Genomic DNA, 101928 nt, shown 5'->3' on the forward strand with positions numbered 1-101928 from the left:
AATTTTTCCGAACATTTCTTTGTTTGTCATTCCTGTAAGAGGTTTTACTGCTTCTGTTACATTTCTTACAGTTGTATCTGCGCTTGTTATTGTTCCGCTGCTTTCTGCAAGACTGCAAAGAGGAAGAACATAATCAGCACATGTTGTTGTTTCATTTTCGAATATATCGAATGCTGCAACAAATTTCAAATTATTTACAGCTTCTTTAAGCTCTGGGCAATTTCCAACCACATCTTCGCCTATTGTTACGAGACCTTTAACAGTTCCCTCAAGGATGGCTTTTTTAAGTTCTTCTCCTGATGTTCTGAAACCTAAATCCCAAGCTCCCTGGCTGTTGGATTTTGCTTTTAATACTATGAGTCCTCTGTGAGGTTTATCTGCATTGCCTGTTACCAGTACAATATCAGCCAGCACTTTAAGTGCTTCATTTTGAACTGTGTTTGAATCAGCAATTATAACAGGTTTTTTAGCCTTTTTGAAAAGTTCTGCAACTTTTTCTGCTGATGGTGTAACATCAACCTTTTCAAGTGAACTTAACAGCTGTTCTCCGTTAGCATAGCCTTTTACAGTTTCTGCTTTTACTGCACCTTTTTCTATCAGTGACTTCAAAATTCCTGCAAAGAATACTTCGTAGCTGTCTAGTTCTGCTTTGTCAGCCCATTGATCAGCCTTTGTTGCTTTTGTTGAGACAGAAACAACCTTCATTGAATTTGAAAGTCTTCTAAGTTTCATTCCTGTTGCAGGATGGTGCTCGTAAAGTTGTCCTGCAGCTATAATCAAATCTGCTGAATCAAGTTCCGCAAATGTTATAGTTGATTTATTCTGTCCAAGAACTGTTTCAATTCCTGGTTCAGCATCTACAGTAAATGAACCTGTAAGATTTGTATTGAGTTCTGCTGAGACCGCTTTTAAAAGCATCAGTTCTTCATTTGTAATCTTAGGTGATACTGCAAAAGCTATTGCGCCTTCGCCGTACATGTTTTGTATGCTTCTCAGACGTTTTGCAGTTTCAAACAATGCTGCTTCCAACGTTGTTTTTTCCTGTGCTCCCTTGACTTTAGCAAGAGGAGAAAGAAGTCTGTCCTTAGAATTGATGTGCTCAATTCCGAATTTACCTTTTCCGCACATTGGAATTTCATTGTGTCTTGGACTTGATGCTTTATAAACCACATTGTCCTTGTGTTCATAAACAATATCGCATCCTACTGAGCAGTAGCTGCATACTGACTGTGTCGCAGCAAGATCAAGCGGAATTTCCTTAATATTTTCTCTTCTGTCAAGCCATGCACCTGTTGGACATACATCAATACATCTTCCGCATGAAATACATTCAGTTACTTTTAATTTTTGCTCAAAAGCAGGAGATACAAATGTCTGACTTCCTCTTTCAACAAATCCAAGAGCAGAAGCACCAACAACTTCCTGACATGTTCTTACGCAAAGTCCACAAAGAACGCATTTGTCAACATTCTGGGAAATGTATGGATGATCTGTTTCCTTAAACTTTTTGTCTTTTAGAGCATGATATTTCTCAGTGTCAATATCAAACTTTTTAATATAGTCAACAAGCTGGCATTCAAAGTAATCTTTGCAGCCGCATTCCAGACATCTTGAACCTTCTCGTACAGCTTCTTCTTCTGTCATTGTAGGAAGAATTGGCTGGAAGTTGTGTTTTCTTATTTCAGCTTCAACTGTTCTGTGAGCTGTTCTTGGAACTTTTTCCTGGTCCTTGAAGTCTTCTGCTTTTACTTCAGTGTAAACCAATGGAATATCTTTATAAGGAATTATAACTCCGTCAAGGTAGCTATTAATAACTTTTGCTGCCTGCTGTCCCTGGGCAATTGCATCAATTGCTATTTTAGGGCCTGTTGCAGCGTCTCCGCCGGCAAATACTCCTCTTAAGTTTGTTTCAAATGTTTCTTCGTTTATAGCAATATTTTTCTTTTTGCCCTGTCCAACGTTTATGTTGCCGCAGTCAACTTCCTGACCAATGGCAGCAATTATTGTATCTGCTTCAAATGTTACAAACTCTCCTGTCGGCATTGGTTTTTGTCTGCCAGAAGCATCCTTTTCACCAAGAACCATCTTTTCACATTTGAGTCCGGTAACTTTATCTTCGCCTTCTACAAGAGCAGGAGCTGACAGGAATGAGAATATTACTCCTTCTTCCTTTGCTTCTTCGATTTCAATTTTTTCTGCAGGCATTTCATCTTCTGTTCTTCTGTAAACAACTCTCACTTCTTCTGCTCCTAGACGAATGCTTGTTCTTGCAACGTCCATGGCAGTGTTTCCGCCGCCTACAACTATAACTTTCTTGCCTATTTTAACCGGGTTGTTTTCTGCTACTTTAATAAGGAAATCAATTCCTCCGAGAACTCCGTCTTTGTTTTCTCCTTCGCATCTCATGGGTGAACTTTTCCATGCTCCAATTCCAAGGAATACCGCATCATATTTGTTCTGAAGATAATCAAGAGTCATATCTTCGCCGATTTTTACGCCGTAGTTTATCTTTGCTCCCATTTCTTCTATTACTGACACTTCTGCATCAACAACATTTTTTGGAAGTCTGTATTCAGGAATACCATAGCGAAGCATTCCGCCCGGCAAGTCCTTTGCTTCAAATATTTCAACTTCGTGTCCGTCACGAAGCAGGAAGTATGCAGCTGACAGTCCTGCAGGACCTGCACCTACTACTGCAACCTTTTTACCTGTTGCTTCTTTTAAACTTGGGATATAAACATCGCCTGAGTTCAAATCATAATCTGCTGCAAAAGTCTTGATGCATGCAATTGAAACAGAATCTTCAACATGCTGTCTTCTGCATGCCTTTTCGCATGGGTGAGGACATACTCTTCCTATACTTGCAGGAAGAGGAAGTTTTTCTTTTATCAACATCAGTGATTCCTTGTACTGTTTGTTTGCTACCAAGCCAACATATCCCTGAACATCTGTGTGAGCAGGACAGTTTAAAGTACATGGGGCCTTGCAGTCTCCTATGTGTTCAGAAACAAGCAGGTTTAAAGCTGTGTTTCTTGCTTCCTCAACTTTTTTTGTGTTAGTCTTGATGACCAATCCGTTTGTTACAGGTGTGGCACAAGCTCTTGCAAGCTTAGGCTGTCCCTCTATTTCAACAACGCACAGTCCGCATCCTGCATATACTTCAAGATTTTCATCAAAACACAGATGAGGAATTTCTATATTATTTTCTAAAGCTGCCTGCAGCACATTCTTGCCTTGTTCAGCCGTAATTTCTTGTCCATTAATGTTAAGTTTTACTAAAGCCACGTCCAAATCCTCCCTCTTAGTTTTTTTCAACAGCGCCGAATCTGCAAACGCTGAAGCAATTGCCACATTTTATACACAATTCCTGACTTATCACATGAGGATTCTTGACAGTTCCTTCAATTGCATTCACAGGACACTTTCTAGCACACAAAGTACATCCGGTACACTTGTCCTTATTGATTTCAAAAGTCAACAACGGCTTGCAGTGTTTTGCCGGGCATTTCTTATCAACGATGTGTGCAATATATTCATCCCTGAAATATTTCAAAGTTGAAAGTACCGGGTTTGGAGCAGTTTGTCCAAGACCGCAGAGTGAACCGTCTTTCACGCTTGTTGCCAGAGTTTCAAGTTCTTCAAGGTCTTCCATTGTTCCGTTGCCTTGAGTTATTTTTTCAAGAATTCCAAGCATTCTCTTTGTGCCGACTCTGCAAGGTGTGCATTTGCCGCATGATTCGTCAACGGTAAATTCCAGGAAGAATCTTGCTATGTCAACCATGCAGTTGTCTTCATCCATAACAATCATACCGCCTGAGCCCATCATTGAGCCTGCAGCCGTAAGATTTTCATAGTCTATAGGGATGTCCAGATGATCCTTTGTAAGACATCCTCCGGAAGGTCCGCCTGTCTGAACAGCCTTGAATGCCTTGCCGTTTGGACATCCTCCTCCGATATCATATATAACTTCACGAAGTGTTGTTCCCATAGGAACTTCCACAAGTCCTGTGTTTGTTATTTTGCCGCCTAATGCAAATACCTTTGTTCCTGAAGATTTTGCAGTGCCAAAACTCTTGAACCATTCAGCACCGTGGTATAGAATCTGCGGAATGTTTGCCAGTGTTTCAACGTTGTTGATAACTGTAGGTTTTCCCCAAAGCCCTTTGTTTGCAGGGAACGGAGGTTTTATTCTTGACATTCCTCTTTTTCCTTCAATTGACTGCATGAGGGCTGTTTCCTCGCCGCATACGAATGCGCCGGCTCCAAGTCTTGTTTCGATGTCGAAGTCAAAACCTGAATTAAAAATATTCTTTCCGAGAAGTCCAAGCTCCCTTGCCTGATCAATGGCAATGTGAAGTCTTTGAACTGCAACAGGATATTCAGCTCTTACATATATGAAGCCTTTTGTAGCTCCAATTGCATAACCTGCAATAGCCATTGCTTCAAGAACAGCGTGAGGGTCTCCTTCAAGAACGCTTCTGTCCATGAATGCACCTGGGTCTCCTTCGTCAGCGTTGCATATAATATATTTTTGATCAGCCTTGTTAGGTGCAGCAAAGCTCCACTTCATTCCAGTAGGAAATCCAGCTCCGCCTCTTCCTCTAAGGCCTGCATCTTTCATAACTTTTATAACATCATCGGGAGTCATTTCAGTAAGAACTTTTCCCAATGCCATGTAACCGTCAGTTGCAATGTATTCGTAAATGTTTTCAGGATTGATAATGCCGCAGTTTCTTAAGGCAACTCTTTTTTGTTTTTTGTAGAATTGAACGTCCATGAGGGAAGTGTGCTCTTCTTCATCTTTTGATTCTTTGTTCTTAACTTCAGCAGAACCAATTGTATATTCTTCAACAACATTGCCGTTTAAAATGTGTTCTTCGAATATTTTCATGGCTTTTTCAGAATTAACGTGAATATATGTTACTTTTTCTTTTCCAGGAACATATACTTCAACTATTGGCTCATAGGTGCACATTCCGATACATCCGGTCTGAACAACCTGCACATTTTTCATGTTTCTTTTTTCAGCTTCTTCTGCCAATGTTTTCAAAACAGGTTTAGCGCCTGCTGAAATTCCGCATGTAGCCAATCCGACAACAACTCTTATAGCATTGTCAACATCTTTCATTTCTAAATTTGTAACAGATTCTTCTCTGATTTCTTTCAAATTATCTAATGTTTTCAAGATTACACCTCCTAATTACTGTATTTTTTCAATATTTCAGGAACACTTTTTGCTTCCATTTTCGGATAAACATCTTCGTCAATAATCATAACGGGAGCCAAACCACAGCATCCCAGGCATCTGGTAGCTTCCAGGGTGAACATTTTGTCATCAGTTGTTGCTCCAACCTTAATATTTAATTCCTCTGAAAGTTTGTCCATAATTTCCTGAGAACCTTTTACATAACAAGCCGTTCCAAGACAGACACCTATTTTGTGCTTTCCTTTTTCTTCTACAGTAAATTGAGTATAGAATGTTACAACACCGTATATGTCAGCCAATGGTATATTTGTTTCATCAGATATAAACTGCTGCACTTCCAAAGGCAAATATCCAAATATGTCTTGGGCCTTTTGCAAAGTCTGCATTAATATACCTTGTGAATTTTTTACTGTATCTATATACTGTTTCAGTTCTTCAAACTCACTTTTTCTTGCTTCTACAAATTCATTCTGCAATTCAGTTACCTCCATATTATTATAATTAACACACAAACACGTTTATATTATAGCTTCGAGTATATCAAAAGTCAACCTAATAGCTCGCAATTTGTCAAATTAAAAACATGCAAACGTTACATATTTTGGAATCAGAGTTTTAGGCTAAAATAAAATCCTCTTTCATCACAAAGAGAATTTTATGTATTTTTTTACAGCATTAGAATTTATTATAAAATGTTTTATATGCTTTATATGTCATGTACACATCAGTCTTGGAAACTATTTCAAAAGGCGCATGCATGCTGAGTACTGGAACTCCCAAATCCACAACATCCATGTTGTAATTTGCCATTATGTAGGCAATTGTTCCTCCGCCTCCCTGATCAACTTTTCCAAGTTCTGCGCTTTGCCATGCAACACCGCTTTCATTGAAAACTTTTCTTAATTTTCCAATGTATTCTGCATTGGCATCATTTGCACCGGATTTTCCTCTGCTTCCTGTATACTTAATCAATGCAACGCCCTGGCCCATAACCGCAGAATTCTGAATTTCTGAAACCTGAGGATATGTTGGATCAAGTCCTGCTGCAACATCAGAGGAAAGCATGGAGCTGTTAGCCATGGCTTTTTTAAGAGTTCGCTCGCTGTAATTTCCATTGTCCTCCAGAGCTATCATTTCAGCCACCATATTACTGAAGAACAAAGAATGCATTCCGGTGTTCCCGTTGCTTCCTACCTCTTCCTTATCTGCAAAAACAGCCACAGCTGTTTTTTCAGGATTTTGAACTTCAAGAATGGCTTTAAGCGAAGTATATGCACACACTCTGTCATCATGACCGTATGCCATTATCATTCCTCTGTCTATTCCCATGTCCCTAGATTTTCCTGCAGGCACTATTTCAAGTTCAGCTGTCTGAAAGTCTTCTTCAATCATCCCATATTTTTCATTTAAAATTTTTAAAACATTAAGCTTGAACTTTTTCTCGTCGTCTTTGCCTTCTGCTGGAAGACTTCCTATTATAACATTCAGACTTTCGCCTTCAATAGCTTCTGAAAGTTTTTTATCGTTTTGATCCTTTGCCAGATGCGGAAGCAAATCTGTAATATAAAAAACCGGGTCCTTATCATCGTCGCCTATGGCCACTTCAATAATATCTCCATTTTCCTTCACAACAGTTCCGTAAAGAGCAAGAGGTATAGCTACCCACTGATATTTTCTTATTCCGCCGTAATAATGAGTTTTCAAAAGAGAAACACCATGCTTTTCATAAAGTGGATTTGGTTTTATGTCGATGCGCGGGGAATCAACGTGGCTTCCCACAATGTTCATTCCTTTTTCAAGTTTTTCCTTGCCTGCTACTGCAAGAACTGCATCCTTACCCTTGTTTACATAGTAATACTTTGTTCCTGCCTTTATTTCCTGCAGCTCTTCGATGTTCACAAAACCTTCTTTTTCAGCTCTTCTTATTATTTCTTTGATTGAAAGTCTTTCCGTCTTAGATGCATCTATGAATTTTTTGTAGTCATCACCTAAATTAAAGACATCGTTTTTTTCGTCGTCGCTTATTTTATCCCAAATAAAGTGTTTCTTGTAAAATAGTTTACTGTTTGTTTCCATATTATCTCCTTGTATAATGGAACTATATTAATTCCAAAAATTATTTTCTTTTCTATATAATTTTTTTATAGACTCATTGAATTAGTTTTTTCCTGCGGCAGCTGTAAATAAACGTCAGGCTGTTACAATTAAGGCTATATCCGCAGATATGTTTATTTGCTAATTAGATATATGCCTCATAACTTTTATATATAGCAAGTATACATTCAACATAGGGTTCGTGGAAACATAGTGTATCACATTTTACAAAATTGTTGTTTACTAAAAGGCGAAAGATGATTGTTGCATCATTTGTTCTAAGGCTGTTGTTATTACTAATAGTTTTGGAACCTATTCACTTGCCAGTTATAATTATATGTGTAAATACAAAAAATATTATACCACATTTATCATATATTTCACTACCTATTTTTTACGCATATCCATTACATTATTAGCAGTCACATTGTTCTTTAGAAACAAATTCTGCATCTGCAAGTACTTTAATTGCTGTCTTTGTTATAGAATCATTAACTAAAATAATCGGACCTGTACATCCCATACCACTTTCAGCATAAATACCTTGTTTCCACAATACTTTTACAGCCTCCTCAAGATCCATAATTTCAATTCCAGAAATTTGTGAAGTAACAACTTCCTTTTTAGGTGCTACAACTTCTTCATCAGATATTTCTTTTTTTGTTGACTTTAAACCTTTTAAAATCTCCTTTAACCCTGCTTCATTAGCTTTGGCAAATTCATCTTTTGCTATCTGTATGCAATTTCCTCTTACAAGCTCAGCTGCATATTTTATAGCTCCTTCAACTAAAGGTGCACCCGAAGCTCTTGAAATAATCATTATTAATTTCTCAAAACCTTCACCAATGCCGGGTCCATAACCATATCCTATGGATTCATAGTTTCCACCTGTTGTATAAGATGAAAATATTTTAATTAATAAGTTTCCTGTTAAGGAATCCATTACCATTACATCTGCAGATGCCATCAGTAAATCATTTCCTCTCATTATAGAACCGCCATCTGCTCTTTGCGAATCAGCAAATGTTATATCATAGCCTTGTGATTGCAATTTTTTAAGTGCAATTTCAGTTTGTCTGGCACCATCTATATTCAATATGCCAACAGTTGGATTTTTAATGCCGCAAGCTTTAGCTGTAATAATTCCATAAATAGCATTTTTCACCATGCCTTCAACTTTATCAGTAGATGAAGTACCTGTAGTTGTAGCTATAAACATTTCTTTACCCTTACCAGGTGTAATAATTCTTCCTACAGTTGATACTCCAATTGGAAATGGATAATGCATTGTAACTGCTGCATCTATTTCTTTTGAATTTAACAATGATTCCATCATTTTATGTGCTTGGTCTTCTGTTTCTATCTTTTCTGTTTTTATACCTTCTGCAGTTTGAGATCCTAAAACAATTACCTCAATTCCACTTTTTTGTGCCTTTAATGATGCTTCTAAAATATTTTTCTCGCCATGTTCACTTCCCATAGCAGTAATACCAATTTTAGGTTTTTTCCCATATTCCCCAGTATTAAGTGTATCTGCTAACTGATTAAAAATATTACCTATTATTTGATTTACTTGTTTTTCTGACATATCTACACTCCTATTCTGCTAAAAGATTTGAAGCGAAATTTTTCAGTGCTTTTGCTATCAGTCCCTTAATTTGTTCTTCTGATACATATCCTTGTTCTTCTGTTTTTCCTTGATTTGCTTCAATTACGAATGATACACCATCAAAAAGATTTGTCATTCTGCCAAGGAACAAGCTTCCTTTGCCTATAACCATTGCATTTTTGATTTTTCCGTCAAGTATATCCTGTCTTCCAAATCCTATAAATGGTACCCCTGAAGGAATGTGCCCTTGAGTTGGAGCCCAACCTACCATACCATGTCTTTCTGCAAAACTTGCTAAATCATTCTTTTCTATATCTCCTCTTTTTACTGCTAATGCGCCTATCATTTTGTAGTTAGCCAAAGGTACATCCCCTGCTCCAGCCGGCTTTGTAATATCAGGATTTTGCATTTCTACAGAATATTTATCTATATCTGTAATCTTCATCTGAGCTTTATCTAATGCTTGTGTTACTAAAGATGTAATAACAGCCTGAGGGGATGAGCCAGTTCCAACCATGTGTTTTCCAACTAGGTCAACTCTAATTTCTGGATTTACACCATCATTTTCACTTATTAATACAGCAAAACCTCCAAGAACATCTTCAAGTATTGGGATACCTTTTTTTACATGGTCTTTACCATTCATTCCAAGTTTTGCTGTACATCCACCAGCTGAAACAATAACATTTTTATAAGTACCTGCTTTGACAAGTGATGCTGCCTGAATTAACGCATGTGTAGGTGCAGCACAAAATCCTCTTACGTCAGAACCCGTTGAATTTATTAAGCCGGCTACTTCTGCACATGCTTTTGCAAAGTTACCGCCACCTCTTTGATTCATATCGCCGCATGCTTCTTCGGAGCAATCAATTACATAATCAATATCTTCCTTATTAATATTGTTTTTTGCAATTAAATTCATAATTGCTAAAACATTAGTTGCTTTTGAAGTTAAATTTTCATGCATTACGTGTGCATTTAAATTTATATCTAAATCATGTGCTCTTTTTACACAGCCAACTAAACTTTTATCGTGATAAATTGGCTCCGAATGTTCTTCATAAACTAATTTATTAATTATTTCGGCTTCATCGCCTTCCTTCAGTCTATCTAATAAATCAGCTCCTATAAGAGGATGATTCATTAGTTTAATTTTAGTAGTTTCTACAAAGTTTTTTTCTAGTTTAACAAGATCAAATACATCACAGATCTGCATTAAACATATAAATTCGTCTTGAGGCATTATTTCGCCATATTTTCCGAATCTTGTTGCTGCACTTATTTCTTTGTCATACCATGGTTGTTCAATTTGTACAAGCTCATCTGGGGTTACATTTCCAATATATGATTGATTAGGTGGATATTTAACAACTTGTTCAAATGTTCTTAAATGACTTTCAATTTGCTTCAAATATTCCGATTCAGGGTTTATTGTTCTTTCAGTAGTTTGAGTAGTGCCATTTTGCAATACCATGTCTGGTGTAAATGCCAATATATAGCTTGCACCTTTAATTACACTGTTCATTTATTTACCTCCGTTAAATTTAATATATTTTAAGTTGTATAAAGGATTGTATGTTTTTAAAAAAATTGCTTCGCAATTAAATCAACTGCGAAGCAACAATATCTATAATATAATAATTAAAGATATTTACAGAAGTCTTCTCTAATTGGAGCCATTTCTGAAATTATATCATCAACATCCAATACCATTTCCATCATACTTACTTGTTCATCATAAATAGATTCGTCTACTTCATTTTTCATTTCTGGTTCACATATATGGAATACACTGAGTCCTAACTGAACTCCTGTCAATGGACCTGCGAAAGTTGGGTCTCCATTAGTTACTGTTTCAGCAGCTAACCCTGATGCTTCGCCTTCTGATGCTCCTAATACTACTACTAAATTTTCAGCACCAAATTTTTCTGCGAATTCTTTAACCCTTTTCTGATTTTCTAAATCCATTGCGCCTGCGGCAGTTCAGACAAAACATTCTGTTGAAGAAAATACTACTTCAGCTCCAGCACTTTTTACACATTCTTCAATAGCTGGACCTGGTATTCCATCTCTGTCGCCTATTATAACAACTTTTTTGCCTTGTAATAAGCTCATTACTTTTCCTCCTATTTTTTTAATTTCATTTTTACTATATAGTAATTTATTTTACAATAACTATATGTACTTCTTAATCAATGCTTCAACATTCTCCGGAGTTGCTTCATCTTTAATTAGTTCTTCAATTTTTTCTCCATCTTTATAAATAGATATAACCGGCAATCCTAATATTTTCTGTCCTATAGCAACTCTTCTTGCTTTAGTAGTATTTAACTTAGCAAATTTCAATTGTTCCCCATATTTCTCGGATAAATCCATAACATGAGGCATCAAAGCCTCACAAGGAGCACATCCATCTCCGAAAAAGTCTACCAATACATATCCTTTCGATTGTAATACCTCTGTTTCAAAATTTGTTTTATCTAACACTAACATATTAAAGCCTCCTAATTTTATTCTGACAAGAATTTTTCTGCTTGAACCGCTGCAATAGCACCATCTGCGGCTGCTGTCACAACTTGTCTTAAGCTTTTCAACCTAACATCTCCGGCTGCATATACACCTTCTACATTAGTTTTCATATTTTCATCAGTAACGATATATCCTTTATCCATATCAATAATACCTTCAAATATATTCGTCTTAGGTGTATATCCTATAAACACAAATACACCAAATATGCCATCATCTTCATCAGCAACTAATTCTGTCATTTCACCGGTTTTTAAATTCTCTAATACCATAGAATTAACTAATCCATCACCTTTAATTTCATGTACCGCACTATCCCAAATGAAGTTCATCTTCGGATTTGCAAATGCTTTTTCTTGAATAGATTTTGCTGCTCTAAGTTCATCTCTTCTGTGAATTACAGATACTTTTCTTGCAAACTTTGTTAAGTACATAGCTTCTTCAATGGCAGTATCACCACCACCTACTACAAAAACTTCTAAGCCTTCAAAGAAAGCACCATCACAAGTTGCACAATAAGATACACCTTTTCCTGTGAATTGTTTTTCTCCGGAACAGCCTATTGGTCTTGATGAAGCTCCAGTTGCTATAATAACTGTTTGTCCAATATATTCTGCTTTTTTACCTACTAAAACTTTTTCTTTGCCCTCAAGTTTAACTTCAAGAATTTCATCATATACTTTTTCCGCACCAAAATGCTTTGCTTGTTCAGCCATTCTATCTATTAGAGTAGGTCCTGATTCGCCTTCAAGACATCCTGGATAATTTTCTACTTCAGAAGTTAGAACTATCTGCCCTCCGTCCTTTTCTTTCTCTATTATCAATGTGCTCATTCTAGCTCTTCCAGCATACAATGCTGCTGTTAACCCTGCTGGACCTGCTCCAATTATTATTACATCATAAACATTGCTCATTTTACACCTCTTATACTCAATCTAAATAATCCATTATACTTGGAAATTAATAATATAAATTTCCAAGTATAATGTGATTTTATAAATTATTTTCAAATACTGTTTCACCAGTAGCTTCGATATTATTCTTCTTTAAACGCTTTCATCAGAGATACCATTGCAAGCAACATTACAAATATAAAAGGAAAGGCCGCTGCTACTGAAGCAGTCTGCAGTGCTTGAAGTCCACCTGCAAGTAATAGAGAAGTAGCAAATAAAGATTGAACAACTCCCCAAATAAACTGTTTCTTGGCTGGTGGATTTAAATTGCCTTGTGAACTAAACATACCTAATACGAATGTAGCCGAATTTGCTGATGTAATGAAAAATGTTCCCAATAATACTACTGTTATTAAAGATAAGATTTTACTTAAAGGGTACTGATTGAATACTTGAAACAAAGCAGTAGATGGACTATTTACTGCTAGTTGTAATCCTTCTATACCTATTTTATCAATTAGGTTAATACCCATAGAACCAAATGCTGCAAACCAAACAATTGATACTACAGCCGGAGCAAATATTACACCCATAATAAATTCTCTTATGGTTCTGCCTTTTGATATACGTGCTATAAAAGTTCCTACAAATGGTGCCCAAGCTATCCACCAAGCCCAATAAAACACAGTCCACCCTTTTAACCAACTATTATCGCCAAAAGCTTCGATATGAAGACTAGCACTTACAAAACCATTAATATATTGACCCAACCCATTTGTTAATGCATTAATTATTTTCAATGTTGGCCCTAATACAATGGTTAATACAAGTAAGCTAAAAGCAAGTATAAGATTAATGTCTCCTAGTATCTTTATACCTTTGCCTATGCCACTTATCGCCGTCCAGATATATAAAATTGTAATAATAAATATTATCCCTATCTGAACTATTTTAGTTTCCGGAATATTAAACAAATAATTCAGCCCACTGTTTATCTGTAAAGTTCCAAGTCCAAGAGACGTAGCTACGCCAGAAACTGTTGCAAATACAGCTAATATATCTATAAATTTTCCAATAGGTCCATTAACTCTCTTCTCTCCGATTAAAGGAATGAAAATGCTACTAATTAGACCTGGTTTATTTTTTCTAAATTGAAAATAAGCAAGTGCAAGTCCAATGATGCTATAATTAGCCCAAGGGTGAAATCCCCAGTGCATAAAGGATGTCCTCATAGCAAAATTCGCAGCCTCCATTGTACCAGGCTCTGCCCCAACTGGGTTAACAAAATGTGATATAGGCTCTGCTACGCCCCAAAACACAAGTCCAATGCCCATGCCTGCTCCAAACAACATACCAAACCAAGATGTTGTACTATATTCTGGTTTTGAATCATCAGGTCCTAATTTAATAGATCCATATTTGCTAAAAGCTAATAAAAGGGCAAATACAACAAAAGCTAACATAGATAGCAAGTAAGTCCATCCAAAATTAGTTGTAAGAAAATCAAATATAAAAGTTGCAAAATTTGAAAAATTCTCTTTTGCGATTATTCCCCATAAAACTATAACAATAGATATAGAAAGAGATATATAAAACACACTATTATCTTTTTGATTTAATTTATTCAATATGTTCCTCCCTTTTTTATGGTTTAGATGAGGGTAAAAACCCTCATCTAAAATTAGTTTAAATTTTCACCTTAAATACTGTTTGTTCTTTCACATCATCAGTTAAAGCATCTAGTGCTACACCTACACGATGATATCTAAGTTTCCATTGTTGCTCCTTAGATGTTGAAGGATCCCCCAATGGATATGGAATAGATATTGTAGGTACTATCTTGTTTGAGCCAACTGTTGTTGCTACAGGTATCAAATTACACATTTGAACTATCGGAATTCCTGCTCTTTCAATTTCTTTTACCATCGTTGCACCGCAACGAGTACAGGTACCTCAGGTTGAAGTCATTATAACTCCGTCAACTTTATCTTCAAATAATTTTTGTACTATTTCTTTGCCCATTCTTGCTGCTTCAGCTTGAGTGGTTCCTGTGCCTACAGTACTATAGAAATAATCATGTAGCTTTGCTATTTTTCCTTCTTTTAAATATGCTTTCATTGCATCAATCGGCATTATTACATTTGGATCTGCATCTGCTGCTGCAGGATCAAAACCAGCATGTATAGTCTTATATACTCCTGATTCTAATCTATCAACATCTGATATATCATATCTTCCCCAGCGTGTTGCTGATGCTGATTGAATTCTATCCGGATTATTTACAGGTACTATTCCACCGGTTGTTACCATTGCTATATTTGCTTTTGATAAATCTTTTATTGGTGCTGCTATTGGTACTCTGTCTAGTTTTGGTATAGGAAGTTCCGTAATATAAGGCTGGTCATTCAATTTCTTAATCAACATCTCCACGCCTCTTTGAGCAGCAATCTTTCCTGATTTCAACCAAACTTGAGCTCTAATTCCTCTTGGGAAAAAACCTTCTTCATCAGCTGAACCTGTTTCTTCGCCTTTTAGTATTTTATTTGCAAAATTTGCTATTACCTTTATATCACCTCTAAGTTTAGCAGCAGATTTTCCACCTTCAAAGATATACATATCTTTTTTAAACATTTCTACCCCAGGATTTTCTACATTCATTGAAGTAATAACTGGTACATTAAATCTTTCCTTAACTGCTTTACAAATAGTTCCGCATGCTACCCCATATCTACCTGCCTGGAATGCTGGGCCTGCAATAAATATATCAAATTCTTTATCTTCTAAAAATCCCAATATTATCTTTACAGCTTCTTCCGTATTTGAACCCATAAAGTTATCACCACAAATTACTGTATGTGTAACTTCTGCTTCAATAGCATCGCTTAGTGCAAGTGATGGTCCTACCAATCCCTCTCTTATCTCTGGCTTATAATCTGCTTTCTCTTCTCCGCCTATTCCTGCAAAAAATTGATTTATATAATGAATTGCTTTTTTCATCTCTACACCTCCTAAAATTCTTTCATTGTCTTAGTTGACCAACCAGCTATTCTATCTCCACAGAACATAGCATTATCTTCCATAACAATAGATCCATCTTCTCTTACAGAAGCTCCAAGCAGCTCATCATAAGACCATCCACCTGATAAACCGTCTCTAGCTAATGATTGTAATTCACCAATTACTTTGTCTGCTGGTGGAAGTTCAATTAATTGTGAAACGTTGCCTGTAGATACCAACGCATTTGCTTTCTTGTCTAATGTAACAAGTGGTTGAGAAGCTCCATCTCTACCTGTGCATTCATTACTAATACCTACAGTCTTTACTCCAACATCTTCTAAAGATGAAATGCATAAAATATAATCAGCATCAGGATTTCCATATCCTTCTTCTGTAACTATAGCACCATCGGCACCTAAGGATTTTGCCATTTGTGCTACAAATATTGCTGAACGTTTCTTTTGTTCTAATGATACATTTAAGTTTGACATTATAACGCCTAAGAAATTAATGCTTTTTCCGTGTTCTTTATATAATTCCTTAATAGTTGGAAAATTTTGAAAGTCATATGTGCACCATTTTGAAGAACTAGGCATAAAGCTACCGGATATCATTGCTCCATCTAATATTTCATTAGGATGCATAAATGTTGGAACAAATTTATTCATATCCCATCCGTACACTAAATCATTATATCCCAACTCTTCCATTTGAGACTGAGGTTGCATTACTAATACTACTGATGGAAGTTTACTAATTTCTTCAGATCTTTTAATAACTGAATCTAATTCAAAAACTTCTGTTTCTTCAGGTACTAAGTCTTTAACTGCATTTCCTAAATATTCTGCTAATTTATGTGTTGCCCATCTAATTGCTCTATTTTTTTTCTGTTGTTCAAATCTTTCAAATTCTTCATCAGTATCGGCTACTACACATATATTGATGAGTTCTGAAAACAAAGTGTACTTTGCACCTTCTCCACCCATATCAATTAATCCATCGCCAAAACTACCATAATGCATTCCTACACCTAAAACACTACATCCTTTTAAAGCATGGACTCTTCCGCTACCTGCCGCTTCAACATCTCCAGTTACACCTGGAAACACCGGTCTGCCATCTGGACGAATCCTAGGTTCTACAGCCTCCTTAACAGGAACTATTCTTGTGTTTTCTCCAGGCTTAGCAATAATTATGTCTACATCAATAATGTGCTCATCTTCTTTAAGAAAAGACATCGCCTCTTCTTTGTTAATAGACAGCACTCCATTATGAAACATAGTTTGCTCTCCAAAAACAACATCTTTAACTTGAAAATTACCAATTTCTAATTTCATTTCTTCACTCCTTTTAAGTTAATATAAATAAGCAATTTTTTATAAAATCACTATATTCTTAAATTTAAATCTCTTGTGTCAACATTTTTCATTTGATTCTGCAAACATTTTCTTTAAAGTTTCTATATTGTTATTTTTTTTACTAAATTATATTATTTGCTTTTTAGAGCAATTTTATACGCAACAAGCAAACAATTTCAAAGCAAAATAACTTACAGTGTTTGAAATATTTTACATTTTTTAACTAATAAATGTTTTAATTGTTAAGTTAATTTATTAACGATATATTAACATAATCATGATTATATGTCAATCGTTATTATTTTACAATCTAAATTTATTTTTTTCTTACTCCTAGGTTATTTTTATATTTATTAAATATTTAAAAAGCAAAAAACCTCGATATTTAAAAATCGAGGTTTTTTCTACTTATTCGTATTTAATTTCTTTTCATTATTATGTATTCAATAATTTTCATAGTTTCCCGTATAGACTGCTCGATGCTTTTTTCATTTCCAACAACTTTTTCGTGCAATATCCCTTGAAAACTATAAATTATTGTTTGGTTAATTATATCGAAATACTCTTCTTTTATTATTCCATCCTCTATGAGAGGATACAAGATTATCTTATTCCTATCATAAATACTTTGAAATTTTAACATCTTTAATATTTCTCCATTGGATTCTCCCAACTCTTCAGGAAAAATATTATAATATTCATTAATGGTTTCTTTCAATATATCTTTATATTTGCCAAAAAAAATATTATAAAAAATTTTAGGATTTTCAAATGAAAACTTACAGAAACACTCCCAAGTTTTCATAAAAACCTCAAGTGAATTATTTGAATTTTTAATAAATTTAGGTAATTCTAAAATGTATTCTTTCAAATACTTCATTGATGTGAAGAATATCAGATGATCCAAATCTTCAAAATAATTATACAATGTAGCACTATTGTAGCCTGCTATGTCTGCAACATTTCTTATTGTTACATTTTCTATTCCATCATTATCAATTATTTTATTTGTGGCTTCAATAAAATACAAAAGCATTCTTTTTCTTTGTATTTCTTTATTAGTTGACATATATAACTCTCCTTCTTAATTTATATTTTACATTTTTGTCACAACTCATCAAAGTTATATAAATTAATTAGTATGCATTTACTTAATTTATAATTAAGTCACCTCTTAGCACTTGGAAACTCTATTATAAATATAAAGCTAAATGTTATGTTGATTATAGCATAATCACGATTTATGTCAACGTATACTTTTTTCACTAAATATCAAAAGCCTAATTATCTGATATACACTAATGAAGCAAGGTATATTTGATCTTCAAGCTTAACACACTTGATATTATAATTTTTTACCATGGTGAATTCACCGTCGTAACCGCTCATCTGCCATTTCAAATCAGCATTAATGTTCATATAATAATCTGTCTTTTCCAGGCTGTTAATTTTATCAACTTCAACACTTAAAGCAAGTTCGTAGTCTGTGGGGCAGTCAATAACCTTGTATAAAATGTCGAGATCGTTTTCCAGAAGATTTTCCGCTTCTATTTTTTCCAGCTTTTCTTCCAATTTTCCCATGTCCTTATAGCCGTAAAGAAATTCATTCATTACCTCTATGCGCTCATTGAGCAAATATTCTATGCTGTCTATTTCCTCGTAGTATTGGTAATATCCAAAAGAATTATAACTAAAAAGAAGCGAAATAAGCATTATGAAGATAAATCTGTTTCTCATTTGTAATCCCCCTACAATAAATTATTGATACCATTTATTATAGGGGGACAAAGTTGTCTTTCATGGCGCTATTTGTCATGAAAATCTTATTAGTTTTCGCTTGTATTCAACATATTACTACAATAGACGGGCAATTTGCACAGCTATAGACAAAAACCGTACTAGTCATTCTTTGTCCATGCAGAATTTTATTAGCCTATTGTTTTTACGCTCTTTCTCTTTTCAATTGTGAAAGGAAGTTCCATGAGACCTTGAGGAGTTTTATCGCCTTTTATCATTTTAATGAGCATGCGCATTCCTACAGCACCTACATCATAATACGGTTCTCCTATAGTAGTCAGTTCAGGTCTTACAAATTTTCCTTCTCTTATGTTTCCAAATCCTACTACAGAAACATCATCAGGAACTTTTATTCCATTGTCAAAGAAGCTGTTCATCACTCCAATGGCAATTTCATCATTGCTGCATACCACAGCAGTAAACTCGCTTGCATCCTTTGCAATTGTTTTTCCAAGTTCATATGCCCTGTTGTGCTTGTTTCCTCCCACAACATACATTTTTGAATATTGAAGCTCATTGTCTTCAATTGCCTTTTGATAGCCGGCAATTTTGTCATTTTCAACTGATGTTCTGTCTGCAAAGTCAGAAACATATGCAATTTTCTTGTGGCCTTCTTTAATCAGGTAGTTTGTCATCTCATAGAATGCAGCATTGCTGTCTATTGAAATATGGTTCATGTGTTCATGCACGTCTCTTGTGAAATAAATGCACGGCTTGTTAAGTCCTCTTGCAATTTCAATTATTTCATCGTCAAACTTGTTTCCTACCAGGAACAAACCTTCTGCTTGCTTTCTGTCCAGCAACTGCAGATATTTTTCCTGAGTTTCCTTGCTTGAGTAGCTGCTGCATAGAAGAATGTCATATCCGTACATTTTCCCTATTTCTTCTATTCCTCTTACTATATCAGCAACATAGCTCTGTGCTAAATTGTTTACTATTACACCTATTAAATATGATCTTCTTGTAACGAGGCTTCTGGCAACGTCATTTGGCTTGTATCCGGTTTCTTCAATAACTTTAAGTACTCTTCTTCTCACTTCAGGACTTACTGGCTTAGAATCGTTTATAACCCTTGATACGGTTGAAATAGACACTTCTGCAAGTCGTGCAACGTCTTTAATTGTTATCATTTTATCCTCCTTGTTAATTTGGTATTTGAATCGTATTCCTAATTATAATTTATTATATATGTATTTTCATGAAAACGCAATTGCTTTTTCCTAGTTTTCCTAAAAAAAATAAAACCCGCGAGAGCCGCAAATTATTAATTCATACCCGCATCTAAGCAGGTGGGATTTCTGTTGAGCAATTCTGACTTCCCGTCGAAGCGGGCCTGTCATAGGCACTCAAACTCGAATTCCCTTTTACAGTATGTCGGTTGAATTAAAAAATTTCCGTGAACCGCAGGCTTTTAAGTTAATGTAATTATACCACAGCGTGTTTATTTTTACAACTGTAATTTAATTTTACAAAATACAATTATTAGTATTTTTCCCTCAATATTCGTTAATATTCAAGTCTTTAATTCATTAATTCTATTAATTCCTCTTCATTGATAACTTCTTTTTCCATTAATTTTTTTGCAATAGAAGACACTTTATCCATATTTTCTCTAACAATTGTTATTGTTTCTTCGTAAATTTCTCTTGTTAATTCCTTTACTGATTTTTCCACAGAAGCTAGCGGAATATTCAGCTTTTGTGATAAAACTGAAAAATTAATGAATCCTGAATTATCATCCATACCGTAGGACGAAATGTAATCAACTGCAAGAGTGGTTGCTTTTTCAATGTCATTTTGTGCTCCCACAGTTACATTTTCTTTTCCAAAAAACACCTCTTCTGCAATACGTCCTGCCATGAGCACAGACAGATGGCTTCGAAGAACTCGTTTTGTAACAACATCTGTATTATTTGGAGTGCTCAATGTATACCCTCCAGCTCCCTTGCTGGTTGGAATTACAGACACCCTTATTACTTTGTTTTCCGGCATGAGATATTTTGACACAAAAGCATGTCCTGCTTCATGATAAGAAGTTGTCAGCTTTTGTTTTTTGTTTTCTTCTGCATTCTTTTTTTCAGAGCCTGCAAGTATTGCAAGATATGCTCTTTGAATATGGTTGTTGCATATCATTTCAGAATTTTCCCTGATGGCAAGAAGTGCTGCTTCATTTATGAGATTTTCAATCATGGCTCCACTGAAGTATACTGTAAGATCCGCAATCTCATCAAGCTTGATATCCTCTGAAGCTTTCTTTTTTGAAAGATAAAGCTCTATAATATCTTTTCTGGCATTTTTGTCAGGCAGCATAATTTCAATCTGCCTGTCAAATCTCCCGGGTCTTAATAAGGCTGAATCAAGAGTGTCAATTCTGTTTGTTGCTGCCACTACTACGATTCCTGCTGCTTCTCCAAATCCCGACATTTCAGTCAAAAGAGCATTCAGAGTTCTGTCTCCCTCGTCGCTGCCCCGCATGTTTCCATTCATTCTTTTTTTGCCTATGGCATCTATTTCATCTATAAAGATTACACTTTTTCCTGATTTCCTTGCCTTCTTGAAAAGATTTCGTATCCTTCCGGCACCTAGACCTGCATAAACCTGTACAAAATCCGAGCCTGAAACTGCATAGAAAGGTACACCTGCTTCTCCTGCCAAAGCCTTGGCCATCAATGTCTTTCCTGTTCCAGGAGAGCCGTACAGCAAAATTCCCTTTGGCATCCTTGCATTGAAGTTCGAATATTTGTCAGGAAACTTTATGAAGTCAACAATTTCCTTCAGACTTTCCTTTGCTTCGTAGTTGCCTGCCACATCTTCAAACTTCATGTTTGAAGAGCTTAAATATTCCATTTCATTTAAATTATTTATTTCCTTCTGAGCCGACTTTTTATTTTTTAATATTAGAAAAGTCACAAAAATCAGCACACCAATTAATGCCGCAATTTGATAATTGTTCATATATACCCCCTGTATTTCCACAACTGTAAGGGCGGATCTTGTGTCCGCCCGTGTTATTATTCCAATAAATCTATGGGAGGACAGTAGTACTACCCTACAACTGTATGATTAAAAGAAAATTTGTGCAGAGCACAAATCTTATATTCTTATTCTTTATTCTATTATACAACTGAGATATACGTTTGGATATATTCAATATATAGACATGTTTCAATGATTTTCCTTATTTACCAACAGACAAACAGATTGTGCAGCTATGCCTTCTCCTCTTCCTTCAAAACCTAGATGCTCTGTTGTTGTTGCTTTTATGTTTACATTTGAAATGTCAGTTTCAAGATCTTCAGCAATGTTTCTTTTCATTTTTTCAATGTGAGGCATCATTTTAGGCTTTTGTGCAATTATGACGGAATCAACATTCCCAATCTTAAAACCGCTTTTAGTCATGAGATCAGTGACTGTTCTTAAAAGAACTCTGCTATTGGCTCCTTTGTAAGCATCATCTGTGTCAGGAAAAAGACATCCTATGTCTCCCTTGCCCATTGCCCCTAAAATGCTGTCCATTATGGCATGAATCAATACATCTGCATCTGAATGTCCTTCCAGACCCTTTTCAAAAATGATTTCAACTCCGCCAATAATAAGTTTTCTGTTTTCAACCAGCTTATGAACGTCGTAACCAATTCCGATTTTCATTGTCTCTCCTTAATATACGCTTGCAAGAATTTCTGCAATTCTTAAGTCAAGCGGTGTAGTAATCTTTAAATTTCTTGGAAGACCTTCTATAGTTTTTACCTTGTACCCGTAATATTCAGCTATTGAAGCATCATCTGTAAAAACAGCATCTTCTGTTATTGCATTCATGTAGCATTGTTTGATTGTTTCAAAGTCAAAGGCCTGTGGAGTCTGTACTGATTTAAGCTTTTGCCTGTCCAATGTTTTTTCCACAAAACCGTCGCCGGATACTTCCTTGATTGTATCAATCACATCAATTACCGGAATGCATGCTTTATGAAGAAATGCATTTTCAACGCAGCTGCTTATAAGATTGTAGGATACAAACGGTCTGACTCCGTCATGTATGAGCAACACGGAGCAATCACTCCTCACTGATTTTATTCCTTCAAAAACGGATTCTGTCCTTGTGGAACCGCCTTGTACAACTTGCGTTATTTTTTCATAATTTTCCGCAATTTCACTTTTCACATATTCCATATCTTCTTTGTTTACAACAAGAATTATTTCATCTATTTCATTGCTTTTTTCAAACTTGTACAATGTTGTATCAAGTATTGTTTTTCCTGCTATTGTCATGTACTGCTTTGGAAGTTCTAAACCCATTCTGGTTCCCTTTCCTGCAGCAACAATAATAACAGAGACAAATTTTTCTCTAAACATGGTATCCCTTCTTCTAGTTAAGAATTAATTCTAATTCTCAGACTAGCCTAATTTTTCACTATTTATTATTTTCGGGAGGGCAGTAATCCTCCCCTACAAACTGGAATTCAACTTCACCGCCAAACACTATCTAATTATTTTGTAGGGGCGGATCTTGTATCCGCCCGTGTTATTAGCTCAATATTTCTTATCTTCGGTGGGACAGTAGTCATTCCCAACAAATTTTTACGCAGAGTTTGGTAGTACACGCCTACTCGGGAGGGCAGTAACCCTCCCCTACATATTGAACTGAGAACTAACTCTTCATTCATAATTATTTATTTGTTATTGTCAGTTAAACAGTTTTTTTATGTTCAAGTCGCTCAGTTCAGCATGAGGAACGCCTAACTTTCTGCTTGGAATGAAATTTCCGTGGCAGTCGGAGCCTCCTGATATCATAAGGTTGTTCTTCTTGCAAAAATCAATATAGTATTGAGCTTCGTCCTTGTTGTATGGCGAAAAGCATTCTATTCCGTCTATTCCTGCCTCAAGCCAGAACTTAAGTTCCTCTTCAGGCATGGTTGTGTTCCTGTAGTGATATGACGGATGGGCAAGAAACAATTTTCCTCCGCTTTTCTTTGCAATTCCTATTACTTCATCAGGGCCCTTGAGTTTTGCCTTAAGCCCTGATTCTTTAACTTCCTGCAAATGATTCAAAACATCTTTGTGAATTCCTTTATCAATCATATAGTTGGCTGATTTCCAGCCTCCTCTTTTCCTGTCGTATTCATATTTTTCAAAGTCCTCAAGACTTATGCTGTCGTATTTATCGGCTGCATATGTTCCAATGTATTCCTTGTTGGAATTTAGTTTGCTTTGATTGCTCCAGTTGATTAAGTCCATCAATCCCTTGTTATTTATGTCATAATTGTACAATGTGAGATGGTATTCTCTTCCATCATATTCTGTTGTAAGTTCAGTGCCTGGAATGAAAATGAGGTTGTCTGAAGGAGTAATTATATTCTCCATATTTTTCACATTGTCAATACAGTCATGGTCTGTTATTGAAAAAATATTTATGTTACTCTTTATAAGCTGTTCCTTAAGTTCCTCCACATCCCACGTTCCATCAGAAGCGCAGGTGTGCATATGCAAGTCGACTTTTTTCATTGTTACCTCTTTCTAATATAATGAATCCTCATTGATCCTGGTGTAGAATTTTTCCTTGACTTCATCAAAATCCTTCGTCTGTGCCATGATCCACATGAGCTTCGTTATTGCTGCTTCAATTGTCATGTCGTAAGCCTGAAGAACATTGAATTGTTTTAAAGCTCTCACTCCAACTTCATACACTCCCATATCGCTTCCTTCAAACATAACCTGTGTGGCAACAACAACAATTTTACCTTTTTCAGTCAAATCCCCAAGTTTCTCAAGGAAATTTCTCTTGTCAAGAAATGGGAGTCCTCCTACGCCATATGATTCAATCACTACACCTTCATATTTTTCGCCGATGTAATCAAGAACATCCGGTTCCATGCCGGGCACAAGCTTAAGAAGAAAAATACTAGGATAAATGCTTTTGTAAAACTTGACTGTTCCATTTTCATGTTCACTTCTTATATATCTTGTAATCCTTGTGTCATCTATTATTGCCGCAACCGGAAAATTAATGCTTTCAAAAGCACTGTAGCTTTTTGATTTTACTTTTCTTGCCCTGGTACCAACAATTGCTTTTCCGTCAAACACAAGGTATACACCTTTTACACCTTTTTCTGCAGCAAACCTGAAGCTGTCAAGCAGGTTTTTCTTTGCATCGGTTATGTCTGCATTTATGGGCTTTTGAGAGCCTGTAACAACAATTGGTTTGTCCGGATTTTGTATGAGGTATGAAAGAGCTGCTGATGTGTAGGACATGGTGTCTGTTCCGTGAGAAATTACAAATCCATCGTATTTGTCGTAATTTTTTTCAATTGCTTCTGTCATCAAAACCCAGTATTCCGGCTGAATGTTTGTACTGTCTATATTTAACAGCTGAATGGTATCTACATTGCAAAATTCCTTTATTTCCGGAACATAGCTTAAAAGTTCCTCTGATGTTATTCCCGGTGCCAGACCTTCTTCAGTTTTTTTTGAAGCAATTGTTCCACCTGTGGCAATAAGCAAAATATTCTTTTTCATTTTATCCCCTCATATTTTTATTGCGTTCAACTTCATTTGATTTTCATTTATTTTTTATATAATTTAAACTTTAATTAATATTTATTGCCTTGACCATGTCTTCCGGAAGGGGACACTTAATGGTGATTTCTTCTCCCGTCAGCGGCTGTCTGAATTTCATTTCATAACAGTGAAGAGCCTGCCTTTTTATGAGACTGCTTTCATTTCCGTAAAGAGTGTCTCCCACTATTGGGTGACCTATGTGTTTCAAATGAACCCTTATCTGATGTGTCCTGCCTGTTTCAAGCTTAAGTCTTACAAGTGTCATGTTGTTCATTCTTTTCTCAACCTTGAAGTGAGTGATGCATTCCTTGCCTGACGGGTGCACGATTCTTATTATGTCTTCAGGATTAAGCCTTGCAATTGGCTGGTTTATTGTTCCTTCATCTTCTTCTATTATTCCTTCTGCTATGGCATAGTAGTATTTGTCCACTGTATTTGATTTCATCTGATTGGAAAGCTCGTTGTGAGCATATGGATTTTTAGCTATTATAACAACTCCCGACGTATTCATGTCAAGCCTGTTTACAAGTCGTACTTTTCTTTGTATTCCCTGTTCCTTGAAGTAATAAGCAACACCATTGGCTATTGTGTTGTCTTGATGGGACTTTGTTGGATGTACAACAATGTATGGAGGTTTGTTGACAACCAGCAAATCCGAATCCTCATATACAATGTCTATGGGAATGTTCACTGCATTGTATTCATCTTCTTCTTCATCAAATTCTATGGTTAAAATATCTCCTTGAGAGATTCTTTTGTTCAGTTTTGTCATGCTGCCGTTTATAAAAATCTTGTCATTAAGCTCAAGACGTTTTGACAGCCGCCTTGAAAAATTTAAGTTTTCACTCAATATACCCTTTACACTTTTGCCGTTTTCTTGTATTGTATATTTGAGAATATTATTATTGTTCATTAATATGCTCCTGGATTTTCATTAATATAAATATAATATAAATTACATTTAATGTAAAGGGGATTATCATGAAGGATAAGTTAATAAATATAGCTGCAAACTATGATAGTTATACGCTGGAAATAAAACAAAAGCTCATAGATATATTAAAAGAGTACGGCTATAGTTATTATGACGGTTTCTGTGAGGAAGCAGAACTTAACATTACCATAGGCGGAGACGGAGCCTTTTTAAGAGGTGTGAGAGAAAGCAATTTTTCACGCATTCCTTTCATAGGAATAAATACCGGAACCCTTGGATTTTATCCCGAAATCACTCCTGAAAACATGGAAAGTTTCATCCATGATTACAAGGAAGGCAAATTTTCCGTTACAAACGTAAACCTTATTGAAAGTGAAATAATAACATCAGGACAAGCAGAAAAAATATATGCTGTCAATGACATAATACTTAAAAGAAAAGACATGAAGACCATTCATCTTGATGTCTACATAGCATCAAACCATCTGGAAAAAATAAGCGGTGACGGTTTAATCATTTCTTCGCCTCTTGGAAGTTCCGCTTACAACAAATCTGCAGGAGGAAGTCTTGTGTATCCTTCACTGAAGACACTGCAGCTTACGCCATTGTCTCCGATTATTTCAAACGCATACAGGTGCCTTGACTGCAGCATAATTGTGCCGCCGGAATTTGAAATAACACTTTACCCTGAAGGAAAAAATGATTACTTTTTCGCCTTGTCTGCAGACGGAGAAATGTATGAATACGACGAAATAGAATGTGTACATTTCAGGACTTCAAAAAGAATAATCAAAAGGCTTTCAACAGGAACATTCAACTACTGGAATGTTATTAAGGAAAAATTCCTGTAAAAATTCACAAGATATAAGGGCTGTTATGTAACAGCCCCAGATCATTGATAACCAACGACGTTGTCATCCTGAACGATAGTGAAGGATCTCATCTTTGTTGAAAACATGAGATTCTTCGAGCAAGCTCTCAGAATGACAACGTCAAACGTTACTTTATCATCATGCTGTTATGAAACAGCCCCATTTATTTTTTACATTCTCAAAGTAAATTTACTTCCCACATTTATTGTGCTTTCCACTGTCAGGGAATATCTGTGCACGTCGGCAATCCACTTTGCAATACTTAAGCCCAGTCCTGTTCCGCCTTCCCTGTGGCGCGCCTTGTCAGCTCTGTAAAACCTGTCAAATATTCGATCTATGTCTTTTGCAGCTATTCCTATTCCCGTGTCTTCAACAGTGAAATATTTCTTTTTATTTTTGTCAGTATACAAACTTACTGTAACCTTACCTTTTTCTGTGTACTTAACTGCATTGTCAACCAGTATGACCACAAGCCTTCTTACTTTGTCATAATCTGCTCGTATCATTACATCATCCTCCAGGTTAAGCTGAAAGTCGATGCCTTTCTTTTTTGCTATTATTTCCATGTTCTGGCACACATTTTCAACTATTTCAGAGAATGAAAATTCTGATATGTCCAGTTTTTCCTCGTTGGCATCAGCCTTGGCAAGAATCAACAGTTCATCAATAAGCTTTGCCATTACCCTTGTCTCTGAATATGCATTTGAAAGCCACATTTCATTTTCATCCACAGTACCTTCTTCGTCGCTTAAAACAACATCAAGATTTGTCTGAATTACAGTCAATGGTGTTCTGAGCTCATGAGAAGCATCTGCAACAAATTCCCTCTGTCTCATCCATGTGTCTCTAATTGGTTTTATCGCCTGTCCTGTAAAGGCATAGCTGATGCAAAGCAATATTGCCATACCGGTGATACCAGTTACAAACAACACCGTTTTTAAGAACGACCACAAGATGTCTTCATTTATAGTGCTCTGATAAACCTGGACCACGCTTTTTCCGTTCATGTCGTTAAAGAACTTTGTATAAATTCTGTAATTGAAACGGCCAATCTTTTTTGTCACAAAGGAATCTTGCTTATCCTGAAGAGATTTTTCAGCCAGTGATTTTATGTCGTCAGCAATAGCTATTTCATTTTCCTCTGAATAAACTCTTCTGAGATTTTTATCATAAATCACGTAACATGCATCCAGCTTCTGAGTCCCCATCAAAGCAACACTTGGTCCGAACCTCTGAAGAAAACTTCCATTGAGCATGAAACCTGAATATGTCATGCTTCTGTAGGTATAAATTCTGATAGCTTCAGTTTCCATCAAGTCCTTGTTGCCGTCCTCATAAACAATTCTCGTAAAACTGTATATTCCTGTTGCAACGAAAAACATGAAAACTATAAGAATCAGTCCCATATATGCTGTTAATTTAAAATGAAGCCTTCTAAACATACTATTTCTCCTTAAGCATATAACCTACGCCTCTAACTGTTTCAATCTTTGCATTTGTTTCTTCAAGCCTTTTTCTAAGGTGGTGAACATATATTTCAATGTTGCTTTCCAGTACGTCAGCTTCTAGGCCCCAGATTCTGTCTATTATCTGTTCTCTTGTGAAAACCTGACGTGGCTTTTTTATAAACATTTCCATTAGCATTGCTTCTTTGAGTGGAATTTTATATTCCTTTTCCTCTATGAACAAAAGGTAATTTTTAACATCATACTTTATGTCTTCAAATTCATATATTTCACCCACGTATTCAGTGCTTTTCCTTCTGGCGAGAGCCTTTACACGTGCAATCAGCTCCTTGGTTGCAAATGGTTTTACAAGGTAGTCATCAGCGCCGTTTTCAAGCCCAAATACACGGTCGTCTACTGTATCCTTGGCAGTAAGCATTATAACCGGTGTCTTTATTCCTTCTTTTCTTATTGTTTTTAATATCTGAATGCCGTCCACTCCAGGAAGCATTATATCAAGAACAATTACATCATATATGTCTTTGCTGGAAAGTATGAGGCCTTCTTCGCCGTCATTGGCTATATCCACATCTATTTTTTGTTTCGAGAACAAATAATTAAGCGCCTGTGTTATTTTAACTTCATCTTCCACAATTAAAATTCTCAAATTCATTCCTCCTGCGATGATTTATACCTTTATAATAGCTGTAAATTCTTAATTTAACATTAATAATATGTTCATAAGCAACTTTATTTGATTAATTATATAATACCTTATATTTTATTGCAAAATAATTTTACACTAAAAAATGAGCATTGCTGCCCATCTACTACTTATAAATTTACATTTCTTACAATATATGTTCACCCATTACTGATAAATTTATATTCCGTAGGGGCGGACCTCGTGTCCGCCCGTAGTTACTGATTCACAATATTCTGCGGGAGAGCACAAGGCTCTCCCCTACAAACTTTGATTTCAAATTCACCGATAATTTCTAATATTATTAAAATATATATGCTCATCCTTACTGACAAGTTTACATTTCTTACAATACATGTTCACCCATTACTGATAAATTTATATTCCGTAGGGGCGGACCTCGTGTCCGCCCACTGAATTACAATCAATTAATTAGCATTCTGTCTCTGCACTGCTAAGCTCATCATTGTCATTATCAATAACATCATGCTCTTCAACAACTTCAATGTTGTGAGAATCTTTATGTATACTTCTTAATTTTATATCCTCAATAAGACCCTTGAGCACTGCTGCCTGACTGCTTAATTCCTGGCTTGCTGCTGCACTTTCTTCTGCCGTTGCAGAGTTTGTCTGCACAACAGATGAAATTTGTTCTATGCCTGAGTTTATTTGTGTTGCACCTAAAGCCTGCTGCTGAGAAGCTTCTGCAATACTTTCCACTATTGAAACTGTTTCATTTGTTTTATTAACAATCATTTTAAATGATTCAACAGTTTCGTCGGCTATTTTTGCTCCCTTAGAAATAGCATTCAGAGAATTTTCAATGAGCTGCGTTGTATTTTTAGCTGCTTCTGCACTTTTTGATGCAAGATTTCTTACTTCATCAGCCACAACTGCAAATCCCTTGCCTGCAGAACCTGCCCTAGCAGCTTCAACTGCAGCATTCAGTGCAAGAATGTTTGTCTGGAAAGCAATGTCTTCAATTGCTTTTATAATTTTTCCTATTTGAACAGACGAACTGTTTATTTCATCCATTGCCTCAATCATGAGTTCCATATATTTTGTTCCGTTGTTCACATCTGAGGCAGTTTCTTCAGATATTATTTTCGCCTGCTGAGCACTTTTTGCATTTGATATAATCTGTTCAGTGATTTCATTTATTGTTGCTGCTAATTCCTCTATAGAACTTGCCTGTTCAGTTGCTCCCTGTGTGAGAACCTGAGAACCTTCCGCTACCTCTTCCGAACCGCTGGCCACTTGTTCTGCGCTTATGTTTATGTTCTTAAATATGTAATTCAATGATTTTACAATCTGTACAACAGAATCTTTAATAGGTTCAAAATCTCCTAAATATTCCTTGTCAACAAATTGAGTCAGATCTCCGTTTACAATTGCTCCAAGATGATGTGAGATATCCTGGATAATTGCATTAAGTTCAACTATTGTCTTTTCCAAGGAATTTAAAAGTACTGCTGTTTCATCCTTGCTTTTTGTTTTTGGAACCTCAGTGTGCAAATCTCCTTCTGACAAAAGTTTCAACCTTTCTGCACATGCAATTATAGGATCTGCAATTTTGTTTGACATTCTGAATCCCATGAACGCCGCTATCAATATGGACACTAATCCAAGAATAACCGTTGCAATAACGCTGAAATTTGTGCTTTTCATATATTCGCTCTGGGGAACATCAATGAGCATTGCCCAGCCTTCTGTTCCTTCAATTGGTGAATAGGACAGCATGTTCTTAGCTCCGTTGTTCGAATAGGTGCCAAAGCTTGTCTCTCCATTAAGCATTCTTTGTTCAAGGGAAGCCAATTCCGAATGACTGCCGTCAGTCTGGTTATTTAAAATCATATTTTCCAGATTTAAAACCTTGCTATATTCAGGATGTCCAATAATGTATCCTTCCTTGTCAATAATAGATGCAAAACCAGCCTCTCCAATAACTACCTGGGAAGCAATATCAGTCAGAGTTTTTCCATCTATTTTAACTATGACAACTCCTTCTGCTGTTGAGCCGTAAACACCGTCTTTCCAAAGAGGGGCTGATACAATATAGTACATTTCAAATGTTGCCGAATCAAACTGAGCATCAGTAACAAACACTTCTCCGTTCATGGAAGCAGTATAATAATCCATGTGTTTAACAATTTCTGTTCCTGATGATGATGCTACAAATCCATCTTTATCAGCAATGTTTATGTCCTTTAAACCATGCATTGCTATTCTTTCATTGAAAATTTTGCTTTTTTCTTCCTGAGTTATGTCTTCACTTGTAAGCTGAGAAAGCAATCCTACTTCTGCTGCTATTGTTTTGTAACCTTCAAGTCTCATTGTAACAACATCTGCAGATGATGCTGCAATTTCCTGCATTGTTTCTTCAAGAGTGTCAAATGTTACATTGTAAGTAAGATATGAAGAAACTCCCCCTATTGCTATAACTACCACCAATATTATTACCGTAATGTTTAAAAACATTTTCCGTTTAATGCTGTTCATGCTAACCCCCTGTAAGTCAATTTTTTATTTTATTATTTATTCATTATGTGTGCTGCAACTTTCTTGTCTTCCGATTTAATATGGTTTATAAGCCACCCTCCCACAGAAGAGTTCACTTTTGCAACCAGCTGTATGGTTGCTCCATTTTCTTTGAATTCGTCAGCTATGTTTTTTACTGTAACTTTAAATGCTTCATGCTTTTCCTTGTGAGCTTTGTAATCAGGATACGATGATTTTAGCTGCAGCATTTCTTCATCAGCAAAATGTTTTATAACATAATCCTGCAAAAAATTAAGCGTCTTTGATACTTCATTTCTTCCTTTTCCCTGGCTGCAAGCATCTAAAAGTTCATTAATTGCATTTATCAATGATTTATGCTGTGAGTCAATTGACGGGTTTCCTGTTTCTAATGATTTGTCCCAGCTGTATGCCATGATTTACCTTCCTTTTTAAATTATGCTAAATGAAAATAGTTTGTTCTTCCGCTGCTGATGAGCTTTTCATAATCCTCTACAGGCTTTGGCTTTGAAAAAATAAAGCCCTGTGCCATATCGCATCCTGTTTTCTTTAAAAAATCTACCTGTAAATCTGTTTCAACACCTTCAGAAACAACTTTTAGACTTAGCTTTTTTGCAATATCTACAATATTGTCCATTATTATCTGTGAACTGTTTTCTTCAATATGATTTAAAAATATTTTGTCCAATTTCAATGTATCAATGGGCATTTCCTTTAATAGCCCAAGACTTGAGTAGCCTGATCCGAAATCATCCATGGATATTTCAAATCCTTCATTTTTGAAGTTTTTCATTACTGTAAAAATACTTTCTTCATTATCATTGTTGAAAACCACTGATTCCGTAATTTCAATTTCAATAAGGTTATTTGGAATACTGTATTTTTCCTTGATTTTATTGTATTCTTCAACAAAATCGGTGTTCAAAAAATGAATTCTTGAAACATTCACAGAAACAGGAACAACATCATATCCGCTGTCAATCCATTTTCTCATGTTGACACACACCTGTTCAAAAACATACTTGTCCAAATTAATAATGAAACCGTTTTTCTCAAAAATGTGTATGAACTTCATGGGACTTAAAAGCCCCAGCTCTGGGTGATTCCATCTGACAAGTGCTTCTGCTCCTGATAAATTACCGTTATCCAAACTTACCTTTGGCTGAAAGTACACCTTAAACTCATTGTTGGCCAAAGCCTTGTGCATGTCATCTTCAATTCTACGCACTTCTATGAGATTGTTTCCGATGCTTTCATTGTAAATAGCATATTCACTGTTATAGCCGTTCTTCAGGTGACTTTTTGCAAATTCAGCTCTGTCGATAGCAACTCTAAGTTCAAGCTCATCATTATCAATAAAATAAATCCCCATGTTGACTGCAGGTTTTATATTAATTTTTTTCCAAATACTTAAATATTCAATTTTATCAGATATATTAAGCATTCTTTCAATGAGCTCATTTTGTTCTTCATATTCAAACAATACAAAAAACTTATCTCCCTCAGCCTTTCCAAAAACTTCACCTTTAAGTTCCTTTGAAAATATTTTGCATATTTTCTTAAGAATATCATCACCGACCTTGTATCCAACACTGTTGTTGATGATGGTGAACTTTTTAATATCATAATGGATAAGTGCATACTTCTTTTCAATATTATTGTTTATCCGTTCTTCTGCATCTTTTATGAACTTGAATTTATTTCTTACATTAAATACCAAATCCATAGCTTCAGTATTTATGTCTTTGTTCAATCTACCATTATAATTTTTTAAATATATTGTTCCTTTCCTTATAATGAAATAAAATCCTATCTCCAATACTATAAAGACAAAATTGAATGCAAGCAAAAGCTTGTCTCTTAATGTAATATCCTCTCCCGGAGAAAACAAATCAAGTGTTGCAAGAATCATTATTACTGTGCAGAAGGCTGCCCCAATAACATAATGCTTAACAAATGGTTTGAATTTGGAAATTTCATCATTATTAATTTTTTTCACCTCCTGTGATTATTATCTCCATTTAGTTCTATCGGCATAATTTGACAAAAGTTTACAAATAATTTACCATTAGTAAACTTTTTTTATAATTTTAAACCACTATAATATCGCAGTCTCAATCACAAATTTATTAGCTCCCTCCGGTCGCATAAATTTGGATTTCGTTGCGTTTGACCTACCGCAGATTTTTTCTTCCTACGGTCGAAAAATCTGGGTTAGGGCATAAAAAAACAGGGTGCAGTAAACTGCACCCTAATTTTTTGTTTTAATTTAATATTACTGTAATAACTGTAATACACCTTGTGGCTGTTGGTTAGCTTGAGCAAGCATAGCCTGAGCAGCTTGAGAAAGGATGTTGTTCTTAGTGAATTCCATCATTTCTTTTGCCATGTCAACGTCTCTTATACGAGATTCAGCAGCTGTTAAGTTTTCAGAAGTTACTCCTAAGTTGTTAACTGTATGCTCTAATCTGTTTTGCATTGCACCAAGATTTGCTCTTTCAGTTGATACTGAACCGATTGCTGTATCTAATGTATCTAATGCAGCCTGTGCACCAGTTTGAGTTGATAAATCAACACCGCTAATAGCTAATCCAGAAGCTCCTGCTGTCATGTTTGCAATTTTTAATTCAACTTGTTCATAAGTTTGGTTATTAGCACCAATTTGGAAAGTTACTCCAGTAGAGCTTAAAGAACCGTTTAACAAGTCAATTTTATTAAATTTAGTAGAATCAGCTATTCTATCTACTTCTGTAATTAATGCAGTTACTTCTTTTTGAATGTTTGCTAAGTCGTCTGTTGCATCATTTGTTCCGTTTGCTGCCTGAACTGCTAATTCTCTCATTCTTTGAAGAATAGAGTGAGTTTCGTTTAATCCACCTTCTGCTGTCTGAATTAAAGAAATACCATCTTCAGCATTTTTAGAAGCCATTTCAAGACCGTTGATTTGTCCTCTCATTTTTTCTGATATAGCAAGTCCTGCAGCATCATCACCAGCTCTGTTGATTTTGTAGCCTGATGATAACTTTTCTAAGTTTTTACCTGTGTTAGTGTTGTTTGTTCCTAATTGTCTTAAAGAGTTCATTGCGTTTAAGTTGTGTTGAATTCTCATTTAATTACCTCCATGTAATTTTATCGGGATCCTTCCCTATTTTTATTTTTTAATATTTTTTATTTTTTACACTGGCGCCTTTGTGTTAAAAATAAATTTTTACCTTTACAAAATATATATCGTAACTCAATTAAATAAGTTTAGTGTTTTTTGAAAATTTTTTTAAAATGTATTCTGCTAAACTTAAGTCCTCTTCCGTATCAATATCCATAGATGAATAGCTGTCCATTATATATGCAAGAGTTTTATCAGTTTCAAAAGATCGATTCTTTTTAAGTTCATTAATATCACATATATAAATTGCTCCATTTAGTCTATATACCGGTGGAAAGCTCTGTCTCCTGGAATATTGTTTTTTATCATATAATATAAAGTCTTTCAGAGTTCCATCTGCATTAATGCTTTTTAACCACCAGGGCGGGTGTTCTTCTTTAGTAACAGATATTAAGGACTTACTATTTTTGCTATCACTTAATAATGTTTCTATTGAAGCGTCAATAGCTGTGACTGTTCTAAAAGGAGATGTGCATTGCAGCAGCATTACATAATCAGGTGTAAATTCTTCGTTATCTTCCAATATGTTTAAAGTATATAATATTGAATCAATGGTTGGTGAATCATCTGTAGCCAACTCTATTGGTCTTTTTATAACCTCTGCTCCTATTTCTGTACATACCTCTTCTATTTCTTTATCTTCAGTAGATATTACTATTCTACTAATATACTTTGACTTTTTTGCTTCATCTATTGTCCATTGAATCAGAGGCTTGTTTCCTAAATTCCTTATATTTTTTCTATGAACCCCTTTTGACCCGCCTCTGGCCGGTATAATACACAGTATGTTTTTACCTATCAATATTTCACCACCTATACAATCTCTTTAACTAAAACAAATGCTTCAGCACTATCTGCACCTATTGCAGCACCTCTTATGGTAGCATATGCTCTTATATTTTTTTCACTTCTTGGAAAAGGGTGTTCCAATATTTCACTGCTGTAAATTTTAGCTATTTCTATTTTTTTATCAATGTACCCTGAAATATCAACAAAATAATTAGGTTTAAAAGCATATTCAGACATAGCGAAATCAGTCTCCGAGGGGGTTTCCATCATTAATATTTTTTTAATAAAAGGATATCTGAAATTTTTAGTGCATGAGAAGCATAAATCAAATGTTATTCTGTGATCGGAATGAACATCCTTATAATAAGGCAACACAACAACATTGGGTTTAACTTCATTAAAAACAAAACTTATTTTTTGAATTAATTCTCCTGCTGAATATGAATCTAATTCAGCAGGCTTCAGTTTTAGATTATAGTATCCATTTAAATCATATCTTTCAATCATCTTTTCAATTTCATTATCTCGCAGTTTAATTTTTGCATCACTATATCCAAATTCTACATCCATATGCGTCATGTTCAAAACATAAACTTCATTACCTTCTGCCTTTTTTCTTAGCATCATTCCACCGGCTCCTAAGGTTTCATCGTCCGGATGGGTAGCAACAATCAGGTATTTATCCATACTGTATTCCTTTCTAAAATATATCAATATCACTCATAGTAATGTACCAGTTATTGAACTCCAACAAATCATCATTAGACGTATCTGAGTTATTCTTAACAATGAAATGAAAATGCTGCCCATTTTCTTGAAAATCAAATTCCTTAAGAACATCTAAATATTCATTATCACAAAACCACATATTGGCACTTGAAATTTTTTTGGATTGAAAAAAATCAAGTGAGAAATTAAGCAGCTGCCTTAAAACTGAATCATTTACCGCAATTAAATCCACAATATCCCCAATTAGCATTCCATTATTATTGTAAATTTTAACAACTGCATATCCCAGTACTTTTCCCCCGTCTATAAAAGCGACTATTTGGTATTTATTCTCTGGATTATCAACAAATCTCCAATTTAAGTAGCTTGATACTCGAGATGTTATTATCTTATATTTATTGATGATTAGATAAAATAACTTATCAAACCTTTCATCAAAATTTTCTACAATTTCGCAATTAGCACTAGACATAAACTTTCTATTTAAAATCTTTGTTTCTAGCATAGGAATTTCTTTAATTAAATGGAATCCAAGTTTTTTTACAAATCCATTTACTGAATTATCATTTGGTACTCCAAAGACAACGTCTATTGTTTCCTTAGTATTTGAATATAAATCTTGGGCAAGTTTTGCAAACAACCCTCTTCTGAAATAACTTGGATCAGTAAATGTAGTCATTGACAAGGCCGAAAAGTGCTTAATTCCGTTGACGTACAAGGGAATCGGCGATAAAGCATAATGTGCAGCTAATTTATCCTCATCCCAAGCAAGGTTTATAAGATCTGTATTATGATTGGGATTATCTATATATCTCCATTTCCAATAAACCTTGGATAATTTTCTGCCAAAGGCTCTTTCAAATACCTCAAGTATGTGCTTTTCATCGCCTTTATTATATCTTCTAAAATTCAATATATTTCCCCCTAAAAATCAATATCATAAAATTTCTTTTCTTCAAATTTATTAATAAGAAGTTGTTCCTTGATTATTTTGATTATATTTGCTGATGTATCTTTTTTTTCATAAGGGTTATTTGTTTTTGACAAATTTGGAATATCAATTATCATAGATAGTTTTTCATAAACTTCTTTTTCTATTGGTTCGCAGTTAAAAATAGTCTCGCTTTGTATCCTTCCATCCTGTCTTTTACCGATATTTAATGTGTATGTTCCTAAACTTGGGACTTCAACTATTCCGCTGGATGAATTTCCAACAACAGCCTTCACACACTTAACTGCACTCAAATACCTAATCGTTCCTAATGAATAAAATGAGATTGTTGTGTTGCGATTATCTCCTACATATTCATCTATCATTTCATTTATAATTCTTCCTCCGGTATCTGAATTACATTTGGTGAATATTACCTTAAGATTTTCTATCCTGCTAAAAGCTGACAGTATTTCACGGAATTGGCTTTTTGCCAGATTTGGTTCCAATGATAAAGGGTGGAATGTAAATAAAATTGTCTTATTGTCAATAATGAAATTAATATCTTTCTCCAGTTCTTCCTTGGACATCAATTTAAGATTATAAATATTCTCCACACCTAAAGAACCAACATTATAAACACAACCAGGATTTTCTCCTAACTGTATCACTCTTTTTCTATAAAAATCTGTAGAAGTAAAATGTATTCTGCTAAATTTAGTAATAGCATGCCTCAACATATTATCAATTGTACCAGAGCCGGTTTCACCTCCATATAGATGTGCTATTGGCACACCGGATACCATAGCAGCACTGGCAACAGCAAATATTTCATACCTATCTCCAAGCAAAACAACCATATCTGGTTTTAATCTTTCAAAAACATCTGAAAAACCTATCATAGCTAGGCCCATTGATTTTGAAATACCTGAAGGTGTATCTGAACTCAGCAGCACCTCAATCTTTTCATTTATTGTATACCCATCGTTCTCGATTTCTTTATACGTAAGCCCAAACTCTGGTGATAAATGCATTCCTGTAACAATTAACTGCAATTGTAATTCATCATCATTGTCTATCTTTTCTATCAAAGGTCTCAACAGTCCATATTCAGCTCTAGTTCCTGTAATAATACATATTTTTCTCTTCATATTTCTATCAGCTCTTCTTCTTCAAAATCTCTTGATGCAGTATGACCTATTACTTCAAACCATTTCATTGGGCTTATACCATTTCCAGGTCTTTTTACTGTTATATTTTTTTCTGTAAAAATTTCGCCTTTCTTAATATATGTTTTTGCAATTATGCTCTTTCTTGCAACAACTATATTTTTCTTTTCTGATTCTGAAGGTTTTTTTTCACCATCTCCCATTGCAGCTTCAATATTTCTGATAGCGCTAACCATAGCTTTTAATTCATACGGCTCTAAGCTTGCTTTATGGTCTGGGCCCTCCATATTTCTATCAAGAGTAAAATGCTTTTCAATTATTTCGGCACCCATGGCAACTGCGGCAATTGGCACTTCTATTCCTCTTGTATGGTCGGAATAGCCTACAGATACATTAAATCTTTTTCTTAATGTATCCATTGCTTTTAAGTTAACATCTTCATAAGGTGCAGGATACTCTGTTGTACAATGAAGCAGGGTAATTTCTCCGCAATTATTAACTTGCAATACTTCCATTGCATCTTCTATATCTCTCATGGTGCACATTCCTGTAGACATGACAATTGGCTTATGTGTTTTTGCTATCTTAATTAGGTATGGTAGATTAGTAATTTCTCCGGATGGTATTTTCCAAAAAGGTATGTCCAATTGCTCAAGAAAGTCTATACTATCCAGATCAAATGGTGTTGATAAAAACACAATATCATTTTCTTTGCAATACTCATTTAATTTCTCAAATTCTTCAAATGATAATAATAATTTCTTTATCATATCATACTGTGTTTCTTCATTGCCTGTTGTCAATTTCTGATAATCTGCCTTTTCTGCATTTTTAGATACAAGCAACTCAATCTTACCAGTTTGAAATTTTACAATATCTGCTCCGCACCGTCTTGCTTCTTTAGCCATTTTTTTTGCAATCTCAATATCTCCATTATGATTGACACCAACTTCAGCGATTATAAGAGTTCTCATAGAATTCCTTTCTTAACTATTTATTCTGTTTTATGACCCTTGCAGGATTTCCAACCGCAGTACTGTAGCTTGGTATATCTTTAATTACAACGGTACCCGCTCCTATTATTGAATTTTCTCCAATATTCAAGCCTTGTATTACTTGTGACCCTGTACCAATTTCAGTCTTTGATTTTATTCTAACATTTCCTGAAATATTAACACTTGGATATAAGGTCGTAAAATTTTCCAATATAACATCATGACCTACTGTACAATCTAAATTCACAGTGACAAAGTCCCCTAAGGTTATGTCTACTGTTAAAATGCTGTTCGTACATATAATACATCCTATTCCCATTTTAACACTATCTGATATTACAGCACCTTTTGAAATGATAGATGGGAAAATAACATTTTCCTTATTTACGAATTTTTTTACTACCTTTTCTTTTAATTTTGAATTTCCAATACCGCAAACTACATAAATTTGTTCCGGATAATTTAGTAACCAATCGTCATCACCAATGACTTCATATCCAGCTATACTTCTCACATCATTAGAATTATCTATAAAACCTATTATGTTCCACTCGTTTGTGATGCGATTATTTTCTTGAATAAGCCATAATACTTCTTTGGCGAATCCACTAGAACCCAAAATTACAATATTCTTTTGCTTCATACCTTCCCCTTTAATCGAATATTTGTTGTATGTTTGAATGTATGTTTATTCTTATTCCAACCTTTTTCTCATTTCTTCCATTTCATCAAGTTGTCCCATATCCATCCAGGCATTTTCACCGATAGGATATACCCCTATCTTTTCGCTGGTTTTTCTGTATCTTTCTATTATGTCAGGAAAGCCTATTTCTGTGTTTTCTTCCAATTCTTCAATAACTTTAGACTCAACTACATACACTCCAGTATTTGTAAAAAAGGATATTTCAGGTTTTTCCTTCATGCTTTCTATTTCTCCGTTTTCACTAATATCTATTACTCCATAAGGAATTTTTATGCTTTTTAAGGAACAAACCATTGTAATCAAATTTTTTTCTTTTTTATGGAATCTATATATTTTTTCATAATCTTCATCAATAATAATATCACAATTAGACAATATAAATGAGGTATCAATTTTTCCCTTTAGCAGACTTAACCCGCCGCCAGTACCAAGAGGGATATTTTCATCAATATAATTTATTGCATAGTCCTTTTCGATTTCATTGAAATATGCTTTAATCATATTTTTCTTATGATTAACAATTAAAAAAAAGTTATTGCAACCAAATGTATGAAATCTATTTATTATATGTTCTGCAATAGGAATTTCACCAATAGGAATCAACGGTTTCGGTAGAATTTTTGTATAAGGATAAAGTCTTGTACCAAGGCCGCCTGCCATAATTACAACCGGAACATTCAACTTGCTTTTGTTTCTGATCTCTTTGTCATTCCAGAATATTACAGAAATTATATGCATTTCAATATCAACTATAGGCAATGCTTCAACAGAATACTGTTTCAAAAGATCTTTTGCTTTATCTCTATCTTTTTCATATGCAAACTTTGGGTTATAATTGGCGATACATTTAACTTTTGCATCAAGATTACCTTTTTTTAATATCCATCTTCTCACATCACCATCTGTAATAGCCGCAATTAATTTCCCTTCTTTTGCAACGAAAAGAACTTTTTTAGCTACCTTATCCAGCAATTCCATTGCTTCAAGCATTGTAATTTCTTCATCTATCAAAAAATCATTTATATCTATAATACTCTCCCCCTTGCCTGTAAGCTAAAATTGCATGTTTTTCAAACATTCAACTACATATAACAAATCATCCTTTGCTAAATTAGAACTGCATGGTATATTAACTATACGTTCTATATAGTATTTTGCTTTTTCGATTTTAAATGTTTGACAACCAATATATGGTCGTTGTTCATTGATTAAGCCCCATATTGGTCTTGACTGAATTTTATTATCAGCTAAATATTTAATTACTTCATCTCTGCTTATAGGGTAATCATTGTTACATTGAAGCGAATAAAACCAATGGTTGCTCCTTATATTTTCATTGAAGTTTAAAATAGATAATCCTTTTATTTCATTAATTTTTACTTTATATAAGTTATAGTTTTCAGTTTTTATATCAATAAACATTTCCAGCTGTTCTAATTGAGCTAAACCAAGTGCAGCCTGTAAATTAGTCATGCGATAGTTATATCCTATTTCATCATGAGTATAGTATAGCTCATCGCTTTTAGCCTGTGTGGTAAGATGCTTTGATTTCTTTAATATTTCTTCATCGTTAGATACAATCATACCACCGCCACCTGTTGTTATAATTTTATTTCCGTTAAAAGAATATACACCTACCGTTCCGATTGTACCAGCAAAGAAATTCTTATATTTCCCTGTTAAATAATAAGTTCCGATTGCTTCAGTAGCATCTTCAACCACCTTCAAATTAAATTTGTCAGCTATATTCATTATTTTTTCCATGTCGGCCATATTACCAAATACATGGACCACAACTATAGCCTTTATTTGTTTCATGGTCTTGTTATTTAATAGTCTTCCATCAACATAACTGCACTCATTTTGGCAAAATTCCAGCAACTTGTCTGCATCCATGGTGAGTGAATCATCACAGTCCATAAAAATTGGTTCAGCACCTATATATTTAACCGGATTAACCGCAGCAATAAATGTCAAAGCGGGAACTATTACCTCATCTTCTTTTGTTACTCCGCACACTTGAAGAGCTATATGCAATCCAGAGGTACCATTTTGACATGATACTGCACCCCTTGCATTAACGTATTGAGCTATTTTATCTTCAAATTCATCAACATATGGTCCACCTGTAGAAACCCATTCAGTTTCAACAGCATGAGTTACATACTCTAATTCCTTTCCCTTTAAATTAGGTACTGAAAGCGGAATAAATTTTCTTTCCATATTATCTCCTATAGATTATAAATATCTGTCTTATATTTATCTAAATTATTTTTAAAAAACTCAATAGTTTCAGCAAGTCCACTTTCAAAGGAATATTGTGTCTTCCAATTTGTTAACCTTTTTATCTTTTCATTGGAACCAAGCAACCTGTTAACTTCACTCTTTTCGGGTCTCAATCTTTGCTCATCACATACAATCTTTGCACTAGGATTTATTTGTCTTACTAATTCCTCCGCAAGCTGACCAATGGAAATTTCCTGCTGTGTTGCAATATTAATCTCTTCTCCGATTGTCATATTTGATTTAGCTATTTCAATAAATCCATTGACAGTATCCTTTACATAGTTAAAATCTCTGGTTGGAGTTAATGAACCTAATTGAATTTCTTTATGTCCTGATAATAATTGAGTGATTATTGTAGGTATTACAGCTCTTGCAGATTGTCTTGGGCCATATGTATTAAACGGCCTCACTATTGTAAGTGGCATATTAAAGCTTCTATAAAATGATTCTGCTAATCTGTCAGCCCCAATCTTTGTTGCTGAATATGGTGATTGACCCTGGAATGGATGTTTTTCATCTATGGGCACATATTGAGCTGTACCATATACCTCTGATGTTGATGTTACAAGCAGTCTTGACGTTTCCAAAGATCTTGCTGCCTGTAATATATTCAGTGTACCTTTTATATTGGTGTCAACATATGTATCAGGAGAATGATAGCTGAATGGAATGGCAATCAGCGCTGCTAAATGATAAACCTCGTCCATTCCCTCAACAGCTTTTCTTACTCCGTTGGGGTCTCTTATATCTCCTGTAAAAACATCAATTTCTGACAACATTTCTTTTGAAAAAGAATCTAACCAGCCCCACGAATTAAATGAATTATAATAAACAAACGCCCTTACCTTGTTGCCTTCATTAACTAGCTTTTCAACTAAATGACTGCCAATAAAGCCATCTGCTCCTGTTACTAAAATTTTTTTCATCTTACACCCCTTTTGTTAAAGAAGATTCTGCATAAATTGAAATGCTTCCTTTCATCTCATTATAAATTGGCTCTATCATTTCTATATCATTAATGCATATATCAATGAAATTACTAAAACTTTTTATAATTTTATTGCCTTGTTCATGAGGATTTTTTTCCTCATTAAAACTTTCTATACCATCTGCCAATATTTTATACTGTACTCTGTTCATTGGAAGTATAAATGTCTTATAAAAGTCATTATTTTCAATTTTCTTTAACTCTTTATCAAGTTTTACATACAAGTTTTGAGCTTGTGTGTAGTTTCTATTGTTGATAGCTTTTTCAATTTTATTTAGTATATCTCTGTATTCTTTGTTAATTTTCAGAGCATTTTCATATGATTTATCCATATTCCTAGACTGAGTTAACAAATATTCCTTATCATAGTCTGTTTTATTTTTTTCTAAAGAATTCAATCCATCTTCTTCTACTACTTTTTCATTTAAACAGCTTTTGATTATTTCCTCAAGTTCTATAAACTCTGTTCCTTCTATCCTTGCTCCACCTTTAGTAGTATTTATCACATTAAGATTTGAAAAGTGTTTGATATAGCTTTCAATTTGACTTCTCATCATATTAAATGAATTGTTAGTTAATATTTCATTTCCATAAACATCTTTTACCCATATACCTTTTTCTAATTCATCATCTGTAAGTTCGATACTGCTATATGTTATTCCCTCTGAATATCGCTTTTTATCACGATAACCCAAGTTTTGTCCAACTAATATAATTTTATCGAATCCCAAAACATATAATAGCTGTAATGTTGCTGCAGCTACTGTTGGCGCATCATAAATAACATTTATTGCACTATTGTCGTAATTTCTCAGATAATATGTTGCAATTGAATCTTGGCTAGTAATCATATGATATTTTTTACCCGGATAATTTTCTAATGTTTCATATCCAACTGATGAACCAAATATCATAGGTATTTCACTAATATCTTTTTGTTTTATTATTTCCAGGACTTCCTGATTTTTAACACTTGGATCAATTGTACATGCAGCATGAGGATATATGTTATTAATAATAAGTGTATTGATCGCTGAACCAACGCTGAATATATAAGCCAGACCATTATTCTTTATATATCTTAAATTTTCAATTTCTTCATTAAGAGATGGACCTGCTGCAACTAAAATTGCAGTCTTGCCTTTATATGAACCAATCCTTTCTGTTACTATGTTTGGAGTAGTCAATATTTCTTTAATGTTTTTCATACAGTTTATTATCCATCTTTTTTGAAAAACATAATTCGTATGCAGATTTCCTCTTTTACTGTTTATTAATTCCTTAAACCTGCTAAGGAATGTATTGTATTGCTCATTAAATACATTTTCATAAATCGGTAAATCCACAATTACTATTTTCTTGTTTGTTTTATTAAGTATTTTCCCTAAAAAAACATCTATTGCAGTTGTGTCAAACTCAAATTGGATGTTTGCTATATTATTAAATGCTGATTTATTAAAATTGACATTGTCCAAAAAGTGTCTAAAAATTTCAACAGATGGTTCATAGATTGAAAATGATGTAGATGGATATCTCTGTGTAAACACATCTATATGATAGCCAAGTCCAAGCCCGTAAAAAATTACATGTGAATTTTCATCAATGCTATCCCTTTCCTCAATTTTATTTATTATTGCTTCAGCTTCTCGCAAAGGGGCGTACTTGCTATGAACATATAAATCTTTTTCATCTTTCTTTACTTTAATGGTTTTATGGTTATCTTTTGTATGTTCAATAGTAATATTACTATGTAAATTATCTGTTTCTATTGTTGCTAGTTCTTCATATAGTCTTGGATATTTTTTTTTTAAAAATGTAACATTATCTTTTAACATTTTACTCAACCGCCTCGGATGTTAGAAAACTTAATTTTTCCACTATTGCCTCAAATACTGGAGTTATTTCATACATGAGCATATCTCCAATTAATATGTTGTCATTGTTTAAAATTGCATTTTCTAATTCAACAACAATATTGTTTAATTTTGACACTTCTTGAACATACTCATTCCAAGCCCCATAATCACTTACTATGTCACTGGAGCTTTCAATTGAACTTATATGAGTAAGCGATTGAATAATCCACTGAATTCCTTCAAATAAATCTGTAAGCTGTGACCAAGTATTTTCACTTGGCCTTTGGTAGAATTCCTCAGATAATTTATGGATTATCGGAATTGCATTTTTGGCATACTGCTCTGTTGATTCAATAGATTCATTGACCATTTCTACGATTGATATGGCAACAACGTCTATTGTTTTTATGCTTACAATATTTTCCATAATATATCTATCGAAATTATCGTATATTTCTTCTCCATCAATGATTAGATGAGAAAACAGCAAATCATCTTCTTGTATTAATTCATTAATGTTATCAAATAATTGTTCTATAATTTCAGGATCATTTTTAAACTCCAATACCTTATCTTTAACACGTATATTCATAAATTTTCCTTCTTTCTTCAAATATATTCCTCTAAAACACTTAAAAATTAAGCATCTTTAATAGATATCGGCTTAAAAAGATAAATATTTAGATGCTTTCTTTCATATCATATAAAAATTGTTTGTACCATCATCTTGTTATAAATTCTAATAATTTCTCAATTATAAAAATATTATTATGTTAGTAATTATAACATTTAACTGCCTTATTCACAATTGCTTTGTGCAAATATTAATTATTTTAGCGAATTTTTAATTTCAGCAATTTGATATAAATTTTGTTAATTTAATCCATTTTGACTTTAATTTTCATTTATAATGCCGATATAGACTATAAGGAGGATGTCATATGATTAAAGAAATTAATTCCGTTAGACCATCAGGTGTACAAAATAGCAAGACTGCAGAATATATAAAACATAAAGACAAAAGTGACTCTGACACCATAAAAAACAATAAGAAATTTGACAGTATAGAAATTAACAAGCTAATTTCAGATAATGAAAAAAGAATTAGTGAATTTAAAGAGCAAATCAAAAAAATGATTGCTAAACAAGGCGAAGAATCAAATCTAACATTATTTGGGCAAAAAATAAACGTTTCCTTGGAAGATTCTCAAAAAGCAGCCCAGCAAGTTGAAGAAGGCGGCGAATATTCAATTGATGCAGTTGCCACCAGAATTATGGACATGGCAAAAGCACTGTCCGGAGGCGACAAATCAAAAATTTCTCTGTTAAAGGATGCTGTTATAAAAGGTTTTGATGCAGCAGGGATGGAGTTTAATGACGGTGCAGGGCTTCCTGAAATATGCAATAAAACATATGATGAAATTATGAAGCGTTTTGATGATTGGCAAAAAGAATAAAACTAGATATATCACCATAAAAACCTGAATCTAAAATAGGCTTCAGGTTTTTTTATTGGCCAATAATTTAAATATAGCCTCAAGAATAAAAAAATAAAGGAGCCAAGGCTCGCAGAGGGTCTTAGCTCCTTTTTACAGTTACGGATTTTATATTTCGAATTTGTTCACAAGATTATTTAGTATCTGTGACTGGCCTGAGAGCTCCTCACTGCTTGCTGCGCTTGTTTCTGCTGTTGCTGCGTTTTGTTGAACAACAGAGGATATTTGCTCTATTCCGCTTTTTATCTGATTTACAGAAACTGCCTGATGAGATGAAGCTTCTGCTATTTCTGCAATGAGTTCATTTGTTTCATTTGTTTTTGAAACTATTCCGGACAATGATTTTCCTGCCTCGCTTGCCAGAGCTGTTCCATTGTTTATGGCGTTAATTGAATTTTCTATCAGTGCTGTTGTCTGTTTTGCAGCTTCTGCTGATTTTCCTGCCAGGTTTCTCACTTCATCTGCAACTACGGCAAAGCCCTTGCCTGCAGAACCTGCTCTTGCTGCTTCAACTGCTGCATTCAATGCAAGTATGTTTGTCTGGAAAGCTATGTCATCAATAACTTTTATTATTTTATTAATTTCTCTTGAAGTATTGCTTATTTCATCCATAGCAGCAAGCATTTGATTCATTTGATCATTTCCTCTTTCAACTTCGCTGGCTGCTTCCTTAGCCTTGTTTCCTGCGCTTTCTGCATGTTCTGCATTGTTAGCGATTGTCTGATAAATCTCGTTTATTTCTGCTGAAAGCTCTTGGATGGCACTTGCCTGCTCAGTTGTTCCCTGAGCCAAAATCTGTGCACTGCTTGATACATGTTCTGCATTCATGTTTATTGACTCTGATGATTCCTTGATCTTTCCTATGGTGTCCTTCAATGTGTTTGACATGGAAAGAAGTGCAGATTTTAACTTGGCAAATTCCCCTTCATAGTCATTTTGGAATTCCACATTTAATTTTCCTTCAGCCATTTCATTAAGCACATTTACACTTTCATCTATGTAAGTTATATATGATTTTAGACGTCCAGTTAAACTTCCTATTGAGTGGGCTAGTTCTCCTATTTCATCGCTGCTTTTTATGTCTATATCCACATCAAGTTCACCTTCTGCAAGCTTGTTTGTTATGCCTGTAATCTTTTTAATTGGTTTTGTAACAATTCCTACAATTATGAACATTGCTGCTGACAACAGAACAATTGTCATAATATATATTATAGTTATTAATTTCGTAAGTTCTCTTGTGTTTGACATGAATTCATCTCTTGGAATTGCTGAAACAACCTTCCACCCTGTATCTCCTACAAGGACTGTATTTCCCATGTATTCATTATCATTGTAAGAATACTTCATGACTTCATCATTTATATCTTCCGCTGATTTAAGAATGTTTTCGCTTACACCAATGTCCTTGAACAATTTTAAAATATTGTCGTCATCCTTATGGGATGTTATAACATCACCTTCTGTCAAAAGAGTAAAATATCCATTTTCTCCAAGTTTGTACTCTCCTACGACCTGGGACAACTTGTCTATGGTTATGTCAATACCGGTCAAACCCACTATTTTACCTTCTGCATGGACAGGGGCAGTAATTGTTATGACCATGCTTCCTGTTGCAGCATCTACATAAGGTTCTGTGATGCATGTAATATCATCTGTTATGGTTTTATAGTACTCTCTTGTTTTCAAGTCAAATGAAGCATCTGATACTCCGCTTAAATCATCCACATAATATGATGGGTCAGCTTCAGCTATATATGCTGAAAGCATTACGTCGCTGTTTGATTTTTGCGTTTCTATTAATGTATTTCTGAGCACTTCATATCCATTTACACTTGGTATGTAGTCACCCGGTTCTGCATCCAGCAAAAAATTCTGTATGTTTTTATCTTGTGCCATTTGCTTTGCAATTGTAATATAGCGTTCAAAAAACAACTCTGCATCCTTACTTACACTCTGGGATGTTTCACTCAATATTTTCTTTTCATTTTCTGTGAGCCGGCTGTTTAAGGTTGTGCTCAGCACAATTCCTGTTAACGTTAACAACAGTGTGCTGCCAATGAACAAAACGATTACAAGCTTTGTTTTTATACTCTTTGCAGCGGTTCTTTTAGTTGCATTATTTTTGCCTTTAATCCCTTTCATTTTCTCCTCCTTAAAAATGCATACAAATATATTATCGGATTTTTACTGCGAAAATTTACCATTTTTTTATAAATATAAAATTATAACGATTAGAAACTAAAAGAGAGGCAATGTCTACATTTTACGTATAAAGAAATATTATTGTTTCTAAGTTTAATACGAAGCTTGCGTACATCAGTATGCACAAAAAACGGATCATAAGTACTTAACTAATGACCCGTCTATATTATTTTAGATTCTTGGCAAATTCGCCTATTTTTTTGTCTGCCTGTGAAATGTGTTTAGTGAGCCAGTCCAAAATAAACTGGTTTGAATTCAAAATAACAGTTAAATTTACACCGTCTTTTTCATATTCACTTCTTAATTCCTTAAGCTTTTTGATGAATCCTTCGTGCATTTGCTTTTGAGCGCTTAATTCAGGATAATTGATACTTTGCATGTAGCGTTCCTCATCCTTGAAATGGGTCCTGGTATATTCATCAAGAAAGTCAAACATTTTAACTATGTATTCCTTAGATTTTCCGCTTTTGCCTGCTTCAAAAAGCTGATCAGCTTTTTCAAACCACTTTTTATGCTGCTGATCTATCAAATCAACCCCAACCTCTAAATTTTTAGTCCACAATAAAGCCATATGAGCCTCCTAATATTTTATTATGCATGAAAATTTACAATTGTGTCTTTAAGAACTCATTTCCATACTTATGGTTTATACCCTTATTTTTCAACTATTAATCATATAATTTAGATAGCCTCATGTACTTCGCCGGATTCTTCAACTAATTTTATTTTTTCCACAAGTTCTTTCATAATCTGCGCCTGGCTTGACAATTCTTCACTTGCAGCTGCACTTTCTTCCGCTGTTGCAGAATTTGTTTGTACTATAAATGAAATTTGTTCAACTCCATATAAAACCTGAGTTGCTGCTTCTGACTGTTGTTTAGAAGCTTCGGTAATTTCTTTTATCATATCTTCAACAACTTGAGTTTTTTCAACAGCGATATTAAGTGCTTCATTTGTCTTTGCTGCTACTTTAGTTCCTTTTTCAACTGCTTTTAAAGCATTTTCTATTAGCTGTTCAGTATTTTTTGCTGCTTCTGCGCTCTTGAGTGCAAGATTCTTAACTTCGGTTGCAACAACTGCAAATCCGTTTCCTGCAGAGCCTGCCCTTGCTGCTTCAACAGATGCATTGAGAGCAAGAATATTTGTTTGAAATGCAATGTTGTCAATAACCTTTATTATTTTCCCGATTTCCTTGGAAGTCTCGTTTATTTCAGACATTGCATCATTCATTTCCTTCACATAATTGCTGCTGTTTTCAACTTGTGCTGCTGATTCAAGGGATGCTTCCTTTGCTTTGCCTGCATTTCTGGCATTGTCATTTATTTGTTCTGTTATTTCACTGATTGTTGCAGAAAGTTCCTGAACAGAGCTTGCCTGTTCAGTTGCTCCCTGGGACAGTGCCTGTGCTCCGCCTGCCAGCTGCTCTGAACCGCATGCAACCTGTTCTGCACTTTCATTTACCTGTCTTACCATGCGATTTAAATAGCTGCTAATCTGCTTCAATGAAATAACTATTGAATTGAAATCACCGTTGTATTCATTATCAATTTTGTTTGAAAAATCTCCATCTGCAATTGCACCTAAGTGAAATGAAATGTCATTTATTATTATATTTAGTCCTTTCACTGTAGAACCTAACGATTTTATTAGTGTTCCAATTTCATCATCACGTGTTGTTTTTTCAATTTCTGTGTGTAAATCTCCTTCAGCAAGATTCTTAAGCCTTTCAGCGCATAAAATAATTGGATTTGCAATGTTGTCAGATACCTTCTTTCCGATTAAATATGCTGCTATAAGAGACAATATTGAAATTATCAAAGTGATGAGTAAACTTAAATTTGTGGAGCCTGTATATTCCGATTGAGGAGCGCTTATAAATAACCCCCATCCATCGCTTCCGTTAATATATGAATAAGCAATCAGGTTTTTTTGTCCATCTAATTCATAGTCACCAAGGTCAAGCTTCATGCTCAGCATCTTTTGCTCGACTTCAGCCAATTGCTTGTTGATTCCATTTTCTTCGTAGGATTTTATTATGTTTTCAGATTCAACGACCTTTTCATAAACAGGATGTGCAATTGTATATCCATCCTTGTCCAGTATGTAGGCAAATCCACCTTCGCCGATTTTAACAGAGGAAACCATGTCTGACAGGACTTTACCGTCCAGCACTATGACTGCAGCACCAATTATTTTCGACCCATATACTCCGTCTTCCCACAGAGGAGCTGATACAGTAAATGTAACCTTGTCAAATTTATCATTCATCTTTGGTTCAGTAATTACTGTACTTCCTGCCATAGCAGAAAAGAAATAATCAGTATCTCCTATCATGTATATTTGTTTTGTGATTGGAGATTCTCCTTTTCCCTTTGTATTGGTTGTATACGCATCAAGCAGCCCATATGCCTTCGTCATTTGTGTGACTATTTTTGCTTTTTGCTGATTGTTTACAGTCATATCAGAAAGCTGCTGATTAAGCCCTATGTTGTTGGCAATTGCCCTGTATATTTCAAGTTCATTTTCAATTGACTCTGATGATACCTGGGCAACGTTATCCATTGTACGTTCAAGAGTATCAAATGTGATTTTGTAGCTTTGATAAGCAGAAATTCCCCCTAATATGATTACTACTGCAAGTATTAGTGAAATAAAGCTTAAGAATATTTTTGACTTTATGCTGGTTTTGTTTGTGATTGTAAATGCCAATTCTCCGACTTTTTTTCTTATGAATTCAATGATTTTTTTTAACACTTTGTTGGTGCTGATACTTTTGTAAATATTGCTGAAGATTTTCTTAATGTTATTGATAAGATTTTTAATATTAATATTTTTGCCTAGTGAGTCTTTTACTTTTAGTTTTTCCTTAATGTTAAAGTTAAATTTTATTTTTTTCACAAGATCCCCCATATTTATTTATAATCATATACAGTCCATTTAATATATCGGCATTTTTTTCATAAATTTAACATTTATAGAAATTAATATTGGGACGGACCTTTGAGTAAAAAAACTAAAAGGTCCGCCCCTGACTTTTTTACAGATTGAATTTGCTTACCAGTTCGTTTAATATGTGTGACTGGCCAGACAGTTCCTCGCTGTTTGCAGCGCTGGCTTCTGCCGATGCTGCATTTTCCTGAACAACTGATGAAATTTGTTCTATTCCGCTCTTTATTTGATTTACGGAAACAGTCTGATGCGAAGATGCACTTGCAATTTCAGCAATCAGCTCATTAGTCTCATTTGTTTTATTTACTATTCCGGACAATGATTTTCCTGCCTCATCAGCAAGAGCTGTGCCCTTGTTGATTGCATTTATGGAATTTTCAATCAAAGCTGTTGTCTGCTTTGCAGCTTCAGCAGATTTTCCCGCAAGGTTTCTCACTTCATCTGCAACAACTGCAAAACCCTTGCCTGCAGAACCTGCCCTTGCTGCTTCAACAGCAGCATTCAAAGCAAGTATGTTTGTCTGGAATGCTATGTCATCAATTACTTTAATTATTTTATTTATTTCTCTTGAAGTCTTGCTGATTTCATCCATTGCAGAAAGCATTTCACTCATCTGCACGTTTCCTTTCTCTACTTCACTGGCTGTTTCCTTGGCCTTGTTTCCTGCACTTACAGCATGCTCAGCATTGTTGACTATGGTATGATATATTTCATTAATTTCTGCCGACAGTTCTTCTATAGCGCTTGCCTGCTCTGTTGTTCCTTGAGCCAGTACCTGTGCTCCGCTTGACACCTGTTCAGCATTCATATTTATTGATTCAGAGGATTCCTTGATTTTGCCTATAGTTTCCTTGAGAGTATCTGAAAGTGAAAGCAAAGAAACTTTTAATTTTGCAAACTCACCGTCATAATCATTTTTAAGTTCAACGTTTAAGTTTCCTCTAGCCATTTCATTTAGCACATATTCACTTTCAGCAATGTATGCTATATAAGATTTGAGTCGTGCTGTGAGACTACCTATTGACTGGGCCAATTCGCCTATTTCATCGTTACTTTTTATGTTTATTTCTGCATCAAGTTCACCCGCAGCAAGTTTATCAGTGATATCAGTTATTTTTTTGATTGGTTTTGTCATCTTTTTAATCATTACCGTCATCACAGCCAGGAGCGCAACAATCATGACTGCAAATATAATTACAATTGACATAATAATCTTTTGTGTATGAGATGTGAATTCATCCTTTGGCAGCATTGATAGTATCTGCCATCCTGTATTTCCAATTTCAACGCTGTTTCCAATATATGTTTCACCGTTGTATGTAAATTCTGTGACTTCTCCGGTGCGGCTGTTTACAGACTGGATCATATTTTCACTTATGTCTATGTCCTTTATGGATTTAAGAAGGCTGTCTTCATCCTTGTGTCCTGCAATGATGTTATTTTCAGTAAGCAATGTAAAATTCCCTGTTTCCCCCAGCTTATAGTTTCCTACCATAGCTGTCAGCTTGTCAATGGCAATATCCACAGCTGTCAATCCTATGACCTCATTGTTCACAGTTACAGGAGCAGAAATAGTTATTACAATTCCTCCTGTTATTGCATCAAGATAAGGATCTGTTATATTTACTTTTTTTTCTGTAACTGCCTTGTAATAGTCCTTGGAAGAAACATCGTATTCTTCCTTTGAATAGACTGTTGGCGAAACAAGATAAAAATCACCTTCAGCAACATATGCTGACAAGATTACATCCGGATTTGCCTTTTGTGTTTCATCTACTGTCTGTCCTGCAATCATAAATCCTTCTGTTTCTAAAAGGGTATCTCGTCCTTCTGCATTTAACATAAAGTTCTGTAAATTCTTATCCTGTGCCATTTGCTCTACTATTGCAATATAACGTTCAAAAAATGCATTTGCTTCATTGCTGACGCTTTTTGTGGTTTCATTCAGGATATCCTTTTCACTGTTAGTAAAATAATCGTTGACTGTCATTCCAATTACGACACCTGTTGCAAGGAGAGCTAAAAAACATAACACAAACAATGTTAATGTTATTTTGCTTGCTATTGAAGTTTTTCCTAAAGTAACTTTTACCTTATTGCTATTTCTTTTCATAAATCCTCCTAGCCGTTCCTAATTTTTTACTGCAATCATAATTTTTTTAGTAATATTACTTAAAATATTACTGAGGACAGACCCTAATTAGTGTCCGTCCCCGCAATGATTCGTCCCCGTATTACCCCACAATGACATTATGCTTTGATATTTAGCTGTCCCAATGATGATGCAGGCTCATTGAGTTTCGCTTTAACAAGCTTTATTTCATCACTCAGATTTTTTCTGATTTGCTTGTCCATTTCAATTATTTCTTGAACAGATTGATTAATGAGTTTCTTAATGTTTTTTATTTCGTCTGTATCATTTATGCTGTTCATTTTTATAATTTTTTCATCTATTTCTCTTACTGCAACAATGTATTCATTTCTTTTTTCAACCATTGAATTTACATTATCATAGTCAGTTTTTAGTGAAAGTTCTGCTATTTCCCTTGTGAAGCTATTTAGTCTTTCAACAGCTTCAAGCTTTGATTTAAATAAATTTTCCATGAGTCACCTTAATTTTTCGCTGATTTTGAAATTTTATCAGCTTCTTCCCATGTATTTCTCAAATCCTTCACCAAAGGTAGTATGTTATCTATGTTCTTAATTGACTTCATGGATGAAGCCAGTATAAGTTCCTTGTTAAAAAACATGTACATTTCTCTTAAATCCTTGGAGATTGCATAATTGTCATCAAGCGTAACAATGAGATGATTAAAAATTTTCCTGCACTTTTCAAGGTTGATGCTGGCATTTTCAAAATCGTTGTTTTCCATCAATATTTTGCTCATATTCATTTTTTTAATTGCTTCATCGTAAAGGAGCACCAGCAGTTCTCCTCTGGTCATTGTATTAACTGAAGTCTTTTTATATTGCTCAAAAGCGCTTATCATTTAATCTCCTTTCTAACCCATCATGTCAGTGAAATAGGAACTTTGAGAGTTAAGCTTATTCAAAGTTGTCTCCAATGATGTAAACTTACTCCAGTACCTTTTTCTTTCAACTTCCATCTTGTCCTTTAATTCTGCCATTTTGTCATCATAGTCTTCTATTCTTTTAGAAATATTGTTCTTGTCTGAAGTACGCCCGCTGTCAAGCCCTGCTTCATCAATGAGAATACCGGATGAACCGTATGCTCCCACATTTGCCACAAGCAATTCTCTCATCTGTACAGCTATGCCTGAAATTCCGCCTTCAACAGACGTAGATGCCGAAAACAGGTTTGCAATTTCATCAGGACTCTCAAGCAATTTCGCCTTTAATTTCTCCTCATCTATTACCAGTTTTCCACTGGTGTCCATCGATGCAGAAGAAATACCTATATCGGAAAGTGCCAGGCTGCTCACTGAAGTCTTACCGGTCATGGCTTGTCGCATCTTCCTAAGCACACTGTTCATGTTGCTGTCACCATAAAGCACTCCCTTTCGGGCTTGTTCGGTCCAGTCCTTTATTTCGTCTTCTTCCATTTCATCCTGCTGGTCTGGTGTAAGAGGCTGATAGTCTCTGTTAGGTTTTTCTTTTGTTTTTGTATTCAATAACTCTATTATTTCATTGTAATCATTTATAAATCCCTTAATTCTCTCAACTACTTCATCAGCATTGTTTGTAACATTGAAGCTTACGTCAGTCAGCCCTACTGATTTTTTATTCAGTTCTATGTTGATTCCATCAATTGAAAAATTGGCAGTGCTTCTAACTACAGAAGTTTTTACACCGTTTAATGTATAGTCCATTACAGTGTCTTTACCATTGACTACATTTTGATACGTTGCATTTCCGAACAAAGCTTCTGACAGATTTCCGCCACTTACTTCTTCAATTTTTACAGCCATGTTCGACCCGGTTTCATCAGCTTTGATTGAAAAAGTGTCTGTGGTTGACAAATATGAAATTGTTACTTTTGCATCAGCATCGTTGTTGATTTTTTTGATTATATCGTTTAATGATGTGCTTTTTTCAAACTCAAAAAGCTTGTCGTTTATTTTTATTGCATATCCGCTGTTGCCATTTGAAAGTGTTGTTTCATTAAGCCCAAGCTTTAAACCAGCTTCACCTATTGCAGAAGTTTTATTCAATCTGTTGCAGTCACCTGATTGAATTCCTGTAAAACTGCTTAATTCTGCACTAATACCGCTTACGCTGAACAGATTTGTGTTTGAACTGCTGTCCACTGTTTTAAATGTCAGTTTTTTTGTGTCCAAACTGTCATAGCTAACTTCAACTTTTCCGGCTCCATAACTTTTATCCAGTTCAGTCTGCAAATAACTCTTAAGATCCGAGCCGTCTGTTAACCCTTCTTTTAAATATATAGTCTTTGAAACTCCGTTATAATCAAATTTAAAGTATGCACTTGTATTTGAAAATACATCGGACTGTGTCCTGGTTAATTTTTCATTGTCTACTGTCTCTGTCTCTAAGGACGAAGCAGGCTCACCAACCTTCATTTTAAGAAACTCTAGAACATCATTACTTGCAGCTGTAAGCTTTGTTGTTGTTCCTTCGGGTGAGTTAATAACCAACCTGTTATCCCCAGATACACTGTATCGCAATACATTATCGCTTGCGTCAGTAGAAGTGCCCCCATTCAAGTCAGCTATTTTTTCAATTTGGCTGTTGAGCTGGTCAGCTACATCCTGTAAATTCACCTTCTCGTTTCCCAATCCGAACTTGCTGTCAATGGTGAGCTTGTATGACTTGCCTCCATATTCAATGTTCATGGAATCTCCTGCCAGAGATGACAGGTAGGTGCTCAGACCATCTGAACTAAAGGACTGAGCGGATGCTTTATATGTGGAAGTCATGGAAGCATAATCTGCTACACTTGATATGCTGTCTATGGAGAAATTTTGAATATTTGCCTGATCTCCGGACACATTTACATAATCAGATGTAGATTTAAATGAGTATGCCTTGAAAAAGTTTGAACTCATAATATTTGTTTTTGACCCAGATGAATAAGAAAGATACTTGTTGTTGAATGAAACAAGCTTGGAGCTTATTTCCCTGTATGCCTGCTGTTTGTACAACAGCTTTTGTTTTGCTTGGTAAGCCTTGTTTATTTTTGATTTTGTTCCTGACAGCATCTGATTTACCAAATCGTCTGTGTCAAGTCCAGAAACCAGTCCTCCAAATCCTTTGCTTGTTGATGAGCCATATAAGCTTGTTGATAATGTTGACATTTTTTCCCCTTTCTGCTGCCGGTAAATTAATTGGCAACTCCATATTATTTATTCAAATGCTTTATAAGTATTTCTGCTATATCTTCTACATCCGATTGAACAATCACAGCCCCTATGTTGAATGCAACCATTGGCATTCCATAAACAACAGAGGACTTTTCATCCTGTCCAACGGTAAATGCACCTGTTTTTTTCATATTCAAAAGTCCTTGTGCTCCGTCCTTGCCCATTCCTGTGAGGATTATCCCCACGGAATTTTTGCCGGCATTTTCAGCTACGGAGTTAAACAATACGTCAACTGACGGGCAGTGACCGCTAACTTTTTCGCCGGGCTTGCAGGAAACATAGTACCCCTTGTCGTCCTTTGCAAGCTTCATTTGTTTATCGCCTGGAGCTACCAGAACCAGACCTTTTTCAACTCTGTCTCCGTCCAGTGCTTCTCTTACTTCCAAATCGCATATTTTATTGAGCCTGTCAGCGTACATTTTTGTAAATCCTGGCGGCATATGCTGAGTGACCAGTATTCCCGGCATATGAGCCGGAAGTGATTTTAAAATTGTGAGTGTTGCTTCCGTCCCTCCTGTTGAAGCTCCAATTGCTATTACTTTTGAAGAGGATATTTTTTCAAGCTTTTTTGTTTCAGGAACTTTAGACGATGTAAAAGGAACAAGCTTTGCTATGGAAGCAACTTTTATTTTTGTTCTGATTTCTCTAAAAAACATCGGCAGATCGTTTTTAGAAGACATATCCGGTTTCTTGACAAAATCAACTGCTCCTGCATGAAGGGCATCAAAGACACTTATGTTCATAGAACTAACAAGAACAACCTTCAATGGATTTTCCTCCATGAGCTTTTTTAAAAACACCAATCCACTCATCTTTGGCATCTCAACATCCAGGGTGAGAATGTCAGGCTTGAGGGATTTTATTTTTTCAAGAGCATCCACGGGATCAACAGCCATTCCCACAACTTCTATGTGAGGATCTTCGCTTAATTCCTTTTTTAAAACATTTCTGAACAGAAGAGAATCATCTGTGATTAGAACCCTTATTTTGTTAATTATCATAGTTATTCCTTTCTGTATATTGCAGGACTTATGTACATGAATTTTGATTGGTTTCTCTGTATTGTTTCTGCATGTCCAATCATTAAGTACCCCTGCGGTTTTACAGCTTCATAAAACTTGTTAACAATATTCATCTTTGTTTCTGCATTGAAATAAATCATTACATTTCTGCAAAAAATCACATCGTACTTGTTCTTTTCACGGATGGTGTCCATGAGGTTGAATACTTTGAATGTTATATTCCTTTTTATTTCCGGAACCACCTGGTATCTTCCGTCAGGAGTTTTTTCAAAATATTTCTTCTTGTAGGATTCAGGCAGCTTAGATAGGCTTTCCTCAGCATAAATTCCTTCCCTGGCTTTTGAAAGAACATTTTCTGATATGTCTGAAGCAAGAATTTGTATTTTCCATGAAGAATTGAATTTAAAATAATCATCCATTACCATTGCCAGTGTATATGGCTCTTCTCCAGAAGAACACCCTGCACTCCAGATGTTCAGCACTTTCATCTTGTTGTTTTTTTCTTCATATGGAAGAAACACTTCCTTCAAGAATTTGAAGTGGTTTTCTTCCCTGTAGAAATATGTGTAGTTTGTCGTAAGCTTGTTGATGAGAAGTGTTATTTCTTCCTTGTCATTTTTCTTTATGCTTTCAAGGTACTGGCTGAAACTGTTCATGCCTTTTCGTTCTACTAAATTGGACAGCCTTCCTTCAATCAATATTCTTTTTTTTGAAAGGTCTATGCCGTAATTGCCATGCATTATTTTTACAAATTCCAAAAATTCGTTATCTGTTAATTTTACCATACTTACATACTTTCTATTAGATTTCCTATGTCTAGGATTAAGTTGATGCTGCCGTCTCCGAGTATGGAACAGCCGGAAATTCCAGATTCTTTAAGGCTGTACTTTGCAAGTATGGGAGGCAGTGGTTTTACTACAACCTGCTGTTCCCCAACAATTTTATCCACAAACAAGCACAGGCTTCCGTCACCTGATTCCACAAGTATCAGTATTCCGTCATCAATATTGGTGATTTCAGTTTTTATGTTGAAGTACTCATTAAGTCTTACAACAGGATAGCACTTGTCTCTTATGAGGATCATTTCACCGCCGTCAGTGTTGTGTATTATTTCTTCTTCAGTTGTCTTGAAAGACTGCTGTATATTTTTAATAGGAATTATGAATTCTGAATCTCCAACTACAATCTGCATACCTGACACTATAGTCAATGTCAAAGGTATTTTAAATGTAACGACGGTTCCTATGCCTTCCTTGCTGTCTAAGACTACAGTTCCTCCGACTTTTTCAACATTTGACTTAACCACATCCATTCCAACGCCTCTTCCGGAATATTCTGTTACAGTTTCATTGGTTGAAAAACCAGGAAGCATGAGGAATTGGAATATTTCTTTAGGTGTGTAATCACCTTCTGATTTTGTGAGAAGATCCTTTGATTTTGCTTTTTCTAGTATTCTTTTCAGTTCAAATCCTCTTCCGTCATCTTCTACAGTTATGTGAATTTCACCGCCTGTGTTGGATGCTGAAAGCCTAATAGTACCTTTTTTGTTTTTACCTTTGTTTATTCTGTCATCCTCATATTCTATTCCATGGTCCATGGCATTTCTCACAAGATGCATGATGGGGTCAGAAATTCCGTCAACTATTGTTTTGTCTATTTCAGTTTCTTCCCCTGACAAAATAAGTTCAACTTCCTTGTTCAATTCCTTTCCCATGTCTCTTACAATACGCTTCATTTTCTGGAATATTCCGGATACCGGCACCATTCTCAAAGACATTACAATGTCTTGAAGCTCATCTGTAAGTTTTCTCATCTGTCTTGTGGATTTTGTAAAGCTGTCAAGGTTGAGCTTCTTTATTTCATTGTCGGCTGCAACCATTGATTCTGCAATTACAAGCTCTCCCACTATGTTAACAAGCTTGTCAAGCTTTGAAAGATTCACTGTGATTAAATTTTGCTTGCTGTGCTTTGCTGAAGATTCCACCTTTTCTGTTTTTTCCGTCTTTGCATTCTGTACAGGCTTTACTTCATTGTTTTTAGCATCTGTATGTGATGAATCTTTTTTTGTTTCTTCATTTTGAATATTTTCATTGTATTCCAGCACTGTATAATTTTTTACATTGAGCGCTTCTCTTATGACACCCACAGCAGGTTCAACAGATTCCTTGTCAAACAAGTAGACGAAAAATCCTTCTTTAACAATTTCATGAGATGTTTCACTTATTGTTTCAACGTTCTGAGGCTTGTAGGAAAAATCAATGCCTGTTTCTTTCAATTGGTTGACAATCATGAAAGCCCTTAAATTTTCCATTCCTATGTCGTCATCAAATATAACCTTTATTGCATATTTTTCTTTTATATGCTTGTTAGTAACGTCCTCCGTCAGAACTGCTTCTTCTGCTGCAGAGCCATTGTTTGATATCACCTGCAGAAAATCAAATATTTCTTTTTCAAAATGTTCCAGATTTTCTTCAAGTTCTTCACCCTTTTCTATTTTGGATATTTCTCCCTTTATAAAATCTGTAAATTTAAATACGAGATTTACAAGTTCCTCATTGTATTTTTTGTCTGCGCCGTTTTCTCTTATGTAAAAAAATAAATCTTCAATTTTATGTGATATTGTCATGATGCTATTAAACTGCATCATTGCGGATGAGCCTTTTATAGTGTGCATTATTCTAAATATTTCATCTACGCATTCTTTGTCAAATGCCTGCTCGCTTTCTGCTCTCAGAAGTATATCGTCCAACTGTTCAAGCAGCTGTCTTGCTTCAAAAAGATACATGTCAAGCACAGAATCAAAACTATTATCCATTTTAGGTCTCCTTAATATTCCTATCTATCTTGCTTTTTATATCGGCAAAATTTGAAATTTATTAAGCATAATAGAGAATTTTTTTAAAATTTATATATAAGCGGCTTATTAAAATATTAAATATGACGATATAATAATTAGCAAAACTGCTTATTCTTTGTTATAATATTATATAATTAATTTCAGGAGATTCTATGTTAGACAACAATATAAACATAAAAACCCATAATCCCGTAGACAACAATAATGCCAGCAAGCCAACCCATAAGCCGGTACAGGTTGCACCACTTGATGTTGCTGACCCGGCAAGGGTCACCAGGACACCAAAACAGGATTTCGGCAGTCAATCCGGTCAAAACCAACTAAACTACAATCCGGATTCTGTATTTGAAAAATTCATTAAATCACTTGGAAATTCTCCTGTATTATCTGAAGGAGCTAAAAAACTGCTCTTGAACAAGCAGTTTATCAATTCTAACATTAAAAGCGATTCTGTTTTAAAGTCTTTATTTGAAACATTTTTAAAAAGCATTGAGATGGACGAAACTGAAATTTTAAATTTTCTCAAGTTTCAGCATGGATCATATACAAAGTTTCAAGGCGACTTTTTCAATTCATTGAGAAGTTTATTAAAAAGCAACCCTGACAACAATGATTTTAAAATTGTACTCAGAAACTTCTTAAAAAGCTATGATTGTTTTGTTTCAGTTGATGAAACAAACAAATCCATCAATGCAGCCCTTAAAAACATAGAAAGAAATCTGCCTGATATGCTTAAAAGTTCCTTCCGTGAGCTTACAGACAAGCTGTTGAATAATTACTCGTCAAATGGCACGGACATAAATTTAAACCTATTAAAAAATGAAATACTGCCATTTGTGGGAAGATACATTTCAAAAATGAATGATTTCGGTCCAGTAAGAGATTACGTTTCTGTCCTTATTCACAACATGGTCAGACTGGAAAATGCATCAAGAGATAATTTTTCTGAGAATCTGGATAATTTGTTTGAATTTGTGAGATATAACTTCAGCTTAGATGAAGAGGATATGCAAAAGCTAAAAATGTCACTTATAGATACATATGAAACAGCTTCAAGCAAAAAAAATGATTCCGTTGATTCGTTTTTAAAACTCATTGATTCAGGCATTAAAGAAAGCAAAAATCTTGTAAACAAGGGGACCATGGAAGATATGGCAGAATCCCTGCTTTTCAGTCAGGATGTCCACATCCCTCTGACACACATGTTCTTGCCGCTGAATTTCAACAACATGTTCATGTTTTCTGAGATATGGATTGGAAAGGAATTTGAAATTTCCGAAAAGGACAAAAAAAGCAAGCAAACTTATGTGCAGACATACAAAGTTTTTATAACATTTGACATACAAAATGTAGGTTATTTTGAAACAACACTTGTGCTAAAAGAATCAAGATTGTCACTTGACATTTATGTTCCAAATTGTCTGACAGGCTCTATTGAAACAATCAAAAATGACCTTAACAATATTCTCAGTAAAGATAATTTATCAGCTTCATCTTTAAATGTTAATGAAAGTATAAGAAAAAGAAGATTCAATGAAGTCTTCAGCAATTTGTCAGAAAGGAAAAGCGGTGTAGATGTCACAATATAAAAACAATTCAAACTCAAAAAGAGCAGCAGCATTAAGGTATGACGCAGGGAAAAACAAAGCACCTGTTGTAATTGCATCAGGTTCAGGCTACATTGCAGACAAAGTTGTTGAAATAGCTGAAGAAAGCGGAATACCAGTATACAAGGATGATTCACTTTCTGTGATACTTTCGCAGCTTGATGTAGGGTCAGAAATTCCTGAAGAGCTTTTCAGTGCAGTGGTTGATATATATGTTTACTTTTTAAATTTCAAACTTCCTAAAAACGAATCTTAAAAAATTATGACATAATGATACTAATACAAAGGGAGGAGTTATATGGACAACTCAGGACTTTTAGTTAAAGTTTACAATTTAAATAAAGATTTGAAAGGTATCGGTACGTTGTTAAGCATTAACAACGATACAATAAAAATCAAGGGAAGTGATCTTCCTGAAATCAAATCCGGAACAAAGGTCTATATTGAAATATACAATGAACTTACAGGAATTACACCTTATATTTGTGAAATAGGCATTGCCTCAAGAAATCAGCTTAATGCACACATCAATATCAGGGAAAATATTATTGAGCGAAGAAATTCATTGAAAGTTAGAACAGATTTGTCTTTCTATATTGAAAACCTCATTAGAAATGGCGAAGATATTACAAAAGATGTACCCAGCATGAAAATAAACGTGCTCAATTTAAGCGTCGGAGGAATGTTAATTTCATCTAATTATGTTTTATTATTAAATGATGAAATAAAATTTTACTTTCAATATGCAAAGTATCAGCTCATTTTAATCAAAGCAAAAGTAATCAGAATCGACAAAAAACAAGATCCAGATAATGAAAATATTGAAAGCGTCAATTACGGATGTTCATTTGAAAAAATGGCCGGATACAACGAATCGGTTATCATGCAGTATTTGTATGACAGGCAGCTTCAACTTTACAGGAACAGGTAGGTAAAATGAAAAAAATAATTTTATTAATAACCATGACATTGCTGTTTTCCATAAGCCTATGCAGAGTTTACGGAGCAGAAAGCAATTATTTGAGGGCTAAATTTACTGAAAGCACAGTTTCGGGCACCAATTTCAAGGAAATAACAATAACGCCCTACCGCTACCAAAACGGTAGAAAATTAGAAGACGATGAAGAAACATCTTATTACATATACCTTCCTTCCGGTTATCAGGTAATCGGAAAAAGTGCAACCTTTGTGGCAGACAGAGAAGGAGAATATCCATTCACAGTTTATTACTCCAATTATAAAAAAACATTTGTGTACAAGGTGGATGACATAGACGAAGATGAAGATACAGATGATGATGACACTGACATTAGCTTTGAATATGAACTGGAGTATGATTATGAGAAAAAACAGATCCTTTTTCATATGGAAATAGACAAGCTAAGGAAAGTCATAACTACTAAGAGCACTTCTGTTACAAATGAAGTAAACTATTACGTAGATAATTTGACCAACAACGCGCCTAGTGAGTTCAGCATTACAATAGATGATATGAACTATGACTATAAAATTATCAAACAAGGAGAGTTTTATCTCTTGATTGAGCTTTGGCCTTTGAATTACGACAACTACAGCACGCTTGTGGAATACAAGGGTTATAATTTCACAAATAACTTTAACTACACAGTATTTCCGTCAAAAGACATATATGAAGACAACGGCAATTATGAAGCATTAGTTAAATCCACAGAAGGTTCATCGCAAAATTTGTTCATATTTAACATTGATGATATTGATTACAGAAGGCCCGAGCTTGAAACAGAACTGCAGGACGACGGAATGTTTTACCTTGAAATGAAGGACGACTTTGGACTTGACTACATGATTACCTTTGACGGAAAGTATGTTCCCATAGGCAAATCCACAGCAGTTAAAGACTTTAAATACACCCATGCTACAGCCATAGCCTATGACGGCGAATATATTTTCACTGTGGTTGACAAAAATGGAAACAGAAACGTTAAAACAGTAAAAGTTGATCATAAAAAAACTGCAAAAAAACACAAACTTAACCTGGATGTGCACGAAGAGGACTATTCAAAAGAATTATTTGAGAACAAAGGTCTCCCATATGATGACTCTAAAGATGAAGAGACTTATTTTGAATCAATGATTCCTTCTTATATGAGCGGCAGCAATTTCCTGTTCAAGCCAAATTCACCTATCACAAGAGCTGAAATGGTCACAGTCTTCTGCAGGCTCAATGATTTGCCCTATGACAGAAACGCATATTTGAAGGCAAAATTTACAGATATTGAAACACACTGGGCAAGGGATTACATTTCCATGGGAAGCGCAAAAAAATTTGTTTCAGGATACAAGGACAAGACTTTCAAACCGGACGGATATGTTACAAGAGCAGAGTTCTGCCAAATGCTTACAAAAATCAGCGCATACAAAGCAAGACTAACCGCAATCCCGGCTTCAAGCAACTACAACTTCGATGACACTGCAGGTCACTGGGCAGAAAGCGAAATAATAAAAATAACAAGCAGGGATTTAGTAACAAGCTCAGGCAGCTTATTTTATCCGGACAAGCCAATTTCAAGGGCTGAGGTAGTACATGCCATAAACATGCTCTATGGATACAACCCTTCAAAACTGGAATTGAACTTCATTAATTCAATGTATAAAAAGTATTACCGTTTTACAGATATTGAAGGTCACAAATATTACAACGACATAATTATTTCTGCAGTAGGAATGTACAGGGAAATAATCCAATAAAGGAGTGAACGTAATGGTAGTAAACTACATGGAAGAAATAGTTGAAAATTATCTTAACAACGTTTTAAAAACCGACAAAACATACGCAGATACATGCAAATGCTCAAGCTGCATGGATGATATGATGGCAAAAGCCTTAAACAATCTGAAACCTTACTACATAACAACCAAAAAAGGGGAAATATTTGCTGAATACTCTTCCTTGGAAACGCAGCATCAGGCTGAAGTTATCACAGAAGTTATAAAAGCTATAGAGTTCGTAACAAAAAACAAAAAACATCAATAAAAAAACTCCGGAAACGGAGTTTCAGACCATTGACAAACTCCATTCTCCAAATTGTAGGGGCGGATCTTGTATCCGCCCGCGGGAGGACACGAGGTCCTCCCCTACATATTGAATTAACTTTGTCATCAACCTGAAACTCCGGAAACGGAGTTTTTTTAAATTACTTTTATGTTTTTGGCAAATGATTTTATGGTAAGATTTCCTGTATTGCTGTCAAAAATTATTGTTCTGCCATAGTTTTCTCCTGTGTCTGTTGCCACAAGTTTTATTTTTAAATTTTGAAGAGTTTCTTTTGTGGCTAAAACATTTCTTTCACCAATGTTTCCGATGGTTGAGTTGCTTTTTATTTCAAACATCTTGGCTCCTCCTGCAATTTTTGCAACCATTCTGGAGCGCAAGCAGCCCATCATTTCCATTTTCTTTACCATTTCAGCTATTCCCGTATCAGCATATTTGAATATATTTGCCTTATCTTCATTTTTGTTGTATGGAAGCATAATGTGAGCCATCCCCGCAATTTTAAGCACTTTATCTGTTATGCAAATTCCAACACATGATCCAAGGGCATATGATATGAGCCCTTCCGGTGAAGTCACTATCTTCATGTCAGATATTCCGACATTTACTTCTTGGCTCATATTTCCATTCCAAACTTTCTAAGTAGAATTTCCAGGGATGACATGCTTGGCAATAGAAGCATGTGGCTGTATATGGTTTCTTCCTGACAAAAGTATTTTTCTCTTATGAAAATTACCCTGTCTGCTGCTTCTGAAAATTCTGCGGTAACCGCATCAAGAAGAGCTCCTGACATGTCTATGTTAAGACTTGGAACCGTTATGTCAATTGCCATGTTTGTGAGAGAAGATATTGAATTTACATAGGATGATACCATTATGTTGCCTATTTCCGACAATGCTGACATTTCCATTTCGGAAATATCCTCGAAACCATGAAGTTCAGTGCCTAAAAGCGAATTCAAAATCATATGCACAAATTCTTTTTTAAGTAAAAACAATATTACTCCTTCAATTTCACCTTCAAAGCTCACTAAAATTCCAACGACTATATTTTCTGCTCCGCCTATGGAATTTATTACATTCTCATAATCAAGCAAACTTACTTCGGGAACATTCATGTCAATTCTCTTTGACAACATTTGTGAAAGAGAAGTTGCAGCGTTTCCTGCTCCTATATTTCCTATTTCCTTTAAAATATCTATATGAATTTCGTTTAACTCCATTTTGCCTCCTTGACTCTTTTTTCATTCAAGGTCAGACGGATTCAATGGCACAACTGATATGTCGTTTCCATCATTGTAAATCTTGCTGTAGCTAATATCCTGTCTTACCCTGTGCTTCATCCATCCAATTGTTATTCGTGTGTTCGCGTACATTATTCCTTTGCAGACTATTTTATGATTGGCTACATTGTCTGTTGGAACAATTTCAGTGAGCTGTCTTTGCAAATCTTGTATTTCATTGTTTACCTTTATCTTTTTAAGCACTAACTGCTTCTTAATTGAATTTTTGCTGTTGGCATCCATTCCTGAACTCATTATAACATCATTTTTTTCTTCTATCTCTTTAAGCTCTTTATTTTTCAAATCCAATTCCTTTTGAAGGCTGTCGTTGATTTTTTTCTTAGCAGCATAAAGCTTTTGTTCTTCCATGTATCGTGTCAAATTTATAATTACATTTGTTTCTGCGTTTGTCTTGCTTCCGATGGTCTTTGCAAAAATCATGTTTTCAGCCTGACTTGTGCCTCCTATTATTGCTGCACTTGAACCACGAAGTATTATTGATTCCTTTGCAGTCACATCACTGTTAATAAGAGCTTCCGCATATATGCATTTATCTGTAACAATTGTTGCATTTTCAATATACTTGCTTGTTATATTGCCTTTGGCACATATTGTTCCTTTTCCCATGCCGTTCATTCCCTTGCCTATAACAACTTCTCCCTCAGCTTTTATGTGGGCACCTTCGACCATACCGCGTATCTTTATGTCTCCTTTTGAAACAACTGAAAACCCTGCTTTCACATCACCGTTTATTACCACATTCCCAACAAAATCTATGTTACCTGTTTCGTTGTCCACATTTTCAACCTTGTAGACGCTTTCCACATAGACTTTGTCATTTAGTATTTCAGCACTTCCGTCTGAAGATGCAAGAAGCTTGAGGCCGTCTTCAGACACATATGTGTTGTTACCGCTGTTGAATGAAACTGTACTGCCTTTTTTATAAGCTACTACATCTCCATAAACATCAATTCCGTCCTCCCCTTCCTGCACAGGAATTATGTGGCAGAGGACATCGTTTTTATTGACATTTATAACATTGTTCAAATTGTGAAAATCAATTGAACCGTCTTCTTTTTCTGTAAATCTTAATCCCTTTGAAATATCGAAATCATAAACAAGCTCTGCGTCTTTGCCATTTACAGGCTCTTTGCCGCAAGCAGCCGTAAGTTCCTTACTATATTCCTTGTCTTGGCAATATGCTCTGATTTCGTTTTCTCTTATTCCGTAAATTATTCCCTGTTCAGCCAGATAGTTTAATATATCCTCTGGGCTGATTTGTGCTTCTTTGTCATACAGCTCTATTCTTATGTAAGTTTTTAATTTGTTCGCTGATACTAAATGATTAATGTTATACTTCGGCAGTGCTTCAACACTTTGAACATCATTATCCTCCACACTGTCCTGTACGCTGTTAATTTCTTCCATAGTATCGCTCCTTTAGTTATTTAGCTTTTTAAAGAGTTTATTGTTTGTTCGATTTCATCTGCAGTCTGTATTACATTTGAATTAAGCTGAAATGATCTTTGAATTTGAATAAGTTTTACCATTTCTTCAGCCAAGTCAACATTGGAAGATTCCAGGAATCCTTTCATAACCCTTGAGTTTTCTGAGAGGCTGTACTCTGCATCTTCATTTGCAATACGAAACAAATTATTTCCTGCCTGCATTAAGTCACTGTTATTCATAAACTCAAAAACGCCTACATCTATATTATCGTCAGTATTTTCCAAAATTATAGGTTCTTCTTCACTATTTAAAACAAAACCTCCCTGATAAGTAAGGTAATTTTCATCGTCAATATTTGTTACCTGAAAACTGCCTCCTCTTGTATACAAGTTTTCTTCTTCAAACTGTACAGCAAAATAGCCGTCTCCCGCAATTGCAAAATCGGTTTTCCCTCCGGTGGAATACATGGCTCCCTGATTGAACATTACGTCTACTTTATTAATTCTGCTTCCGCTTCCTGACTTCATTTCAGTGTTTTCTCCTTCAGGTCCGCGTATGTTTGTATACATCAAATCAGAAAACTCTGCCTTTGACTTTTTAAATCCTTCTGTCTGAATGTTGGCCATGTTGTTTGAAATAACATCTAGATAATTTTGATTGCTTGTAGCTCCGTTTACTGCTGTGTAATATGCTTTAATCATAATTGCTCCTTATTGACTAATATTATAAAATTACGATATTTTTTCACTTTTAAGCGACAAATTTCCCGGGAAATGAAACTAATTAAAATTAATTTATTTTCCCAATTTCATTAACAGCCTTGTCTTGAATCATGTCATATATTTTGAATGCCTGGGCTGCTGTCTGAAGTGCTCTCTGAGATGACATGATATCTGTCATTTCCTTTGTTACATCAACATTAGATCTTTCAATTGTACTGTTTAAAACCTCTGGATTTTCTACAAGTTCAGGATCTTCAGTTGATGTGTACAGACCTTCTCCTGTTTTGTTAAGACTGTTGTAGTCAAGAAAATCATATACTGCAAGTCTGTCAGCTTCTTCTCCGTCAACATAGATTATTCCGTTATTGAACTCAAACTCATCTGTTCCAACATATATTTCTCCGTATTCACCCTGAACCCTTCCTGCTCCCTGAAGAACAAGGTATCCTTCGTTGTCTATATTGAAGCTGCCGTTTCTTGTGTATAAAATTTCTCTTCCATTGTCCACTGAAAAAAAGCCTGCTCCCATAATGGCAAAATCAGTTTTTCTGCCTGTCTGCTCCAGCGTTCCCTGTGAATGTATGGTATTGTTTTCAGCCATTGTCCTTATAACAGAAACATTGTCCAAAGGAACTGCTTCTTCATTTATTCCATCCTGCTTGTACTTGTTTATGAAAAGACTTCCAAAGTTAGTTGTAACAGCTTGTTCTTTCTTATATCCGGCAGTATTAAGATTTGATATGTTGTTGCTTGATATATCAATTTTTCTTTGCTGTGTGAGCATTCCTGATGTTAAAGCATAAAATCCTCTTGACATAAAACACCTCTTTATTTTTTATCGTACATATATTGTCTTATTCCATGTTCCAGTTTCTGAAGAGCTGAAGTATGTATCTGCGATATTCTAGAATTGCTGATATTTAAAATTTCTGCTATGTCTTTAAGTTTCAGTTCTTCTTTATAATAAAGGGATACAACCAGTTTTTCTTTTTCATTTAATTTGTTTATGCTGTCTTTTAAGATTTCATAAAGTTCTTTAGTTTCAAGTTCCTGTTCCGGAAGCTCATAACCTGAGCTTGTTTCCAGTTCCCGTAAATTTGTTTCGCTCAACAGTTCTTCGAAGGACAGCATGGCAGTGCCATGGGCATTTCTTACAATGTTGTTGTATTCGTACATATCCAGCTTCAGGTGACTTGCAACTTCTTTGTCCTCAGGCTCTCTTCCCAGCTTGAAAGTAAGTTCATCCTGAGCTTCCTTTACTGTCTTGAAGTCATTTTTAACCTTTCTTGGTATCCAGTCCTGTTTTCTGACATAGTCAATGATAGATCCTCGTATTCGAATTGTTGCGTATGTTTCAAACTTGATGTTCTTTGACAGATCAAACTTGTCTATGACATCAATAAGCGCAATTATGCCTTCGTTCACTATGTCTTCCACATCACCGTACTGTTGATAGACACCTCTTAATTTCAAAGCGATTATTTTAACCAGGTAGCTGTATTTTTCTATAATCTGGTTTCTTATTTTTATGTCTTTTGTAAAAGCATATTGTTCCCACAAATAATTTTCATCAACAGTTGTTGTTTTCTCAGTTAAAATCATATCATCACTCTCTCATACCAATTAAATTGCAATATTGCCTAACGCTTGTATCTGTGTTGAATTATCAATTTCGTTAAATGATAACACAATGGCCTTTGGATAAAATTGATCTAAAAGTTTTCTGAAATATCCCCTCACAAATGGAGATGTGAGAATAATGGGAGTATTCAGCTCGCTTTTCAGTTTGCTTATCTGTTCTAAGAGCTGTCCCACAAGCTTTTGCATTACCTCAGGGTCTATGGACAAATAAGATCCTCTTTCATTTTTGTTTATTGCGTTTATAATTATTTTTTCAACATCGGTGCTGAGTGTTATTACCTTTATTTGTCCGCCTTCAGACCATTTTCTTGTAATTGTCCTCTTAAGAGACTGGCGAACATATTCTGTGAGCATTTCAGTGTCTTTTACGGAAGAACCGTAATCGCCTATAGTTTCAAGAATTGTTTCCATATCCTTAATTGGAATTCCTTCTCTAAGGAGGTTTCCTAAAATTTTCTGGAGATTTCCCTGAGAAACAACTCCTGGAACAACTTCCTGAACCAGCAGCTCATTTTCTTTCTTTATGTTGTTCAATAGCTGGTTTAAATCCTGTCTTGATAACAGCTCATGGGCATGTACCTTAATGACTTCCGACAAGTGTGTTAAAAGCACCGATAAAGGATCAATTACTGTGTAACCGTATATTTCTGCGAGTTCCTTCTTATCCTTTGTAATCCACTTGCTTGGTATGCCGTAAGCAGGTTCTATGGTTTCTATGCCGTCAACTTCACCAGACAGACTTCCCGGATCAAGGGCAAGGAAATATTCAACCAGTATTTCTCCTCTTGCTACTTCCTCTCCTTTGAGCTTGACCACATACTCATTGGGGTTTAAGTATCCGTTGTCTCTCAGTCTCACAGAAGGAACAACCATCCCCATTTCCTGGGCAAACTGCCGTCTGAACATTACAACCCTGTCAATGAAGTTACCGCCGCTTGCCTCGTCCACCAAAGGAATAAGGCTGTATCCAACTTCCATTTCAATCGGATCTATTTGAATGAGTTCATATATGTTGTCAATGTTTCTGAAATATTCTTCTTCAGAAGGTGCAGGAGCTTCGCTGCCGGTTTCTTCATTTTCATGTTCAATGACTTTTTCACTGCCGCCGTCAAGAAGCTTGTATCCTAAAAATATGAAAACAGCTGCAAGAGTAAATGTCTGAATTTTAGGAAAGTTTGGTATGAGACCCATTACTATTAACACAATTCCTGAAATTATCAGTACTATAGGCTGTGATTTAAACTGGCTTGTCAAATCCACATTCATGGTTGATTCTGAAGCAGCTCTTGTAACAATCATGCTTGTTGCCGTTGATATCAAGAGAGCGGGTATCTGTGAAACCAAGCCGTCTCCTACTGTTGAAATTGAATATGTCTGAACTACCATGGCAAATGTGGAACCGCCCTGAACCATTCCTATTATTACTCCGCCTACAAAGTTTATGGCGGTAATAATGATTGACATGATGGAGTCGCCCTTGACGAATTTAGTGGCTCCGTCCATAGCACCGTAAAAATCTGCTTCTCTTTGTATGTTGTTTCTTCTTCTCTTTGCTTCAATTTCAGTTATTATTCCTGAGCTTAAGTCGGCATCTATTGCCATTTGCTTTCCGGGCATTGCATCCAGTGTAAAACGAGCAGTTACTTCTGCGATTCTTTCAGCGCCTTTGGTGATTACAATAAACTGAACCAAAACAATTATTATGAACACTATGAATCCTACTACTGCATTGCCGCCGAGGACGAAGTTACCAAATGTTGCAATTACTGCTCCGGCATTCCCGCTGTTTGTAAGTATAAGCCTGGTTGAAGAAATGTTTAATGACAACCTGAACAGTGTAGTAATGAGCAAAAGCGAAGGAAAAACTGAAAATTCCAAGGCTTCTTTTATATACATTGTTGTGAGCAATATGATTATGGACAGTGCTATGTTGATAATAAACATCAAATCCAGCATAAACTCCGGAAGAGGAATTATTATCATGAGTATTATTGCTATTATGAATAATGAAATGGAATTGTTAAGTATCTTCTTCATATTTTATTGTTTTTCCTTTTCCTTTAACCTGTATACCCATGCCAGTATTTCTGCAATAGGTTCGTAATATTCCAATGGTATTTCGTGATTTATTTCTGTAGTTTTATATAATGCCCTTGCCAAAGGGATGTTTTCAACAATATTAATGTTGCTTTCTTTTGCTTTATCTATAATCCTCAGTGCCACGTTGTCCTGTCCTTTGGCCAGAACAATTGGAGCCCGGTCTTTTTCAATATCATATTTTATTGCTACTGCAAAATGTGTAGGGTTTCTGATTATTACATCGGCCTGTGGAACCTGCTGCATCATCCTTGAATAGGATATGGCTCTTTGTTTTTCTTTGATTTTTCCCTTGACCTTCGGGTCCCCTTCCATTTGCTTGTATTCTTCCTTGACTTCCTGTTTAGACATTTTGATGTTCTTTTCATATTCCCACCATTGATACAAAAAGTCAAAAGCTGAAATAACAACGAATGCTATTACTACCTTTTTAACAATCGCCATAATTGATGTAAATATAAAATTTATTCCTGATAGCAAATCAACCTGTGCAAGTTTTGGAACCTGCAGCAGATTTTTCATTATGGATGAATAAATCAAGTATCCAAGTATTGCGATTTTAATAAGATTTTTTATGACTTCCACAACAGACCTGATGGAAAACATTCTTTTTATCCCTGAAAGAGGATTTATCTTTGAAAATTTAAACTTTATGTTTTCTTTTGATATGAGAAACTTTGTCTGTGCTCCTGTAAATATGATTGATGTAAACATTACAGCAACCATTATTATACCCACGCTGGACAACAATGTCCATGTAATGTCTTTTACAAGCAGTGACAGGAAGTTTCCTTCTATGCTGTATGTTGAAGTCATCAGTGAAACATATTTTCTGAAGACATTGCTTGTATATTTATAAATGTGTGGTCCCCAAAAATCCAGCATTATAAATGATATGGCAATGACCCCAACTGTTACAACATCCTTGCTTTGAAATACATTACCTTTTTTACGTTCATCCCGCCTTTTCTTGGGGGAGGCTTTCTCGGTTTTTTCTTCGCCTGCCATGTTTATTCCTTTTACATTATTTCTATGTTATCAGTGAACTTAGGCTGTTCCTTACCTGGTCAAACATAAGAGTAAGAACCTTATCAATAAATGTTGAAAATGTGGGCACAAGTATAAGTATCAGCAGCAGCCCCACTATTATTTTCAATTGGACATTTACTGAAAACACCTGTATTTGAGGAATTGCTTTCATTAAAACACCAATGCCCGACTCTAAAATAATTTCCACTGCCATTAAAGGCATTGCTAATTTCAGCGACAATGTAAGTATTTGAGAAAACATCTGAACCATGTTCCTGAACAAGTCCTGAGGTATCTGGAAAGATCCTATTCCTATGAGCTTGCAGGAAGTCATGAATATTTTTATGAGTGATATGTGCCCATTGGCGCTGAAGAACAAAAATATCAAGATTATATTTAAAAAACTTCCAGTAATACCTGATGAAATATTGCTGCTTGGGTCATATATTTTTGACATTGACATGCCCATCTGCATGTCCATTACTTCTCCTCCTATTACAACTATGCTGAAAAACAAGTTGATTATGTAGCCTATGATGTATCCTATGAACAGTTCCTTTATAATAAGGACCATGTATTCAATATTTGTGCTTATTACCATATCTGCCTCGGGAGGAAGCATTCCGTATGCTGTAACTGCAAAAAACAAGCTGAGGGATATTTTAAATATTGAAGGTAAATTTCCTCTTCCGAATATCTGGTTAAAAAACACACATCCGCTCATTCTTGCAAGTATTAATAAAAAATAAGTTATATCTCCAGTAAGTGTCATATGCACCTCTAATAAACAGTCAGCATAAGGTCAAATATGTGAAGAGCAAAGTCAGACATAACTTCCATCATCCATGGCCCCAACATTATGAGCACTAATGCCGTTACCAGAAGTTTTGGAACAAAAGTCAGTGTTTGTTCATGTATTTGAGTAGCTGCCTGAAAAACCGCTATGAGAAGCCCTATGATAAGACTCAATAACAAAATCGGAGCTGCTATTTTAATTGCAGCCATTGCTGCAGACTGCATGATTCCCATTGCAAATGATATATTCATGAGCCCTCCTAGAAGTTAAAGGTAGAAATCAGTGTTTTAAACAACAGCGACCACCCATCTATTACAACAAAGAGAAGCAGCTTGAAAGGCATTGATATCATCACCGGCGGCAGCATCATCATTCCCATTGACATAAGGACGCTTGATACTATCATGTCTATTATGAGGAATGGTATATACAAAAGAAAACCTATGATGAATGCTCTTTTAAGTTCGCTTGTTACAAATGCCGGCATTACCACAGTCAAAGGCAGATCTTCCACACTTTCCGGATTTTTTACTTCTTCGTCGTTTGACATGTCCACATACATTTGAAGCTCGTCGTTTCCTGTCTGCTTCAACATGAATATCTTTAAAGGCTTCGACGCTCTGTCAAAAAACTCATCCTGTGCTATTTCTTCATTTTTATACGGCTCATAAGCTTCTGTATTTATTTCATCAATAACCGGCGACATTATGAACAGTGTAAGAAATATTGCAATTCCTATTAGAACCTGGTTTGGAGGCGTTTGCTGCAAACCCATGGCATTTTTCAAAAATGACAGGACTATTATTATTCTTGTGAAAGCCGTCATCATTATCAAAATAGACGGAAGAAGTGTAATCAATGTGAGCATGACCAGAATTTCAATAGTTTGAGCTGAATTCCCGTTAATGTCCATGTTGATTGTTCCTGCATATGCTGTCTTTGTGTTCAATAACACAAAAGCCATCATTGTTAAAATTGTTGCTGATATTTGTTTTATCTTGCTTGCCATTTTTCCTCTTTTAGAGAATGCCTATTGCACCAGGCATTCTCACTGCCATGCTATTTTTTCAAAAATTTATTTATAATGCTGTTAAAATCCATAACTTCTGTCTTTTCTTCTTCATGTTTTAATTGAAAATCATCCAGTTCTTTTATGATGTTCACATCTTTCTCTGTGATGCTCAGCAAATAATACTTGTTTGTTATTTCAGCTATTGCCAGGTACTTGTTCTGGCCTATGACAATCCTGTCAACTATGTTCATGTACCTTGAACTTGAAGCAAGATTTGTTTTAGTGGAAATCCACTTTGTGCCGTAGTAGGTCAAGAACAAAACAAATATGATTCCTGCCAAAGAAACAATCAGTGAAAATATTTCTTTAATTTAAACCAGCTCCTATCCGATTATGCCCTGTACTGTTTTTAATACTCTGTCAGCCTTGAATGGTTTAACGATAAAGTCTTTTGCTCCGCTTCGTATTGCTTCAACAACCATTGATTCCTGACCCATTGCAGAACACATTACTATTTTTGCCGAAGGATCAAAATCTTTTATTTCCTTTAATGCTTCCAAACCGTTTTTATTTGGCATTGTAATATCCATTATAACCAGCTCCGGTTTTTCTGCCTTATATGCCTGTACAGCCAGTTCACCATCTGCTGCTTCAATTAAATTTTCATAACCGTTCTTTTTCAGCGTATCCTTAATCATCATTCTCATAAACGCTGCATCATCCACTACTAATATTTTTCCTTCCATTTCAAACCTCCGTAATTCTATAATGTGATTTTTATCAATTCATCTTTTTTGATTATTTCTGCTATTCTTACTCCGAAATTGTCATTTACAACAACAACTTCTCCTTTTGCAATGAGCTGTCCGTTAACTATAATGTCAACCAAAGCTCCTGCCTGTTTGTCAAGCTCTATTATGGTACCCTGAGAAAATTCGAGTATATCTTTTATTTTTCTTCTGCTTTTCCCTATTTCAACGCTGATTTCCAGCGGCACTGTCATTATTAATTCAAGATTCGAAAGCTGTTCTTCTGAAAGCTGTTCTTCTTCATCTTCATCAAATCTTTCATAATCCATGGGCCTTACATTTACAGGAACCTGTTCTTTCTTTTTTTGTTTTGGCCTTTGTTGTACGTTTCTTTGTCTTGGCCTTTCTTCGTAGTCATCGTCATCTTCATATTCATATACTTCGGTGTTTCTTTGTATGTCCTTGACTTCTGCCGCAATGTCTGCCTTCTTTGCTTCTTCATGAGTTGTTGTTTCTTCAGCAGAACTATCTGAAAAGTTGTCTGCTCCTTTTAAAAAGTTTGAAACAATTTCTCTTGCCAGAGAAACTGGCATTACATTTATGAACTGACTCTGTACAGTTCCTTCTATGAACAAATCGAAACTTACTGCTACAATAACATCGTCTTCTATAAAATATTTACTTCTAAATTCTTGTTTGTCGTTTATTTCATAAGCCAAAGGTGTTGATATGTTTATTGACTTTCCAAGGAAGTCTGACAATGCAGTTGCTGCTGAACCCATCATCTGGTTCATTACTTCGCATATGGCGCTGGAATTTATCTCATCCATTTCAAACTCATCATCACCAATGGATTGCCCCATCAATATTTCTATTATGGCTTTTGCGTCATGTCTTTTCCATATCATGAGATTGACGCCGTTTAATCCTTCAACATAGTTGATTTCAACGCCTATTGCAGGTTCCAGATTTTCATAGCTGAACTGCGTGGCGTTTATTACATTTACTTTAGGCACGGTTATTTCAACCCTTTTTCCCAACAAGGTGGACAGTGATGTAGCAGAAGAGCCTAAACTTATATTCATTACTTCTCCTATTACATCCCGCTCCATATCTGAAAAAATATTTTCATTCATCATAAGTAGCTCCTCTATCGTATAATATTCTTAATTTTTATTACGCCTTTATTTTTCTTTGTTCCCCATGTTCCTTCAAACCACTTTTCACCGTCAACATTCACATCAACATAGGAATTGACGGCCTTGTCAAGAATAATCAGGTCTCCGACCTGCATGTCCACTATATCCTTTAGAGTGGCCTGGGCTTTTCCAAGTACTCCTGTTATTGCAAGCTTTGAAGTCTTTATGGAATCCATGATAATTTCTTTTTGTTCTTCCACGCTTTGATCCATTTTTTTCTTGTTTGTTTTTGAAAACACATTTGCTTTCTTCATCACTTCGCCAATGATACTTGAAGGAATGCATATGGTTATTTTCCCTGTAGATTCATTCAAAGCGACATTCAAGACCACTATAACTACAGTATCATTGTAATTTATTGATTGAATGAATCTTGAATTGGTTTCTATTTTAGCAAGTTCCGTTTTTAGTTCAATTGTGCTTTCCCATGAAACACCCATCATGGGAACAACCTGTTTCAACATGTTTCCAAGAAGTGAAAGCTCTATGTCCGTATAATCTCTTAAATTTTCATACTCTTCACCGCTTCCGCCCAAAAGCCTGTCTATTATTACAAAAGACAACGGCTTTGAAATATCCATGAGAATCTGACTGTCTGAAACCGAATCGTCCGGATATCCTACATTTACTAAGCCCATGAGCACATAATCATCCAGAGCATTGTTGTATTCATGGAATATGCTTTCTTCAACCTGTTCCACCGTAACATCGCACATGAGCCTTAACATGGACGTCAATCTTGATGAAAGCATGCGGCAATAGCCTTCATAAATTCCCTTTAAGAGTTTTATTGTTTCTTTTGTGATTTTTTTAAGACTTCTGAAATCATATTCTTTTACTTTCTTCTCGTTTGCTTCAATTTCCTTTATATCAACATCTCCGCTGCTTAAATTGTTAAGCAGTTCGTCTATCTGGCTCTGTGATAGTATTTCTGCCATATCATATGCCCTCGTTCCATGATTTTTCCTTATCTTAACTGATTGCTCTGATACTCAATTTTATCTTCACCTTCAGTGTTGTCATCTCCATTTATTGTATCTTTAATTATTTCTGTATAACTTATCGGATGTCCCTTGCGGCTTATGAAAATTTCAACTCTTCTGTTTTTTGCTCTTCCTTCAGGAGTGCTGTTGTCTGCAATAGGACTGTACAGCCCGTATCCTATAGCCAGATACTTGGCCGGACTAATTACATTTTTGCTCTCCAGGTACTGAAACACTGCATTGGCTCTGTCTGTTGAAAGTGCTCTGTCTATGTTTGACTTGTCTTTTTCCACTTCTGCAGTATGTCCTGCTATAATTACTTCTTCCACATATTCATCAACCAGGTTCAACCCGTTTGCAAGAACATCTAAAATGTCACGCCCGCTTTGGTTTAAGTTGTTGCTGTAGCCCTTAAATGTAATGTTGTCTGAAAATCTTATGAACACATACTCTTCGGTTTTGCTTATTTCTACGCTTTCACTGAGGTTGTTTTCATCCACGTAGCTTTTAAGCATTTCATAAAGCTGGTCTATATCCTCTTCATCAGCTTCTTCTACTTCAATGGAGCCACCATCCATCATCCCTGTTCCGGATAAATCTTCAATTTCCTTTTTAACTTCAGTGCCTTTAGAAAAGGCCTCCACAATTATTGCATACTTTTGGGCATCGATTGTTGACATGGCATACAACATTATAAAAAATGTCAACAGCAATGTAACCATATCACTGTATGTTTCCAGCCAGCTTGCTCCGCCACCGCCGTCCCTTTTTCTTTTTCTAGCCATATTAACCCCTATTTGCAGTTTTAAGCATTTGCTTCACTTTTTCTGCTTTTTCCTCTTTTTGATTTTTTCTTTGTTCCGCCTTCTTCACTATCTGCTTGAGCTGCGGAACCTCTTTCTTCATATGTTATGTATGAGTTCAGTTTTTCTCTTATGTATTTCGGATTTTCACCTGACTGTATTGAAAGGACACCTTCCATAATCAGTTCCTTGGCTATCATTTCTTCGTCATGCTTTGCTTTCAGTCTGTTAGATATGGGAACACAAAACATATTTGTGAGAGCTGAACCGTAAAATGTTGTAACAAGTGCAGTGGACATACCTTTACCAAGAGCATCTGCTCCGTTTGATGTATCCATGTTTGCAAGCATGTTTATGAGTCCAATGAGTGTTCCAAGCATACCAAAGGCAGGTCCGAAGCTTCCCAATGTATCAAATACCTTCCATGCAGAAGCATGTCGAGCTTCAATACAGTCTATTTCATTTTCTATCTGTGCTCTTACCTTTGTTGGTTCAATGGCATCTACTATGAGCATTACGCAGTATTTTAAAAATTCATCCTGCAAATCCATGGCATTGACTTTTTCCTCGAGAACCAATAATCCCTTAAGCCTTGCTTCCTTGGCAAGCTCTTCTATGGTGTCGATATATTCATTCAAATTGATCTTTTCCTTTTTCATCAACACCTTTAAATTTTTAGGTACATCTTTGAGATATTTAACCGGAACGGACATTATGGTTGCTGCGAAAGCTCCGCCAAATGTAATGTACATGCTGGAAAAATCAATAAAGCTTTGTGTAACCTGAGACAAGCTTGACCCGCTTGTTGCAATTCCGTATACTACTAAGGCAACTCCTGCCACCAACCCAACTATAAACGATATGTTCATCTTTCACCTCTTGTTATTCAGCAGTAACGCCTTTTAATATTTTTTGATTGTACTTGATTATTTTATTGACTATTTCTTCTTTTGAATCTTTAACCAGGTAATACTTTCCTGTTGTCAGGGTTATTTTTGTTTCAGGAATGAATTCTATTTTTTCAATTAAACTTGCATTCAATATAAATGATTCCCCGTTAATACCCAATACTTCTACCATAAGCCCTCCTATTTTTATAAAAATATTAACCACAACCACAACATTTTATAGACATGGTTAATACTTTTATGATTAAAATAAATCTATTGATAAACCTTGACGCTGTCATCCTGAACGGTAGTGAAAGATGCCCTAACCCTATTTTTCAGGTGTTTTTCTGAAAAATAGCGGTAGGCCATTCGCAATGAGCACCAAATTTATGTGAGCGTTAGCGAGTAAATAAATTTGTGTGCGAAACTGCGGGATCTCATCTTTGTTGAAAACATGAGATTCTTCGAGCAAGCTCTCAGAATGACAACGTCAATAAATTTTGTCATTGTTCGTCTATTGTTATCCGTCTTTATAATTTATTATTATTAATTATCTCTTCATGTTGACAAGTTGTTCAAGCATTTCATCAACAACAGTTATTATTTTTGAATTTGCCTGATAACCTCTTTGAGTTATAATCATGTCTGAAAATTCATTGGCAAGGTCCACATTTGACATTTCCAGTCCTCCGGAAACTAATCCGCCTGATCCGCTTAATCCCGGTGCATAAGCAGTTATAATGCCTGTGTTGTTACCTGCAGAATAATATGAACCTCCTTCTGAAACAAGAGCGCCTTGGTTCGGAACAGTTGCAACTGTAATCACGGCAAGAGTCTTAATATTATTATTATCAGTCATGTCACTGGCTGTTATAGAACCATCTGAATTTATTGTTACATTAGTATAATTTTTGAAATTAGCTATGTTAATAACTTTTATGCCACTTGCGCCGGTTCCAGCTCCGCCATCAGCCGTTGTCAATTCATTTTTTATTGTTGATAAATCTGCAGGAACATCTGTACCCACAATACCCATTACCAATGATCCATTTGAATCAACAAGGTTTCCTTGAGAGTCGAAGTTAAATGCTCCATTTCGAGTATAGAACTTTTCTCCGCTTGCATTTTGAACAATAAAGTATCCTTCGCCGTTTATGTACAAATCTGTTGACTTATTTGTTGGAGAATAACCTGATAATGTGTGTATTGTATCAATTGAGCTTACTTGAGCTCCATATCCCACTGTGGATGAGTTAGTACCTCCAACTGTTCCTGCTACTGCCTTGCTTGGGTTTTGTACTGCTTGATAATAAACGTCTGAAAAAGTTGTTCTTTGTGATTTGTATGCGTAGGTGTTTACGTTGGCGATATTGTTACCAATAACGTCCATTTTTGTCTGGTGGCTTCTTAAGCCTGAAACACCAGAATAAAGTGCTTTCATCATAATTAATCTTTCTCCTTTTTTTTATTAGCTGTGAGTCCTTCAAACAATCCGGACTATAACCCCCTAAAAAGGACCGGCTATTTTATTACAGCTCCATCGATATTTGTAAATATATTTTCTTTAAGTTCATTGCTGTTTACTGCTGTTATAACCTTGTTGCTCATGGTGCTCACTATGAATGCCTGATTGTCAATCATTACAAGCACGTTTTTTAATCCCTTGTCTTTTGCCTGTTCTACGGCTTCATTGAGTTTTTCAGTCACTTCCGGACTGACATCGATATTTCTTTCAGATATTCTTTCATTTGCATGTTTTGAAAATGTAACTTCATTTTCTCTAAACTTTTCTTTGAATATGTCCTTGAAAGATGAATCTATGTCCTGTCTGTGTTTTAAGTTGTTGCCAGGCTGAATACCGTTGTTTAAGTTGCTTATTTTTCTTATGAAATTTATGTCAGTCATTTAATCACCACCTAGTTTATCTGACTGCCTTCAATTGCTGAACCTTCTAAAGTATCATCCTTAATGAGGAAATTTTTTATGCTGTTTATTCCTTCAAGCATTTGAGTGACTATGTCCATTTCTGTTACAGCTTCTTCGGATTTATTTTTTACTTCCATGACATTTGAATAATCATATTCAATGTCATTCACATAAATCTTTGTTTCTCCGCTGTGGATAGTTACCTTTTGAACTATACCTTCCTGTATTTCAAGCTCTCCCCTGCTGTTGTAGCTTGCCATAACAACATTTTTTCCAATGAGCGAAGTTGCTTGTCCCTGCATTGATATTTCAGATAAATCTGTCATTGCCTGCAGTGCTGAAAACTGAGCCATCTGGGATACAAATTCAGTGTTTTCCATTGGATTCATGCTATCCTGGTTAGTTATCTGAGAAACCATCAAATTTAAAAAGTCGTTCATATCCAGTTCTGAACCTTTTTTTGTGCTTATATTTAAATTAGATGTACCACTTGTACCGTATGCGTTTATTTCCATATTATCCTCCTTTCTTATGCTGTGCTGTTCATAATCTGAGAAAAAATGTCATCGTCGTCGTCATCATGATCATTTCCACTGTATGTATAATTGTTCTTTTGCTGATTTTTGTTTTGATTCTGGTCGTAATCAAGAGGATTTTGACCATAAGCCGTTTCATCATGCTTTACAATAACATTCACGTTGGAATCAACTGCCTTGTTCAATACTTTTGCTAACTCCTGTGAATTTGACATGAGCAGCTTGCTTGTTTCTTCATTCAATGCCTTTATTTCCACTGTAAGCTTGTTGCCCTCATAGAACATTTTTATGTTTACCTTGCCTAATTTTTCAGGCTGCAGTTCCATGGTCACTTCTTTTGTACCGTTTGTTCTTTCATTAACCATCAGTTCAATTTTGTCCTTAATTTGAGAAATGGCTGAAGATTTTATGTAAGATGATTCATCGCTTACTTGAATTACTTTGTTATCAGAAAACATTAATTTATTTTTTTCTGCCAGATTTGCATTAAGATCAATTTCATTCTTAAGCTTGCTTCTGCTGTTTTCAATGTGTGTAATCAGCTTCTCTGCATATGTGCTGATTTCTTTTATAATTTCTGTCTGTGGAACATCAGGATTTATTTTTTCCTGAGCCGGATTTTGCTCTTGTATCTTCAAGCTTTGCATAGAATCTGATTTTGGTTTTGACTGATTTATCAATTCATTAAAAACCTTCATGCTGTCATCAGCCTTAATCACTTCATAGTTGTCAGTTTCCAAATTTGGTACGTATGCAAGGTATTGGCTCATTACTTCAATTGAAGCCATCAAGTTATCATCCGTGTCTTTTTTAACTTTTTCTGTTGGTTCAATTTCCTTCAAACCAAGCTGTTCATAAGAAGTAGTCACTGAATCTGACGATTTGCTTAAATCCATGTCTTTTCCTATTATTTCAAGCAAGTTAACATCTTTAACTGATACATCAGGATTATCAACCGTTGTGGCTGCTATCAAAGTTCCTGGTATGGTTTCTGCCATCAAAGAATCTAACAAATTTATGAAAGAATTTTCTTTTGTACTTACTGCAGCCATGTTTTTTGGCATTTGTCCCAGTTGTCCCGGAATCATTCCGTTTAAATTTACGTTCATTATAATCACCTCCCTTCAATAGTTAAAAATCATTTATCATACTAAGTAACCCTTGACCATGCTTTTGTTTGAAACAAACTCCTCAATGAAAAGTTCTTCGCTTTTCGCCAGGGCACTGTTGTATTTCTCCAACTCTTTTTCCCTTAATTTTTCAAGGCTTGATATTTCTACATTCTTGCTTACAATTTCATGCCTTTTATCTTCTATTTTTTTAAGGATTTTTTCTTTTTCCTCTTCCTTGTTTTCAATTTTTCTCAGTATGCTGCTTAAAAGCATTTTATAATAAGACATTTCACCAACAGAAATTGAAACAGATGATTTTTCAGAAAATTCAATATTTATATCTGAATATTTGATTTTCATAATTGCTATTTCATTTTCCACTTCTTTGTAGTCATGATTTAAGTTACTGAGTTCCACTTTCAAGTTTTCTAAAACTTGTTCTTTTATTTCCAATACCTTCTGCAACGAAAAACTAAACTTTTTCATCTGTTCCCCCATATATTATATTTCATTCATTAGCTCAAGCACGTCATCGTATGTGAATTTATCGTCCACTCTCTGCATGAGGAAGTTGTTTACCATATCGATTTTGGAAATTGCTTCGTCCAGCTTCAAGTTTGTTCCCTTTTTATATGCACCTATGGATATCAGATCATAATTTGCATAGTACACGGAAAGCAAATCTCTCATTTTTTTAGCATTGTCATTTTGCTCTTTTGACACAATGTCATTCATAAGCCTTGATATGCTTGCGTTTATGTCAATTGCCGGATAATGGTTTGAATTGGCAAGCTTTCTTGTAAGAACAATGTGTCCGTCCACAATTCCTCTCACTGTGTCTGCAATTGGTTCATTCGTATCATCACCTTCAACCAAGACTATGTAAATTCCTGTTATGGATCCTGTGCTGAAGTTCCCGCTTCTTTCAAGAAGCTTCGGAAGTTCAGCATATATGGAAGGAGTGTAACCCCTGGCTACAGGAGGTTCGCCTGTTGCAAGGCCAATTTCTCTTTGAGCCATTGCAAATCTTGTGAGTGAATCCATCATCAATAGCACATCTTTTCCTCTGTCCTTGAAATATTCAGCAATGGTTGTTGCAACCATGGCGCATTTTACTCTGAGCATTGCAGGCTGGTCGGAAGTTGCTATGACCAGCACAGATCTCTTCAATCCTTCTTCACCAAGGTCTTTTTCTATGAACTCTCTTACTTCTCTTCCTCTTTCACCAACAAGGGCTATTACATTTATATCAGCCTTTACATTTCTTGCAACCATTCCGAGAAGTGTACTTTTACCAACTCCGCTTCCTGCAAATATGCCCATACGCTGCCCTTTTCCTATGGTAAGGAGACCATCGATTGCTTTCACGCCAAAGCTCAATTTTTCTTCGATTCTCGGCCTTGACAATGGATTTATGTACTCGTTGTCAACATAGCAGAACTCTTCGCTGTTGAATTCTTCTCCGCCATCTATTGGATGTCCGGTTGCATCAACTGTTCGTCCTATAAGGAAATCTCCAACCGGAATTTTAAACTTGTTTTTTGTTGACACAACTATGTTTCCAAGACCGATTCCTTTTAGGTCTTCATAAGGCATCAACAGTACCCTTCCGTCGTTGAATCCTACTACTTCTGTACGGATTCGTTTATCCCTTGAATCATTGAGTATTTCGCATACCTCTCCGATTTTGTACCTGTTTCCCGTTGCTTCAATCAACATTCCTGATATTCTTTTCACCTTGCCTATGTATGAGCAAAGATCTTCTCTTGCTATGGTGTCACGGATACTTTTAAGTTTTTCATCACATATCATTTTTATTGAGCACCATTTCCTTAAGATTGTTAAGCTGAGTTATTACTCCTGCATCCACTATTCCTTCCGGAGTTTCAACTATTATGCTTCCTTCTTGCAAGTCACTTGCAATTTCTATTTTAACGTCACTGGAAATTTTATTTAAATTATTAATCAGGTCCTTGTCGGCCTTGATTTTCTTAACATCCTCTTCATTTGAAATGTAAATTTTTATCCATTCAACGTTTCTGTAATCCTTGATTGAATCGTCGATTATTTTTGTAATTACATTTTCATTCGAGTCAATTTTTTGTCTTATGATTTTTTCAGCAATTTCAATTGATAAATTACCAATACCATTTTCATATTTTGAAATTATGGCTTCTTTTTCATTTTCTATTTCAGCAATCATTTCCGATATTTCTTTTAACCGCGATTGATTCTGCTTATTTATTTCATCGGATGCCTTGTTGCGGCCCGTAAGCAGTCCTTCTTCATATCCTTTATTCTTGCCTATTTCCATTCCTGCATTGAAGCCTTCCTCATAGCCCTTTTTCTTAAGTTCAGCTATTTCAGACTGAGCATTTCTTTTTGCTGCATTAATTATTTTCATTGCTTCTTCATTGGCTTCTTTTAAAATTACTTCCCTTTGGTTGTAAATTTCATACAGGTCTTCTCTTGGGGTATTTATTACCTTTGGTTCAGGCTCGGTTTTTATTATACGGGGCATATTTTTGTCATCAAAAACTACATATTGGGCTTTTATTATATTAGACAATAATATCATCCTTTCCGCCTTTGGCTATGAAAAGCTCTCCCTCTTCTTCCAAGCGCCTTATTACTGAAACTATTCTCTGCTGAGCTTCTTCAACATCTCTCAACCTTACATTATGAGTGTATTCAAGCTCAGATTTAATTGTATCACCCATCTTGGTTGACATGTTGCTGAACAATACATCGGCAACTTCCTTGTTGGAGCCTTTAATTGCAAATACAAGATCTTTGCTGTCCACTTCACGCAGGAATCTTTGAATTCCAAGGGAATCCATTGTAACAATGTCTTCGAATACAAACATTCTCTTTCTGATTTCGTCTGCGAGTTTGACATCCTTTTTATTGAGTTCGTCAAATATATATTTTTCGTTGCTTCTGTCCATGTTGTTCATTACATCTGCCACGTAGTTTACTCCGCCTATTTCCGTGAAATCAACAGAAACAATGGAATTGAATTTCTTTTCCAGCTCCATTTCCACATACTTGATGATTTCAGGAGATGTTCGGTCCATTTTTGCAATTCTTTCAACAACGTCAATTCTTTTTTCCTTTGGCAGCTCTGCAATTACAGCTGAAGCCTGGTCGGCCCTTGCATATGACAATATGAGTGCTATTGTCTGAGGATGTTCATTTTGAATTATTGTAATGAGATTCTTGTAATCCGCTTTTCTAAGAAATTCAAATGACTTTGTTCTCATGGTCTTTGTAACTCTTTCAAGTAAACTTGAAGCAGTCTGAGCACCAAAGGCCTTTTCAAGTACATTTCTGGCATACTCGAATCCGCCTTCAGTTATAACTTTTTGAGTAAGGCATAGATCATAAAAATCCTTTAATGTACTTTCCATCACCTGTGGACTTAAATGCTGCAGCCTTGAAATCTCAAATGTTAGTTGCTCAATTTCTTCTTCCTTAAGGTACTTGTATATTTTCGATGCATCGTCGGCTCCAAGAGAAATGATAATTGCCGCTGCTTTTTGTTTTCCTGTAAGTTTTGTGTCCGACATATTATTCTTCATCCCCCTTTATCCAAGTTCTTATGAGCTGAGCTGCAATTTCAGGATTTGTCGTTGTAAATTCCTTAAGCTGTTTTTTAATTGCCTGTTCCTGTGTTTCCTGCAGTTTAATTCCATCCTGAATATCCTGCCACGAGAAATCACCTGCTGCGGCTGCTTCAGCTTCTGCCTTTGATTTAGCAGCCTCCAAAGCTTCCTTTTTCTTCTTTCGTTTTCTTAATACAATGCTCAATATGAATATCAGCACTGATAAGACTGCCAGAGCAATTCCGCCGTAAATCAGTATTTCTCTCATAGTTATTTGTTCTGTATTTACTTCATCTGATATAGCCGGTTGAGCCGGTGCATTAGGATCGTAGAAAAGCATGTTGTGCAGTGCTATGTCTTCTGTAGATATGCCTGCCGAGAAAGCTATGAGTTCCTTGACTTCAGTAAGTTCCTCATCTCTTATGCTTGCCTTGTTAATTACAGCAGCAACAGTCAGCTGCTCAATTTCGCCCGGATTATGCTCAATTTGTTCCTTCAGTTGACTTACCAGGTAATTAATTGAGTTTGAATCTTTAAAATAAATGTTGTCACCTTCTACAACTACTCCCGGGTATGTGGGAACCTCAGCATTTGATTCTGTTCCTGATATTCCTCCAACAGTCTCTCCGGGGCCGGTTATTTCTCTTTGATTTTGTGTGCTTCCGGGAACGCCAAGTTTTGTTTCTTCATCAGGCAAGTACTGAAGCATCTCGCTTATTTTCTTATCGAAATTAATAGTGCATTTTGCAGATACCTTAATATTTTCTTCACCGTAAATTTTTGCCAAAAACTCTGAAACATTTTTGATTGTTTCTTTTTCAAATTGCTTTTCAATTTCCAGCTTAAGCTTTATGGTGTTCGTTTGCTTTATTTCTCCACTTGCCACAAGACTGTTTCCATCAGTATCAATAATGGCAACATTTTCTTCCTTCAGACCTTTAACGCTTTTAACAACTAGCTGCATTATTCCATCTGTTTGAGAAGAGGACAATGATTTTCCGTTTTTAAGATTTACTTTTACTGAAGCGGATGGTTCAGTAGTATTTGTTTCCCATGCGAAGTTTTTTTCCTCAGGTACGTTTATAGTCACAATTGCTTCCTTAACACCATCTATTGTCATAATTGATGATTGAAGCCTTTCCTGAAGTTGAAATATTTCATATTGTCTTTTTTCATAATCTGTTGTCATAAAGTCAATATTTTCAGTAAAAACATCGTAATTGGTTCCGCTTCTGGGGTGTCCTGACTGTGCAAGCTGCATTCTTAGAGTGCTTTCCTGCGCCTCCGGTATAAGAATGGTTCCGTCTTTTTCATATTTGTAATCAACGTTGTTTTCTTGAAGCTGCTTCATTACTTCAGCAGTTTCTTCCTTGTCAATTCCACTGAACAAAACAACATATTCCTTGTTGTTCAAAACAAGTACAATAATTAAAGACGCCACAACTATGCCTGCAAATCCGCCAATTATAATTTTCCTGCTTTTGATGCTTATTTTATCCCAAAAGTCTTTAATACTTTTGACGATGTTTTTGATTTGATCAGCCATTAATAACTCCTAAATATGTACGCTATATTATTATAAATTCATACGCATTATTTCATTGTAAGCATCTAATGTCTTGTTTCTAAGTTGTATCATAAGATCAAGAGACAATTCTGCTTTTTGTGTGTTTATCATTAAATTGTGAACATCATCGCTTTCTCCTGTTGAAAGCTTGTATATGTCTTCGTCAACCTGCTTTTCAGCACTTATGTAATCATTTATTGCATTGTCAAAAATGGATTTGAAAAGACCGTTTCCTTTTTCGACTGTGTTTTCATTCTTGCTTAATTCAGCAATTTGGTTAATTCCCTTAATTGGTTGTATCGGTTCTATAAACATTTTTTATCTCCCTATCTCTAAAGCCTTCACTGCCATTTGTTTTGTTGTGTTAAGAGCAGTTACATTTGCCTGATACGCTCTGTATGCTTCCATCATGTCCACTGTTTCTTTAAGTGAATCAACATTGGGCATCCTTACATATCCGTTCATATCCGCATCCGGATGTTCAGGATCATAAACAAGCTTGAACTCGCTTTGATCTTCAACAATTTCCGAAACTTCCACTCCACCAGCTTCATAATCCTTAATATTTTTAACCATCATTTCCTTGAAACTGTTTTCAGAAGTCAGAACAACCATCTTTCTTCTGTAAGGTTCCCCGTTTTCTGTTCTTGTTGTATCAATGTTTGCAATATTTTCAGATATTACATCCATGCGGAATCTCTGAGCAGTAAGCCCTGATCCGCTGATATTAAGTGACTCCAAAAATGACATAACTTTCCCCCTTATTTTTTGCCTTCTGAAATAACAGACTTAAGTTTAGAAAAATAAGAATTCATTTCAGTGACTGTATACATGTACTGCAGCTGCGTCTTTGCAAGCTGGAGATTTTCTTTTTCAAGATCAACATTGTTTCCATCCAGTCGCAATGATTGATCGTTATTTTCTTCAATTAAGATGTTGCTTGATTTTATTTGATTGTTTGCTTCTGAAGTTTTTTCAGTATTATGAAGATTTGATTTAAGAATGCTTTCAAAGTCAACAAATTTGCTTTTATAACCCGGTGTGGAAAAGTTCGCTATGTTTTCCATAGTGATTTGCTGCCTGAGCCAAAGCCCGTCTAGACTCTTGTTCAATAGATTTAAACTTACATTGTTATTAAAATTCATCTTAATCTCTCCTGTTACCTTAAAAAAAGGCATAATAAAAAACATATAAAGTTTATATGTTTGCATGCGACAATAATAATTAAATTATAATTATAAAAAATAATTACATTTCCTTATTATTGGCAGCTGGCAACCATAGAATAAATATCTTTAGGCCCTGTAGCTTTGTGTCGCTGCCTTTCGGCAGGTTTACCACTTATCAATTTTTTTACTAACAAAAATAATTATAATAGAAGATTCTGCAAATTGCAAGCTTTTTCGACACGCCATATTTTGCATATTAATACTTTTGCGTGCATATATGTTGCATGGAAAAAGTTTGAATATTTTTGCTTCTTTTTTTAACAATACTGAATTATTCATGACTTTATAATTTTTGGTAATAAAAAAAGGCCTGCAAATTTTATATTTTTGCAAACCTTTGTATATTTAAAACTATTTTTGTAATAAAAATTCAAAATAGACGCAGAAAAAGTTAAGAAATTTTTAATATTTCTACTTTTTGTCTGTGTTTTTTAAACTTAACTTAATATTATTTAAGCTAATTTTGCTTATTTGTTCCGAAGCGTTAATATTAAATTCACATGTTTCAGCCAGCTCTTTTCTTGTTATTTTAATGTCCTTGGGTGCATTGATTGCTATTTTAACCTTATCCTGAGAAATTTCAGAAATTATTATCTCAATGTCATCCCCGATCAGAATGGATTCCGACTCTTTTCTTTTTATTACTAACATATGGAATCCCCCTCTTGTAATATGCTATATCTGAGAGGATAGGAATTCTGCAAAATAACTTGTTTGGCTTTTCTCGTTTTTGGATTCAATGCAATCGGACTTTTTAAATTCACAACAGAGTCCTTAATTTCTTCTTTTATAATTGCAATAACCAAAAACTTTAATTCAGATTCACCGGCTGTTTCTAAATCATTCAAGTCTTCTTCATTAACTGAAGGATCAAAACCTGTGGCAACTGCATATGGATCAATCAACACAAAAGATAAATCACTATTTTCAAGAGACTGAAGATACATAACATCATCTTCCGGTGAGTCTTTCAATATGACATATTTCTTATATTCTTCAAAACCATACATTCCACATGTGAATGTTATTTCATCTTCTTCATTTACGGCAATATATCCAAAATCTCTAGTTTTTATATTCATTTTTTACCTCATGCTCTTGTGTCTATCGCCTTATTATAAGGATTCGAACTTGGTGGAACAAAAATTGGGGTACCTACATAATTTATTTCTACCCTTGGATATTCGTTTATTATGAACTCTATACTTCCCGGAATGAAGTTTATTTGCGGTCTTTCTACATTCCAGTCAAAATTAAGTTTATCCATTTCAAAATTAATTGAAAGTTCTCCCGGTTCCCATGAAATATCAGGTCCGGTGCTCGGAGAAAATCCAATATTAAAATCAATATCGCTGAAAAATCTTCTCATGGCAATTTCAGGAATTGGATTATCCATGAAATTAATATCAAGCATTAAGTTTCCTTCTTCAGCATATCTGGCCGTAGCCTTGTATGCTGCCTGTATACCTTCTTGTGCGAAGTCTTCTACGGAACGCATTGCGCTTTTTATTCCTGCTGAATATCTTGCTTCAACAGTGTCAATATTAAGCCTTGTGGGCTTCATATGCATTTGCACTCCGCCCTTATCCCTTGTCATCTCAAATGTTGCGTTTGTATTGATTATTTCATATCGTGCCTTATTAATTTTAAATTCCATGGACATGGGAATGGTCTTAATTTCTATTAGAGGTTCAATCATAATTTCACTCCTTTATTATTTCATGAAATCAATGAAACTGTTTTGAAGAATTTTGTTTCCCATGGACAGCGCTGCATTGTACGAATACTCCTGCATCGAAAAATCAACAATTGCCTCTGCCTTATCCACTTCTTCAACTTCAACAAGCTTTTCATTTAAATTATATTGATTATCTTCATTTCTAAGCTTAAGGAAATCCAAATAATTTGTTTTTGATCCTATATCTGTTATGCTTACCAACACTTGATTTTTTTGGTCTTCAAACTCATCTAAGAACGGAGTAATTTTTTCCAGTGAATAATCATCACTTCTTAATGCATCTTTAATTTTTCCGACTAAAGTATAAAGGTTGTTAGGAACCGGCTTACCCTCAGAGTCAAGCTTGGTAATGCCATTTTTATCTAAAGCATCACTGAATCCCATGAAGCTTATTCCTGACATGGAAATGTTAAATACAGTGTCCTGACTAAGATTTCCTCCGTTAAATGTCATTCCAAGACCAAGATCTATGTTTATTACTTCCTTGGATAATTTTTCAAGCACTTCCTTGGTAGCTGCATCGTTTGAATTCACATTTACCCCTTTGTAAAGAAGTTCGCCGCTTGCATTAAGAGTAAATGGAATCTCATCTTTGCTGGTACCACCAAAAACATACCTGTCACTGAATTTTCCGTTCAATGACGCAAAAATGGATTTCTGCAGATTGTCGAGTTCCTTGGCAATTATTTCCCTATCGTCTGAACCCATTGTTCCGTTTATACCTTTTAAATAAGATTTATACACTGTCTCCAGGTTGTCACTTATTTCAGTAAGGTTTGTTTCTGCCGTTGTAAGGAATGAATCAACATCCTTTATGTTTGTATCATACATTTCAGTGCTTCTGTATTCGCGCCTAAGCTTGTATGCCTTTATTGCACTTACAGGATCCTCTGAACCCTTGAAAAATTTCCTGCCTGTTGATACCTTTTCGTTTAAATAATTCATCTCATTTGCAGATTTGTTCAAGTTTTTTATATACTTGTTAGACATCATGTTTGTAGTTATTCTCATAATCTCACCGCCTATCTAGCCATTTGGTTAATTAATGTATCCAGCATTTCATCTATTGTTGTCATAAGCCTTGCAGCTGCATTGTATGATTTGCTGTATGTAAGAAGATTTACGCCTTCTTCGTTCAAGTCAACTGAAGACAAACTGTTTCTTGAATACTCAATTTGAAACTGTGTTTCCGAATATGTTTCATAGGATGTTTCGACATCAGACACCTGAAGGTTAAGCCTTGTGGTTGTAAATGAAAGAAACTCCTGAAACGATCCTTTAAACAACACCTTATCTGTAGGATTACCACCAGTAGCAAAATCCATCTTTTCCTGAAATTTTGCTATCATTCTCAAAATGTTATCTGTAGCTCCTGTATTGTCTCCAGAAGTAATAACTGTGGTGTTCTTTATGTATGAATTTGTAGAATCAGCCCAGTTATCAGATATCTTTAAGTTTCTGGCTGTAAAACCTGTATAATCATCAGTGCCCGAGTTATTTCTAGCAGCAAATAAATAGCCTGTAATTGTTCCATCAGCATTAGTACTAATATTCAATTCATTCATTTCCGTTGCAAACTTGTTAGCCACTGTATCCAGCATTTTTTGGTAGTACTGTATGCCTTTGGTTTGTGAATCCACATCAGTTTTATCTGTAAAATCACCCTTGCCGTTTATAAATTTTATATAACCGCCAATTTGCCCCTTATCAATTAAATCGGTTAAATTTGTGTTCGTATAATCATCATCTATGTTTTTTGCAAGTTCAACTTTCACATCGTCGCTTGTACCATCCAGTTCTGATGAAAATTCAGCATACTTATCTCTGTCTACAATGTTTACCATATTGTTGTCAGACAATTTCAGCTTAATCACAAGTTCGTCGATTTTTCTCCCGGCACCTATATCAAGAGGGACCACTTCCGTTTCAATATCCAGGTAACTTGAAAGTTCATCAATGAGCATGTTTCTTTTATCATTAAGCTCCAATGCAGGATTGCCGCTTATGTTGTCTGCCTTTATCTGACTGTTGAGTTCTGCTATGTTGTCCAGGAGCTGGTTTACTTTTTCAATTGCTCCGTCCTTAAGATATGTCTGCTGTTGATCCTTGATTGTTTGTATCTGAGATGAGTAATTGTTGAACATTTGAGTCAGCATTTCTGCAGAGGTCCTTACAACTCCCTCCAGCACCGGGTCTGAAGGAGATGACGTCAATGAATGAAGCTGTTCCAAAAGATCGGAAAATTGGGCATCAAGCCCATCAGTTGTAATTTCATCAAAGACTGCTTCTAAATCGCTTAAAGCACTCAACTGAACTTCCTGGCTTCCTACCTTTGATGATTCGGTTCTATATCTCAAGTCAAGAAAAGAATCTCTGTATTGGCTTACTCCTGTTGCTTCAACTCCCTGTCCTATTACAACACCTGTAAGTCCGTATTTTAAATTGTTTGTTCTGAATGAAACTGAGTTTATGTCAACACGCTGCCTCGTATATCCTTTTGTATTAACGTTTGAAATGTTTTGACCCACTATGTCCATCTGGTTTTGACTTACCGTCAAGGCACTGGTAGCTGTTTTAAATCCTAAAAATGTTGATCTAAGCATATGTTTCTCCTTAAATTTTTTTAGAGAGCAAAAAACTTTTAGTATTGTTGTTCTTTACATCTTCATTTGAATATGTATTTTCTTTATGTCCCAGCTTGTTCATTGCCCTGTCTATCCTGCGAAGTCTAACTTCAATAACCAGCTTGCACAAATCGCTTATTTTCTTTACTTCAGTTATAAGCCTGTTCAATTCGTCATATGCTTCATTGAGAATTGCTTTATCAGTTTCATTGGACAACTCTATAATTTCTGCAAGAGTTTTATCTTTCATACCTATTTTTTCAATGTATGCTATTCTTTTTTGCTCAAGGCCCCTCATTTTCATGTAAAAAGCCTGTTCTTTTGCTACTGTTTCATCCAAAGACAACGTATCGTCTTTAATTATGAATTCGTATTTTTTATATTCCAACTCCAAAAAATTACTATAAAGCTCTGCACTTTCCCTGAGTATTTCATACAATGTTTTCATACTATCCTCTTATTTCAATAGTTTTTTGATAATTTCATCCACATCAATCTTGTATGTCTTGTTGTCGATGCTTTCTTTTATCTTTTGAATCTTCTCAGCCTGAGTTTCAGCTTCTATTTGTGAAGCAACATTTTTCTTGACATTTTCAATTTTTCCGTCTTTGTTTACGGAAGTTTTTTTAATGTCAATAACATCGTAATTTTTCACTTTTACGATTTCTTCGCTTTTTGTAGATTTTGTGCTTTTATTGTAGCCCATATAATTGTTAATGTTTTGGATTTTCATATAATACCTCTTTTATTTTTTACACATATATATTCGTCACATTTTTGAGAAAATTTAGTAGTTTTTTCAACTTATGCCAGGTTCATAATTTTCTCTTCGTCAAGTATTAATAGTACATCATTGTTTTTATGTCCCTTTGCAACTCCCTTTACGAAACCTTCCCTGCACATTTTTCGTATTTCTTCTGTTTCTTCATAGGGCGTTATATTTTCAACAGACAAAACTTCATCCACTAGAATGCCCATGAATGAATTGTCATCTTCAAACACTATAACCATTTCCTTGTAGTGGAGCTTGAAAATTTCCTTCATTTCATCCAATAACCCCAACATATACGGCATGTTTTTTTCTTTTGTTTCTTTAAACACATCCTTCAGGCATTTTTCCCTGTCGCAGTTGTCACAGTCATGTGTGCAGTTATGAACATCAATTGCAGCCTGGTGTATTTTTTTATGTGGTTCATCTATTTTTTTAAGATGGAAGTTTACAGCCTCTATGTCAGTTGTGAAATTATCATACCACTTACCGAATGCACATTGATGGGGATCAGTAGTGAGCTTAAATTCATCATCATGAGATACTGAACGTTCAAGTTCATTTACCCAGTTGGTATGGTCAGCTTTTCTGTCATCAATCATTTTTATAAACTCTTCATATTCTTCTGTAATTGATTTCATGTTGAACAAAAGTCTCAAATCAGTAAGTGGAATCACGTTTCCTCTTAAGTGAATGAGACCAAGCATGTAGTTTGGCACATTTGGAACTTTTGTTACTTTTTCAGGCAGCATGACAATTGAAGTTATTGTCCTGCTGTTCACAGTGTATAGATTTTCCTTTATTTTAAAAACAAGCCATGGAAATTCAATTTCTTCAAATTCTTCTTGAGCTTCTTCGTACATATTTTTCTCCTTCTGCAACAGATTTAATCCAGGTTGGTTATCAATTCAATTTCTTTTTCATTGAGCATTTTTTTCAGATTCATCAACAATACAATCTTATTTTCCAATTTTGCAATTCCAGTTATGTATGTGCTGACATAATCAGAACCCATTTTAGGAGGATTTGATATGTTGGCTTCACTAATTTTTGCAACTTCGTCCACAGAATCAACAATGAATCCAATATATGAACCGTTGATGCTTGTCACTATTATACAAGTTCTTTCGTCATATTGCTTTTCTTCCTTATTAAGTCTCAGCCTTACGTCAATTATAGGAATAATAGTTCCTCTTAAATTTATTACTCCCTTGGCATAGTCCGGAAACTCAGGAACCCTTGTAATTTCCTGTACCCCCACAATTTGAACAACATCAGCGATTGGAATTCCAAACAGCTGATGTTCTGTATAAAAAGTAAGATATTTATTCTTTAAAGTGTCTTCGTCCAAATTGATTTCATCGATGGTGTTTATTTTATCCTGCATGTGATCACCTCATATAATATACTGTTATTTCTTATATGATATCGTCACAAAAAGATAAAATTTAAGAAGAAATATAAAATTAATGTCTGGGATTTTTTCTAACGGTGAGAACTGCCTTTATTACTTCAGTTGTTACTTCGCTTCCTATGTCACCCAGATCGTGGATTTTCTGGTTTATGTTATCCTTGTTTGCAACAATGTACATTGGTTTTAAATTATTCAAAGCAATAGCTATTATATCTTCCTTGCAGCGATCACACCTGCAGCAGTTCATTTTTTTAAGAGTTGCATCCAGCTTGTTCAATACAAGTTTTTCCATGACGTTGTACAAAATAACGTCGTTTTTTTCTTCCTTCTTAACATTAATTTCCTTGTTTTGAAAAATTGATGTTTCCATGGGTACACTTTTTTCCGCAGGATATATTTTTTCAGCTGAAGGTAAATCTTCACCTTCCTCCTGCTCTTCTTCCTTCTTTAAATTAGTAGGCATTATTTTTTTGTACATCAATTCTCTGTCAAATGTTTTCTTAATTTTCGCCATGCGTTATATCCCTCTTTCAATAAGTTCCTTTACCAGATCCATATAATCCATGGTTGCCGGATTTTTAGGAGAATAGTTAAATATATCCTGCTGGTTCGTCTGTGCTTCCATTATGGAAACGCTGGATCTTATTGTTGATTTAAAAATACTGGTGTCAAGCTGTTGTGCTATAAGTTCGGCTGTTCCTTTTATTTCCCTGCTCAAAATTGTCCTTGGATTGAATTTTGTTAGAACAATTCCTTCAACCTTCAAATTTGGATTGCAGTACTTTTTAACTCTTTCAATTGTTTCTGAAAGCTGTGCAATCCCCTGGAGACTGAAAATATCCGCCAGCATGGGAATGATAATGTAATCTGATGCTGTAAATGCATTTACTGTCAAAATACTCAAAGCAGGAGGAGTATCTATAAATATGTAGTCATACTTGTCCTTGACTACGCTCAATTGTTCCTTAAGCAAAAATTCTCTTCCTGTCTGTGTAAACTCCAACTCGATTCCGCTCAATAAAATGTTGGAGGATATGACATCATAAGAAGGCAACTTTTGAATTGAAAATGTTGTTTTTGCCTCACCCTTCAATATTTCATAAATTGTGGGACAATCTTCAGTTTCAGCCCCCGAACTGAAACTCAAGTTAGATTGCGGGTCAAGGTCGACACACAACACTCTGTACCCTTGGCTTTTGTATCCGGCTGCAATAGCTCCTGTTGTTGTGGTCTTCCCTACTCCGCCCTTTTGGTTTGAAATTGAAATTATTTTAGCCATCTGTGAAAGCTGCTCCTTTGAAATTTTCTATTTACAAAATTGTAACAAATAATTGATAATATAACAAGGACAAAGTTTACAAAGGAAAGTATTTCACGTTATTTAAATATGGATGCAATACAATGAGGTTAGTAACGTGAATTTCGTATCGGGGGGAAGTGGAAATCTACACAGATTCATTAGAGGATTTTATAATAAATATTGTCCTAAATAAATACTCATTTGATACAAAGTAAGCCAGTGAATTTTAGATAAAAGAAGCCAACGGAGTAAGTCTGTTGGCTCTTACTACTTACTTATGGTATAATCCCTTCTTCACGAGTTGTTGAATATATGTAAGCCTAACGGCTTCATGCCCGTATATTCCTGCTGCCAGAAGGTCACCAATTTGCTCCTTTGAAATTTCTATTCTCTCTTCTCCTCTAACCAAAAGTATTTTGTCTGTAAATGCATCAGTTGTCCAAAAATCGGGTATGGTTACTTCTCCGATTGCTGGAATATTACCAATTACATTCCATACCCCATTTTTCAAACCATTATCTGTACACCAAACAGAGAATAGTGTGTTAAATTCTCTTATTGTTGCTAGCTCTTTACTGTCTTGTGAAGGGTGCAGTTCAAATAGTTCTACAAATATCGAGGGATTATCTAGTTTGAGTATCCTTCCATACCCTATATTCCCATTTTCATCTAGTCTTAATTCGAAAATATCTCCCTCAACATACTTAACTCTTTTTACCAACAATTTCACTCTCCTTCCTACTTAAATAATTCTTCTGCTGCTTTTAGATATTCATCAATTATTGGGTTAATCTTGTTAAGCATTTTTTCAAATCCCTAAGATTTCTCAAACAACATCTGTTCTGCCCCTCTAACCTGTTCAAATAACAAACCAGATTTTACTATTTAGTACTGCGTTGTGGGTAATTTCACCCCATTCGTTGTAGTGAGTCCAGCTCTCTACTTTTCCGGTCATTGGACTTGTCAGATAATCTGCCGTGCCCAGGTAATCCATGTGGTAGTACATTCCTATCTGGTTGACCTTTTCAATTAGGTTGCCCGAGCTGGTATCTACGCCGGTGATGTTGACACTTAGTCTGTCATTGCCGTAGACATAGCGGTATTCAAGACTGTTTATCTCGTACTCCATCAGTGGTTCAAAGGTCTCACTAGTATAGTCCACAACAAACTGCTTTACAACAGTGGATGTCTTGTTAAGCTCAGGGCTGGCTGCTACTACCTCCGGAGCAAGCTTATCCTTTTTGTCCTTCTTGCCTGTCTGTGGATCTACAACGACCTCTCCCGCTACCATGTTTGTCAGAGCAGATACGTCATGGTAGCCGTAAGCATTCTTTTTAATGACCCATGTATTTTCAACAAGGGCTCCTAAACCATTGTATAGGTATGCGCTGCTTTCTCCCAGCTCATTTACCCCAAGCACCATTTTGTTTGACTCGTAGTAGGTATACTCTCCGATGACGGAAACCTTGCCATTTTTTGTGTTGGTCTCTCGAATCAGATTGCCGCGCCTGTCGTAGGTGAAATCGCTCTGGGACATCCATCCGTCCTCGGCCATCAGTCTATGTAGAAAGTCATGTTGCCGTCTGCATCATAGGTGTATTCACGCACATTGCCGTTTCTGTCAGTCTACTTAATTTGTTGCTCCAATGCGTCATAGGACTGTGATGAAGTATATCCCAGAGGGTCGGTATTTCCCGTTGTATTTCCTTCGGCCTCATAATCATAGTGCAAAAATTTCCGTTTCAGTCTGTTGAAGAAATTAATCTGTCAAGAATGTCATACATATAAGTATAAGATTTACCGGCTGCATTGATTATCTCGGTGGATATTTCCATTTTATCATATAACGTCCTTGATGTGGTTTCTGAATAGTCTTCCTAGACTTATTTTCTGTCCATTTCAGCTAACAATGTCCTACTTATAAGTTCCTCAAAAGTGCTATTTGTTGGAGAGTAGACCGGTTTAGCAATCACATCGGCACCGGAAAGGGGTTCTTTGCTAGTGCATTTTATATCATTTTCTTTGATCATATGTGGCAAAGGAGCTATACTATGAGTTTCTTTCCGTGTACCTCCGCGAGTCAAAAAATCAACTAATTCAGGTGGATTGCTCAGTATTTCATCTAGAATATCACAAGGAGAAACACTGCTATGCCAATTGAATAGCCTAACCGCAATTACCTCATAAGGAATCTTTCCTGGCTTAGTTTCAGAAATTCCTATAACCTGAAGCAGTACATATTGGTTATATATTGGATTGTCATCTTTAGGGTAGAGTATCTTATATTGCAAAACACTCCCCAAAGGCCACGGGCATTTCCACGCCCCAAATGGCTTCTTAAGTTTTTTGCGAGCAGGCATTTCTGAACAAAGTGTCTCTCTTGCATGAAGTAATTCTTTTTTACGTTTAGATATAGCCTCTTTTTTCCAATACTCATGAAGAGAATCAAGCTCCCTATCAATTGAAGCAAGAGCATTTTTCTTTACTAGTTCGCTTAATCTCCCTACTTTCCACTGGGTAATCGCCAACGGAAGCCAAAATGACTGTTCAGGGTCTTCACTATATTCATTGATAATTCCTGTTTCTGCCTCTACGTCGGTTTGACCTGTTATGATCCTTTCGCGATAGTCATCCCTCACATCACAGGCTTCGTCATCATCAAATATTTTAACTCCCCAGGTTCCCATTACATTTTCCTCCTTATTAATAAATTGATTTAAATTGATTTTCGCCCAGAAAGCCACTGAGTGGCTTTCTGGGCAAGTTATGTTTGAATAGCTTCAGCAGCCTTCTTTATAAAACTGAAGAATCATATTTCAATAGTACCCAGCTGTAGATTACTGCAACTGCCCACGGACAGTCTCATGGAATAATCGTTATGCAATTTTATTGTTTAATCTTAAATTGAAATTGATAAGGTTAGACAATAACTCTTTATTATCTATATACACAACTCTCCTTTCTATGGAAGTAAATCACCAAGACTTAAATCAACTTCAAGTAACTCTGAAATTCGGTTTGCCTCTTCCAATACTTTTACCCAGTTCTTTTCAGAAATTTCACGGCGCATATTTTCCAGAGCTTCAAGGGAAAAAGATTATATTAATATTTGTTCAACAATCTTTGACTGCGTTGATGTAAGACCCGTTACAACGGGAATCATATCTCTATTAACATCTTTTCCAATAGGATGTTTGCTTACATAAAACCCCAATACCTTCTTTGCATGTTCTCTATATCTTCTATCAAAATCCTTGGTTCGTCCAACATAATAGACTTTACCGGTTACAGTATCATAATGAACATAAACCGTATTCTTGTTCCATTCCTTATTCGGATTATCAGATTTAACCGCTTCATCGACCTTCTTCTGAACATTCTCTACAATAACGCATTGAACTTGATAAAAATATTCTATAGCTTCATCAACTTGATCCAAGAATCCTTTCGCAGATGAAACAAACGATTGAATGGATGCACCGAGTAACTCGGACAGTTGTTTGATTGCATCTTGTCCTTCCGGTGTTGTCAGGTAAACTGCCGTAGCAGCTACCGCCGCAACAACCAGTCCTTCTGCTGCTGTAGCAACCGCCGCAGCTGCTACTTCACCGGTAGAATCAATCCAAGTGATAGCATTATCATTTACATAAATATATTGCGTAAACTGTACAGGGGTATCCAAATAGTTCCTGATGTCATACTTAGACGCATCCAAGATCGGATCAGTTGAAGCGAACCTTCTGTTTTGCGCATCATAGAACCTTGCTTTGGCATAGTACATACTAAGCACGCTGTCATAGTCATGGGTTGCGTAGCGCTTCACCAAATCAAG

At 35.3% G+C, this 101928-nt stretch carries 101 protein-coding genes, 1 other RNA gene and 1 riboswitch (1 of these 103 cut by a window edge); of the genes, 7 read left to right on the plus strand and 95 right to left on the minus strand.

Annotation, left to right across the window (positions count from 1 at the left end; translation table 11 throughout):
* The 22 genes from LY60_RS13020 to LY60_RS13125 all read right to left on the minus strand — a co-directional run.
* A protein-coding gene (locus tag LY60_RS13020; protein ID WP_170226220.1) for an FAD-dependent oxidoreductase crosses the window boundary here: on the minus strand, nucleotides 1-3285 show its 5' portion. Its footprint begins 165 nt before the window's first position; 3285 of the gene's 3450 nt are visible here — the first part of the coding sequence; it begins with the start codon at nucleotides 3283-3285; its stop codon lies beyond the left edge, outside the window.
* A gap of 16 nt (nucleotides 3286-3301) precedes the next feature.
* Nucleotides 3302-5185 (minus strand): NADH-quinone oxidoreductase subunit NuoF, encoded by a 1884-nt coding sequence (gene nuoF / locus LY60_RS13025; RefSeq protein WP_376752532.1) that lies wholly within the window; start codon nucleotides 5183-5185, stop codon nucleotides 3302-3304.
* An 11-nt stretch (nucleotides 5186-5196) separates the two neighbouring features.
* Nucleotides 5197-5682: an NADH-quinone oxidoreductase subunit NuoE family protein gene (locus LY60_RS13030; protein WP_246145469.1), complete on the minus strand. Its 486-nt coding sequence runs from the start codon at nucleotides 5680-5682 to the stop codon at nucleotides 5197-5199.
* A 199-nt stretch (nucleotides 5683-5881) separates the two neighbouring features.
* On the minus strand, nucleotides 5882-7282 hold the full coding sequence (locus LY60_RS13035; protein ID WP_145084606.1) for an aminopeptidase: 1401 nt from the start codon (nucleotides 7280-7282) through the stop codon (nucleotides 5882-5884).
* Between the two features lie 433 nt (nucleotides 7283-7715).
* Complete coding sequence (gene grdD, locus LY60_RS13040) at nucleotides 7716-8888, minus strand: glycine/sarcosine/betaine reductase complex component C subunit alpha (RefSeq protein WP_145084609.1); 1173 nt, start codon at nucleotides 8886-8888, stop codon at nucleotides 7716-7718.
* A 10-nt stretch (nucleotides 8889-8898) separates the two neighbouring features.
* Nucleotides 8899-10434: a glycine/sarcosine/betaine reductase complex component C subunit beta gene (grdC, locus tag LY60_RS13045; RefSeq protein ID WP_019228374.1), complete on the minus strand. Its 1536-nt coding sequence runs from the start codon at nucleotides 10432-10434 to the stop codon at nucleotides 8899-8901.
* A 116-nt stretch (nucleotides 10435-10550) separates the two neighbouring features.
* A complete protein-coding gene (gene grdA, locus LY60_RS13050; protein WP_145084612.1) occupies nucleotides 10551-11024 on the minus strand; it encodes a glycine/sarcosine/betaine reductase complex selenoprotein A in 474 nt (157 codons plus the stop codon).
* Nucleotides 11025-11084: 60 nt separating this feature from the next.
* A complete protein-coding gene (trxA, locus tag LY60_RS13055; protein ID WP_145084614.1) occupies nucleotides 11085-11402 on the minus strand; it encodes a thioredoxin TrxA in 318 nt (105 codons plus the stop codon).
* A 17-nt stretch (nucleotides 11403-11419) separates the two neighbouring features.
* Nucleotides 11420-12352, minus strand: coding sequence for a thioredoxin-disulfide reductase (gene trxB / locus LY60_RS13060; protein WP_145084617.1), 933 nt, complete (start codon nucleotides 12350-12352; stop codon nucleotides 11420-11422).
* Between the two features lie 122 nt (nucleotides 12353-12474).
* Nucleotides 12475-13959 carry a glycine betaine uptake BCCT transporter gene (locus LY60_RS13065; protein ID WP_019228379.1) on the minus strand — a complete coding sequence of 495 codons (1485 nt, stop codon included), beginning with the start codon at nucleotides 13957-13959 and terminating at the stop codon, nucleotides 12475-12477.
* A 58-nt stretch (nucleotides 13960-14017) separates the two neighbouring features.
* Nucleotides 14018-15328 carry a betaine reductase selenoprotein B gene (gene grdH, locus LY60_RS13070; RefSeq protein ID WP_145084620.1) on the minus strand — a complete coding sequence of 437 codons (1311 nt, stop codon included), beginning with the start codon at nucleotides 15326-15328 and terminating at the stop codon, nucleotides 14018-14020.
* Nucleotides 15329-15339: 11 nt separating this feature from the next.
* Nucleotides 15340-16665, minus strand: a complete 1326-nt coding sequence (locus tag LY60_RS13075; RefSeq protein ID WP_145084623.1) for a glycine/sarcosine/betaine reductase component B subunit — start codon at nucleotides 16663-16665, stop codon at nucleotides 15340-15342.
* Nucleotides 16666-17104: 439 nt separating this feature from the next.
* A complete protein-coding gene (locus LY60_RS13080; RefSeq protein WP_145084627.1) occupies nucleotides 17105-17755 on the minus strand; it encodes a TetR/AcrR family transcriptional regulator in 651 nt (216 codons plus the stop codon).
* A gap of 215 nt (nucleotides 17756-17970) precedes the next feature.
* On the minus strand, nucleotides 17971-18423 hold the full coding sequence (locus LY60_RS13085) for a hypothetical protein (RefSeq protein WP_145084630.1): 453 nt from the start codon (nucleotides 18421-18423) through the stop codon (nucleotides 17971-17973).
* A gap of 191 nt (nucleotides 18424-18614) precedes the next feature.
* On the minus strand, nucleotides 18615-19613 hold the full coding sequence (locus LY60_RS13090) for a LacI family DNA-binding transcriptional regulator (RefSeq protein ID WP_019228386.1): 999 nt from the start codon (nucleotides 19611-19613) through the stop codon (nucleotides 18615-18617).
* A gap of 108 nt (nucleotides 19614-19721) precedes the next feature.
* A non-coding RNA gene (gene ssrS / locus LY60_RS13095) (6S RNA) lies at nucleotides 19722-19896 on the minus strand.
* Nucleotides 19897-20004: 108 nt separating this feature from the next.
* Nucleotides 20005-21438 carry an ATP-dependent metallopeptidase FtsH/Yme1/Tma family protein gene (locus LY60_RS13100; protein WP_145084633.1) on the minus strand — a complete coding sequence of 478 codons (1434 nt, stop codon included), beginning with the start codon at nucleotides 21436-21438 and terminating at the stop codon, nucleotides 20005-20007.
* Nucleotides 21439-21648: 210 nt separating this feature from the next.
* Complete coding sequence (gene ispF / locus LY60_RS13105) at nucleotides 21649-22131, minus strand: 2-C-methyl-D-erythritol 2,4-cyclodiphosphate synthase (RefSeq protein ID WP_145084636.1); 483 nt, start codon at nucleotides 22129-22131, stop codon at nucleotides 21649-21651.
* Nucleotides 22132-22140: 9 nt separating this feature from the next.
* On the minus strand, nucleotides 22141-22833 hold the full coding sequence (gene ispD, locus LY60_RS13110) for a 2-C-methyl-D-erythritol 4-phosphate cytidylyltransferase (protein WP_145084639.1): 693 nt from the start codon (nucleotides 22831-22833) through the stop codon (nucleotides 22141-22143).
* Nucleotides 22834-23163: 330 nt separating this feature from the next.
* Complete coding sequence (locus LY60_RS13115; protein ID WP_145084642.1) at nucleotides 23164-23982, minus strand: PHP domain-containing protein; 819 nt, start codon at nucleotides 23980-23982, stop codon at nucleotides 23164-23166.
* A gap of 12 nt (nucleotides 23983-23994) precedes the next feature.
* Entirely contained in the window at nucleotides 23995-24993 is a 999-nt protein-coding gene (locus LY60_RS13120) for an asparaginase (RefSeq protein ID WP_145084645.1), read from the minus strand.
* Nucleotides 24994-25063: 70 nt separating this feature from the next.
* Complete coding sequence (locus tag LY60_RS13125) at nucleotides 25064-25948, minus strand: RluA family pseudouridine synthase (protein ID WP_145084648.1); 885 nt, start codon at nucleotides 25946-25948, stop codon at nucleotides 25064-25066.
* A gap of 68 nt (nucleotides 25949-26016) precedes the next feature.
* Between LY60_RS13125 and LY60_RS13130 the strand changes: the two genes are divergently transcribed.
* Complete coding sequence (locus LY60_RS13130) at nucleotides 26017-26820, plus strand: NAD(+)/NADH kinase (protein ID WP_145084651.1); 804 nt, start codon at nucleotides 26017-26019, stop codon at nucleotides 26818-26820.
* Between the two features lie 191 nt (nucleotides 26821-27011).
* Here the strand turns inward: LY60_RS13130 and LY60_RS13135 are convergent, their stop codons facing one another.
* The 17 genes from LY60_RS13135 to LY60_RS13215 form a co-directional block, all read right to left on the minus strand.
* Entirely contained in the window at nucleotides 27012-28283 is a 1272-nt protein-coding gene (locus LY60_RS13135; RefSeq protein ID WP_145084654.1) for a sensor histidine kinase, read from the minus strand.
* Between the two features lies 1 nt (nucleotide 28284).
* Nucleotides 28285-28959 (minus strand): response regulator transcription factor, encoded by a 675-nt coding sequence (locus tag LY60_RS13140; protein ID WP_246145470.1) that lies wholly within the window; start codon nucleotides 28957-28959, stop codon nucleotides 28285-28287.
* 462 nt (nucleotides 28960-29421) lie between these two features.
* A complete protein-coding gene (locus tag LY60_RS13145) occupies nucleotides 29422-31488 on the minus strand; it encodes a methyl-accepting chemotaxis protein (RefSeq protein WP_145084662.1) in 2067 nt (688 codons plus the stop codon).
* A 32-nt stretch (nucleotides 31489-31520) separates the two neighbouring features.
* Nucleotides 31521-31922 carry a bacteriohemerythrin gene (locus LY60_RS13150; RefSeq protein WP_145084666.1) on the minus strand — a complete coding sequence of 134 codons (402 nt, stop codon included), beginning with the start codon at nucleotides 31920-31922 and terminating at the stop codon, nucleotides 31521-31523.
* A 20-nt stretch (nucleotides 31923-31942) separates the two neighbouring features.
* Entirely contained in the window at nucleotides 31943-33505 is a 1563-nt protein-coding gene (locus LY60_RS13155; RefSeq protein WP_145084669.1) for a putative bifunctional diguanylate cyclase/phosphodiesterase, read from the minus strand.
* A gap of 276 nt (nucleotides 33506-33781) precedes the next feature.
* Complete coding sequence (gene hag, locus LY60_RS13160; RefSeq protein ID WP_145084672.1) at nucleotides 33782-34615, minus strand: flagellin Hag; 834 nt, start codon at nucleotides 34613-34615, stop codon at nucleotides 33782-33784.
* A gap of 130 nt (nucleotides 34616-34745) precedes the next feature.
* Nucleotides 34746-35471 carry an acylneuraminate cytidylyltransferase family protein gene (locus tag LY60_RS13165; RefSeq protein WP_145084675.1) on the minus strand — a complete coding sequence of 242 codons (726 nt, stop codon included), beginning with the start codon at nucleotides 35469-35471 and terminating at the stop codon, nucleotides 34746-34748.
* 11 nt (nucleotides 35472-35482) lie between these two features.
* Nucleotides 35483-36145, minus strand: coding sequence for a PIG-L deacetylase family protein (locus LY60_RS13170; RefSeq protein ID WP_145084678.1), 663 nt, complete (start codon nucleotides 36143-36145; stop codon nucleotides 35483-35485).
* 13 nt (nucleotides 36146-36158) lie between these two features.
* Nucleotides 36159-37100, minus strand: coding sequence for a GNAT family N-acetyltransferase (locus LY60_RS13175; RefSeq protein WP_170226222.1), 942 nt, complete (start codon nucleotides 37098-37100; stop codon nucleotides 36159-36161).
* A gap of 11 nt (nucleotides 37101-37111) precedes the next feature.
* Nucleotides 37112-38269, minus strand: a complete 1158-nt coding sequence (gene neuC, locus LY60_RS13180) for a UDP-N-acetylglucosamine 2-epimerase (RefSeq protein ID WP_145084683.1) — start codon at nucleotides 38267-38269, stop codon at nucleotides 37112-37114.
* Nucleotides 38266-39261, minus strand: coding sequence for an N-acetylneuraminate synthase (gene neuB, locus LY60_RS13185; protein WP_145084686.1), 996 nt, complete (start codon nucleotides 39259-39261; stop codon nucleotides 38266-38268). The genes neuC and neuB overlap by 4 nt, the downstream gene beginning before the upstream one ends.
* 16 nt (nucleotides 39262-39277) lie before the next feature.
* Complete coding sequence (locus LY60_RS13190) at nucleotides 39278-39925, minus strand: acetyltransferase (RefSeq protein WP_145084688.1); 648 nt, start codon at nucleotides 39923-39925, stop codon at nucleotides 39278-39280.
* Between the two features lie 51 nt (nucleotides 39926-39976).
* Nucleotides 39977-41014, minus strand: a complete 1038-nt coding sequence (locus LY60_RS13195) for a sugar phosphate nucleotidyltransferase (RefSeq protein ID WP_145084691.1) — start codon at nucleotides 41012-41014, stop codon at nucleotides 39977-39979.
* 24 nt (nucleotides 41015-41038) lie between these two features.
* Nucleotides 41039-42208 carry a LegC family aminotransferase gene (locus LY60_RS13200; protein WP_145084694.1) on the minus strand — a complete coding sequence of 390 codons (1170 nt, stop codon included), beginning with the start codon at nucleotides 42206-42208 and terminating at the stop codon, nucleotides 41039-41041.
* 8 nt (nucleotides 42209-42216) lie between these two features.
* Nucleotides 42217-43197: an NAD-dependent 4,6-dehydratase LegB gene (locus LY60_RS13205; protein ID WP_145084697.1), complete on the minus strand. Its 981-nt coding sequence runs from the start codon at nucleotides 43195-43197 to the stop codon at nucleotides 42217-42219.
* A gap of 1 nt (nucleotide 43198) precedes the next feature.
* Entirely contained in the window at nucleotides 43199-45094 is a 1896-nt protein-coding gene (locus tag LY60_RS13210; RefSeq protein WP_145084700.1) for a motility associated factor glycosyltransferase family protein, read from the minus strand.
* Nucleotide 45095: 1 nt separating this feature from the next.
* Nucleotides 45096-45728: a hypothetical protein gene (locus tag LY60_RS13215; RefSeq protein ID WP_145084702.1), complete on the minus strand. Its 633-nt coding sequence runs from the start codon at nucleotides 45726-45728 to the stop codon at nucleotides 45096-45098.
* A 328-nt stretch (nucleotides 45729-46056) separates the two neighbouring features.
* On the opposite strand from LY60_RS13215, the gene LY60_RS13220 reads away from it, so the two are divergent.
* Entirely contained in the window at nucleotides 46057-46572 is a 516-nt protein-coding gene (locus tag LY60_RS13220) for a hypothetical protein (protein ID WP_145084705.1), read from the plus strand.
* Nucleotides 46573-46719: 147 nt separating this feature from the next.
* Here LY60_RS13220 and LY60_RS13225 read toward each other — a convergent pair whose 3' ends face one another.
* The 10 genes from LY60_RS13225 to LY60_RS13270 all read right to left on the minus strand — a co-directional run bounded on the left by LY60_RS13225 (nucleotide 46720) and on the right by LY60_RS13270 (nucleotide 60944).
* Entirely contained in the window at nucleotides 46720-48756 is a 2037-nt protein-coding gene (locus LY60_RS13225) for a methyl-accepting chemotaxis protein (RefSeq protein ID WP_145084709.1), read from the minus strand.
* Between the two features lie 226 nt (nucleotides 48757-48982).
* Nucleotides 48983-49387 (minus strand): bacteriohemerythrin, encoded by a 405-nt coding sequence (locus LY60_RS13230; protein WP_145084712.1) that lies wholly within the window; start codon nucleotides 49385-49387, stop codon nucleotides 48983-48985.
* A gap of 110 nt (nucleotides 49388-49497) precedes the next feature.
* Nucleotides 49498-51714, minus strand: a complete 2217-nt coding sequence (locus LY60_RS13235) for a methyl-accepting chemotaxis protein (RefSeq protein ID WP_170226223.1) — start codon at nucleotides 51712-51714, stop codon at nucleotides 49498-49500.
* A gap of 139 nt (nucleotides 51715-51853) precedes the next feature.
* The gene (locus tag LY60_RS13240) at nucleotides 51854-53878 is read right to left on the minus strand and encodes a methyl-accepting chemotaxis protein (RefSeq protein ID WP_145084719.1); all 2025 of its coding nucleotides are present in this window, start codon (nucleotides 53876-53878) and stop codon (nucleotides 51854-51856) included.
* Nucleotides 53879-54015: 137 nt separating this feature from the next.
* Complete coding sequence (gene fliT / locus LY60_RS13245; protein WP_145084722.1) at nucleotides 54016-54369, minus strand: flagellar protein FliT; 354 nt, start codon at nucleotides 54367-54369, stop codon at nucleotides 54016-54018.
* Between the two features lie 8 nt (nucleotides 54370-54377).
* Nucleotides 54378-54755, minus strand: coding sequence for a flagellar export chaperone FliS (fliS, locus tag LY60_RS13250; protein ID WP_019229699.1), 378 nt, complete (start codon nucleotides 54753-54755; stop codon nucleotides 54378-54380).
* 12 nt (nucleotides 54756-54767) lie between these two features.
* Nucleotides 54768-57041, minus strand: a complete 2274-nt coding sequence (gene fliD / locus LY60_RS13255) for a flagellar filament capping protein FliD (protein ID WP_145084725.1) — start codon at nucleotides 57039-57041, stop codon at nucleotides 54768-54770.
* 44 nt (nucleotides 57042-57085) lie between these two features.
* On the minus strand, nucleotides 57086-58108 hold the full coding sequence (locus LY60_RS13260) for a protein-glutamate methylesterase/protein-glutamine glutaminase (protein WP_212633490.1): 1023 nt from the start codon (nucleotides 58106-58108) through the stop codon (nucleotides 57086-57088).
* 2 nt (nucleotides 58109-58110) lie between these two features.
* Nucleotides 58111-58914 carry a CheR family methyltransferase gene (locus tag LY60_RS13265; protein WP_145084728.1) on the minus strand — a complete coding sequence of 268 codons (804 nt, stop codon included), beginning with the start codon at nucleotides 58912-58914 and terminating at the stop codon, nucleotides 58111-58113.
* Between the two features lie 2 nt (nucleotides 58915-58916).
* Nucleotides 58917-60944, minus strand: coding sequence for a chemotaxis protein CheA (locus LY60_RS13270; RefSeq protein ID WP_145084731.1), 2028 nt, complete (start codon nucleotides 60942-60944; stop codon nucleotides 58917-58919).
* Between the two features lie 194 nt (nucleotides 60945-61138).
* Here LY60_RS13270 and LY60_RS13275 point away from each other — a divergent pair, with 194 nt between their 5' ends.
* The 5 genes from LY60_RS13275 to LY60_RS13295 are packed head-to-tail and all read left to right on the plus strand — an operon-like array spanning nucleotide 61139 to nucleotide 65606.
* Nucleotides 61139-62575, plus strand: coding sequence for a hypothetical protein (locus tag LY60_RS13275; protein WP_145084734.1), 1437 nt, complete (start codon nucleotides 61139-61141; stop codon nucleotides 62573-62575).
* Nucleotides 62562-62849: an EscU/YscU/HrcU family type III secretion system export apparatus switch protein gene (locus LY60_RS13280; protein WP_145084737.1), complete on the plus strand. Its 288-nt coding sequence runs from the start codon at nucleotides 62562-62564 to the stop codon at nucleotides 62847-62849. The genes LY60_RS13275 and LY60_RS13280 overlap by 14 nt, the downstream gene beginning before the upstream one ends.
* A 42-nt stretch (nucleotides 62850-62891) precedes the next feature.
* On the plus strand, nucleotides 62892-63524 hold the full coding sequence (locus LY60_RS13285; RefSeq protein ID WP_145084740.1) for a PilZ domain-containing protein: 633 nt from the start codon (nucleotides 62892-62894) through the stop codon (nucleotides 63522-63524).
* Nucleotides 63525-63529: 5 nt separating this feature from the next.
* Nucleotides 63530-65320: an S-layer homology domain-containing protein gene (locus LY60_RS13290; protein ID WP_145084743.1), complete on the plus strand. Its 1791-nt coding sequence runs from the start codon at nucleotides 63530-63532 to the stop codon at nucleotides 65318-65320.
* A gap of 13 nt (nucleotides 65321-65333) precedes the next feature.
* Nucleotides 65334-65606, plus strand: a complete 273-nt coding sequence (locus LY60_RS13295; RefSeq protein WP_145084746.1) for a late competence development ComFB family protein — start codon at nucleotides 65334-65336, stop codon at nucleotides 65604-65606.
* Between the two features lie 155 nt (nucleotides 65607-65761).
* Here the strand turns inward: LY60_RS13295 and LY60_RS13300 are convergent, their stop codons facing one another.
* The 46 genes from LY60_RS13300 to LY60_RS13530 form a co-directional block, all read right to left on the minus strand.
* Nucleotides 65762-66244, minus strand: a complete 483-nt coding sequence (locus LY60_RS13300) for a chemotaxis protein CheD (RefSeq protein ID WP_145084749.1) — start codon at nucleotides 66242-66244, stop codon at nucleotides 65762-65764.
* Complete coding sequence (locus LY60_RS13305) at nucleotides 66241-66846, minus strand: chemotaxis protein CheC (protein ID WP_145084752.1); 606 nt, start codon at nucleotides 66844-66846, stop codon at nucleotides 66241-66243. The genes LY60_RS13300 and LY60_RS13305 overlap by 4 nt, the downstream gene beginning before the upstream one ends.
* A 21-nt stretch (nucleotides 66847-66867) precedes the next feature.
* Nucleotides 66868-68334, minus strand: coding sequence for a flagellar assembly protein A (locus LY60_RS13310; RefSeq protein WP_145084755.1), 1467 nt, complete (start codon nucleotides 68332-68334; stop codon nucleotides 66868-66870).
* Nucleotides 68335-68354: 20 nt separating this feature from the next.
* Nucleotides 68355-69056 carry a flagellar hook-basal body protein gene (locus LY60_RS13315; protein WP_145084758.1) on the minus strand — a complete coding sequence of 234 codons (702 nt, stop codon included), beginning with the start codon at nucleotides 69054-69056 and terminating at the stop codon, nucleotides 68355-68357.
* A gap of 88 nt (nucleotides 69057-69144) precedes the next feature.
* Complete coding sequence (locus LY60_RS13320; RefSeq protein ID WP_145084761.1) at nucleotides 69145-69894, minus strand: flagellar hook-basal body protein; 750 nt, start codon at nucleotides 69892-69894, stop codon at nucleotides 69145-69147.
* A gap of 11 nt (nucleotides 69895-69905) precedes the next feature.
* A complete protein-coding gene (locus LY60_RS13325; RefSeq protein WP_145084764.1) occupies nucleotides 69906-70679 on the minus strand; it encodes a sigma-70 family RNA polymerase sigma factor in 774 nt (257 codons plus the stop codon).
* Nucleotides 70680-70700: 21 nt separating this feature from the next.
* Nucleotides 70701-72755 (minus strand): flagellar biosynthesis protein FlhA, encoded by a 2055-nt coding sequence (gene flhA / locus LY60_RS13330; RefSeq protein WP_145084767.1) that lies wholly within the window; start codon nucleotides 72753-72755, stop codon nucleotides 70701-70703.
* 3 nt (nucleotides 72756-72758) lie between these two features.
* Nucleotides 72759-73823 carry a flagellar biosynthesis protein FlhB gene (gene flhB, locus LY60_RS13335; RefSeq protein WP_145084770.1) on the minus strand — a complete coding sequence of 355 codons (1065 nt, stop codon included), beginning with the start codon at nucleotides 73821-73823 and terminating at the stop codon, nucleotides 72759-72761.
* Between the two features lie 22 nt (nucleotides 73824-73845).
* Nucleotides 73846-74616 (minus strand): flagellar biosynthetic protein FliR, encoded by a 771-nt coding sequence (gene fliR, locus LY60_RS13340; protein WP_145084773.1) that lies wholly within the window; start codon nucleotides 74614-74616, stop codon nucleotides 73846-73848.
* 8 nt (nucleotides 74617-74624) lie between these two features.
* Nucleotides 74625-74891, minus strand: a complete 267-nt coding sequence (gene fliQ, locus LY60_RS13345) for a flagellar biosynthesis protein FliQ (protein ID WP_145084776.1) — start codon at nucleotides 74889-74891, stop codon at nucleotides 74625-74627.
* Between the two features lie 8 nt (nucleotides 74892-74899).
* A complete protein-coding gene (fliP, locus tag LY60_RS13350; protein ID WP_145084779.1) occupies nucleotides 74900-75649 on the minus strand; it encodes a flagellar type III secretion system pore protein FliP in 750 nt (249 codons plus the stop codon).
* A 50-nt stretch (nucleotides 75650-75699) separates the two neighbouring features.
* Nucleotides 75700-75993 (minus strand): flagellar biosynthetic protein FliO, encoded by a 294-nt coding sequence (locus tag LY60_RS13355; RefSeq protein WP_145084783.1) that lies wholly within the window; start codon nucleotides 75991-75993, stop codon nucleotides 75700-75702.
* Between the two features lie 42 nt (nucleotides 75994-76035).
* Nucleotides 76036-76398 carry a response regulator gene (locus tag LY60_RS13360; protein WP_145084786.1) on the minus strand — a complete coding sequence of 121 codons (363 nt, stop codon included), beginning with the start codon at nucleotides 76396-76398 and terminating at the stop codon, nucleotides 76036-76038.
* Nucleotides 76399-76415: 17 nt separating this feature from the next.
* Nucleotides 76416-77540 carry a flagellar motor switch phosphatase FliY gene (gene fliY, locus LY60_RS13365; protein ID WP_145084789.1) on the minus strand — a complete coding sequence of 375 codons (1125 nt, stop codon included), beginning with the start codon at nucleotides 77538-77540 and terminating at the stop codon, nucleotides 76416-76418.
* 11 nt (nucleotides 77541-77551) lie between these two features.
* On the minus strand, nucleotides 77552-78538 hold the full coding sequence (fliM, locus tag LY60_RS13370; RefSeq protein WP_145084792.1) for a flagellar motor switch protein FliM: 987 nt from the start codon (nucleotides 78536-78538) through the stop codon (nucleotides 77552-77554).
* A gap of 29 nt (nucleotides 78539-78567) precedes the next feature.
* The gene (locus LY60_RS13375; protein WP_145084795.1) at nucleotides 78568-79368 is read right to left on the minus strand and encodes an OmpA/MotB family protein; all 801 of its coding nucleotides are present in this window, start codon (nucleotides 79366-79368) and stop codon (nucleotides 78568-78570) included.
* A gap of 20 nt (nucleotides 79369-79388) precedes the next feature.
* Nucleotides 79389-80255, minus strand: coding sequence for a motility protein A (locus tag LY60_RS13380; protein WP_145084798.1), 867 nt, complete (start codon nucleotides 80253-80255; stop codon nucleotides 79389-79391).
* A gap of 13 nt (nucleotides 80256-80268) precedes the next feature.
* On the minus strand, nucleotides 80269-80466 hold the full coding sequence (locus LY60_RS13385) for a flagellar FlbD family protein (protein ID WP_019229726.1): 198 nt from the start codon (nucleotides 80464-80466) through the stop codon (nucleotides 80269-80271).
* 360 nt (nucleotides 80467-80826) lie between these two features.
* Nucleotides 80827-81720 carry a flagellar hook-basal body protein gene (locus tag LY60_RS13390; RefSeq protein ID WP_145084801.1) on the minus strand — a complete coding sequence of 298 codons (894 nt, stop codon included), beginning with the start codon at nucleotides 81718-81720 and terminating at the stop codon, nucleotides 80827-80829.
* Nucleotides 81721-81797: 77 nt separating this feature from the next.
* Nucleotides 81798-82181 (minus strand): TIGR02530 family flagellar biosynthesis protein, encoded by a 384-nt coding sequence (locus LY60_RS13395; RefSeq protein ID WP_145084804.1) that lies wholly within the window; start codon nucleotides 82179-82181, stop codon nucleotides 81798-81800.
* A gap of 11 nt (nucleotides 82182-82192) precedes the next feature.
* Nucleotides 82193-82717, minus strand: coding sequence for a flagellar hook assembly protein FlgD (locus LY60_RS13400; RefSeq protein ID WP_145084807.1), 525 nt, complete (start codon nucleotides 82715-82717; stop codon nucleotides 82193-82195).
* 14 nt (nucleotides 82718-82731) lie between these two features.
* The gene (locus LY60_RS13405) at nucleotides 82732-83847 is read right to left on the minus strand and encodes a flagellar hook-length control protein FliK (protein ID WP_145084810.1); all 1116 of its coding nucleotides are present in this window, start codon (nucleotides 83845-83847) and stop codon (nucleotides 82732-82734) included.
* A 36-nt stretch (nucleotides 83848-83883) separates the two neighbouring features.
* The gene (fliJ, locus tag LY60_RS13410) at nucleotides 83884-84336 is read right to left on the minus strand and encodes a flagellar export protein FliJ (RefSeq protein ID WP_170226224.1); all 453 of its coding nucleotides are present in this window, start codon (nucleotides 84334-84336) and stop codon (nucleotides 83884-83886) included.
* 15 nt (nucleotides 84337-84351) lie between these two features.
* Nucleotides 84352-85662: a flagellar protein export ATPase FliI gene (gene fliI, locus LY60_RS13415; protein ID WP_145084816.1), complete on the minus strand. Its 1311-nt coding sequence runs from the start codon at nucleotides 85660-85662 to the stop codon at nucleotides 84352-84354.
* Nucleotides 85652-86428, minus strand: a complete 777-nt coding sequence (locus tag LY60_RS13420) for a FliH/SctL family protein (protein ID WP_145084819.1) — start codon at nucleotides 86426-86428, stop codon at nucleotides 85652-85654. The genes fliI and LY60_RS13420 overlap by 11 nt, the downstream gene beginning before the upstream one ends.
* Nucleotides 86412-87431 (minus strand): flagellar motor switch protein FliG, encoded by a 1020-nt coding sequence (fliG, locus tag LY60_RS13425; RefSeq protein WP_246145477.1) that lies wholly within the window; start codon nucleotides 87429-87431, stop codon nucleotides 86412-86414. The genes LY60_RS13420 and fliG overlap by 17 nt, the downstream gene beginning before the upstream one ends.
* Nucleotides 87421-89001: a flagellar basal-body MS-ring/collar protein FliF gene (fliF, locus tag LY60_RS13430; protein WP_145084822.1), complete on the minus strand. Its 1581-nt coding sequence runs from the start codon at nucleotides 88999-89001 to the stop codon at nucleotides 87421-87423. Before fliF ends, fliG begins: the two co-directional genes overlap by 11 nt.
* A 30-nt stretch (nucleotides 89002-89031) precedes the next feature.
* Nucleotides 89032-89337, minus strand: coding sequence for a flagellar hook-basal body complex protein FliE (gene fliE, locus LY60_RS13435; protein WP_145084825.1), 306 nt, complete (start codon nucleotides 89335-89337; stop codon nucleotides 89032-89034).
* Between the two features lie 3 nt (nucleotides 89338-89340).
* The gene (gene flgC / locus LY60_RS13440) at nucleotides 89341-89772 is read right to left on the minus strand and encodes a flagellar basal body rod protein FlgC (protein ID WP_145084829.1); all 432 of its coding nucleotides are present in this window, start codon (nucleotides 89770-89772) and stop codon (nucleotides 89341-89343) included.
* Between the two features lie 11 nt (nucleotides 89773-89783).
* The gene (gene flgB / locus LY60_RS13445; RefSeq protein ID WP_170226226.1) at nucleotides 89784-90167 is read right to left on the minus strand and encodes a flagellar basal body rod protein FlgB; all 384 of its coding nucleotides are present in this window, start codon (nucleotides 90165-90167) and stop codon (nucleotides 89784-89786) included.
* Nucleotides 90168-90285: 118 nt separating this feature from the next.
* A riboswitch (cyclic di-GMP riboswitch) is annotated at nucleotides 90286-90371 on the minus strand.
* 291 nt (nucleotides 90372-90662) lie between these two features.
* Entirely contained in the window at nucleotides 90663-90902 is a 240-nt protein-coding gene (locus tag LY60_RS13450) for a carbon storage regulator (protein WP_145084835.1), read from the minus strand.
* Nucleotides 90896-91333, minus strand: coding sequence for a flagellar assembly protein FliW (fliW, locus tag LY60_RS13455; protein WP_145084838.1), 438 nt, complete (start codon nucleotides 91331-91333; stop codon nucleotides 90896-90898). The genes LY60_RS13450 and fliW overlap by 7 nt, the downstream gene beginning before the upstream one ends.
* Before the next feature lie 8 nt (nucleotides 91334-91341).
* A complete protein-coding gene (locus LY60_RS13460) occupies nucleotides 91342-91950 on the minus strand; it encodes a DUF6470 family protein (protein WP_145084841.1) in 609 nt (202 codons plus the stop codon).
* 15 nt (nucleotides 91951-91965) lie between these two features.
* On the minus strand, nucleotides 91966-93000 hold the full coding sequence (locus tag LY60_RS13465) for a flagellin N-terminal helical domain-containing protein (protein WP_145084843.1): 1035 nt from the start codon (nucleotides 92998-93000) through the stop codon (nucleotides 91966-91968).
* An 11-nt stretch (nucleotides 93001-93011) separates the two neighbouring features.
* Complete coding sequence (gene flgK / locus LY60_RS13470; RefSeq protein WP_145084846.1) at nucleotides 93012-94592, minus strand: flagellar hook-associated protein FlgK; 1581 nt, start codon at nucleotides 94590-94592, stop codon at nucleotides 93012-93014.
* 10 nt (nucleotides 94593-94602) lie between these two features.
* Complete coding sequence (locus tag LY60_RS13475) at nucleotides 94603-95061, minus strand: flagellar protein FlgN (RefSeq protein WP_145084850.1); 459 nt, start codon at nucleotides 95059-95061, stop codon at nucleotides 94603-94605.
* A 9-nt stretch (nucleotides 95062-95070) separates the two neighbouring features.
* The gene (locus tag LY60_RS13480) at nucleotides 95071-95346 is read right to left on the minus strand and encodes a flagellar biosynthesis anti-sigma factor FlgM (protein WP_145084852.1); all 276 of its coding nucleotides are present in this window, start codon (nucleotides 95344-95346) and stop codon (nucleotides 95071-95073) included.
* A 71-nt stretch (nucleotides 95347-95417) separates the two neighbouring features.
* Nucleotides 95418-96245, minus strand: coding sequence for a chemotaxis protein CheW (locus LY60_RS13485; protein WP_145084855.1), 828 nt, complete (start codon nucleotides 96243-96245; stop codon nucleotides 95418-95420).
* A gap of 23 nt (nucleotides 96246-96268) precedes the next feature.
* Nucleotides 96269-96769 (minus strand): chemotaxis protein CheW, encoded by a 501-nt coding sequence (locus tag LY60_RS13490; protein WP_145084857.1) that lies wholly within the window; start codon nucleotides 96767-96769, stop codon nucleotides 96269-96271.
* A 79-nt stretch (nucleotides 96770-96848) separates the two neighbouring features.
* Nucleotides 96849-97310: a late competence development ComFB family protein gene (locus LY60_RS13495; RefSeq protein WP_145084860.1), complete on the minus strand. Its 462-nt coding sequence runs from the start codon at nucleotides 97308-97310 to the stop codon at nucleotides 96849-96851.
* Nucleotides 97311-97313: 3 nt separating this feature from the next.
* Nucleotides 97314-98075 (minus strand): ParA family protein, encoded by a 762-nt coding sequence (locus tag LY60_RS13500; RefSeq protein WP_145084863.1) that lies wholly within the window; start codon nucleotides 98073-98075, stop codon nucleotides 97314-97316.
* Nucleotides 98076-98367: 292 nt separating this feature from the next.
* On the minus strand, nucleotides 98368-98820 hold the full coding sequence (locus LY60_RS13505) for an Imm26 family immunity protein (protein WP_170226228.1): 453 nt from the start codon (nucleotides 98818-98820) through the stop codon (nucleotides 98368-98370).
* A 135-nt stretch (nucleotides 98821-98955) separates the two neighbouring features.
* Nucleotides 98956-99651, minus strand: coding sequence for a hypothetical protein (locus LY60_RS13510; protein WP_145084869.1), 696 nt, complete (start codon nucleotides 99649-99651; stop codon nucleotides 98956-98958).
* 187 nt (nucleotides 99652-99838) lie between these two features.
* Entirely contained in the window at nucleotides 99839-99931 is a 93-nt protein-coding gene (locus LY60_RS13520; protein WP_145084872.1) for an RHS repeat domain-containing protein, read from the minus strand.
* 48 nt (nucleotides 99932-99979) lie between these two features.
* Complete coding sequence (locus tag LY60_RS13525; RefSeq protein WP_145084875.1) at nucleotides 99980-100783, minus strand: hypothetical protein; 804 nt, start codon at nucleotides 100781-100783, stop codon at nucleotides 99980-99982.
* A 410-nt stretch (nucleotides 100784-101193) separates the two neighbouring features.
* Nucleotides 101194-101928, minus strand: a 735-nt coding sequence (locus LY60_RS13530) for an RHS repeat-associated core domain-containing protein (protein WP_212633491.1), incomplete at its 5' end; no start/stop codon positions are given.

It is taken from the genome of Sedimentibacter saalensis (assembly GCF_007830175.1).
In the GTDB taxonomy this organism is placed as follows: Bacteria; Bacillota; Clostridia; order Tissierellales; family Sedimentibacteraceae; genus Sedimentibacter; species Sedimentibacter saalensis.

Coding starts and splice junctions, on each gene's coding strand:
- LY60_RS13115 (WP_145084642.1), bottom strand. CDS start 23,982: ATGAAAAAAGTCGACTTGCATATGCACACCTGCGCTTCTGATGGAACG.
- LY60_RS13310 (WP_145084755.1), bottom strand. CDS start 68,334: ATGGAAGAAATTAACAGCGTACAGGACAGTGTGGAGGATAATGATGTT.
- LY60_RS13125 (WP_145084648.1), bottom strand. CDS start 25,948: ATGAACAATAATAATATTCTCAAATATACAATACAAGAAAACGGCAAA.
- LY60_RS13285 (WP_145084740.1), top strand. CDS start 62,892: ATGGACAACTCAGGACTTTTAGTTAAAGTTTACAATTTAAATAAAGAT.
- LY60_RS13145 (WP_145084662.1), bottom strand. CDS start 31,488: ATGAACAGCATTAAACGGAAAATGTTTTTAAACATTACGGTAATAATA.
- fliR (WP_145084773.1), bottom strand. CDS start 74,616: ATGACACTTACTGGAGATATAACTTATTTTTTATTAATACTTGCAAGA.
- fliT (WP_145084722.1), bottom strand. CDS start 54,369: ATGGAAAATTTATTTAAATCAAAGCTTGAAGCTGTTGAAAGACTAAAT.
- flgK (WP_145084846.1), bottom strand. CDS start 94,592: ATGCTTAGATCAACATTTTTAGGATTTAAAACAGCTACCAGTGCCTTG.
- LY60_RS13360 (WP_145084786.1), bottom strand. CDS start 76,398: ATGGAAGGAAAAATATTAGTAGTGGATGATGCAGCGTTTATGAGAATG.
- LY60_RS13225 (WP_145084709.1), bottom strand. CDS start 48,756: ATGAAAGGGATTAAAGGCAAAAATAATGCAACTAAAAGAACCGCTGCA.
- LY60_RS13130 (WP_145084651.1), top strand. CDS start 26,017: ATGAAGGATAAGTTAATAAATATAGCTGCAAACTATGATAGTTATACG.
- LY60_RS13475 (WP_145084850.1), bottom strand. CDS start 95,061: ATGAAAACATTGTATGAAATACTCAGGGAAAGTGCAGAGCTTTATAGT.
- LY60_RS13315 (WP_145084758.1), bottom strand. CDS start 69,056: ATGATTAAAGCATATTACACAGCAGTAAACGGAGCTACAAGCAATCAA.
- LY60_RS13465 (WP_145084843.1), bottom strand. CDS start 93,000: ATGAGAATAACTACAAACATGATGTCTAACAAGTATATAAAAAACTTG.
- LY60_RS13220 (WP_145084705.1), top strand. CDS start 46,057: ATGATTAAAGAAATTAATTCCGTTAGACCATCAGGTGTACAAAATAGC.
- LY60_RS13205 (WP_145084697.1), bottom strand. CDS start 43,197: ATGAAAAAAATTTTAGTAACAGGAGCAGATGGCTTTATTGGCAGTCAT.
- hag (WP_145084672.1), bottom strand. CDS start 34,615: ATGAGAATTCAACACAACTTAAACGCAATGAACTCTTTAAGACAATTA.
- LY60_RS13420 (WP_145084819.1), bottom strand. CDS start 86,428: ATGATATTATTGTCTAATATAATAAAAGCCCAATATGTAGTTTTTGAT.
- fliF (WP_145084822.1), bottom strand. CDS start 89,001: ATGGCTGATCAAATCAAAAACATCGTCAAAAGTATTAAAGACTTTTGG.
- LY60_RS13495 (WP_145084860.1), bottom strand. CDS start 97,310: ATGGCGAAAATTAAGAAAACATTTGACAGAGAATTGATGTACAAAAAA.
- fliP (WP_145084779.1), bottom strand. CDS start 75,649: ATGGCAAGCAAGATAAAACAAATATCAGCAACAATTTTAACAATGATG.
- LY60_RS13270 (WP_145084731.1), bottom strand. CDS start 60,944: ATGGATAATAGTTTTGATTCTGTGCTTGACATGTATCTTTTTGAAGCA.
- LY60_RS13405 (WP_145084810.1), bottom strand. CDS start 83,847: ATGAACGTAAATTTAAACGGAATGATTCCGGGACAACTGGGACAAATG.
- LY60_RS13325 (WP_145084764.1), bottom strand. CDS start 70,679: ATGATTTTAACTGAGAAAACAACAACTGTTGATGAAAATTATTTGTGG.
- LY60_RS13075 (WP_145084623.1), bottom strand. CDS start 16,665: ATGAAATTAGAAATTGGTAATTTTCAAGTTAAAGATGTTGTTTTTGGA.
- LY60_RS13400 (WP_145084807.1), bottom strand. CDS start 82,717: ATGGAAATAAACGCATACGGTACAAGTGGTACATCTAATTTAAATATA.
- LY60_RS13485 (WP_145084855.1), bottom strand. CDS start 96,245: ATGTACGAAGAAGCTCAAGAAGAATTTGAAGAAATTGAATTTCCATGG.
- LY60_RS13290 (WP_145084743.1), top strand. CDS start 63,530: ATGAAAAAAATAATTTTATTAATAACCATGACATTGCTGTTTTCCATA.
- ispD (WP_145084639.1), bottom strand. CDS start 22,833: ATGTTTAGAGAAAAATTTGTCTCTGTTATTATTGTTGCTGCAGGAAAG.
- LY60_RS13200 (WP_145084694.1), bottom strand. CDS start 42,208: ATGGAAAGAAAATTTATTCCGCTTTCAGTACCTAATTTAAAGGGAAAG.
- flgC (WP_145084829.1), bottom strand. CDS start 89,772: ATGTCATTTTTGGAGTCACTTAATATCAGCGGATCAGGGCTTACTGCT.
- LY60_RS13080 (WP_145084627.1), bottom strand. CDS start 17,755: ATGTCAACTAATAAAGAAATACAAAGAAAAAGAATGCTTTTGTATTTT.
- fliY (WP_145084789.1), bottom strand. CDS start 77,540: ATGATGAATGAAAATATTTTTTCAGATATGGAGCGGGATGTAATAGGA.
- LY60_RS13390 (WP_145084801.1), bottom strand. CDS start 81,720: ATGATGAAAGCACTTTATTCTGGTGTTTCAGGCTTAAGAAGCCACCAG.
- fliQ (WP_145084776.1), bottom strand. CDS start 74,891: ATGAATATATCATTTGCAATGGGAATCATGCAGTCTGCAGCAATGGCT.
- neuC (WP_145084683.1), bottom strand. CDS start 38,269: ATGAAGAGAAAAATATGTATTATTACAGGAACTAGAGCTGAATATGGA.
- grdD (WP_145084609.1), bottom strand. CDS start 8,888: ATGTCAGAAAAACAAGTAAATCAAATAATAGGTAATATTTTTAATCAG.
- flhB (WP_145084770.1), bottom strand. CDS start 73,823: ATGGCAGGCGAAGAAAAAACCGAGAAAGCCTCCCCCAAGAAAAGGCGG.
- LY60_RS13520 (WP_145084872.1), bottom strand. CDS start 99,931: ATGGAAATATCCACCGAGATAATCAATGCAGCCGGTAAATCTTATACT.
- LY60_RS13240 (WP_145084719.1), bottom strand. CDS start 53,878: ATGAAAAGAAATAGCAATAAGGTAAAAGTTACTTTAGGAAAAACTTCA.
- LY60_RS13230 (WP_145084712.1), bottom strand. CDS start 49,387: ATGGCTTTATTGTGGACTAAAAATTTAGAGGTTGGGGTTGATTTGATA.
- neuB (WP_145084686.1), bottom strand. CDS start 39,261: ATGAGAACTCTTATAATCGCTGAAGTTGGTGTCAATCATAATGGAGAT.
- LY60_RS13085 (WP_145084630.1), bottom strand. CDS start 18,423: ATGAGAAACAGATTTATCTTCATAATGCTTATTTCGCTTCTTTTTAGT.
- LY60_RS13385 (WP_019229726.1), bottom strand. CDS start 80,466: ATGGTAGAAGTATTGGGTATTAACGGGGAATCATTTATATTGAATGCA.
- LY60_RS13480 (WP_145084852.1), bottom strand. CDS start 95,346: ATGAAAATCCAAAACATTAACAATTATATGGGCTACAATAAAAGCACA.
- LY60_RS13525 (WP_145084875.1), bottom strand. CDS start 100,783: ATGGGAACCTGGGGAGTTAAAATATTTGATGATGACGAAGCCTGTGAT.
- LY60_RS13190 (WP_145084688.1), bottom strand. CDS start 39,925: ATGAAGCAAAAGAATATTGTAATTTTGGGTTCTAGTGGATTCGCCAAA.
- LY60_RS13320 (WP_145084761.1), bottom strand. CDS start 69,894: ATGTCAAGAGGATTTTATGCTTTAACATCAGGAATGCTCACACAGCAA.
- fliM (WP_145084792.1), bottom strand. CDS start 78,538: ATGGCAGAAATACTATCACAGAGCCAGATAGACGAACTGCTTAACAAT.
- flgB (WP_170226226.1), bottom strand. CDS start 90,167: ATGAATTTTAATAACAATGTAAGTTTAAATCTATTGAACAAGAGTCTA.
- LY60_RS13300 (WP_145084749.1), bottom strand. CDS start 66,244: ATGAGCCAAGAAGTAAATGTCGGAATATCTGACATGAAGATAGTGACT.
- trxB (WP_145084617.1), bottom strand. CDS start 12,352: ATGAGCAATGTTTATGATGTAATAATAATTGGAGCAGGTCCAGCAGGG.
- fliS (WP_019229699.1), bottom strand. CDS start 54,755: ATGATAAGCGCTTTTGAGCAATATAAAAAGACTTCAGTTAATACAATG.
- fliW (WP_145084838.1), bottom strand. CDS start 91,333: ATGAATATAAAAACTAGAGATTTTGGATATATTGCCGTAAATGAAGAA.
- LY60_RS13450 (WP_145084835.1), bottom strand. CDS start 90,902: ATGTTAGTAATAAAAAGAAAAGAGTCGGAATCCATTCTGATCGGGGAT.
- LY60_RS13395 (WP_145084804.1), bottom strand. CDS start 82,181: ATGACTGACATAAATTTCATAAGAAAAATAAGCAACTTAAACAACGGT.
- LY60_RS13275 (WP_145084734.1), top strand. CDS start 61,139: ATGTTAGACAACAATATAAACATAAAAACCCATAATCCCGTAGACAAC.
- LY60_RS13090 (WP_019228386.1), bottom strand. CDS start 19,613: ATGATAACAATTAAAGACGTTGCACGACTTGCAGAAGTGTCTATTTCA.
- LY60_RS13260 (WP_212633490.1), bottom strand. CDS start 58,108: ATGATAATTAACAAAATAAGGGTTCTAATCACAGATGATTCTCTTCTG.
- LY60_RS13140 (WP_246145470.1), bottom strand. CDS start 28,959: ATGAATTTGAGAATTTTAATTGTGGAAGATGAAGTTAAAATAACACAG.
- fliG (WP_246145477.1), bottom strand. CDS start 87,431: ATGAAGAATAATATGTCGGACACAAAACTTACAGGAAAACAAAAAGCA.
- fliD (WP_145084725.1), bottom strand. CDS start 57,041: ATGTCAACATTATCAACAAGCTTATATGGCTCATCAACAAGCAAAGGA.
- LY60_RS13490 (WP_145084857.1), bottom strand. CDS start 96,769: ATGCAGGATAAAATAAACACCATCGATGAAATCAATTTGGACGAAGAC.
- LY60_RS13210 (WP_145084700.1), bottom strand. CDS start 45,094: ATGTTAAAAGATAATGTTACATTTTTAAAAAAAAAATATCCAAGACTA.
- LY60_RS13100 (WP_145084633.1), bottom strand. CDS start 21,438: ATGAACAATTATCAAATTGCGGCATTAATTGGTGTGCTGATTTTTGTG.
- trxA (WP_145084614.1), bottom strand. CDS start 11,402: ATGTTAGTGTTAGATAAAACAAATTTTGAAACAGAGGTATTACAATCG.
- fliJ (WP_170226224.1), bottom strand. CDS start 84,336: ATGAAAAAGTTTAGTTTTTCGTTGCAGAAGGTATTGGAAATAAAAGAA.
- LY60_RS13135 (WP_145084654.1), bottom strand. CDS start 28,283: ATGTTTAGAAGGCTTCATTTTAAATTAACAGCATATATGGGACTGATT.
- ispF (WP_145084636.1), bottom strand. CDS start 22,131: ATGAAAATCGGAATTGGTTACGACGTTCATAAGCTGGTTGAAAACAGA.
- LY60_RS13265 (WP_145084728.1), bottom strand. CDS start 58,914: ATGGTAAAATTAACAGATAACGAATTTTTGGAATTTGTAAAAATAATG.
- flhA (WP_145084767.1), bottom strand. CDS start 72,755: ATGAAGAAGATACTTAACAATTCCATTTCATTATTCATAATAGCAATA.
- LY60_RS13460 (WP_145084841.1), bottom strand. CDS start 91,950: ATGATTGAACCTCTAATAGAAATTAAGACCATTCCCATGTCCATGGAA.
- fliE (WP_145084825.1), bottom strand. CDS start 89,337: ATGTTTATAGAACCGATACAACCAATTAAGGGAATTAACCAAATTGCT.
- grdC (WP_019228374.1), bottom strand. CDS start 10,434: ATGAACAGTGTAATTAAAGGTGCAAGCTATATATTGGCATTTACACCA.
- LY60_RS13170 (WP_145084678.1), bottom strand. CDS start 36,145: ATGGATAAATACCTGATTGTTGCTACCCATCCGGACGATGAAACCTTA.
- LY60_RS13500 (WP_145084863.1), bottom strand. CDS start 98,075: ATGGCTAAAATAATTTCAATTTCAAACCAAAAGGGCGGAGTAGGGAAG.
- LY60_RS13375 (WP_145084795.1), bottom strand. CDS start 79,368: ATGGCTAGAAAAAGAAAAAGGGACGGCGGTGGCGGAGCAAGCTGGCTG.
- LY60_RS13280 (WP_145084737.1), top strand. CDS start 62,562: ATGTCACAATATAAAAACAATTCAAACTCAAAAAGAGCAGCAGCATTA.
- LY60_RS13295 (WP_145084746.1), top strand. CDS start 65,334: ATGGTAGTAAACTACATGGAAGAAATAGTTGAAAATTATCTTAACAAC.
- fliI (WP_145084816.1), bottom strand. CDS start 85,662: ATGATATGTGATGAAAAACTTAAAAGTATCCGTGACACCATAGCAAGA.
- LY60_RS13305 (WP_145084752.1), bottom strand. CDS start 66,846: ATGGAGTTAAACGAAATTCATATAGATATTTTAAAGGAAATAGGAAAT.
- LY60_RS13150 (WP_145084666.1), bottom strand. CDS start 31,922: ATGGCATACAGCTGGGACAAATCATTAGAAACAGGAAACCCGTCAATT.
- LY60_RS13510 (WP_145084869.1), bottom strand. CDS start 99,651: ATGGCCGAGGACGGATGGATGTCCCAGAGCGATTTCACCTACGACAGG.
- LY60_RS13380 (WP_145084798.1), bottom strand. CDS start 80,255: ATGAACATATCGTTTATAGTTGGGTTGGTGGCAGGAGTTGCCTTAGTA.
- LY60_RS13120 (WP_145084645.1), bottom strand. CDS start 24,993: ATGAAAAAGAATATTTTGCTTATTGCCACAGGTGGAACAATTGCTTCA.
- LY60_RS13035 (WP_145084606.1), bottom strand. CDS start 7,282: ATGGAAACAAACAGTAAACTATTTTACAAGAAACACTTTATTTGGGAT.